The sequence below is a fragment of the Vibrio sp. AK197 genome (assembly GCF_053903115.1).
The window spans coordinates 115,343-230,685 of record NZ_CP096429.1 but is presented as its reverse complement, the minus strand read 5'-3'; the positions used below and the strand labels follow the sequence as shown (position 1 = coordinate 230,685).

General features: G+C 44.0%; 112 protein-coding genes and 1 pseudogene (2 of these 113 running past the window's edge). 55 read left to right on the top strand and 58 right to left on the bottom strand.

From position 1 onward, the window contains the following. Positions 1-226 carry the 5' portion of an NADH:ubiquinone oxidoreductase gene (locus M1D72_RS01040; RefSeq protein ID WP_390193108.1) on the bottom strand. It extends 140 nt beyond the left edge of the window, so 226 of the gene's 366 nt are visible here — the first part of the coding sequence; its start codon is at positions 224-226; the stop codon falls past the left edge of the window. A 683-nt stretch (positions 227-909) separates the two neighbouring features. On the opposite strand from M1D72_RS01040, the gene M1D72_RS01035 reads away from it, so the two are divergent. From M1D72_RS01035 to M1D72_RS01010, 6 genes are all read left to right on the top strand, one after another. Then, positions 910-1,119 carry a cold-shock protein gene (locus tag M1D72_RS01035; protein WP_093272982.1) on the top strand — a complete coding sequence of 70 codons (210 nt, stop codon included), beginning with the start codon at positions 910-912 and terminating at the stop codon, positions 1,117-1,119. 127 nt (positions 1,120-1,246) lie between these two features. Next, positions 1,247-1,768, top strand: coding sequence for a hypothetical protein (locus M1D72_RS01030; protein WP_456295207.1), 522 nt, complete (start codon positions 1,247-1,249; stop codon positions 1,766-1,768). A 184-nt stretch (positions 1,769-1,952) separates the two neighbouring features. Then, positions 1,953-3,800, top strand: a complete 1,848-nt coding sequence (locus M1D72_RS01025) for an acyltransferase family protein (RefSeq protein ID WP_456295206.1) — start codon at positions 1,953-1,955, stop codon at positions 3,798-3,800. Positions 3,801-3,870: 70 nt separating this feature from the next. Continuing rightward, a complete protein-coding gene (locus M1D72_RS01020; protein WP_456295205.1) occupies positions 3,871-4,704 on the top strand; it encodes an AraC family ligand binding domain-containing protein in 834 nt (277 codons plus the stop codon). A gap of 90 nt (positions 4,705-4,794) precedes the next feature. Next, the gene (locus M1D72_RS01015; protein ID WP_456295204.1) at positions 4,795-5,514 is read left to right on the top strand and encodes an AzlC family ABC transporter permease; all 720 of its coding nucleotides are present in this window, start codon (positions 4,795-4,797) and stop codon (positions 5,512-5,514) included. Further along, on the top strand, positions 5,511-5,825 hold the full coding sequence (locus M1D72_RS01010; protein ID WP_390193089.1) for an AzlD domain-containing protein: 315 nt from the start codon (positions 5,511-5,513) through the stop codon (positions 5,823-5,825). The genes M1D72_RS01015 and M1D72_RS01010 overlap by 4 nt, the downstream gene beginning before the upstream one ends. Here the strand turns inward: M1D72_RS01010 and M1D72_RS01005 are convergent. Further along, positions 5,822-6,436: a fumarylacetoacetate hydrolase family protein gene (locus tag M1D72_RS01005; protein WP_456295203.1), complete on the bottom strand. Its 615-nt coding sequence runs from the start codon at positions 6,434-6,436 to the stop codon at positions 5,822-5,824. The genes M1D72_RS01010 and M1D72_RS01005 overlap by 4 nt on opposite strands. A gap of 87 nt (positions 6,437-6,523) precedes the next feature. Further along, on the bottom strand, positions 6,524-6,991 hold the full coding sequence (locus M1D72_RS01000) for a MarR family winged helix-turn-helix transcriptional regulator (protein ID WP_390193085.1): 468 nt from the start codon (positions 6,989-6,991) through the stop codon (positions 6,524-6,526). A gap of 254 nt (positions 6,992-7,245) precedes the next feature. Between M1D72_RS01000 and M1D72_RS00995 the strand changes: the two genes are divergently transcribed. Together M1D72_RS00995 and M1D72_RS00990 are read left to right on the top strand one after the other, a co-directional pair. After that, positions 7,246-8,163 carry a porin gene (locus tag M1D72_RS00995; protein WP_456295202.1) on the top strand — a complete coding sequence of 306 codons (918 nt, stop codon included), beginning with the start codon at positions 7,246-7,248 and terminating at the stop codon, positions 8,161-8,163. 501 nt (positions 8,164-8,664) lie between these two features. Beyond that, a complete protein-coding gene (locus M1D72_RS00990; protein WP_456295201.1) occupies positions 8,665-9,288 on the top strand; it encodes a glutaredoxin family protein in 624 nt (207 codons plus the stop codon). Positions 9,289-9,568: 280 nt separating this feature from the next. Here M1D72_RS00990 and M1D72_RS00985 read toward each other — a convergent pair whose 3' ends face one another. Next, positions 9,569-9,919 carry a hypothetical protein gene (locus M1D72_RS00985; protein WP_456295200.1) on the bottom strand — a complete coding sequence of 117 codons (351 nt, stop codon included), beginning with the start codon at positions 9,917-9,919 and terminating at the stop codon, positions 9,569-9,571. A 168-nt stretch (positions 9,920-10,087) separates the two neighbouring features. Between M1D72_RS00985 and M1D72_RS00980 the strand changes: the two genes are divergently transcribed. Then, on the top strand, positions 10,088-10,969 hold the full coding sequence (locus M1D72_RS00980; protein ID WP_456295199.1) for a LysR family transcriptional regulator: 882 nt from the start codon (positions 10,088-10,090) through the stop codon (positions 10,967-10,969). A 139-nt stretch (positions 10,970-11,108) separates the two neighbouring features. Next, on the top strand, positions 11,109-12,950 hold the full coding sequence (locus M1D72_RS00975; RefSeq protein WP_456295198.1) for a sensor domain-containing phosphodiesterase: 1,842 nt from the start codon (positions 11,109-11,111) through the stop codon (positions 12,948-12,950). A gap of 35 nt (positions 12,951-12,985) precedes the next feature. On the opposite strand, the gene M1D72_RS00970 is transcribed toward M1D72_RS00975, so the two are convergent. Together M1D72_RS00970 and M1D72_RS00965 are read right to left on the bottom strand one after the other, a co-directional pair. Then, entirely contained in the window at positions 12,986-14,293 is a 1,308-nt protein-coding gene (locus M1D72_RS00970; RefSeq protein ID WP_456295197.1) for a peptidoglycan DD-metalloendopeptidase family protein, read from the bottom strand. A 170-nt stretch (positions 14,294-14,463) separates the two neighbouring features. After that, positions 14,464-14,763 (bottom strand): isoamylase early set domain-containing protein, encoded by a 300-nt coding sequence (locus tag M1D72_RS00965; protein ID WP_390193072.1) that lies wholly within the window; start codon positions 14,761-14,763, stop codon positions 14,464-14,466. Positions 14,764-15,157: 394 nt separating this feature from the next. Here M1D72_RS00965 and M1D72_RS00960 point away from each other — a divergent pair, with 394 nt between their 5' ends. From M1D72_RS00960 to M1D72_RS00945, 4 genes are all read left to right on the top strand, one after another. Further along, on the top strand, positions 15,158-15,832 hold the full coding sequence (locus M1D72_RS00960) for a YoaK family protein (protein ID WP_456295196.1): 675 nt from the start codon (positions 15,158-15,160) through the stop codon (positions 15,830-15,832). A 215-nt stretch (positions 15,833-16,047) separates the two neighbouring features. Then, positions 16,048-17,418, top strand: a complete 1,371-nt coding sequence (locus M1D72_RS00955) for a YjiH family protein (RefSeq protein WP_456295195.1) — start codon at positions 16,048-16,050, stop codon at positions 17,416-17,418. A 163-nt stretch (positions 17,419-17,581) separates the two neighbouring features. Next, positions 17,582-18,034 carry a hypothetical protein gene (locus tag M1D72_RS00950; RefSeq protein WP_456295194.1) on the top strand — a complete coding sequence of 151 codons (453 nt, stop codon included), beginning with the start codon at positions 17,582-17,584 and terminating at the stop codon, positions 18,032-18,034. A 1-nt stretch (position 18,035) separates the two neighbouring features. Then, positions 18,036-19,130, top strand: coding sequence for a GGDEF domain-containing protein (locus tag M1D72_RS00945; RefSeq protein ID WP_456295193.1), 1,095 nt, complete (start codon positions 18,036-18,038; stop codon positions 19,128-19,130). Here M1D72_RS00945 and M1D72_RS00940 read toward each other — a convergent pair. Beyond that, positions 19,120-19,563: a low molecular weight protein-tyrosine-phosphatase gene (locus M1D72_RS00940; RefSeq protein WP_456295192.1), complete on the bottom strand. Its 444-nt coding sequence runs from the start codon at positions 19,561-19,563 to the stop codon at positions 19,120-19,122. The genes M1D72_RS00945 and M1D72_RS00940 overlap by 11 nt on opposite strands. Then, positions 19,556-20,638, bottom strand: coding sequence for an O-antigen ligase family protein (locus M1D72_RS00935; RefSeq protein WP_456295191.1), 1,083 nt, complete (start codon positions 20,636-20,638; stop codon positions 19,556-19,558). The genes M1D72_RS00940 and M1D72_RS00935 overlap by 8 nt, the downstream gene beginning before the upstream one ends. A gap of 616 nt (positions 20,639-21,254) precedes the next feature. On the opposite strand from M1D72_RS00935, the gene M1D72_RS00930 reads away from it, so the two are divergent. Continuing rightward, complete coding sequence (locus M1D72_RS00930; RefSeq protein WP_456295190.1) at positions 21,255-22,223, top strand: porin; 969 nt, start codon at positions 21,255-21,257, stop codon at positions 22,221-22,223. Positions 22,224-22,284: 61 nt separating this feature from the next. On the opposite strand, the gene M1D72_RS00925 is transcribed toward M1D72_RS00930, so the two are convergent. The 3 genes from M1D72_RS00925 to M1D72_RS00915 form a co-directional block, all read right to left on the bottom strand. Continuing rightward, positions 22,285-22,722 (bottom strand): hypothetical protein, encoded by a 438-nt coding sequence (locus M1D72_RS00925; protein WP_456295189.1) that lies wholly within the window; start codon positions 22,720-22,722, stop codon positions 22,285-22,287. Positions 22,723-23,130: 408 nt separating this feature from the next. Continuing rightward, positions 23,131-24,039, bottom strand: coding sequence for a hypothetical protein (locus M1D72_RS00920; RefSeq protein ID WP_456295188.1), 909 nt, complete (start codon positions 24,037-24,039; stop codon positions 23,131-23,133). A gap of 510 nt (positions 24,040-24,549) precedes the next feature. Then, entirely contained in the window at positions 24,550-25,449 is a 900-nt protein-coding gene (locus M1D72_RS00915) for a hypothetical protein (protein WP_456295187.1), read from the bottom strand. Positions 25,450-25,821: 372 nt separating this feature from the next. Here M1D72_RS00915 and M1D72_RS00910 point away from each other — a divergent pair, with 372 nt between their 5' ends. Further along, positions 25,822-26,478, top strand: a complete 657-nt coding sequence (locus tag M1D72_RS00910) for a LuxR C-terminal-related transcriptional regulator (RefSeq protein WP_456295186.1) — start codon at positions 25,822-25,824, stop codon at positions 26,476-26,478. Positions 26,479-26,569: 91 nt separating this feature from the next. Here M1D72_RS00910 and M1D72_RS00905 read toward each other — a convergent pair whose 3' ends face one another. From M1D72_RS00905 to M1D72_RS00830, 16 genes are all read right to left on the bottom strand, one after another. Further along, on the bottom strand, positions 26,570-27,898 hold the full coding sequence (locus M1D72_RS00905; protein WP_390193045.1) for an HlyD family type I secretion periplasmic adaptor subunit: 1,329 nt from the start codon (positions 27,896-27,898) through the stop codon (positions 26,570-26,572). Continuing rightward, the gene (locus M1D72_RS00900; RefSeq protein WP_390193044.1) at positions 27,888-29,588 is read right to left on the bottom strand and encodes a type I secretion system permease/ATPase; all 1,701 of its coding nucleotides are present in this window, start codon (positions 29,586-29,588) and stop codon (positions 27,888-27,890) included. Before M1D72_RS00900 ends, M1D72_RS00905 begins: the two co-directional genes overlap by 11 nt. Before the next feature lie 333 nt (positions 29,589-29,921). Then, positions 29,922-30,593 carry a hypothetical protein gene (locus tag M1D72_RS00895; protein WP_456295185.1) on the bottom strand — a complete coding sequence of 224 codons (672 nt, stop codon included), beginning with the start codon at positions 30,591-30,593 and terminating at the stop codon, positions 29,922-29,924. A gap of 12 nt (positions 30,594-30,605) precedes the next feature. Then, the gene (locus M1D72_RS00890) at positions 30,606-31,076 is read right to left on the bottom strand and encodes a glycosyltransferase (RefSeq protein WP_390193041.1); all 471 of its coding nucleotides are present in this window, start codon (positions 31,074-31,076) and stop codon (positions 30,606-30,608) included. After that, a complete protein-coding gene (locus tag M1D72_RS00885; protein ID WP_390193039.1) occupies positions 31,073-31,528 on the bottom strand; it encodes a hypothetical protein in 456 nt (151 codons plus the stop codon). Before M1D72_RS00885 ends, M1D72_RS00890 begins: the two co-directional genes overlap by 4 nt. Positions 31,529-31,554: 26 nt before the next feature. Further along, a complete protein-coding gene (locus tag M1D72_RS00880) occupies positions 31,555-32,355 on the bottom strand; it encodes a glycosyltransferase family A protein (RefSeq protein WP_456295184.1) in 801 nt (266 codons plus the stop codon). After that, on the bottom strand, positions 32,356-33,219 hold the full coding sequence (locus M1D72_RS00875) for a glycosyltransferase family 2 protein (RefSeq protein WP_390193035.1): 864 nt from the start codon (positions 33,217-33,219) through the stop codon (positions 32,356-32,358). Further along, positions 33,206-34,381, bottom strand: coding sequence for an O-antigen ligase family protein (locus M1D72_RS00870; protein WP_456295183.1), 1,176 nt, complete (start codon positions 34,379-34,381; stop codon positions 33,206-33,208). The genes M1D72_RS00875 and M1D72_RS00870 overlap by 14 nt, the downstream gene beginning before the upstream one ends. A 107-nt stretch (positions 34,382-34,488) precedes the next feature. After that, entirely contained in the window at positions 34,489-36,699 is a 2,211-nt protein-coding gene (locus tag M1D72_RS00865; protein ID WP_456295182.1) for a GumC family protein, read from the bottom strand. Positions 36,700-36,743: 44 nt separating this feature from the next. After that, entirely contained in the window at positions 36,744-37,325 is a 582-nt protein-coding gene (locus M1D72_RS00860) for a polysaccharide biosynthesis/export family protein (protein WP_390193031.1), read from the bottom strand. Between the two features lie 28 nt (positions 37,326-37,353). Beyond that, positions 37,354-38,751 (bottom strand): undecaprenyl-phosphate glucose phosphotransferase, encoded by a 1,398-nt coding sequence (locus M1D72_RS00855; protein WP_390193325.1) that lies wholly within the window; start codon positions 38,749-38,751, stop codon positions 37,354-37,356. A gap of 452 nt (positions 38,752-39,203) precedes the next feature. Beyond that, positions 39,204-39,953, bottom strand: a complete 750-nt coding sequence (pstB, locus tag M1D72_RS00850) for a phosphate ABC transporter ATP-binding protein PstB (RefSeq protein ID WP_456295181.1) — start codon at positions 39,951-39,953, stop codon at positions 39,204-39,206. A gap of 43 nt (positions 39,954-39,996) precedes the next feature. Beyond that, complete coding sequence (pstA, locus tag M1D72_RS00845; protein WP_456295180.1) at positions 39,997-40,872, bottom strand: phosphate ABC transporter permease PstA; 876 nt, start codon at positions 40,870-40,872, stop codon at positions 39,997-39,999. Positions 40,873-40,877: 5 nt separating this feature from the next. Further along, positions 40,878-41,810, bottom strand: a complete 933-nt coding sequence (gene pstC, locus M1D72_RS00840; protein ID WP_390193022.1) for a phosphate ABC transporter permease subunit PstC — start codon at positions 41,808-41,810, stop codon at positions 40,878-40,880. A gap of 113 nt (positions 41,811-41,923) precedes the next feature. After that, entirely contained in the window at positions 41,924-42,745 is an 822-nt protein-coding gene (locus M1D72_RS00835) for a phosphate ABC transporter substrate-binding protein (protein ID WP_456295179.1), read from the bottom strand. 365 nt (positions 42,746-43,110) lie between these two features. After that, on the bottom strand, positions 43,111-44,445 hold the full coding sequence (locus tag M1D72_RS00830; RefSeq protein WP_456295178.1) for a DEAD/DEAH box helicase: 1,335 nt from the start codon (positions 44,443-44,445) through the stop codon (positions 43,111-43,113). Between the two features lie 369 nt (positions 44,446-44,814). Here M1D72_RS00830 and M1D72_RS00825 point away from each other — a divergent pair, with 369 nt between their 5' ends. Then, positions 44,815-45,075 carry an Lpp/OprI family alanine-zipper lipoprotein gene (locus M1D72_RS00825; RefSeq protein WP_390193014.1) on the top strand — a complete coding sequence of 87 codons (261 nt, stop codon included), beginning with the start codon at positions 44,815-44,817 and terminating at the stop codon, positions 45,073-45,075. A 155-nt stretch (positions 45,076-45,230) separates the two neighbouring features. On the opposite strand, the gene M1D72_RS00820 is transcribed toward M1D72_RS00825, so the two are convergent. The 4 genes from M1D72_RS00820 to M1D72_RS00805 are packed head-to-tail and all read right to left on the bottom strand — an operon-like array spanning position 45,231 to position 49,312. Then, on the bottom strand, positions 45,231-46,139 hold the full coding sequence (locus M1D72_RS00820) for a L,D-transpeptidase family protein (protein ID WP_390192939.1): 909 nt from the start codon (positions 46,137-46,139) through the stop codon (positions 45,231-45,233). Next, positions 46,139-47,554 carry a deoxyribodipyrimidine photo-lyase gene (gene phrB, locus M1D72_RS00815; protein WP_456295177.1) on the bottom strand — a complete coding sequence of 472 codons (1,416 nt, stop codon included), beginning with the start codon at positions 47,552-47,554 and terminating at the stop codon, positions 46,139-46,141. Before phrB ends, M1D72_RS00820 begins: the two co-directional genes overlap by 1 nt. Beyond that, positions 47,551-48,372, bottom strand: coding sequence for a MerR family transcriptional regulator (locus M1D72_RS00810; RefSeq protein WP_456295176.1), 822 nt, complete (start codon positions 48,370-48,372; stop codon positions 47,551-47,553). Before M1D72_RS00810 ends, phrB begins: the two co-directional genes overlap by 4 nt. Beyond that, positions 48,362-49,312: a YbgA family protein gene (locus tag M1D72_RS00805; RefSeq protein ID WP_456295175.1), complete on the bottom strand. Its 951-nt coding sequence runs from the start codon at positions 49,310-49,312 to the stop codon at positions 48,362-48,364. The genes M1D72_RS00810 and M1D72_RS00805 overlap by 11 nt, the downstream gene beginning before the upstream one ends. Positions 49,313-49,623: 311 nt before the next feature. Here M1D72_RS00805 and deoD point away from each other — a divergent pair, with 311 nt between their 5' ends. From deoD to M1D72_RS00775, 6 genes are all read left to right on the top strand, one after another. Next, positions 49,624-50,334, top strand: a complete 711-nt coding sequence (gene deoD / locus M1D72_RS00800) for a purine-nucleoside phosphorylase (RefSeq protein ID WP_456295174.1) — start codon at positions 49,624-49,626, stop codon at positions 50,332-50,334. A 33-nt stretch (positions 50,335-50,367) separates the two neighbouring features. After that, the gene (locus M1D72_RS00795; protein WP_456295173.1) at positions 50,368-51,855 is read left to right on the top strand and encodes a transposase; all 1,488 of its coding nucleotides are present in this window, start codon (positions 50,368-50,370) and stop codon (positions 51,853-51,855) included. Positions 51,856-51,979: 124 nt separating this feature from the next. Continuing rightward, a complete protein-coding gene (locus M1D72_RS00790; protein WP_456295172.1) occupies positions 51,980-53,431 on the top strand; it encodes a hypothetical protein in 1,452 nt (483 codons plus the stop codon). 11 nt (positions 53,432-53,442) lie between these two features. Then, positions 53,443-55,029: a tetratricopeptide repeat-containing diguanylate cyclase gene (locus M1D72_RS00785; RefSeq protein ID WP_456295171.1), complete on the top strand. Its 1,587-nt coding sequence runs from the start codon at positions 53,443-53,445 to the stop codon at positions 55,027-55,029. Positions 55,030-55,240: 211 nt separating this feature from the next. Next, positions 55,241-55,618, top strand: a complete 378-nt coding sequence (locus M1D72_RS00780; RefSeq protein WP_456295170.1) for a DUF3302 domain-containing protein — start codon at positions 55,241-55,243, stop codon at positions 55,616-55,618. Then, the gene (locus tag M1D72_RS00775; protein WP_456295169.1) at positions 55,618-56,748 is read left to right on the top strand and encodes an HlyD family secretion protein; all 1,131 of its coding nucleotides are present in this window, start codon (positions 55,618-55,620) and stop codon (positions 56,746-56,748) included. The genes M1D72_RS00780 and M1D72_RS00775 overlap by 1 nt, the downstream gene beginning before the upstream one ends. Positions 56,749-56,811: 63 nt before the next feature. On the opposite strand, the gene M1D72_RS00770 is transcribed toward M1D72_RS00775, so the two are convergent. Next, positions 56,812-58,002, bottom strand: a complete 1,191-nt coding sequence (locus tag M1D72_RS00770) for an MFS transporter (protein WP_456295168.1) — start codon at positions 58,000-58,002, stop codon at positions 56,812-56,814. A gap of 134 nt (positions 58,003-58,136) precedes the next feature. On the opposite strand from M1D72_RS00770, the gene M1D72_RS00765 reads away from it, so the two are divergent. Then, positions 58,137-58,634: a GNAT family N-acetyltransferase gene (locus M1D72_RS00765; protein WP_456295167.1), complete on the top strand. Its 498-nt coding sequence runs from the start codon at positions 58,137-58,139 to the stop codon at positions 58,632-58,634. Positions 58,635-58,997: 363 nt separating this feature from the next. Then, positions 58,998-59,642 (top strand): flagellar brake protein, encoded by a 645-nt coding sequence (locus M1D72_RS00760; RefSeq protein ID WP_456295621.1) that lies wholly within the window; start codon positions 58,998-59,000, stop codon positions 59,640-59,642. A gap of 47 nt (positions 59,643-59,689) precedes the next feature. Here M1D72_RS00760 and gltS read toward each other — a convergent pair whose 3' ends face one another. Next, positions 59,690-60,916: a sodium/glutamate symporter gene (gene gltS / locus M1D72_RS00755; protein WP_456295166.1), complete on the bottom strand. Its 1,227-nt coding sequence runs from the start codon at positions 60,914-60,916 to the stop codon at positions 59,690-59,692. A gap of 616 nt (positions 60,917-61,532) precedes the next feature. On the opposite strand from gltS, the gene M1D72_RS00750 reads away from it, so the two are divergent. Then, entirely contained in the window at positions 61,533-62,447 is a 915-nt protein-coding gene (locus M1D72_RS00750) for a DUF368 domain-containing protein (protein WP_456295165.1), read from the top strand. Between the two features lie 74 nt (positions 62,448-62,521). On the opposite strand, the gene M1D72_RS00745 is transcribed toward M1D72_RS00750, so the two are convergent. From M1D72_RS00745 to M1D72_RS00730, 4 genes are all read right to left on the bottom strand, one after another. Continuing rightward, entirely contained in the window at positions 62,522-64,831 is a 2,310-nt protein-coding gene (locus tag M1D72_RS00745) for an FdhF/YdeP family oxidoreductase (protein ID WP_456295164.1), read from the bottom strand. A gap of 12 nt (positions 64,832-64,843) precedes the next feature. Then, positions 64,844-65,725: a formate dehydrogenase accessory sulfurtransferase FdhD gene (locus M1D72_RS00740; RefSeq protein ID WP_456295163.1), complete on the bottom strand. Its 882-nt coding sequence runs from the start codon at positions 65,723-65,725 to the stop codon at positions 64,844-64,846. Positions 65,726-66,138: 413 nt separating this feature from the next. Further along, positions 66,139-66,696, bottom strand: coding sequence for a flavodoxin family protein (locus M1D72_RS00735; protein WP_390192910.1), 558 nt, complete (start codon positions 66,694-66,696; stop codon positions 66,139-66,141). Between the two features lie 210 nt (positions 66,697-66,906). Then, the gene (locus M1D72_RS00730; protein WP_456295162.1) at positions 66,907-67,875 is read right to left on the bottom strand and encodes an arginine deiminase-related protein; all 969 of its coding nucleotides are present in this window, start codon (positions 67,873-67,875) and stop codon (positions 66,907-66,909) included. 315 nt (positions 67,876-68,190) lie between these two features. On the opposite strand from M1D72_RS00730, the gene M1D72_RS00725 reads away from it, so the two are divergent. Then, on the top strand, positions 68,191-68,895 hold the full coding sequence (locus M1D72_RS00725) for a DUF445 domain-containing protein (protein ID WP_456295161.1): 705 nt from the start codon (positions 68,191-68,193) through the stop codon (positions 68,893-68,895). A 68-nt stretch (positions 68,896-68,963) separates the two neighbouring features. Here the strand turns inward: M1D72_RS00725 and M1D72_RS00720 are convergent, their stop codons facing one another. From M1D72_RS00720 to M1D72_RS00705, 4 genes are all read right to left on the bottom strand, one after another. Continuing rightward, entirely contained in the window at positions 68,964-69,704 is a 741-nt protein-coding gene (locus M1D72_RS00720) for a DUF481 domain-containing protein (protein WP_456295160.1), read from the bottom strand. 140 nt (positions 69,705-69,844) lie between these two features. Beyond that, positions 69,845-69,979, bottom strand: a complete 135-nt coding sequence (locus tag M1D72_RS00715; protein WP_390192903.1) for an adenosine deaminase — start codon at positions 69,977-69,979, stop codon at positions 69,845-69,847. Positions 69,980-70,428: 449 nt separating this feature from the next. Further along, the gene (gene cspE, locus M1D72_RS00710; protein WP_390192901.1) at positions 70,429-70,641 is read right to left on the bottom strand and encodes a transcription antiterminator/RNA stability regulator CspE; all 213 of its coding nucleotides are present in this window, start codon (positions 70,639-70,641) and stop codon (positions 70,429-70,431) included. Positions 70,642-70,979: 338 nt separating this feature from the next. Then, the gene (locus M1D72_RS00705; RefSeq protein WP_456295159.1) at positions 70,980-71,246 is read right to left on the bottom strand and encodes a hypothetical protein; all 267 of its coding nucleotides are present in this window, start codon (positions 71,244-71,246) and stop codon (positions 70,980-70,982) included. Here M1D72_RS00705 and M1D72_RS00700 point away from each other — a divergent pair. From M1D72_RS00700 to M1D72_RS00690, 3 genes and pseudogenes are all read left to right on the top strand, one after another. After that, positions 71,233-71,532, top strand: a pseudogene (locus tag M1D72_RS00700) (helix-turn-helix domain-containing protein); the annotation flags it as partial. The gene M1D72_RS00705 and the pseudogene M1D72_RS00700 sit on opposite strands and share 14 nt — an antisense overlap. Positions 71,533-71,645: 113 nt before the next feature. Continuing rightward, positions 71,646-72,560 (top strand): EamA family transporter, encoded by a 915-nt coding sequence (locus M1D72_RS00695; protein ID WP_456295158.1) that lies wholly within the window; start codon positions 71,646-71,648, stop codon positions 72,558-72,560. Between the two features lie 161 nt (positions 72,561-72,721). Next, positions 72,722-73,807 (top strand): methyl-accepting chemotaxis protein, encoded by a 1,086-nt coding sequence (locus tag M1D72_RS00690; RefSeq protein ID WP_456295157.1) that lies wholly within the window; start codon positions 72,722-72,724, stop codon positions 73,805-73,807. Between the two features lie 108 nt (positions 73,808-73,915). Here M1D72_RS00690 and M1D72_RS00685 read toward each other — a convergent pair whose 3' ends face one another. Next, positions 73,916-74,629 (bottom strand): NADPH-dependent F420 reductase, encoded by a 714-nt coding sequence (locus M1D72_RS00685; RefSeq protein ID WP_456295156.1) that lies wholly within the window; start codon positions 74,627-74,629, stop codon positions 73,916-73,918. A 57-nt stretch (positions 74,630-74,686) separates the two neighbouring features. Between M1D72_RS00685 and M1D72_RS00680 the strand changes: the two genes are divergently transcribed. The 4 genes from M1D72_RS00680 to M1D72_RS00665 all read left to right on the top strand — a co-directional run bounded on the left by M1D72_RS00680 (position 74,687) and on the right by M1D72_RS00665 (position 78,537). After that, positions 74,687-75,607 (top strand): LysR substrate-binding domain-containing protein, encoded by a 921-nt coding sequence (locus M1D72_RS00680; protein ID WP_456295155.1) that lies wholly within the window; start codon positions 74,687-74,689, stop codon positions 75,605-75,607. A gap of 245 nt (positions 75,608-75,852) precedes the next feature. Beyond that, on the top strand, positions 75,853-76,524 hold the full coding sequence (locus tag M1D72_RS00675) for a chitosanase (protein ID WP_456295154.1): 672 nt from the start codon (positions 75,853-75,855) through the stop codon (positions 76,522-76,524). A 241-nt stretch (positions 76,525-76,765) separates the two neighbouring features. Further along, positions 76,766-77,788: a patatin-like phospholipase family protein gene (locus M1D72_RS00670; protein WP_456295153.1), complete on the top strand. Its 1,023-nt coding sequence runs from the start codon at positions 76,766-76,768 to the stop codon at positions 77,786-77,788. A gap of 47 nt (positions 77,789-77,835) precedes the next feature. Then, a complete protein-coding gene (locus tag M1D72_RS00665; RefSeq protein WP_456295152.1) occupies positions 77,836-78,537 on the top strand; it encodes a hypothetical protein in 702 nt (233 codons plus the stop codon). A gap of 127 nt (positions 78,538-78,664) precedes the next feature. Here M1D72_RS00665 and M1D72_RS00660 read toward each other — a convergent pair whose 3' ends face one another. Beyond that, positions 78,665-79,336: a type 1 glutamine amidotransferase domain-containing protein gene (locus tag M1D72_RS00660; RefSeq protein WP_456295151.1), complete on the bottom strand. Its 672-nt coding sequence runs from the start codon at positions 79,334-79,336 to the stop codon at positions 78,665-78,667. Between the two features lie 109 nt (positions 79,337-79,445). Between M1D72_RS00660 and M1D72_RS00655 the strand changes: the two genes are divergently transcribed. Both M1D72_RS00655 and M1D72_RS00650 read left to right on the top strand, forming a co-directional pair. Beyond that, positions 79,446-80,324, top strand: a complete 879-nt coding sequence (locus M1D72_RS00655) for a LysR family transcriptional regulator (RefSeq protein ID WP_390192879.1) — start codon at positions 79,446-79,448, stop codon at positions 80,322-80,324. Between the two features lie 132 nt (positions 80,325-80,456). Further along, complete coding sequence (locus M1D72_RS00650; RefSeq protein ID WP_456295150.1) at positions 80,457-80,705, top strand: hypothetical protein; 249 nt, start codon at positions 80,457-80,459, stop codon at positions 80,703-80,705. Positions 80,706-80,766: 61 nt separating this feature from the next. Here the strand turns inward: M1D72_RS00650 and araC are convergent, their stop codons facing one another. Genes araC through M1D72_RS00625 form a run of 5 tightly spaced genes read right to left on the bottom strand, consistent with a single transcriptional unit; the run spans position 80,767 to position 86,186 of the window. Further along, a complete protein-coding gene (gene araC / locus M1D72_RS00645; protein WP_390192877.1) occupies positions 80,767-81,606 on the bottom strand; it encodes an arabinose operon transcriptional regulator AraC in 840 nt (279 codons plus the stop codon). A gap of 59 nt (positions 81,607-81,665) precedes the next feature. Continuing rightward, positions 81,666-82,181 carry a hypothetical protein gene (locus M1D72_RS00640; RefSeq protein WP_456295149.1) on the bottom strand — a complete coding sequence of 172 codons (516 nt, stop codon included), beginning with the start codon at positions 82,179-82,181 and terminating at the stop codon, positions 81,666-81,668. Positions 82,182-82,228: 47 nt separating this feature from the next. After that, positions 82,229-83,731 carry an L-arabinose isomerase gene (gene araA, locus M1D72_RS00635; protein WP_390192875.1) on the bottom strand — a complete coding sequence of 501 codons (1,503 nt, stop codon included), beginning with the start codon at positions 83,729-83,731 and terminating at the stop codon, positions 82,229-82,231. 9 nt (positions 83,732-83,740) lie between these two features. Further along, positions 83,741-84,490, bottom strand: a complete 750-nt coding sequence (locus tag M1D72_RS00630; RefSeq protein WP_456295148.1) for an L-ribulose-5-phosphate 4-epimerase — start codon at positions 84,488-84,490, stop codon at positions 83,741-83,743. Further along, positions 84,483-86,186 (bottom strand): ribulokinase, encoded by a 1,704-nt coding sequence (locus tag M1D72_RS00625; protein ID WP_456295147.1) that lies wholly within the window; start codon positions 86,184-86,186, stop codon positions 84,483-84,485. The genes M1D72_RS00630 and M1D72_RS00625 overlap by 8 nt, the downstream gene beginning before the upstream one ends. A gap of 372 nt (positions 86,187-86,558) precedes the next feature. On the opposite strand from M1D72_RS00625, the gene M1D72_RS00620 reads away from it, so the two are divergent. The 11 genes from M1D72_RS00620 to M1D72_RS00570 all read left to right on the top strand — a co-directional run bounded on the left by M1D72_RS00620 (position 86,559) and on the right by M1D72_RS00570 (position 99,687). Next, the gene (locus M1D72_RS00620; RefSeq protein WP_390192870.1) at positions 86,559-87,560 is read left to right on the top strand and encodes an arabinose ABC transporter substrate-binding protein; all 1,002 of its coding nucleotides are present in this window, start codon (positions 86,559-86,561) and stop codon (positions 87,558-87,560) included. A 57-nt stretch (positions 87,561-87,617) separates the two neighbouring features. Next, on the top strand, positions 87,618-89,132 hold the full coding sequence (gene araG, locus M1D72_RS00615; protein ID WP_390192868.1) for an L-arabinose ABC transporter ATP-binding protein AraG: 1,515 nt from the start codon (positions 87,618-87,620) through the stop codon (positions 89,130-89,132). A gap of 16 nt (positions 89,133-89,148) precedes the next feature. Then, positions 89,149-90,138: an L-arabinose ABC transporter permease AraH gene (araH, locus tag M1D72_RS00610; protein ID WP_390192866.1), complete on the top strand. Its 990-nt coding sequence runs from the start codon at positions 89,149-89,151 to the stop codon at positions 90,136-90,138. A gap of 338 nt (positions 90,139-90,476) precedes the next feature. Then, the gene (ytfQ, locus tag M1D72_RS00605) at positions 90,477-91,436 is read left to right on the top strand and encodes a galactofuranose ABC transporter, galactofuranose-binding protein YtfQ (protein ID WP_456295146.1); all 960 of its coding nucleotides are present in this window, start codon (positions 90,477-90,479) and stop codon (positions 91,434-91,436) included. 67 nt (positions 91,437-91,503) lie between these two features. Then, positions 91,504-93,009 (top strand): galactofuranose ABC transporter, ATP-binding protein YtfR, encoded by a 1,506-nt coding sequence (ytfR, locus tag M1D72_RS00600; protein ID WP_390192864.1) that lies wholly within the window; start codon positions 91,504-91,506, stop codon positions 93,007-93,009. A gap of 7 nt (positions 93,010-93,016) precedes the next feature. Further along, positions 93,017-94,042, top strand: coding sequence for a galactofuranose ABC transporter, ATP-binding protein YtfT (gene ytfT / locus M1D72_RS00595; protein WP_456295145.1), 1,026 nt, complete (start codon positions 93,017-93,019; stop codon positions 94,040-94,042). Beyond that, the gene (gene yjfF / locus M1D72_RS00590) at positions 94,035-95,033 is read left to right on the top strand and encodes a galactofuranose ABC transporter, permease protein YjfF (RefSeq protein ID WP_390192860.1); all 999 of its coding nucleotides are present in this window, start codon (positions 94,035-94,037) and stop codon (positions 95,031-95,033) included. Before ytfT ends, yjfF begins: the two co-directional genes overlap by 8 nt. Positions 95,034-95,349: 316 nt before the next feature. Next, positions 95,350-95,646 (top strand): hypothetical protein, encoded by a 297-nt coding sequence (locus M1D72_RS00585; protein WP_390192859.1) that lies wholly within the window; start codon positions 95,350-95,352, stop codon positions 95,644-95,646. A 184-nt stretch (positions 95,647-95,830) separates the two neighbouring features. Then, positions 95,831-97,528: a pseudouridine synthase gene (locus M1D72_RS00580; protein ID WP_456295620.1), complete on the top strand. Its 1,698-nt coding sequence runs from the start codon at positions 95,831-95,833 to the stop codon at positions 97,526-97,528. 132 nt (positions 97,529-97,660) lie between these two features. Beyond that, the gene (locus M1D72_RS00575) at positions 97,661-99,058 is read left to right on the top strand and encodes a sensor histidine kinase (RefSeq protein ID WP_456295144.1); all 1,398 of its coding nucleotides are present in this window, start codon (positions 97,661-97,663) and stop codon (positions 99,056-99,058) included. After that, positions 99,055-99,687, top strand: coding sequence for a response regulator (locus M1D72_RS00570; RefSeq protein ID WP_390192855.1), 633 nt, complete (start codon positions 99,055-99,057; stop codon positions 99,685-99,687). Before M1D72_RS00575 ends, M1D72_RS00570 begins: the two co-directional genes overlap by 4 nt. Before the next feature lie 126 nt (positions 99,688-99,813). Here the strand turns inward: M1D72_RS00570 and M1D72_RS00565 are convergent, their stop codons facing one another. From M1D72_RS00565 to M1D72_RS00525, 9 genes are read right to left on the bottom strand one after another with little or no spacing between them, the layout of a single operon-like run. Beyond that, positions 99,814-100,254 carry a F0F1 ATP synthase subunit epsilon gene (locus M1D72_RS00565; protein ID WP_390192853.1) on the bottom strand — a complete coding sequence of 147 codons (441 nt, stop codon included), beginning with the start codon at positions 100,252-100,254 and terminating at the stop codon, positions 99,814-99,816. A 15-nt stretch (positions 100,255-100,269) separates the two neighbouring features. Further along, on the bottom strand, positions 100,270-101,655 hold the full coding sequence (gene atpD / locus M1D72_RS00560) for a F0F1 ATP synthase subunit beta (RefSeq protein WP_390192852.1): 1,386 nt from the start codon (positions 101,653-101,655) through the stop codon (positions 100,270-100,272). A gap of 23 nt (positions 101,656-101,678) precedes the next feature. After that, positions 101,679-102,539 carry a F0F1 ATP synthase subunit gamma gene (atpG, locus tag M1D72_RS00555; protein WP_390192851.1) on the bottom strand — a complete coding sequence of 287 codons (861 nt, stop codon included), beginning with the start codon at positions 102,537-102,539 and terminating at the stop codon, positions 101,679-101,681. 33 nt (positions 102,540-102,572) lie between these two features. Continuing rightward, positions 102,573-104,111 (bottom strand): F0F1 ATP synthase subunit alpha, encoded by a 1,539-nt coding sequence (atpA, locus tag M1D72_RS00550; protein WP_456295143.1) that lies wholly within the window; start codon positions 104,109-104,111, stop codon positions 102,573-102,575. A 12-nt stretch (positions 104,112-104,123) separates the two neighbouring features. Further along, on the bottom strand, positions 104,124-104,666 hold the full coding sequence (locus tag M1D72_RS00545) for a F0F1 ATP synthase subunit delta (RefSeq protein WP_456295142.1): 543 nt from the start codon (positions 104,664-104,666) through the stop codon (positions 104,124-104,126). A gap of 10 nt (positions 104,667-104,676) precedes the next feature. Further along, on the bottom strand, positions 104,677-105,147 hold the full coding sequence (locus M1D72_RS00540; RefSeq protein ID WP_390192844.1) for a F0F1 ATP synthase subunit B: 471 nt from the start codon (positions 105,145-105,147) through the stop codon (positions 104,677-104,679). A 43-nt stretch (positions 105,148-105,190) separates the two neighbouring features. Continuing rightward, positions 105,191-105,427, bottom strand: coding sequence for a F0F1 ATP synthase subunit C (gene atpE / locus M1D72_RS00535; protein WP_004730405.1), 237 nt, complete (start codon positions 105,425-105,427; stop codon positions 105,191-105,193). A 47-nt stretch (positions 105,428-105,474) separates the two neighbouring features. Continuing rightward, complete coding sequence (gene atpB, locus M1D72_RS00530; RefSeq protein WP_390192809.1) at positions 105,475-106,245, bottom strand: F0F1 ATP synthase subunit A; 771 nt, start codon at positions 106,243-106,245, stop codon at positions 105,475-105,477. Further along, positions 106,246-106,644, bottom strand: coding sequence for an ATP synthase subunit I (locus M1D72_RS00525; protein ID WP_390192807.1), 399 nt, complete (start codon positions 106,642-106,644; stop codon positions 106,246-106,248). A gap of 1,227 nt (positions 106,645-107,871) precedes the next feature. Here M1D72_RS00525 and cyoA point away from each other — a divergent pair. The 5 genes from cyoA to cyoE are packed head-to-tail and all read left to right on the top strand — an operon-like array spanning position 107,872 to position 112,592. Next, positions 107,872-108,771: a ubiquinol oxidase subunit II gene (cyoA, locus tag M1D72_RS00520; protein ID WP_390192804.1), complete on the top strand. Its 900-nt coding sequence runs from the start codon at positions 107,872-107,874 to the stop codon at positions 108,769-108,771. A 4-nt stretch (positions 108,772-108,775) separates the two neighbouring features. After that, positions 108,776-110,812 carry a cytochrome o ubiquinol oxidase subunit I gene (gene cyoB, locus M1D72_RS00515; protein WP_390192802.1) on the top strand — a complete coding sequence of 679 codons (2,037 nt, stop codon included), beginning with the start codon at positions 108,776-108,778 and terminating at the stop codon, positions 110,810-110,812. Further along, positions 110,802-111,395 carry a cytochrome o ubiquinol oxidase subunit III gene (gene cyoC / locus M1D72_RS00510; protein ID WP_456295141.1) on the top strand — a complete coding sequence of 198 codons (594 nt, stop codon included), beginning with the start codon at positions 110,802-110,804 and terminating at the stop codon, positions 111,393-111,395. The genes cyoB and cyoC overlap by 11 nt, the downstream gene beginning before the upstream one ends. Next, the gene (gene cyoD / locus M1D72_RS00505) at positions 111,395-111,718 is read left to right on the top strand and encodes a cytochrome o ubiquinol oxidase subunit IV (RefSeq protein ID WP_390192797.1); all 324 of its coding nucleotides are present in this window, start codon (positions 111,395-111,397) and stop codon (positions 111,716-111,718) included. The genes cyoC and cyoD overlap by 1 nt, the downstream gene beginning before the upstream one ends. 7 nt (positions 111,719-111,725) lie before the next feature. Next, entirely contained in the window at positions 111,726-112,592 is an 867-nt protein-coding gene (gene cyoE, locus M1D72_RS00500) for a heme o synthase (protein WP_390192795.1), read from the top strand. 114 nt (positions 112,593-112,706) lie between these two features. Here cyoE and M1D72_RS00495 read toward each other — a convergent pair whose 3' ends face one another. After that, complete coding sequence (locus M1D72_RS00495; RefSeq protein ID WP_456295140.1) at positions 112,707-113,315, bottom strand: HAD family hydrolase; 609 nt, start codon at positions 113,313-113,315, stop codon at positions 112,707-112,709. A gap of 173 nt (positions 113,316-113,488) precedes the next feature. On the opposite strand from M1D72_RS00495, the gene M1D72_RS00490 reads away from it, so the two are divergent. The 3 genes from M1D72_RS00490 to M1D72_RS00480 all read left to right on the top strand — a co-directional run. Then, positions 113,489-114,076: a TetR/AcrR family transcriptional regulator gene (locus M1D72_RS00490; RefSeq protein ID WP_456295139.1), complete on the top strand. Its 588-nt coding sequence runs from the start codon at positions 113,489-113,491 to the stop codon at positions 114,074-114,076. Positions 114,077-114,191: 115 nt separating this feature from the next. Beyond that, on the top strand, positions 114,192-115,217 hold the full coding sequence (locus M1D72_RS00485) for an NADP-dependent oxidoreductase (RefSeq protein ID WP_456295138.1): 1,026 nt from the start codon (positions 114,192-114,194) through the stop codon (positions 115,215-115,217). Between the two features lie 9 nt (positions 115,218-115,226). Then, on the top strand, positions 115,227-115,343 hold the 5' end (the start) of the coding sequence (locus tag M1D72_RS00480) for a glutathione S-transferase family protein (protein WP_456295137.1). 501 nt of this gene lie beyond the right edge of the window; only the first 117 of its 618 coding nucleotides appear in the window; its start codon is at positions 115,227-115,229; its stop codon lies beyond the right edge, outside the window.

Genomic DNA, 115,343 nt, shown 5'->3' with positions numbered 1-115,343 from the left:
AGATACCCCAACTTACCCCCACTACGGTTACTGTTAGCTTGGCGAACATCCCAAGACCAAGCAACAACAGCGCAAGCTGTGGGTAGCGGCTTGAGCGAAACGCGAACCAATAACACGTGCCAACGGCCAGGCTTGAGATCGAGAGCCCCAAGATAAAAGAGTGGAAATGTTCTGCGGAAGCAATTCCCCCAGACACAGACAGCAAACCAATCAGCAGCAATTTCATACAACACCTCGCAATAAACCGAATGGACAAATTTCAATTATGAAATCTTACTTTCCACCATTTTCGTCAGCTCTAGACAAAATTACAAGCCAGAAACGGTCGTTATAATTCACACTTTTTGCTTACAAAACAGATGTTAAATAAATGTTTTTGCGCTAATAAAAAACTTGTTAAGTAAGAACTGCTTCGCATCAACAATCAAGCGGAACAATTCTAATTTAACATTTGCATAACATCACAAGCCGCCAATTAAAATGTTTCAAGTTGTAACAGCACTTTTGAGGTATAAAAACTCGCCAATTCGGGAATACGGATGAATTAGCGCGCAGTAAACGACGTTCAATTTCGCTAAGTCACAGAAAGATGTGACGTTGTTCTGCTCTGTTTCAAAGTTGGAACCGTTGTGACATTGATATGAAATTCAGCACTCAAAAAACAAAAACATAACCTAGCGCATAAAACGAAGCGAAATCTGACTTTATTTAGCTTTTGCCGAGATATTTTAGTTGACTTAACTTAGCTGCTCTCTCAGACTAGACCGCAGCTAGAAATCGATTCATTGTCTACACCTGCGTTTCGTTGAGTTTCTTGTAACTCCTCAGTCGTACCGTACGCAATAGCAATCTACTTTTACGCGCTATCGTGCCTTTATCGGCTAACATTATTTTAACAGGATTTATATTATGTCTAATACAGTTACTGGAACAGTAAAATGGTTCAACGAAACTAAAGGTTTTGGTTTTATTCAGCAAGAAAACGGCCCTGACGTATTCGCTCACTTCAGCGCAATCACTGGCGACGGTTTCCGTACTCTAACTGAAGGCCAAGCTGTTGAGTTCAGCGTAACTCAAGGTCAAAAAGGCCCTCAAGCTGAAAACATCAAAGTACTTTAATTTTAAAGTAGCTTTAAGTTTTTAAAAAAATAGCCAGCATTGCTGGCTATTTTTGTTTTTACCCTGCATTTACTCTCTACGCAATCCACATTAGCATATCAACAAATTTCCCCGTGATGACCTTGCAATGAATACACTTGAACATCGCCTTCATCAGCTCAATATTTTAGAATCGAGTCCCTTTCCTGCAGATAGCCCATTGTGGCAGGCATTTATTGAGCAAAATAGTGCGCTTTTTGAGCGCGCACAAGCTAATAAGGATGATAACAATGTGCTACTTGGACTATTGACCAAAGCACACATTGAAGCGATGGCAATGGTTGAGAACCAGGGCCAATCTGCGGCCCATGTTTTCGATGCCATTAAACAAAACCTAGGTGATGAGCACCAAGATAAATTTGAACTCCATTCAGAGCAGCAACTGCTACTTATTACACATGCTTGGATTTACCTACAAGGGTATTTAGCACTTGATTTTAGCCTTGCTAACGATCATGCACGTCATACCGCCCAAATACTCACACAACATTTTTCCGGTGACCTCGAAGTACGCCGAAGCAACTTCATGCAAAGTTACTACCTAGGAAAACAAAACACCTCTCAGCAACGTTCTTGGCTTCAACGTATCTTCGCTTGGTTCAAAGATTAACGCCTTAAATTCCTCTCCTTTTCCCAAAACTCACTACTGCAAATTCCTTCTCTCAATGTTTAATCGCAAATTTATCGGATCTTAATATAGAGACTTATTTTCACTGATTATTTATTGAGCTCCTTATAAGATACTAACACTACGCTGACATGGAATTGACTTGTAAACATAATGGAGCAAGGTAGTGCAATTTAGAAAGGATATAAATGGATTACGCGCAATAGCGATTATTTCGGTAATGCTATTTCATTTCAATTCAAGTTGGATGCCCGGCGGGTTTGCTGGTGTTGATGTATTTTTCGTGATTTCTGGTTTTTTAATGACAGGAATTATATTTAGAGGCTTTGACAAAAATAATTTCTCTATTGTCACCTTTTATGTTGCTCGCGCCAATAGAATTATTCCTGCTTTAGCGGTGCTGTGCATTGTACTACTGATATTTGGCTGGTTTTATTTGACCGCCTATGACTATAAAGCATTAGGCAAACACGCAGCGAGTAGCATTACCTTTGTGTCTAATATCGTCTATTGGCGAGAGGCTGGGTATTTTAGCGCCTCTTCTTTGGAAAAATGGCTATTACATACTTGGTCACTATCGACAGAATGGCAGTTTTATATACTTTATCCGTTAGTGCTGGTAACGCTGAAAAAATTTATCTCGGTGAAATCCATAAAAGCGCTTTTGGTTGCAGTAACCTTATTGGGTTTTCTCTTTTGTATTCTGGTCAGTTATCAGTGGCGAACACCTGCTTACTACCTATTCCCTAGCCGAGCGTGGGAAATGATGGTGGGCGGGCTTGCCTATCTTTACCCATTAAACATCAACAATAACAAGAGTAAAAAATCCTTGGAACTGATCGGTATCGCACTGATTATCATGAGCTATTTCTTGTTATCTAAGCAAAATTTCTGGCCGGGTTACCTTGCCTCTATTCCTGTTACCGGTGCTTTCTTGATCATTCAAGCACAACGGAATGACAGTTTCATCACGGGTAATATTATCTTTCAATACTTAGGCAAATGGTCATATTCCATCTACCTCTGGCACTGGCCAGTTGTCGTCGCCATCCACTATTTTGCTCTGAGCCATACTTTCATTTATGCTGGTATTTTGCTCTCTGTGCTCTTGGGATTTTTAAGTTATTATTTTATCGAGCGAGTCAAACTAACGTCACAATTAAAAACCACAAAGGACTATTTACGCTTTAAGCCCGGCTATATGGTTTTTTCACTGGCCATCGTTGGGCTGGTCGTTATCGCCAATAATGGTTTCTTATCTCGATATTCAAACGACTTAAGACAAATTAACCAAAACGCCATCACCGCTATTTCTGATTGGCAATACCCTGACCCTAATTTAAAAATTGGTGACAACCACATTCGTTTTATTAAAGGAACGTCTGATAAGAATATCTTGTTCATTGGTGCAAGCCATATAGAGCAAACCTACCCTTACGTAGCAAGCTTTGGCAGTGAATATAATATTTATTACGATACAGCAGAAGGCTGCTTTGTTTCCCCATCCTTCGTCAATCCAAAGTGGAGCTGCCTCAACATTCAGAATTATCAAGCGCTCTTTGATGAAGTGAAGTTTGATAAAATTGTCACCTCTTTTTATGGGTTTGATGGCTATTTATCAGACAGCGAGATCATCAAGAATCAGCAAATACAAAAACGGATTTCTGAATATAATACCTTTCTAAAATTCGTAAAAAATAAATCTCAAGAAGTGTTTGTTATCTTAGGTGAACCCAAAGGACCAGAGTTTGATCCAAAAATGTCAACACGCAGGAATTTAAAACGGTTCATTACTAAACAACAAGCCAAAGAAAACTACACCCTGCATTACACTGCACTGGAGCAGATCCCCGAGGCGGCGGATGTGGTCAAAATCGATCCTATTGATTTCTTATGCGATGATGTCTGTCAGGTGATGGATAGTAACTTCAATTACTATTACAAAGACGCAAATCATATGAGGCCATGGTACGCGAAAAAACACTTAAGCTACCTAGACCCAATCATTGAATAGCGCAATTTTGTACAAACCCCATCCAGGCATTTGTTGTACACTGCATAACAACGTTCAGGGATGGTGAAGAATGAAAGATTATCAACAAAAAACGTGCAAAGAAAAGGCTGACTTTCATCGTTCTGAAGCGCTCGGTGGAATCGAAATGCTGGAAGCGCAGTATCACACTCAAACGTTTTCACGTCATAGCCATGAAGGCTTTACTATCGGGGTTATCGAGCGGGGCGCTCAGCGCTTTTATCGAACGGGGGGTAATCATGTCGCTCCGAAAAATAGTATTATCTTAGTGAACGCAGATGAAGTTCATACGGGTCATTCAGCCGTAGCTAGCGGTTGGGCATATCGTGCGCTCTACCCCCTTCCTCAGCTGTTTGAACAAATCGCAGAGCAAATGGGTCAAACACATCTTGGAGCCCCCTATTTTCCACAAGCCGTGGTTGACGATCCCGTATTAGCCACCCAGTTTCGCCTTGCCTTTGAGGCATTAAGACGTTCACATCACCGTTTAGAACGAGATACCTTAATCTATCAAAGCTTAGTTAGCCTATTGAGCCGCCACGCAAAAGTACGTAGGTCAGCCAAAGGAATCAACTCGACACCAAGGCTGCTACTCGTAAAAGAGTTCCTTGATGATTTTCCTCAACAGGATGTTTCACTTGAAGAACTCGCGGATATGGCTGCACTTAGTCCTTTTCATTTTATTCGAGCGTTTAACAAGCAGTTTGGATTGTCACCGCATGCATACCAGATTCAATCGAGGCTGAGACATGCGCAATCTTTGCTAAAGTGTGGGGTGCCAATCATCCATGCGGCCCACCAAAGCGGGTTTCATGATCAAAGCCATTTTCACCGTCATTTCAAACGTGCTATGGGTATCACGCCCAAACAATATGGGTTACATTAGAAATAATTGCATTATAAATTAGCAAGTTACTAATTCAGCACTTTAGATTGAATGCGCTTAAATACTCCCTCTTTTGTATCAGGAACACGCATGAGCAGTACGGCCTCACAACATCCCGTATCATTATCAAAAAGTCGGCTATTTTGGAAAGGGACGATTGCGATGCTTCCTCTCACCATCGCCGTTTTACCTTGGGGCCTATTAGCAGGGTCCTTTGCTGCACAATCAGGCTTGACGTTTGTTGAGAGTCAGGCACTTTCCGCCATTTTATTTGCAGGCGCCGCACAATTAGTCGCCACTGGCATGATAAAAGCCGGCGCAGGGCTTACAACAATGTTGCTCACAACATTGTTTATTACTTCCCGTCACCTGCTGTACAGCGTTTCCATGCGTGGGAAAATTAAGGACCTTTCTACCCCTTGGCGACTCACATTAGGATTCTTACTGACTGATGAATTATTTGCATTATGTGGAAAGCAATCCCATCAGGAATTTCACCCTTGGTTCGCCTTAGGGGCAGGGGCTAGCTTTTATCTATGTTGGAACATCGCGTCTCTCATCGGGATTTTGGCAGGAAATTCCATACCAGAGATGGACCAATGGGGGTTAGAATTTGCGGTCGCCGCGACCTTTATTGCGATTGTTATCCCCACAATAAAAAGCAAGCCGGTATTGGTTTCCGTCACCGTGGCCTTGTTTCTATCCGTGGCCTTATCGCTGATCGAACTACCTGGTGCATTAATTATTTCGAGCGTTACAGCAATGCTCGCGGGTTATTTAACGGAAGTATGGGGAACGAACCGCTCATGATTCTACTGGCAATTTGTCTGATGGCCGTCATCGTATTCATCAGCCGTTATCTGTTTCTAGAACCGAAGTTACCTATAAAGCTCGGCACTGAGACTCATCGGCTGCTTAATTACTCTAGCCCTGCCGTACTTTCTGCCATATGGGCTCCTATCGTCTTCGCGCCTTCGGGAGAATTAGATTTGAGCGTAAGCAATCCATTTTTGCTCGGCGCTGTCATGGCAGCACTCATCGCTTGGAAAACCCACAATGTATTACTGACGACCGTGTTAAGCATGACAGGATTTTTGATCATCAAATTGGGCGTGTTTTAATCGACCGCCCATTCAACTTCGACCAATGTAAAGTCACCGACTTTGAGTCTAGCGAGGAACACGTCACCACGGTGGACTTCCCCGACTCCTTTTGGGGTGCCTGTCATCACAACGTCCCCATCACACAAGGTACTGAAGCTTTTTATCTCATCCAAAATCGTATGAGGTGGATAGATCATCTGCTTGACTTCGCCATATTGCACGCGTACACAATTGATTAAAAGCTCCAATTGCAATTCATCAATATTAACGCCTTTTAAAGGAACAAATCGGCTTAGAACAGCAGAGCCATCAAAGGCCTTAGCACGTTCCCAAGGTAAGCCTTTCTCTTTTAATTGAGATTGAAGGCGGCGTTTAGTCAAATCTAGCCCCACTCCGACGGCATGAAATTCGCCTTTCTTCACCACGAAACATATTTCTGCTTCATAGTGATTCGGCTCATCTAAGCCCGCTTTCAGTTGATTTGATATCGCTGTCGCTGGCTTATTAAACAGCACCATTTGTTGAGGAATAGCGTTATTAAGCTCTTGAATATGTTCTAAATAATTTCGACCAACGCAAACCACTTTGGTTGGTTTAATCCTCTTTTCTCCAACACGGATATCATACATCTTTGTTCTTCCCTGAATAAATAGCAGCCACATCCTATCCTAGCGGTGGCGGGTTAAAATATCGATTTACTCGCGATAAAACTACGATCATGCCCCAAAGTTTTTTAATACTTTCAAGCACAAAGCTTTTAATTGAAGCATTTCATCCACGTCTAATCCAAACTGGCAAACCATCTGCTCTGGCACATTGACCGCTCTAAGCTTCAGCTGTTCCCCTTGTTCGGTCAGTAACAGGACTCTTATCCGTTCATCACTCTCACTACGCTTTCTCTCTACATAGCCTTTGGCTTCCAAGCGCTTTAGCAGAGGCGTCAAGGTTCCTGAGTCAAGATGTAGTTTTTCTCCTAAGGCTTTTACGCTGATTCCGTTTTGTTCCCAAAGTACCATCATCGTTAAATACTGCGCGTAGGTGAGATCCAACTCATCAAGCAGTGGACGATAGGTACGAATAATCGCGTTGGCGGCACTGTACAAGGGAAAGCAAACTTGGTTGTCCAGCAGTAGTAACGGCGATTCATGGTCTGATGATGAGGATTCAGGAACGCAGCGGCTCATAAAAGCTCCAATTAAGTTGTGCACAATATACTCAACAAAAGTATCTCAAAACCCAACCTCAGTGGCTAGCCCTAAATGCTCACCAATATTCATCACAGTGAATATTGTTCTTAATGTAGTCATCAAGACGACACACAATTGCCACTGTTATATCACTGAAAAGCAATAAAAAGTTAATAGTTTATGGCTACCTTGAACACGTTCTTAAAGAGCAGGATCGCTCTAAAGTTTACGTCCATAAGGTTAAAGCAAAAATGAAAAAGTCTACTATTTCTTCAGCAGTGTTACTCACGTTATTTTCTGGTTCAACTCTCGCCGCGACGGTCTACAAAGATGATGCCAGCGAGCTAAAAATTGGCGGCCGTGCCGAGGCACGATTCAATGTTTCAGATAACAATGAGGACGCCAATAACAGTACATTTAAAGATAAATCACGTGCTCGTGTGAATTTGAAGGGAAAAACTCAACTCGATGACACCCTGTACGGTTTTGGTAAATATGAAGCCGAGATGGATACTGATGAAGACATCACTAACCGCTATGTATTTGCGGGCCTCGGTGGCACTTTCGGTGCCGTTTCTTACGGTAAACAAGACTCTGCACAAGTCCAAATCACCGATTTAACCGATACAATGGCCACGTTTGGTGCCGATGCCGCTGACCTAGTCGCTGGCAACAAAGATAAACGTGAAAACAACTTTTTCTACTCTGGTGAATTCAATAACCTAACGATTCAAGCAAACTACATTGCCGCTCGTGAAAAAGATGGTGACAGCTACGGAATGTCCGGTTTATATGCCTTTGATTTTGGTTTAAAGCTTGGTGCGGGTTACGTTGCGCAAGATACCGCCGATGATACAGATAGCCAGTTCAACTTAGCGGCTGAATATAAGGTGCAAGCTCTGACTCTCGCCGCCCTTTACGGGATTGGTAGCATTGCTGATGAAGATGCAACAGCTATCGAAGCAAGCGCTAAATATAAAATCGGTAAAACGACACTGGTGGCTGTCTACAACTATCAAGAAATTGATGATACCGACACGGAAGACAACTTTGCTGTTGAAGCCGTTTACAAGTTCAACGGTAACTTACGTACCTATGCAGGTTATAAATTCGAGCAAATTGATAATCTTGATGATCAACTTCAAGCGGGTATCCGTTACGATTTTTAAACCATTGAATATTGATGTGAGGTGAAGTGCGCACCACAAACCCCTCTAATGCACCATATTGAAGCAACATTTCACCAAAATTGCTCCTAAAAATAGGACGTTAGGTAGAAAAATGACCGTTTATGGCGGATTTATGGGGTTTTAAAAGTTGGCACGCCACCTGCATTAATATAATTACAAATGCTCGGCAGCGTTTGTGCTTCTTTTTCGTAGTGGGGAAACCCGTGGCAGAAACTACGAACCATTCATGTTCTTTACTCCCCTTTTTTAAGGGGAGTTTTTTTTACCTGTAATCTTAAGCGATGGCGCTCAGACCGACCGCCGACCACATCACATAATGATTATCGCCTTTATCTCACGCCGTCCAAAATATTCTCACCTTTGAATTTGACACATTTTTTTGTGCTATCTCATTTAACAACCTCCATAATGAGTAGATGAGTGAAATAAAAATCTCCGCTCACCGTTCTTTATCAGAAGTGCAGATAACGAGGTACATCCATGGCAGACCCAATCAATATCACACTCTACCGCTGGGCAGGACATTGGGGCCCATTTAAAGTCAAAATTCCATGTGGGGAATGCACACTGACAAAAGACATTCTCAATGACACATTCGATAATGAACTGTTTGGTATACCGATTCGTTTAACCGAAAAAGATTGGCTTTCCTGTTGGTGGCAACCATTGAAACGTGGAGCCTGGCATGCGCCAATTGTAATGGTCGAAAACAAAGTCATTAGCCAAGGGGAAGCGCTAAACCGGGGAGTCCTTGTGCAAGCCGTTATTGAGAAATGGTCTAAACGAGATACTCTGCGTGGTAACATCATTTATGGCAAAGCGCATTGCCCATTTTGTATTGAAGCAAAACAGATGCTGGATGAAGCCGGGATTAACTATGAGTATCGTGATGTGGTTAATGATAGCCAACACCTATATCGAATGATCCCCGAGGTTAAAGCGATTATTGGCAACAAAACACCGGTCACGGTGCCGCAAATTTGGCTTGAAGACCACTATGTGGGTGGAGCGAGTGATTTAAAACTTTGGATAGAAAAAAAGGGAACACAGTACTTCCCGAATAATGTCGTGGCTATCACCCACCCAAAATCTCACTCTCGTTAGCATTAAACAAAAAACCCAGCAATTTCGCTGGGTTTTAAGATTAAAAAGATGGTAGCAATTGCTTGAACTCAAACTGACGAGCCTGCTTCCACCAATTTTTTAGAGTAGACTGTTTTTTCGTCGAGCTTTTCGTGTGATGGTTCTCAATCATGCCCTGTTTGACGAGCATTTGACCCAAATATGCATTGCAAAAATCGTTGTTCATTATAATTTGCTCCTCTTAACTGCTTAAGAGTGATTATAATCACATTTTTAACAAAAACAATACTTAAATCACATTTTAGGCTCTTTTTTCTTGACGATATGTTTTTCCAGCAACTTGATACGTCTCTTTGCGTTTAATATCAAATTGGGAGTCAAAGAACCAAGCAACAAATCGAATCAAATCATCCCCCTCATTCATCACGTGCTCAACATACTCTTGCTCAACACCTTGATCGTCCTTTTCAATTGAAATGTGATAAATTCGTCGCTCACCTTCGATTTCAGCCAACGAAAATTGACCAGTCAAGGAATGAGCAGCAGAAGCCACTTCAGTGTCCTCACTGTTTTTAAGTACGGCAAGCGCGCTAGGCAAATTCTGTTCTTCTAATAAGCGTTTAACCAACGCGACAAATTCATTGTGCTGCATAACCTGATTTCCTTGGGATGTTTTGCGGCATTCTATCAGTACCTTCCGGGTATTCAAGCCTCTGTGTCTTGAGATGAACACCCATAAGCGACTATGACTATTGCCTTTTGTGTGATAATACTTAGAAATGGAAACATATTCATTCCACAAAGGACGAAGCAGGAGATTATGGATTGGATCCAAAGTGTCAGAAGCTATATCGCAGTTGTTGATGAAAGCAGTTTTAATGGGGCCGCGCGTAAACTTGATACCACAAGCTCGGCAATCAGTAAGCGTATCCACTTACTGGAGGAAAGAATTGGTGTTCAACTTTTAAAGCGAACAACACGATCAGTCACACAAACGGAAGCAGGAGCGCTGTTCTATCAGCGTGCCAAAGGACAATTAGACAGTTGGCAGTCTTTGATTGATGAGACGCGCTCAGTAAATCAAACCCCCGCTGGGTTATTGCGCATCGGTGCAACGCTTGCCGTCGGCTCTAAGTTCTTAGTTCAGTATCTTGATGACTTCTTGCACAAATACCCAGAAATTCGCATCCAACTCACGACCACTACGCCCGGGCAACTACCTGAATTACGTCTCGATTTATTTATCAGCCGTGAGATTGAGCAATTAAATTCGTTAAGCTATAAAGCGACCGCTCTGTTTGAGCACAAAGCTGGCTTTTATGCGTCACCGAGTTACATTGCCAACTATGGTGCTCCCCAAACCATACAAGAGCTGGAACAGCACAACTCACTGATCTGGGGAGAACGAACACAACGAGAGATCAAATTATCAGGAGGCGAGCGCATCACATTGAGTGGGAATTTTGCCACTACCAACCCAGAAGCTCTATTTTACGCAGCAAAAAATGGCATGGGCATCTTGCTGACCAACGATGTAATGATCAAAGAGGATCTTCAGCTAAACAAGCTGACTCGCATATTACCCGCCATTCACGCTGATGAAGCTACCGTGTATGCGTATTATCCAAAACTGGAATACCAGCATACACGCACGAAATTGTTTTTAGACTATCTAAAACAACGCCTCAATGAAGAAAATTAGATAAAACATAATCTTATAATCTAAACTTAACAATCCTGCCGGGAAGTTGAAAAAAGACAAATGCTATACCATAGTAATTATGGTGCATATGATTGTTATTCTTAACAATGCTTTTTAACGACCGCGTGGGTGCTTAGATATGACGAATAATTCACAACTCACTAGTACGATTGATCTTTCTGTTGTGAACGAAACTCTGATTCTAGATGGCGAAGAACTATTGCAAAAAGTTACCTATGAATTGCATCGTCATCTTGGCTCTTTTTGTACCGTAATATTTGATATTGATAAGTTTCATTCCAAAGCAAGACCTTTAGCGTGTTCAAGCCAAGATAACGCAAATAAAGTTTCGGCCTTTTTTGTTCGCGGCACGGCCAGTGAGCATGTTATTAACTCCGGTCAAACAGTGAGTATTTACCGTTCAGGGCTTAAAGAAATATTCAAAAAAGATGACTACGTACAGAGCCATCAATTGGAAGGCTATGTCGGTGTGCCACTGAAAACAAAAGCCGGCGAGATCATCGGCATCCTAGTGTCGACTTTCGATTCGACCATCGATGAGGAACAAAACGTCATTTTTCATCACCTACTTTTTGCGAATGTGGTGGTGCATAGCCTTCGCTCTAAATGGCTATCTGCACGCTCGGATAGCTTAGTTAATCAACTCAGTTACGAAGTCTCACACGACAATTTAACTGGCTTAATGAATCGCAGTTTTTTGTCAGACAAGCTCGAATATTACGCTGCAAATAGTAAAGAAAACTTCACGCTTGCTTATCTGGATATTGATAACTTTAAGTCAATCAACGATCTCTACGGCAATTACATTGGTGACCAAATTATCCGATTTGTGGCTAACACTATCTTGCAATCCGTGCCAGAAGATCAACTCTCATTTCGTATAGCTGGTGATGAATTTGCATTCATTACGTTTTCCAGCGACCCACTGGCGATATGTTCAAACATCATAGATAAATTGGACGCCGGCTTTATTGACTCTTCACACAACATAAAAGTTAGCATTAGCATCGGTGTAGCTCGTAAAGTGGATACTCATCAAACGGCAGATCAATTAATTCTCAACGCGACTTTAGCACTGAAAGCGTGTAAGCAGAATCGTACCAATAAAATTCAATGCTATGATACCCACCTAAGCGCTCAATACTACCGAAGAACCATGGTCATTGACGCATTGAGAAATGAGCTGAACAACCCCCTCTCTGCCGACAGCGAAATTTATGTACTGGTACAACCCATTGTCGATAAAAACGATCCTAAGTGGCGCCACTACGAGATTCTTGCTCGCTGGCATAGCAAAACGCTTGGTGCCATCTATCCTATGGAATTTATAGAAGCTGCGGAGCAATCAGGGTTGATTGTCGATCTAGGAGAACGAATTATAGAACTCGCTTGCGAAGCCAAAAAGCAACTTGAGGAAGGACTAGGTCATACCGTTAGGCTAAGTCTCAACTGTTCAGCCCATGAACTGAATGACTCTGCTCGCTATTTAGACCATTTGTTACACACTATTAATAAATTTCAATACGCGCCAAGCGATTTTACGATTGAACTGACTGAAACGGTCTTATTGACCCAAACCAGTGAGGCCCGCAAAATTTTGGACCGTTTACGTAGCCTTGGGTTTACTGTTGCTTTGGATGACTTTGGTACAGGTTACTCAAGCTTAAACTATATCCACAGTTACCCCATTGACTGCATAAAAATCGATGCGACTTTTGTACGCAACATGTTGTGTAACGAGACATCAGAACGAGTGGTATGGCTGATCATTCAACTGGCAGAACAACTGAAAGTGTCTTTAGTCGCTGAAGGTGTTGAGACGAAAGAAGCTTTAGAGAAACTTCATGATATGGGTTGTAAAAAAATTCAGGGTTATTATTTTTCCAAGCCAGAAACGCCCTCCAGTTTAATACATCATCTGAGAGACTCTGGCATAACCCCTAAGGCCTCAAATCAATAGCCCCCAATGGAGGCTATTTTATTCGCTGCCGCTTATTAGCTGGCTGGAGGAGTATCACCTTGGCTTGCGAGTTGGAGCTCCTGCGCTTTTAGCATTTGGTCTAACTCATCACGACGTGATTTAAACGCAGTCATCTCTTTTTTCGGTACTGAACTGGCCATTGGGATATTAGCGGTCACAGGATTAACAGGGCGTCCTCGAACAATCAGCTCATAGTGGATATGAGGCCCAGTCACTCGGCCAGTTTTCCCAGACAAACCGATACGTTGACCACGCGTCACTTTCTGCCCTTTATGCACTAAAATTTTGCTCAGGTGAAGATAGCGCGTTTTGTATGTATTACCATGTTGGATAACAACGTAGTTCCCCGCATAAGGGTGTTTGCGCGTCATAATAACCACGCCATCCCCTGTGGCTACAATGGGAGTCCCCGTCGGCGTTGCCCAGTCGGTTCCGTTATGTGGCGCGATACGTCCAGTCACTGGGTGCCTACGATTAGGATTAAAACTTGAACTAATACGATAATTTCCAGCAACAGGGCGGCGCTGAAACGCTCGCTGCAAACTTTCACCATTTTTATCGTAGTATTGACCATCGGAATGCAGGTAAGCACTCCATACTCGACCACGGTTAAAAAGTTTCACGGCTTGAATTTCACGATTACCAGTTAATGTATCGCCAACATATTGTCGAGACTGAACCAGTTCAAATTTGTCACCTGCACGCAAATCGCGAGCAAAGTTAACCTTATCTTTAAGCAGAGCCACAACCTGCTCAATTTCTGCATTCGTTAGGCCAAGTTTTGCCACTGATTGAGAAAAACTACCATGAATCTCGCCAACCAAAGGCAATTCCTTCCAAACTCCAGGAATTTTTACATCTTTATATTCGTACGTTCCATCATCCAAGCGTGTATAAACGACACGTTCTACAACGCTGAATTCCAATTCCATTTTTTGCAGGCTAACACCATTTTCTGAGCGCCAAAAGCGCAATGTGTTACCTGGCTTCAAGGTATCTAAAGCAAGATAGTTTAAGTCCGTCTCCATGACTTTCATTAAGTCACTGTAACCAAAACCAAGCTGTTCAAAGATTTTGCTTAGGCTATCACCTGGCTGAATCACATACTCATAATCTGGTAAGTGATAAATATCCGCCGCGTCAGATAGCAAAATGTTATTGACGATTTCGGTTTCTGGGAGAGAGAGTTCGACTGTACCTTGAAGGGAAGATTCGGTAAGTGCAACAATTCCAATAGCAGCAGCGATAGGAAAACTTAAAAGTGCCGTCAATTTCAGTAATGGCAACTCAGTAAAACGAGTTGTGATAGATTTGGCGTTCACACTCTATCCTTGCTTATCATCTGGATTGAAAAGCATAAGATTACGGATTTTTATAAAAAAGTCACCTTTGAGATAGGTGATGTTGATAAAAAAAAGGCGAATCAACGCCTTTTTTTTAGATGAAAATCACCGATTAGTGATCTATTTATCTCTATTATCAGAAGGTTATTTTATTCATAAGTTGAAACAAGCCCATTATCAGAACCAAATCCATTTGGTCTATATAAGTCCGCCTGAGGGTCATTGACCCAGCGCTGGTCATCGATTAAGTAGCGAAACTCGAATTGACTGTCTTTGGGTAAGCGAGTTTTAAAGCGAAATGTTTTTCCTTTTCCGGTACGTCGCATCGCGATTGGCTGCCAATCTGAAAAGTCCGCGACCAGCACTGCGCTGCTGTCTACTTGTTCTTCTGGTAACTCAAAGGTCACTTCAACTTCATCTTTCGTTTTAAAAAAGCGTTTATTAATCATTTCCAACTCCAAGTCGTAGTACACAATAACTTACCCAGGGTGACTGGGTGCAAGTGGCAGCAAAGTAACGATTAAACAGTGCCCTCACTCTATTTCGAGCCTCTTATTGGTACCACTGAGGTATGGGCTCACATGAAAAAGTATAGTGAGACTTAGTTTACCCTCTACACAAATTAATTTGATGTACATCACGCTCTGAGAGTTAACAAAGGATGAAACCCGATTTAAACAGGGTAAATGAATAAAAGTCGCTGTGTATGACTGTCGCGGCTTTAACTCGTAAACCCATCTCGACGCCATAGACTATGCCTTAGATCAATGTAAAGCTTGAGTTATGACTACTTTTATCACTTCGCTCTCGTTATAATTTGTGCGCTTTTTTAAGGAGTGTTACTTGATTTCACGATTACCAAAATGGGTTGAATACGGCGCTTTTTTACTTGCTCTGCTGGCAGGATTAGTCAATGCAATAGGTTTGCTTGGCTTTCAACATCAAGCCGTCTCTCATCTATCTGGCACGCTCACGCTTCTAGGAACTCAACTGGGTGTCGATAATCACAGTGCCCTACATTTGCTAATGATTGTCTTAAGCTTCCTGATGGGCGCGATGTTTAGCGGTTGGTTGATCGAGAATACCGCGCTTAAGCTCGGCCGCCGGTACGGCGTCGCATTGTGTGTCGAGGGAGGGCTGCTGGTTGTCGCCCTCAAGTTGTTAGATATTGATCTATTGACTGGGCAATATTTCGCATCAGCGGCTTGTGGCTTACAAAACGCCATGATCACAACCTTCAGTGGCGCTGTGATTCGTACTACACATATGACTGGTATTTTGACCGACATCGGTTTAATGCTCGGCGCTCGCTTACGGGGCGAAGCGTTTGATTTTCGCAAAGCGAAATTATTCTGCTTTATTTTATTGGGCTTTATTGGTGGCGGATACGTTGGCGCGAAACTGTTTGAACATCATCACAATGACGCACTAGCAGCACCCGCGGCCATGGCATTTTGTTTAGCACTTGCCTATTGGAGCTACCTGCTTTTCCTCTCATTTCGCCGTCGTGACATTTGAAACAGAATGACAACCTGTATAACATCCATGATACAAAATCACTAAATATCTTTAGTAAACCACCAATTACACTGAATAATTAACTTAGATTAATGAATAGTGTTGCTAGAAATACAAAATACAGGTAATCTCGCGACCCTGATTAAAAATGGATGTTTAGTGAATAGATATGCCACGGTTGGCTGATATTGACTAGTTGTAACATGAGTGACACGATGCAAGACAACACACAATCCCTTGAGAAAACAAGGACAAAAACGCACTTCTGGACATTTTTGATTCCCTCTTTGTTAGGGGTATTTCTGTTTATGTGCCCTATTCGCTATCAAGGGGACATCACTATTCCAGTTGCAGTGCTTGCCAAATCAATTCAAGCGCTGCTTGGTGACCATTTGGTGACCTTAGTAACGGTTATCATCGCCTTTATGTCGGTGGCATCGTTATTGACTCGCATTCTAAAACCTCGCTTTATTGCTGAGCGTCCATTCTTAAACAGCCTATTTAATCCATCACTATTATGGCTAACTGTACGTTTAATAGGCGGCATCGCTGTTGTCGCAACCTTCTTCCAAGTTGGCCCTGAATGGGTATGGGAGGAAAATACTGGCGGATTGGTATTAGAAGGATTACTTCCAACCTTGTTCTCAGTGTTTATTTTTGCTGGCTTACTCCTGCCATTACTTCTGAACTTTGGATTACTGGAGTTATTCGGTACGCTTCTCAGTAAAATTATGCGCCCACTGTTTAACTTACCAGGCCGCAGCGCCATTGATTGTATTGCCTCTTGGTTAGGTGACGGTAGCGTCGGCATTTTACTCACAAGCAAGCAATATCAAGAAAAATTTTATACCCAGCGTGAAGCAGCGGTAGTGGGAACAACGTTCTCAGCGGTTTCTATCACTTTCAGCTTAGTTGTCTTAGCACAAGTCGAATTAGAGCACCTTTTCTTGCCATTTTACGGGGCGATTTGCCTTGCAGGGCTTGTAGCCGCGGTGATTATTCCACGCTTACCACCACTCAGTTTAAAGAAAGACCACTTTGTTGACGGTAGCAAACCTCAATCAGATGCAGATGCGATTCCTCAAGGACACTCAAGTTTCTCATGGGGAATGAACCTCGCACTTCAAAAAGCCAGCAATGTCGGTTCGTTTACCAGTATCTTTAAAGAAGGCTTAAAAAATGCGGCAGACATGGTATTTGGCGTATTGCCTGTCATTATGGGAATGGGGACGATTGCATTGGTTATCGCCGAACACACCTCCGTGTTTGCTTTTCTAGGGCAGCCATTTGTGCCATTTTTAGAGTTACTTGGTATTCCAGAAGCAGTTCAAGCATCACAAACCATGGTTGTAGGTTTTGCCGATATGTTTATCCCAGCAATTCTGGCTGCTTCCATTGACAATGAAATGACTCGCTTTGTTATTGCTGCCATGTCAGTCACTCAACTTATTTATATGTCGGAAGTTGGTGCGCTGCTGCTAGGTAGCAAGATTCCAGTTAATATTTTCGAACTGTTTGTTATCTTCCTACTTCGTACTTTAATTACGCTGCCGGTAATTGCAGGGGTCGCACATTTGATTTTCTAACCTCTACAAAAATAACGAAAAAAGGCTCCTTATATGGAGCCTTTTGCTTATAAGACATCTATTTTTAATATTAATTGCGTCAATTAATAATTTGCTTGTCGATAAAACACACATATACTAGGCGACCACAAGTCAAATAATAAAAAAGTGGTAAGACCTTACAATGAAATGGATAGCCACATTAGCATTGTTCCTTAATACAATGGCTAATGCCTCGATGTTTTCTGTTACCGTCGGAGACAAGACGCAACAACTTAGTATCGAACAGCTAGAAGTACTTTTTCCTTCTGAGAATATTTCAACAACCCTTCCTTGGTATACGGGAAGCCGTACCTTTACGGGTATACGGCTACTGGATTTACTTGATTACCTTGACGTCACTCCAGATGAAGGGGTGAACTTTCACGCTCTCAACGACTATACCTCTTACACTTCGTGGCAAGATATCCAAGATTACAATCCGTATTTGGTGTTTAAAATGAACGGACAATATATGCGTATTCGAGACAAAGGGCCGCTGTGGTTTATCTACGATTTAGCAACCTACCCTCAATTAGACACCGCCGATTACCGACAACAGATGATTTGGCAAATTTCTGGGTTAACGATTAAATAGTATGCTAACTCAACACGCGAACAATCAATTTACCGTCGGTCACTCCCGAGCTAAAACCTTATTAATCATGTTATCACTGGTGTTGTTCGTCGCGAATATCTATTTTCTCTCTGCGACAAGAGACTTGGCACGAAGCTATTCTGATAGGCAAAACCAAGCTACTTGGTTTCTATTTCAGCTAAGTAAAGAGTTCTCAGAACTCATTGCCTCAGCTCCGTATGCTCATGAAAGTGAGGAAAACCTCAATCATACCTTACTGAAATATGAGCTTACTTGGAGCCGATTTGATCTGCTGATCGATAATAAAGAATTTGATTCGATGATGGATCTTGAGGGTGCTTACGAGTTCTTTATGCATATATTCAGTAAATTTAAACAATTAGAACCAAGCAAAGCTGCATTGAGCAATGCAAATGGCGATCAACAATTTACTCAGGAAATGCAACGCCTCTACTCGACAATGATTCAATTTATCAACGTCAATTTTCGCGTTAAAAGCCCAATTTATCGAACGCAAATGGCGAAAGCTAAAGTGTTAAGCCAGATTCAATTCTCGCTCATGCTGTTACTTCTGAGCTGCGCAGGGCTTGTCGTATATATTCTGCATAAGGAATCTCTGTATCATCGACAGTTAGCGATGATAGATACCTTGACTGGCGTAAAGAATCGACTGGCAATGGTTCACCATGTGGAAGACAAGATAGAGCAGTATAAACCCTTTGCTATCTACTCTTTGGATCTAAATGGCTTCAAAGGTGTGAACGATACTTATGGCCATCAGGCGGGAGATGCGGTTTTAGAAACCCTGGCGCAGCGACTTAATGCTCAGCAAACCGACCACCAATTTAGTATTTATCGCATCGGTGGGGATGAGTTCTCAATTTTATCAGAGCGGGTTGACGAAAATAGTGTGCTGTTTTTGCACCAGCACATTCACAATACGTTTATAGAACCCATTGAACTTGGAGATGGTAATACAGTATCGGTCTCAACCAGTATTGGTTATGCACAATTCCCACAACATGGGAATGATTTAAACCAATTGATCTCCGTGGCCGATAAGAAGATGTATCAAATGAAATTTGCTAAGCGCTAAGGCGCTTAACCCATCCCTGACATGCTTGCTCTATCTTATGGCTGCTCTCGATGCATGCCATCAAACCTTGTCCAAACGGGTCATCTATAGAGCCCGATGCCCATTGACCAAGCAAAAACGTCTTATTCCGAACCTGCTTAAATTGGCTTGCCATGCTATCAATATGAGCATGCTCCATCACCAGAATCAAATCACTCCAATCACACAAAGCTTGAGTGAGCTGCTGCGCTTTATGATCCGTTAATGTAATTCCAATCTGGTTAGCGACATCAATCATCGGAGGATACGCCGAATTACCAACAATATGACTCTTCTCCGTAATCAGTCCGGCAGAAATCACCTGTTTATCAGCCAATTCTCGCTGTAACATACGCTCAGCAATTGGCGAACGGCAAATATTACCTGCACATACCACTAAAATGTGATCAAACACGTGTAGCTCCTCGTAAGCGACGTTGCACTCGAACTGGTTCTAAGCAGCCAGTGAGAGTTAAAAGAACTAAAAATGTCAGCGCATTAGCTGGAGGCTGAAGGTTAAAATCAACTGAAATATGAAGCAGCATACCGACAATCGCCATGAAGCAACCTAATGCGGTGCCTTTCAACGTTTTGCTATTGTGCGTTCGCATAACATTGATGCATTTTTTCAGGCTCCATAAACAGATTGCACCAAGCATCAGCGTCATTGGAATTCCCGCTTCAACAGCAAATTCGACATACTCGTTATGGGCATGATTGTAGTAACCGATGGCTCTTTGCATATAACTAGGAAATGATGAACCAAAGCCCCCCATGCCGACTCCCGTCACAGCGAAGTCTTTGAGCATCGGAATACTCCACTCGACCACTTCATCACGGGTTTCGGTCGCTAAACTGGTCTCAGCAATTTCTTGCTGAACTTGGTCAAAGCCAAACAGCGAACCAATAATCACCGAATCAACAAATAAGATGCTGAGCATAAAAACCACCAAAGCGCGCGGTTTGTCTTTATAAAACATCAGTGCCACTAAACTTCCAAGGACGGTAGCAGCAAAAAAGGCCGCATTCCCCATTCGGGAGCGGGACATGACGAGCGCGATAACCATAATCACAATAGCCATACGCCAAAACATCTTCTGCGAAAGTGCGCCTTTACTCCACCTAAGTAATCGCTGTACCCAAGAGCCTGATGGCGTTGAATGTAATTGGCTCACTATCAAACCAATACCTAAGCACAAACTAAGCAGCAGATAATTGGCAAAATGATTTTTGTAGATGAAACTGCCTGTTGCCGCCTCTTCCAATATCACACTAAAGACTAAGGACTCTCGTTCACCGAATAAATTCTCTGCCGCTCCGTATAAAGCCTGAAAAGAACCGCTAACGACAAACAAAATCACCATAGCACGCACGCGTTCTACTCGGTTTACTAACAATGCAGTACTGACGATGACCATTAAATAAGCCAAGCCTTTATATAAAGATAGAGATGTCGCATAAGGATCTAACGAAATAGGAGCTTTCGCCATATTGAAAGTTAAATAAATCTCCGCTGCTTTTGGAGAAATAGCCCTTAGCAACTCAATAGGGAGATAAATTAACTGGATAGCTGTCCAAATCTGAAAAATAGCGATCGGGACAATTAACCAAAAAAATGGTTTTATTTTACTAAGGAAATGTGCGGTTCCATTTTGCAAATAGATTAAACAGGTCGCTAGACATAAGACGGCAGACCATAGTTCAAAAATAGACATCGCCCAGACACGATTTGATGCTAATGGTATAGGAACCCAAAATAATAAAAGCAGCAAACTCCAAAAACATAGTTTCTCTAAGTAACTAAATTTCAAGAAGATTACCCCAATACCACTTAAAAAACATTGATAATTGCATCACTATATCTTCCCTGAATAATGCTAAAGTTTAAAACCAGTTAGGGAACAAAATCTAGACTAATCCTAACAAAAAATCACCTCTTTTAAGCCTTTCTCATATTTGATACAGAACTAATAAAGTAACTGTAATATATTCTCAACCATAGAATTACAACTACAATATATAATCACTTCTAACTTATGATCTTTGATTTGCACACAAGGATGATTCATCGATTATCATTTATGGATAAATTTTAACGGAAAAATCATGCAAAAAAGACTAATCCAAGCTGGTGTATTACTCGCTTTTTCGAGCCCGTCTATGGCTTACACATTAATTGATACCGACATTGCATACTGGAATGTATACGGCACATTAAAAGCCAGTGCGAAATTTTTAGATGGGCGGGACAATGATTACACATTTGGTGATTCTGAGATCGGCACTCGAGCGCGATACTCTATTTTTGACTCCTTGTCGGTCGCAGCAGGTGTTGAGGCAAATGTAAATTTGGATCCAGACGAAGAACGTGATGAAGACGATCTAGATATGTCTGAATATTACGCCGGTATTTCGCTACGAAATTTCGGAACTATTACTTATGGTAAGCATGCGACCTCATCTGATGATGTCGCCGCTGTCGACTATTCAGAAATCTATGGTGGCAAAGCCAGCCTCAATGCCGTCGGTGAAAAAGACGAAGCCATCAAATACACCTACAATGCTGAGTTATTGCGCCTCAATGCGACATACGGTTTTCCAAATGGTGATAACCAACGTGAACTGAAAGAGCTGTTTGGTAGCTACCGCATTATCGATTTAAAAATTCAAGCGGGTATCGGTAACTCGAAAACAGAAACCACTTTTCGCCGACAAGAATCTACCTACACACAATTGTCTTTCTTTTATAATTATATCGATTATGAACTCGGCACGACTTATTATTACAATAAGTCCGAAAATAAAAATAATTCTCTACGCGATCAAGACAGCCATGCATTAGCGTTCGCAGGGCAATTGGCAATTACACCGGATTTAACCTCGTTTGGTGGCATCGAATACATAGCCAGGGAATCAAAGACGGATTCACTCGATGGTGATGAACAAAATGTGTATCTGGGCGCTAAATATTTATTCGCGGACTTAATCAGAGTTTATGCTGAAGCCAACTATCGTAAAACGTTATCGGGTGACTCTCAAATGAATTATGGTGTCGGTGCCAGTATGTCATTCTAACCAACGTTTTTATTTCAAAAAAAGGCCGATTATATATCGGCCTTTTTGTTTACTACTTTATCTAACTACGAGACACAGGCGCTTTATTCGTAGGAGGGATTGGTGTAGGTATCACTGTCTCCTCACCTGCAGCCGTCTGCTCTGCTAGTTGAGTCGGGTCTAATCCAGCCTCAACCGCCGCGATAGTAATCATTTCATTGGAAATACCGAGCTCTCGTGCCAGCGTAACAAATTCCATCACCATTTCTGGATAATCGACCATAGCCTGAGCCAAAATATCCGACGCCGATTCTGGTTTAAGCTGAAGTAATAAACTTAATACGGAAACCAGATCATCGGGATGCGCTGACAACTGCTGCGAGGTTAATACTCGAACATCTTGCGTTGAGCTTTGAATGGTCGAGGATAACGCTTCTACATCAAACTCTGCACTATGAGCGCTCACAGCAAATACCGATAAACCCACTGCTATTCCCATAAAGGGTGCTTTTATATTCATTATTTACCTTAGAAATCTACTGATTAGCTAATTAAAATAGATAATCGTTGGACGAGACTACAATACCAACCTTCTTTAGGCTAGCGCATACAGCTTTAACGCTCCATTTAACCTAAAAATATACTATACCACCTGATTTTATAGTATCTTCTTCGACTCATATAATGCCAAAAGTGTGATAACCACTTTTCCAAACATTACTAATCGATTTACCTTTTAAATCCTAGCTTATCTCAATCTATGACGCCATTATTTAATGTAACGACTCTATAAAACTTATAAAGGCGACAATAGAGTACCGAGATTAGTGATAGTTTGGTCAGAAATCATCGTAAATCTCAAAAATAAGGCATTATCTACGCAAAAGCCACCCAGGTGGGTGGCTTCTAAACAATACGCAATTAAAGATTACATTGCTGCGTAAGAGCTATCATCCGTCAACAGTGAATATTCGTTACCATCTTCCGTTGTAACAGTAACGACACTAAAGTCATCAGTATCAAAGCCAAGATCACCAATGTACTCTTGCTGAGCATCACTCAGTTCAGAAACTTCATAACCAGAAATATCATCGCTAAACTCAACATCAATATTAGAAACCACTAAGCCTAAACTTACATCAGCGTTATCCGCAAGTAACTCACTATCGAGTGTCAGCGTTTGATCAAAGCCATTGCCTTGAACCACTTCAAAACCTTCAAACTCGATTGTTGAATCACCATTAGTGACAAGGAAATCCAAACCTTCACCACCATCAATGTGACGAGTTTGGCTACTTGATGCAGCCTCTTCTAAGCCTGAAACATCAACAGTGTCGCTCCCTTCCCCTGCGTCAATATCGAACTCAGTGTATTTAGAGTTGTTCACATTTGCCATTTTGATCATGTCAGAACCAGCACCACTGTCGATAGTGAACTCATTACTCCAATGGTCATTGTTAGCATTAACACCCAAAACAATTGAATCATCAGAATCTGATGCAGAGGTGTCAATCTGACCACGTTTTACGTTAAGCACTTCAATGTGGCTAAAACCTTCAGTGGCGCTGTTGGTAATTTGAACATCAACAAAGTTATCCACTTTAATGTAGTCAGCCGACTCATCAATCTTAATTTCTTTTGAGTCGTCGCCATTCCAAGTATCTGAGTCAACTTCAATTGAGGTGAATGGGAAGCCGTAATCGCCTTCACCTTTAATTTCGTAATTCACGCCATCAGAACTGCCTTCACCTGCATTAATTGTAATACCGTTTGACTCGTTTAAATCGCTAGAAGAACCAGAACCGTCGCTGTTAGTTGTACCAAAAATAATACTCATTATACTGCCTTTATTATGTTTAAGTTAATTTTGTATGTATAAATCTTTCAGATTTTGCAATCTAATTACCTCTCTCAAGAGGTGGGAAAATAATAATACAATCATAAACTAATACCAGTTAACCTCCGTGGTTTGGTATTTTTTTGGTACTTATTAAAAATCATTTCATCGCTCTATATAAAATAGAGATTAAAACAAAACATTCCAAAATCTCTATTTATAATTCATGAGATTAAAACGTTGTAAAATGAGAAATTGGCCTTTATCCAAAACGTAATGACTACACAAAAAGTAAACTTAAAGACCACCCAGAATCTATAGTTGAAAGTATCGGCTGTAAAATACACCCAACATAAAAATGACCTCGCCCTGACGTTATAAAGGAATTTGCTTTGGTCTGAATACCAATCCATTATTACAGCCAATAAAAAAGGCTGGTAATTAACCAGCCTTTCAAATCGAATCAAGTTACTAAATGTACATAATGTACACCGTAATATACGATAACGCCTACGCGACTGCCCAAGAGTCGTCGTTAGACAATACAGCGTAAGCACCGTCTTCAGTGATGACATCAACAGCAACGAAGTCACTTGCGTCATAGCCAAGCTCTGACAAGTAATCAACTTGGTCGCCAGAGAGCTCTTCACTCACTGATGCAGAGATGTCATCGCTCAGTTCAAGCTCAATATCAGCAACCACCAAGCCGAGTTCGCTCGATGCGTTGGTCGCAAGCAGATCAGAGTCTAGCGTCACTGAAACATCGCTACCGGTCACCACTTCAAAACCAGCGAAATCGACTGCACTATCACCGTTATAGATAAGGACATCAAGACCTTCACCACCATCAACATAGCGATCGTCCGCATTCGATGCAGCAACGTTTAGCTCAGAAATATCAAAGGTATCGTTACCTTCACCGAGATCGACATCGAAGCCTGTAAGTTGAGAGTTTGCAACGTTATAGAACTCGACAAAGTCGTTACCATCACCAGTCGTTACTTCAAACGTGTTGCTCCAGTGATCATTATTCGTAGTTACTGCGATAAAAATAGAGTCCGCTGTATCCGACCCAGAGGTATCAATCTGACCACGTTTCGCATAAAGCACTTCAATATGAGAAACACCAGCGCCAGCATCGTTGGTGATATCAACATCAACAATGTTACTAACCGTAATACGGTCATAGCTGCCGTCAATTTTTGCTTCTTTATAACCGTCTTGGTCCCAGTTATCGGAGTATACAGTCGCGGTATCGAAGACTTCGCCAAGACGTGTATCACCGTCTAAAGCCACGACACCTGCGTCTCCATCTACATAGGTACCAAGAACAAGTTCGCCATTCTCACCAGTCAAGTTTACTGATGAACCTGAACCGTCAGTATTTGTTTCGCCTAAAATTACAGTCATGATGAATTCCTTTTGATGATTACTCTTTTGTGCAAACTAACCGTCAAAATTCAGTTAGTAAAAATTTTCGCCATAACATCAGAAATAGAAAAACATCTCCATCGCCGATGCTTTTGAAATCATATATAAAATCCCGAAATTATTCACATCAGGACCCTCTTTTTGGTTATTTTTTGGTACCATCAACAAAAGTAGTACTAAAGCATTAATCAAAACCTACAGACAGCCGTCAAATTTGAGAATAAAACGTAAAAAACGCGTATCAATATTAATACCCCGACTTGATTCGAGTATTCCTAAATGACAACACGCCGTTCGAGCTTTACTATTTCGATATTCTAATTAAACAAAATGAGCGAGCTATTGCATTGTATGACCGAGAAATCCTTTAGTAGTATCATCCTGCTGTCAAACTGCACGATGCAAGTAAAGGCATTGTGTGAGTCACTAAAAAATGTACTGGATCTCTCCATTGCGATCACTCATCCTTCACAGTTTTTACTTGCCCCAACAGTTACGAGAAAATCGCTTTTAATCATTGATTTAGACGCTTTAAACCATGAGACAAAATCGGTAATGATTGAATCTCTAACCGACCTTTCTGTCGTGACTGTGTTAATCAATGCACCAGACAAAATGAGTTTTCACGAAATCACGAAATGGAAGGGAATTCGTGGTGTGTTTGGTAAAGCAACGGATGTCGAGCGCCTACAAAAAGGTCTTGCCGCAATTTGTTCGGGTGACAACTGGCTGCCACGTGGTGTGATGAGTCGCATGCTTGAACTCTATGAGTCAACACATACTCCAAAAGTCGTCACTAAGCGTCCTGTTGAGGGGCCGGTTAATTTAACCAAGCGAGAGAGACAAATATTAGAGATGATGAGAAGCAACCAATCTAATTCGCAATTAGCAGATACGCTTTATATTAGTGAGCACACTGTTAAAACACACCTTAATAATATATTTAAAAAAATTCAGGTGAGAAATAAAATAGAAGCCCTCGCCTGGCTTAAAGATAATCGTCAATAACAATAATTAAATAAAAATTTAAAAACCGTATTATATATAATAAAAAAGCCGCTTAGCTTTCACTAGGCGGCTTTTTTAATTATTAAAACAATTAGTAGTCTTCTCTAAATGCTCTTAGAAGACCGATATCTAATGGTTCTAATAGATAATCCATCGGCGATCGTTTGTTTTTCACTACGTAGACCTCAGCAGGCATACCAGGATATAAAGTCACATTAGGATGCTCTTTGAGTTGCTCAGGCTGAATGGCGACTTTGATCTTAAAGCCTTGTTTCTGGTCACGGCGTTCTTCATCAGGCAGTCGATCAGCCGCTACATTGATCACTTTCCCGTCAAACATAGGTGTTGTTCGATAATTGTAGGCCGAAAGACGAATCATCGCCTTTTGCCCACTGTGCACCAAGTCAATATCTTCTGGGCGTAGCGTGGCTTCGACAATAAGTTCGTCGTTATCAGGCACAACTTGCATTACCGTTTCACCAGGGCTAATAACATCACCTTTACTGAATACCGTCAGTCCAACCACACGTCCAGAATGTGGGCTAACAATGGTTAAGCGTTGCAATACATCTTTGGCGTTGGCAAGTTGCTCTTGAGCATCGTCAACCACTTGAGATACATCTTGAAGTTCACTCTCTACACCGCTAACAAACTGATGTTTCACCGATTGCATCTGTTCTTTGATTTCAGCTTTGGAATTTTCCAAACTGTCTAACTGTCCTTGTAACCCAACCAAGTCTGAAGAAAGTAGTGCTAAGTTTCTCTTCAGCTCAATAGCTTGCAATTTAGAGGTGTAGCCATCTTGAAGCAGTTTGGATTGCATATCCAATTCTTCCTGTAAGAATCGATACGCCTGCTGCTGCCTTTGAAGTTGTCGACTATAAGACGTCCCATCCGTTTCTGCGCTCGCAAGTCGAGTTTTGAGTACCTGAAGTTGGCTGACAAGCATTTGGCGACGGCTGGCAAATAAAGACTGCTGAGTCTTGACCACTGAATTCAATGACGGATAGCGTTTGGCTGCTTCAAAAATCTTAGGAGAGAAAATAACTTCATCATCAGCGTGACGTTCACTTTCAAGGCGATTTTGCTGTGCCAAACTACTGAAATAACGTAATTCCAATTGTGCCACACTGGCTCTAGCGGCCACTGGCGACAACGTGATCAGTGTCTGCCCAGCTTGTACCATATCGCCCTCATGAACCAGCACTTGGTCAACAATTCCCCCCTCTAGGTGAGCAATGGTTTTACGATTACCTTCCACACCAACGATACCTTGGGCAATAGCGGCCGATTCGAGTTGCGCTTTAATCAACCAAAAATAAGTCATTAGAAGACCGGCAAGAACACAAATCACGCCAGCTTTGATGTACTTCTTGTAAGAGAAGCTCTGTTCCGAAAAATCGTTATACTCAATTAGCATTTTGTCTACTCGCTCGTAGGCTCGCTACTTTATTGTTATTAGAAATGCGTTCAAGAACTTCGTCTCGTTTTCCTGCATCGCGAATCTGCCCTTTGTCTAGTACTACGACCCAATCGACAGCGCTCAGCAATTTATTGCGGTGACTAACCACAACAATAGAAGTGCCGAGCTGTTTAAGCTTTTTCATCACAAACAGCAACTGCTGCTCTGCTTGAGGGTCCAAGTTAGAATCCGGTTCGTCAAGCAGCAAAATTTTAGGCTGTTTATAAATAGCACGTGCCAAAGCTAGCTGCTGTTTTTGCCCACCGGATAAGCCAAAGCCTTTCTTGCCATAAACCGTTTGATAAGCATTTGGTAATTGGCAAATCCATTCATGAATCCCGGCCATTTTAGCTGCAGAGAATACGCGTTCTTCTACCCCCTCACTGGTATCGAAATTACAAATATTGTTAAACACCGTTGTTTCGAAAAACTCAATATCTTGAGGTAGATAACCAATTAAATCCGCCTGTTGATGAGCTGGCATCTCGACCAAAGAAACGCCATTCACGCGGATCTTTCCTTGGCTAAGCCCTGAAGGGTCCTTAATCGTATTCAGCAATGCGGATTTACCCGAACCACTCGGGCCAATAATTGCCAGCGTGTGGCCCGTTTTTAACTCAAATTGGATTTGTTTAAGTGTGTAGCGTTCATAGGAGTCACGAATGGTGACGGCCTCAACAGCCAAGTTATATTGCTCAAGCGGTAATTCAATCCTGTTATCTTCGCGAGCACCGTCAAATAACTCCATGATTCGATTATAGGCAGCTCGGCAACGACGCCAGTTGTGCCACTGATTCATACTTTGATCAACAGGCGCTAATGCGCGTCCCAACAATATAGACGACGCAATCAATACGCCCGATTGCGCTTGATCGGTAATCACTAACCAGGCACCTAACCCAAGTACACCGATTTGCATTGTCATGCGTACATACTTGATCGCCGCTTGAATCAAAGTAGTCACAAAGTTGGTATTATTTTGTTGATCCAACAACATATTATTTGAATCATACCAATCTTGTGCCAGCGGTTGAGCCACATTGAAATGACTGATGGTTTTACCATGAGAATAGAGCTTGATGAGGTTCGTTCCATTATCAAACGCAACATCGTTCATCGCTTTATGCGCTTTATCGGTCAACACCAAGTTGGCAAATGCTAAACCAGCCAGAGTCATAATCGCGCCAATGGCAAAAATGCCTAAATATGGATGAAACGCAAAAATCACTAGGACAAACAATGGACTCCACGGTAAGTCAAACTTCAAATTATTAAACGCTGCAGAAACCGACATTTTGGCATCTTTCATATCTTGTGAAATACGGCGCGATTCACTGACACTCGACGCCGACTTTAAGAGACTATGCTCGACGATTTGCTTTGAGCATACTTTCTCAAAGATTTCCCCGACAGAGAACAATAAGCGGCCTCGAACAAAATCAAGAATCGATTGGAGGAGCAATAGGACCAGTGCTAAGCCAGCTAAAAAGAACAGCGTTTCAATGCTTTTGGAAGAAAGAACTCGGGAAAAGAGCTGCAAGCTGTAGACAGGCAACACGAGCATCAAGAGGTTGATAACAACCGAAAAAAAGCCGATAAATAAATATATTTCTCGGCGTTTCTTCTTAAAGAACTCTATATTATTCATAATATTACTCACTCACTGAGCAAAGGAAAATCATTCAAAATCGAATTAATATTCTTACACAACATCAGATTAATTCAATTTTACCGGTCACCATTTAATTATTGTTTATAAGCGCTCTCATTATTGAGAAGACATTCTATGGGATTTCGTGTTCTTTATAGATATTAATGATGATAAACACGAAAATATCACCAAAAGTAAGAATGGAGAGGGAAGGAAAAATATAAACTTTCGGTGTTTTTCCAAAGGCGAGGTTTAAGAAAAAGGAATAAAATATACTCCCCTTTCATCATCGTATGTTTTAACTGGAAATGAAAAATGTAATGCCAAAAATTACCAGGAATATAGGTGACCAAACTCTTTCACACAAAAACCCACTTTTTTATCGGTAAATGCGTAGATTTGACACATCCTCAATCGACTTGTTGGCTCAGTAATATTCCGACCAATTAGAGTATAATTAACCCCATAATGACCCGGATTATAAAGATATTCTATCGCCTGCTTTCTTTCAGCGCCCGAAATCTCTGGCCAGAAATGGAAATAGTATTTGAGAGCTTCAAACACCGTGGTGGTCTCGTAAGGTTCCACCTGCTGTAGTTGTGCTATATAAGAACCAATGACCTTCGGCTCTTCACCTGTGATCCAAGCATAGTTTGCTCTTTGCAAATAGCCATTGCCATCCATCGGCTTCAACCAACTCGCTTTTGCGGCGAGTTGGTTAGCAAATGAAAAAAACTGCCTAGCGATGTCACTCTTTTCCGACTGTAAATATTGATACCCAGCAAGAGAATATGCAGAAGCGGAATACACCAAAAGTTCTGGGTTTTCAGACTCGAGCATGTCATTAAATTGTGCGGCAGAAACATGTGGAGATTCTTGCTTGATGGTGAGGAGATCAATCTCATCACCAAATTGAATCAAAACTTGCCAAACGTAAGTGATAAACAAACCGCAAGCTAAGAACACAGCAAATACATTTCTTGAAGAATATCCAAACATCATCTTGTACCTACCCTAACAGCAAAACTCTTTGATCTTATTAACCAAACGTTGTCGCTCTGGCGTTTCCAATCCTTGGGGCTTCTCTAACTGGTCAAGTTGTTCAAGTAGCGAAAGCAACTGGGCTTCATCTTCAGCAACATAAATTCCTTGGATATTAGAAAAAGAAGCTAACGTATCGAGTTGATGATCATTACGATGCTCACCGAATTTGCTGAGTCGAGGAAACAAGATGATCGTCTTTTTCAACTTTAACGCATTAATGATTGAGCCCATTCCAGCATGAGAGACAATCACTTCAGCGTGATTAAAAAGCTCATTCATTTCATCGGGGGGATAAAATTCGCTCGCTTGCATATTGACGCAATGATAGCTCGATTTACCGATTTGAGCTTTAAACAACCAATGACTTTTAGCGGCAAAAAGGTCGACGGTTTTAACCAAACGATCAAAAGGAAGTTGCGTTCCTACAGTTAGAAAAATCATAGCACCCTTCCATGATATTCAACGTTGGAAAGCTTAGCGACATTTTCCCACTGACTAAAAACTGTGATACCCAGACCTTTGGCAATTTTACCCGATAAAGAAAGCTTGCGTGAGTTAGCTATACTTTCCAACCAAATGGTTTTGGTCCCAAACAAGCGTCCCACGAGCAACATAATTAACCCGGGAGCCGCGCCTGTTGTTACGATCAAACTTGGGCGTGTTTTTTTAAAAATGGACAGGCACTCAAACAGTACTTTGACTGCAATATAAGCATTGTCACGACTAAAATCCGACAGTTTAAAGTAACGATCTCCATACATAAATGAAGGTTTATCTTCATAGGTACCGACGACTGTAATATCCATGTCCTGTAAGCATTCTGATACAAGACTCAATTGCACAAAATGCCCACCAGGAGAGGCAACAAGCATTATTTTTGTTTTTTTTTCCATCGAATTTTAACCTGAATGTGATACTACTATGACGCACTCAAAAACATTTTTGGCGACATGCCATATTTCAACATGTAGTAAACACCCACGAGCGCTTTCCTAAAGCAATAAAACGCAAACATAGGGTGCTTTAAAGCATTTTTCTTTAGAGCCTTAAAGCCGCCTCGAAAATAGACAGGCTTTTCCGCCATATCTTGGTCTCGATGCCAGACGATCGATTTATCGAGATAAAATGCCTTACGAGCTTTCACAAAGCATCGCATCGCAAAATCAACATCCTCTCCACCATTGTTTTTCGAACCGATGCCTAACGCTTCATCGAAAAAGTCATCAAAATCTATCGCGGTTACACGCGCGAAAATGGTGTTTGAATTACACGTATTGATCAGCTCTTTAACACTGATATCTCTCGGTTTGTCTTGCGCAGTAATTTCTTCTGCACTCTCAGAAGAACGGCATACAAAAAGATCAAGAGCGCTATCTTCAACAAACATTGAGTAGATTTTGTTGAGGTTGTCACCAGGATACCAGCAGTCATCGTCCGGAAACGCGATCAGCTCTACATCTGATAATAGGTCATTATCTTTGGCGTGATTGTAAATAATATTTCTTGCTTTTGATAAAGAGACAATCGTCTCAGAATGGATCACAATCGCTTTTGTACGCAGATACTCTACCTGCTCAGAAAACGCCGAGTAATCACTTTGAATAAGAATAATGTGACGATACTTTTCATCACTATTGTCATAAGAGTCAATCATTCTCAATAAATCGTTGACATTATCAGGATTCATTATACATGTTGTCATCATTAATAATTTTTTCATCTACATACCCTTATTATTTTTCAGATAATATTTAATCATCCTAAAAACAACATATAAACTTCTTGATTTAAAAGCATCTAAAAATAATGTAACGCCAACCGATCTTGGATTATAAGTGTAAGCTTGACATTTTAACCTATAACTATTGGCATTACTTAGTTGATATTTATCTCTAATATGTTGGAACGAAATTAAGTGTTTTGAAATATTAGCACTACTGATTCTCTCGTGCGGATGACTCTTATCGAAGATATAACTTTTCTTATGTATATTTTCGAATTTCTTACCTTTGAAAACAGATAAAATATGAATCCACAGATCAATATCTTGCCAAGATTTCAAATCCTCATCGTAAGCCAAACCATTATCAAAAACTTGTCTTTCTATAAAGATTTGATTGCCGATATCATTGCGAACAAACAATTCATCCAAGCCCATAAAATCAGGCCTTACTAACTCAAAACTATTTTGTTCGCTATTTTTTATCGTCACATCATCAAACAGTGCGATGGTATCTGGGTGTTTTGTTTTCCATGCTTCAAGGAATGATTCAATGCGATGACTTAAAAAATAGTCATCATCATCAAGCCCTGTGACAAATTTACCTTTCGCGTGTTTTATGGCTACATTTCGGTTGTAGCATGCTCCGCGGTTCTCATCATTCCTGATGTATCTAACATTAGGGTATTGACGAGAGATCTCGCTCACGACCTCTTGAGTATTATCCGGTGAGTTATCATCAACCACAATGACTTCAAGATTCTTTTCCGTTTGCTCAAGTACAGACTCGATAGCTCGCTTTACCAAAGCAGAGCGGTTGTAGGTCGGTATATAAACCGTGACAATCGGATCATTGAGTTGCATAAGTTTTTCTCATTTGCTCATTATGTACTGCGTATTTCAAGAATAAAGCCAGAGGAATATACGCTTGCACGGTACTGAAGGTATTATCAAAAATAGTAATAATCATAAAACCAAGAAATGCGAGGATGAAGAATGATCTCATTTCCTTTCTTGATTGACTAAATACTATCTTAAACATCAAAAAGATATTAATGAAAAAGAGTGTACAACCAATAATACCAAGCTCCATGAAGAATTTAATAAACTCATTATGAGGCGCAACAAATAAGTATAAGTTAAATTCTCGTACGCCTTTTGTTATTTCTGGAGTAGAACCTAATCCACCGCCAAACAAATTAAGCCCATGCACTTTAGCGAGAAAGTACTCCCATGCAACGTCACGACCAGACAGGTTAAAACTCCCCTCTGTATTAAAGGTTTCCATTTCTGTTCGTGCGATCATACTCATCAAAAACTTGACCAAAACAAACAATATGATCGGAGATAACAGAAGAATTTTTTGTCTTACTGAAGGTCGTTTAATAAAGCGTACTAACAACAAGGAAGGGATAAAGACAGCGATAAGTGGTCCACGACTCCCGGACAGAAGTAGCAGTAATACACATAGGCCATACAGCATTAAACTAAAACGTTTTTGGTCTAACGAGTAATAGCACATAAATAGTACTGCAAAATAGCTTAAAAATGCATAGTGAGCACTCGCTAGCCCTGCACCATAACGACCATCTTGAAAGTTGGTAAAGCCGAACACTTGCGCAAAAACAAACGATATCGGCACCATAATAATCGGTAATAACACGTAGGCCGTGGAAACCGAGTAGATATAGTTACCAAAGTTAACCGACATAACCAGATAGAATAGCCCTACCCCAAGCACCGCTTTTATAAACGTTGTGGTATTAATACCGACGTAGTATTGATCCCTAAGTAAATAGCAAACAACGACAATCGTGACATAAAAAATAAGGAATTTAAAAAAACGTTTATCTGGTCCTAAAAAAGCAAGGAGTAAAATACAAGATCCTAGAGCAATTGCTTTTTGTATAAGAAAAGCCATAGGGATAACTCTAGAACTATACCCTAAGCATAGAAATAAGATTAACAGAGCTAACCCAATGTTAATCTTATATTTTTCAAATTCTCTAAAATCATTAAAGTACATTAAATAGACCAATCGAAACTGTTAAATCTTAAATAATTCAATGGATGAGTAGAGCCAAGCTCTACTCATCATTTTTTGGCTAATAAACACCTTGAATCATTTACGCTTTAGCCCATATTTGGTGATTCGTACTTACCGCCTTTTTTAGATTGGTAGTCACCATAGGCATAGTATGAACTCATCACATCCTTTTTAATTTGGTTAATCACCACACCATCAAGTGCGATATTGTGATGAATAAAGCGCGCGATTGTGTTTCGCAAGGTCGCAAATCGAGTGGCATCCGCTTTAGCAATGAGACAGACACTTCCAACTAGCTTCGCAACAACTAAACTATCGTTCACAAGTAACGTAGGAGGAGTATCAATGATCACTCGATCATAGCGTTCAAAAAGAACATTAAGTAAATCACTAAACTCTTTAGAGCTCAGAAGTTCTTGCGGATTTGGTGTCAACATCCCTGCAGGTAGGATATTCAAACCCGATTCCTTGTCTTTGATAATGCATTGCTCTAAATCTGCACCCATCAAAATATGGTTAGTAATACCCTGTTGATATTTTGAATAACCAAAACGCTCGGCAACAGATGGCTTGCGCAAATCAGCATCAACTAGAATCACATTTTCCATTTGCGCAAAAGATTGTGCCACGTTGACTGCTGTCGTCGTTTTACCTTCATCTTTTAGCGAAGAACTGAACACCAATCCTTTACGATGATTTCTCATCGCAGAGAGTGTCAAGGCTGTTCTCACTGCACGAACAGATTCAGAAAATTGTGATTCATTATCATCAAAGAACATGCTCGCTTTGATGTCCTGGCCTTTTTTCAGCTTAACTTTTGGAATACCACCAAGCGGTATAAAGCCCATACGTTCTTCAAACTGCTTCATTGAGGTGATGGTATGCTTAAGAATATCAATTAAAATCAACATTCCGATTGCGAACAGCAGTGAGCCAACAAAAGCAGCAACAATCAAAAGCTTCTTATTTGGTTTCGATGGTTTTAATGGTCTCTGAGCACGGTCTGCAAATCGAGCGTATTCTGTTTTGTAGTCACCAGTTGCCGCGGTTTCTTTGTAGCGGTTCAGGAACACATTCAAGATATTGCGGTTCGTTTCAACCTCGCGGCTCAATGATTGATATTCACGTTTCTTAACCGTGATGTCTTGGAACTTATCAACCTGACGCTGAAGCTCTTCCTGAATCAAACGCTCTTGGTTACTTACAGAATCCAGTTCTTTTTTGATTTCAGAAACAAGCTGTCCTAAGAGGTTATTTAACTCTTCTCTTGCGCTATCACGCTTTGCAATCGCAGCCTTCATCTTTTCATGTTTTGGACCATAGCGCTTAGAAAGTTCGGTAACATCTTTCTGAGCACTGGCTAACACATTACGCAGCGCCACCACTTGTGGGTGTTTAGAGATAGAAGGAATTGTTGTCAGGTCGTTACCACGATTTTTCAACGTACTGTAAGCCGATTCCAATTGGATACGACTATCACGAATTTGGCTTAGACGCAGAGTCAAATCGCTGATAATTGAGCTGGCTTGGCTATCAATACCGCTGTCATCAATCAGCTTTTCTTGGCGTAAGAAGTCGGTTAGTTTGTCTTCTGACGCTCTCAGCTCTTGGCGCAGGCTTTCTAAACGCCCTGAAATCCAAGATGAGGCTTGCTGTGCGGTGTCTAAACGTGCGTCTAAGTTTGACTCAATATAGGCATCACCAACCGCATCTGCACCTTTCGCGGCAAGCTCTGGGTCTTTAGAGGTAAACTCAATGTTCACCAACTGGGTGCCGTCGATTGCCGTAACGTTAATATGACCTTGAACACTGTTTACGACGTTCTGACGAATACGCGCTTCTCTCGCTTCATCACTCATTGGCTCTTTCTTTTTACCCAATAACATAGAGAAGAAAGATTTAATGCGATAGCGAATAGTGGAGATCAGCGAGCGCTCAGTAATCAACGAGCTATTAAATTCTGGATACTCATCAAGGTTTAGTTTATCAACGACACGCTGTGAAATTTGGCGACTTTTCAAAATTTCAATCTGAGTCTGGTAATACCCTTTTTTACTGGTATCCACCCCTACCAAATCTTCAAAAGAGACGACTTTTTGTACTTCAGGCTCAATTAACAGTGTCGCTGTTGCTGTGTATTTAGGAGTCAGTGAAAAAACAATTAAAGCGGTAACTATCGTTACAAGAATTGTAAATAAAGAAACCTTCAGCCAGTTACGCTTAATTAGAGTAAAATATTTCCCGATATCAATTATTTTTTCCTCATTCTGAGGAATGCTATTGTCTAAGCCATGCATTTTATTATCTCAACTCAAATTCTTTAAAAATCTACGCTTTCTACTTACCAAAATGAAGCAACTACATAAACAGTGTCACCCGGATCGACAACTTTATATAACGGGGTCTCGTTTTCGGTATCGTCTTCAAACGCTTTGGCTAATTCTTCATTGCTTAGCTGATTATATTTTTGGATGTTTTTTGCTTTAACTAAGTAAGCATGTGCACTTCGTCTGTACTTAGTCATCACACCACCAGCGAGGGAAATAGCCTCTTGCACTGTGAGGCCTGGTTCATATTCATAACCACCAGGGCGATTAACCAATCCGTTAATATAAACATTTCGATATTTTACAATCGTGACATTGACTTTCGGATCGATTAAATAATTACCTGATAATCCTTGGGTAATTTCACGCTGTACTTCTTCCAACGTTTTTCCCCCTAGACGAATCACGCCAAGATATGGGTAATCAATTGATTCTCGATTGTCTATTTTTAGCTCAGGTATAGACAGAGTTTCTTCTCCATACACGGAAATACTAATCGTGTCTCCAGCACCCAGTCTGTATAAATTTTCTGCTGCAATAGCGCCATTCAACAAAATAATATTGATTAGCAAAAACTGAACAATACGCTTTATCATGTGTTTATTTACCCAAATAGTTATAACTTTAGTAGGCAGTCTTGCCTATAAATCCTTTAAATACCGTCATAAAGATAATTTTTATATCGAGCCAAAGTGACCAGCTACGAATATAAAATAAATCGTACTCTACGCGTTTTGCCATTTTATCGATTGTGTCAGTTTCACCACGGTAACCATTGACTTGCGCCCAACCGGTGATCCCTGGTTTCACCTTATGACGCAGCATATATTTGTCGACCAAGCTACGGTATTCCTCGTTATGTGCGACAGCGTGAGGGCGAGGTCCCACGATCGACATACGTCCTTGAAGTACATTGATAAATTGAGGGAGTTCATCCAAAGATGTACGGCGAATAAAGGCACCAAATTTGGTGACTCGCGGGTCGTCTTTTGTCGCCTGCTTGACCGTTGCTCCATTATCCATCGCTTTCATCGACCGGAATTTCCACACTTTAATTTTCTTTCCATCCATACCGTAACGGTATTGTTTGAAAATAATTGGGCCCGGTGATGACATTTTTACACCAATTGATACCGCTAAAAGAATTGGGCTAATTAGCAGCAAAATAATTGACGCAACAATCACATCTTCAACACGCTTAATAAAAGTCGAGAAACCGTAAAAAGGGGTATCATAAATACTGAGCGTTGGGATTCGACCAACATTACGCCAACGTGATTGAATTAAATCATAAGTAAAGAAATCCGGGACGATATACACTCGTGCCGTACTGTCTGAAAAATAGCTAACAATTTCTTTAATACGCTTTGAGGCCTCCATCGGCAGTGCAACATAAACATGTCGGAAATTACGCTCTTTTGCCATTTCTAACGCGTCATTAATTGAACCGCTGATCGGTTGAGGTAAATTATCAGGCAGTCGTTCAATTGAACGATCATCAAACATACCAACCAGTTTCATACCTACGTGTTTATTTTGTTCAATTTCACGTGCTAACGCGACTCCACCTGGCGTAGCACCGATAATAATACTCTTTTGCTCATACGAATCTGACTTAATCGAAGAAGGTAAGTGAGTTGCAATAAAGCGGAATCCGAGTAAAGAGACCGGCACCACCGCAAACCACATTCCGACCACAATTCGTGAATACACTTCCGTCGCTTTAAACATAAAAGCAATGGTCAATAACACGGCGATCGTACAGAACCAGGCAAAAATAATAGGACCTAATGAGTGTTTGGCTGAGTTGTACGAAGAAACATCATACACACCCAATAACTCTCCCACGATGCTAAAGGCAACCAGCGCTATACACAGAGCTAAGATATATTGGATTTCCCAAGTACCTAGATACACACTTTTAAGTACTAGAAGAGTCAGAGAAATGAGTAAAATGTCAGTTAATCGATAAGCCAATATATTTTCTTGACCATGGCTTTTGATTGCTCCGATATCTCTCATCACAAATCTTGTCCTTACAATAACTACGCTGCCGCTAGAGAACGACACCTTCTCTTAACGTTCAAACGTCACAAAGTTAAATACACTAGAAACTCAATCGAAGATTTAAGTTTCCTATCAAAGCACATAGTCTGGATTTTTTTTGACTAAAAACAAATAGCATTGGCTTCTTGTTTTTTTTAGTTCTCAAAATTTAGAACCCTACTCATGTCAATTACAAGAACAGCCATAAAACAATGTGTTATATATAACCACCCCATCAGAAACCCCTTAGCTTTCTGACACTTAACTGACAATGTCAACTAAAATCCATAAACTAACTTATCACTTAACGATAAAACTAATTTATTACTTTTTCCATTCTTATAAATAAGAAAGTGGGAACAAAAAAAGCCCCTCATGAGAGGGGCAAGGTTTACCATCGCTTATAATTATAATGAATCTAGTAAAATTTAACCAAAATCGCCGTTAACATAACCTTTTGTTCGATCATCTTTTGGTTCACTAAAAATAATCTGTGTCTCATCGTGTTCCACCAATTCTCCCATTAAGAAAAACGCGGTGCGATCAGAGATTCTCCGAGCTTGCTGCATGGAATGCGTAACAATAACAATCGTGTAGTTCTTTTTAAGCTCTTCCATCAACTCTTCTATTTTGTGAGTAGCAATAGGGTCCAACGCTGACGTTGGCTCATCCATTAAAATCACATCCGGCTCCATTGCAATGGTACGTGCAATACATAGGCGTTGTTGCTGACCACCAGACAGGCCAAAAGCGTGAGATTTAAGGCGGTCCTTGACTTCATCCCATAAAGCTGCCCCACGCAGAGAACGCTCAACAACTTGGTCAATGTGCTTTTTATCTTTGATGCCTTGAGCTCTCAATCCATACGCTACATTCTCGTAGATGCTCATAGGAAACGGGTTCGGCTTTTGGAAGACCATCCCCACCTTGATGCGTAAATCAGCAACATCAATATTGCCGTAGATATCCTCACCGTCCATTTCCAATTTGCCAGTAATTTTTACACCTTCGATTAAATCGTTCATACGATTTAAGCAACGCAGCAGCGTTGATTTACCGCACCCTGAAGGCCCGATTAATGCCGTAACTTTTTGGGTTGGAATCGGCAGTTTTATCGATTTAAGTGCCTGGTTATCACCGTAAAAAAGATCCAAGTTTTCAATATTAAATTTGTTCATAGTCGTATCTCTAAATTCTTTAACGTCAATTGATTAGCGCGAATTAGTAAGTCGCTGTATTGAATTTCTTCGCCATAAGTTTGGTGATCATATTGATGACAAGCACCACGACGATCAGTACGGTGGCCGTTCCGTAAGCCTGATTCCATTCATCCACGGTGAACAATTCTGTGGTCAGCTTGTATAGGTGAACGGTTAGCGTTCGGCCAGAATCCATTATCGAATCCGGAATTCGCGCCACCATCCCTGCCGTCAAGAATACAGGGGCAGATTCACCAATCACTCGCCCTGTACTGAGGATGATTGACGTTAAAATACCAGGCATGGCACTGGGTAAAATCAGTCGCCATATTGTGTAAATTTTTGAAGCTCCCAAACCATATGAGCCTTCACGATAAGTTTGCGGTACCGCCATTAACGCTTCTTCTGTGGTACGAATAATGACAGGTAAAATTAAGATACTTAGGGTTAAAGCGCCCGATAGAATAGAGAATCCGAGACCGAGTACAGCCACAAAGAAGGTCATACCAAAAAGACCAAAGATAATCGATGGAATCCCCGCCAGTGATTCGGTACAAAAACGAATGACTTTCACGAGTCGGCTGCCCACTTTGGCATATTCAGTTAAGTAGATTGCCGTCATGATTCCCATTGGTGCTGCGACTGCCAGTGATGCAATTACCATATACACCGTGGAGACGATCATCGGGAAAATGCCGTGTTCTTCACCGGTACGGGTATAGTTATCAGAAATGAATTTCCAGTCCACATGTTGCAGCCCGTTGGAAAGGATGTACCAAATGATCCAGAATAAGAATCCAACCGTGACGGCTGCTGAGGCCCAGATAAAAGCACTTAACACTTTATCTTTGCGTAAGCGAGCTTGGCGAAGTTTGCTCAATTGTGCTGTTTTTTCCATGATCATTACCTCGCTTTCTCACGGTTTAAGTAAAGAAGTGCCGCATTAAGCATCATGATGAACACCAGCAAGACAACCCCTGTCGCATACAGTGCATTGGCATGCACGCCACTGGCATAAGACATTTCAATAGCGATATTGGCCGTTAGCGTCCGCGCGGAATCGAGTAAACCTTGTGGCATGGCGGGCGCATTACCCATCACCATAATGATCGCCATGGTTTCCCCCAGTGCTCGACCTATTCCTAAAATAACGCCAGTCATAATGCCCGAACGCGCAGCGGGTACTAAGAGCTTAAAGATGGTAAATATTTTTGATGCGCCCAGAGCCAAAGACCCCTCTTTATAAGCATGAGGGACAGCGCGAATGGAAGTTTCAGACACGGTAATGACCGTCGGTAAAATCATCACGCCGAGGACGATGATTCCCGCAAGAATCGTATTGCCCGCTGGCACGTCAAAAATATCTTGAATCAGAGGAACAATAATCAGTAAGCCAAAAAAGCCGTAAACCACGGAAGGAATACCGGCAAGCAGTTCAACCGCCGGACGAATAATATCGGCAAGGCGTTTGGGGGCGATTTCCGCAATGAAAATGGCGGTTAACACACCAATTGGCACACCGACAATAACGGCACCAAAGGTGGATACCACCGAAGCGACAATCATCGTCGCAACCCCATAAAGAGCGGGGGGAAGCCAATCTTGGCCAAGTACAATGCCCCCGACACCCACCTCTTGGAAGGCTGGAATACTTTCTCGAACAATAAAGTAGGCGATGATCGCCAACGAGATAATGCCGATGGCAGCACTGGTTAAAAACAAGCCGTGGAAGATACGTTCTTTCCAATCCACACGTTTTTTGGTGCGTAACGTGTGCTTGGTATTGGGTGAAGCGTCAACACTCATAAGCTTTTCACTATCAGATGCGATGGTCATATTGTCTCACTTAATCACGATACAACTTGTGATCGTTTTTGACGGAAAACGCTCAGCCCGAAAAGGTGGGCTGAGCAAAATTTAGTTTCACTGCTGGGTCTTCATACACTGAATTAGTTGATGGAGATGTAACCGTGGTCAGCAACAATCTCTTGTGCTTCGTCACTCAACATCCAATCAAGGAATTTTTGCGTTTCAGCGGATGGCTTGCCTTCTTTATAAAGAACAAGGAAAGGACGAGCGACTTTGTAGTTTCCGCTTTTCACGTTATCAACGCTTGCTGGCGTGCCGTCGATATCAAGAGCATGTACTGTGTTGTCAACGGTTCCTAACGAGATATAACCAATCGCGTAAGGGTTTGAGGCCACCATGGTTTTCAGACCACCGTTACCGTTTGCCACTTGAGCACGCTGTGAAATTGCTGAGACTTTTTTATCGCCAATTTTCTTTTTAAGCGACATGATGTCTTCAAAGGCGCCACGAGTACCCGATGCGGTATCACGCGTAATAGCGACGATTGGCTTATCTTCACCGCCGACATCTTTCCAGTTGCTCACTTCACCTTTATAAATCGCTGAGACTTGCTCTGCCGTTAAACCCTTGATGGTATTTTTAGGGTTAACCACAACCGCAATACCATCACGAGCAATGACTTCTGTTTTGAGCGTTGGCTCTTCTTCTGCAGGTTTAAGGTTACGTGAAGCCATACCTAAATCTGCAGAGCCATTTTTCGCTGCTTTAACACCTGCTGAAGAACCTGGTCCTTGTACTTCGATGAACACATTCGGGTTCTTCTTCATGTAAGTTTCTGAGAAGAATTCCATCAAAGGAGTAACGCTGCTTGAACCCACTGCTGAAATAGTTTCTTGAGCTGAAGCGGTATTCATGGTCATTGCACCCAATAGAGCGATGGCACCGATTACTGTTTTTTTCATCACTAATATCCTTTAAGGCTTAATTGCCGTTATGTTTTCAGTTGACGATGCTCACTTTAGGGGGGGAATATGACAGTTGTGTTTCACTTCGTTGAAGCCTCTATGACACTTTGCGTGGTAAGAGATTTTCGAAAATTACTAACTAGGGTGATGATTTGGAAGAAATTATTTAACGAGTCTGGATTGGAAATAAGAAAAAAGCGTTGACTCGGCTAGGCCATATTGTTGCTAAAACATGTCATTGAATACTGCCAAGTCTTTGTTATCCGCCGTTTGCAGGACGCGTGGTGATATCGATTACTACAACATAGACATCAAGCGCCAAAATAAAAAAGCTGACACTTGGTCAGCTTTTTTTAGTCATTTTACTCGTCATCGACTTTAGGTGGGGTCTTCTTGCGTGGGACAAACACATCGTCACCCACCGAGACATTTTTATAAAAGCTTTTATCGCGAGCAGCGGGCTTATTCGCAGCCGCTTTCGATTTAGGTTTGGCTTTTTTCTTGTGGGTCGCTTTGCCTTTCGGTACCTGTGGTTGGCGAGGCTTAAGGCCTTTGAATTTGCCCTCTAAGCCTTCAAATACTGAAAAGGTCAACTCTTGTTGCAAGTAGGCTTCAACACGTTTAAAACTATCCCAGTCTTTTGGACCCACCAGAGAAAGTGCATCTCCTTTATTGCCAGCACGCCCAGTACGCCCAACTCGGTGCACATATTCTTCTGTGTGTTTTGGCATATCAAAGTTAATCACATGCGTGACATTGCCAATATCCAAACCACGTGATGCGACATCTGTCGTGACCAAAATTTTAAACACACCACGCTCAAATTGGCTCATGATGGTATTGCGTTGAGTCTGATTTAAGCTACCACTTAAGGCGATCGCTTTAAGCTTTTTCTGATTAAGCTTTTCTGTCAGGCGATCAGTATCTGAACGTGTTGCAGTAAAAATGATGACCTGCTTATACTCTGATTCTTCCAGCGCCCTATCGAGCAACGCCTCTTTATGGTCAAGGTGGTCACACAGGTAGAATTTTTGCGTGATATCTTTATGTTCTTCATTGGAAACACCAACCGCAATGCGCTTAGGTGCTTGCATCATCTCTAACGCGATACCATTGACTTCAGCGTGATCCAAGGTCGCCGAAAACATCAATGTTTGACGACGACGGTGTTTAGCCGCGCGGTGAATTCGGCGCAGCTCCGGCGCGAAACCAAGATCTAACATTCGGTCAGCTTCATCGAGAATCAGCGTTTCCAAACCTTCCAGAAACAGAGAACGATGCTCAAGGTGGTCAGCCAGACGCCCTGGTGTCGCGACAATAAACTTAGGATAACGACGTAATGCCTTGACCTGGTCATTAAAGTTCTCACCACCAACAATCAGCGCAGCATCATACGATAAGCTCGCCAACATGGTACGTAACTCGCTGTAAACCTGCTTGGCCAGTTCACGCGTTGGCGCCAGAATCAAACCGCGCGGATCTCGAGCAGAGAATGATTTACTTTTCAAAGATTTATGAAGCATAGGCAACACAAACGCAAGTGTTTTACCTGACCCCGTCTTAGACGATGCCAGCAAGTCTTTACCTGCGATAACGACTGGAATCGCCTTTTGTTGAATTTCAGTCGCTTGTTTAAAATCAAAATGATTGACCGTTTTCAACAAACGATTGTCCAAGCCTAAATCTTTAAATTGCAAAGGTGCTCTCCACTTAAGGTGTACATTGATTGAAGGCATGCCTGCAAGGCATGACAAAGCGCGACATAATACACCGAATTTGGGGTTAATAGATAGCGTGAACCACAAAATTTCACCGTTTATGGGCACGAGAAGTCGCCTTCGAATACTTGCTTTTCTATTCAATGAGATAGCAATAACCACCAAAACCGTCTCAAAATTGAAACAAATGTCAATTATAAGTTAATTGCTTAAAAACTTGGGTTTTTTTGACTTTCGGGCGTTATACGTTCTGTAATATTGAGTCTACAATTTAACTCGTCGCTATATTGTTTAGAAGGTATAGGGCGTCATTTTGATACTTACAAAAAATATGCAAGGAGTTCATATATGAACAAGATGTTAATCGCCGCAGCTGCGTCTTCTGTACTTCTACTCGCTGGTTGTGCATCTGGTCCAGACGAAGAAACTACAGCGCAAATGGACGAGCTAAGCAATCAGGTTAGCCAACTGAGCCAAGAAGTGTCTTCTATGAAGTCTGAACTATCTTCTGAAGTTCAAAAGTCTAGCGATGCAGCGATGGCAGCACAAGAAGAAGCAGCACGTGCCAATGAGCGTATCGACAACATTGCTCAGTCTTACACTAAGTAATCGAAATTTAGTTAAATACTGATAGAAGAAGGGTCTGCTTAGCAGGCCCTTTATTATATTGGCGCCGTATAAAATCGATGCGACAAATATTTCACATGTAAACACATGTAAAAAAGCGCAGCCCTTGCTGCGCTTTTTATTCATAATTTTGACGATTACTGCTCAAGCATCTCGGACGGGGCAATTTCAGTAGGTACGCCATTTTGCGCTAGAATCACGGCGCGCGCTTTGGTATCTGGCAACTCAAACTCATCCAGCCACCAGCGAAGCTCAGTTGGAATCTTAAGATCTTTCTTAGACCCGTCACTACGAGTTAAGGGTTCGTGCGCTTCAAGAAAGACACTTCTATCGGGTTCGAGAGCGACCTTCACGGGCTCATCAATGACTTTGACACTCTCGCCCAGTGGGACTTGAGCAAACAGCCATTTGATGTCTTTTGGATCCATTCGAATGCACCCGGAACTGACGCGCATACCGATGCCAAAATCTTTGTTAGTACCGTGGATCAAATAATCCCCAGCGCCATACGCCAAGCGCATTGCAAACTCTCCCAACGGGTTCTCAGGCCCAGCGGGCACCACTTGTGGAAGTTCGATGCCTTTCGCTAAATACTCTTTGCGAATTGACATTGGTGGCGTCCACGTTGGATTCGGCCTTTTTTGGCTGATCTTAGTTTCCATCTCTGGCGTATCACGACCTATACGACCAATTCCGACCGGGAAGATATGGACTTGGTTCTTGTCTGGCTCAAAGTAGTACAGACGAAGTTCTGCCAGATTAATTACGATGCCTTTACGTGCAACATTTGGCAGGATAATACGGCTGGGGATCGTCAATACGTAGTCAACCTGAGGCACAAAAGGGTCAACCCCTTTGTTTGCTGCCATCAAAGAGAGAAAGCCGACATCATATTGTTTAGCAATATCGGACAAGTTTTCACCTTGCTTCACAATATGATATTCCGTACGTCCAACGATGCTACTGTCTTCAGGTGGCAACTCATAAGTAACGGCAAATGCGGCGCTGCTGATACACCAACATAAAGACAATAATTTACGTAGCATTAACTCCCATCCTTCGCTTGTTTATAGAGTTCCAAGGTTATCTCTCTTTCTGACTTGTGATCAACTATCGGTGCGGGATATGACAATAAATTTACCCTGTCCCATTTCCAAGGCTGATGCACAAATTTGTCTGGAATCTCAGACAATTCAGGAATCCAATGACGAACAAATTCGCCGTCGGGGTCAAATCGCTCGCCTTGAGTCACTGGATTAAAAATTCGAAAGTAAGGCTGTCCATCACAGCCAGTTGAGGCACACCACTGCCAACCGCCATTGTTCGCCGCATATTCACCATCAATGAGGTGCTGCATAAAGTAATCTTCGCCGTGTCGCCAGTTAATATGCAGATCTTTAATCAAGAAACTGGCAACAATCATTCTTAAGCGATTATGCATCCATCCGGTACTATTCAATTGGCGCATGGCGGCATCGACTATCGGATAACCGGTGTTCCCTTGCTTCCACGCCTCAAAGTCGGAGTCGTTATGATGCCAAGTCAGCCGACGTCCCCAGTCCAAAAACGGCTCTCCTCGACTCAGTTTAGGCTCAAACCACAGTAAATGCTGATAGAACTCACGCCATATAAGCTCACTTTGCCATACTTCACGCCCTTCCGTCAGCGACGGCAGCCCATAAGCGAGCCGAGCAAAACATTGACGAACAGAGAGCGCACCAATTGCTAAGTACGGAGATAAACAACTGGTGCCAGGATACGCAGGAAGGTCACGCTGCTGGTGATAATCATCGGCATCCTCTGCACAAAAGCGTCTCAATCGATGAATTACCTCGTCGGTCTTGACTGGCCATTGCTCACTCGATTGACGTGAATAGCTAAACGTAGACTCTAGCGTAAATCGTGCAGAATGTAATGTGTCAGGTAATGTGTGGTCAGGGCCTGCACTCGGCTTTAGAACGTTAAGAGACTGGGAGTAAAATTGCTTTAAGTAGGCTTTTTTAAACGGTGTAAATACTTTGAAATACTTTTGCTGCTGGTTAACGACTTGCCCTGGATACAAAGCACATTTGTCATGAAAACTTTTAAAGTCGATAGACCGGCGCTCTAGCAGCTGTTCACACAAAGCATCTCTACGCTGTTCATTGAGCTCATATTCACGATTTACCCACACCGTATGAGCCTTTAGCTTTTCCGCAAATTCGCTCACAACTTGTGCCGCTTGGTTAAAATCCGCCACTTCTTGATAAAGCAAAGGAATGTTCAGCGCGTCTAGGTCATCCCTCAACGCCCCTAATCGACGAACAATCAAATCGGCTTGAATCGGGGCCATATGATGCTGTTGCCACTGCTCAGGCGTCGCGATATAGAGAGCGGTTACTGGTTGATGTGTCTGCAATGCTTCATATAGAGCTCGATTGTCTTCGACGCGTAAATCGCGCCGTAACCATACCAAATTCATACGGGCTCCTGTGATTTGTCAAAGGCGTTGAGCAAAGGTGATAGCATCAATCGCTCACCCAATTGAATACCCAACTGCTTGAGCGCATTTTTCTGCGTGGCAGGTAACGTATGATTGGCATAAACAGCCAGCCATTGCTTATCTAAACTGGCGTGGGTGACCAATCCACTCAAGTCGGTCACGCCATCGAGCACGGTCACGGTATACCCTTGACCAGCAATCGAAATCGCCCATATCCATGCGCCAATACAACCCGAGGCCTCACAATTTACAACTAAGCAGCCCCCTTTATGCGCCGCTTTATTTTCTGATTCGAGAATCGCACTCAATGCCGTAATCATCGCCGACTGGAACAGGCCCATCTGCAACGAGCGCTGCGGCTTTTTAACTTGGCTTAGCGACTGGATGATGGGATCCACCAAACGGGCTTCGATCATGGCTATCGGGTACTCTTTTAAAATACCTCGAATCATGGCCGTCACTTTGGCAAGCTGAAGCTGAGCCAACGCATTGAGTAACGTATCAATGCTTTCTCGCTGCACCTGCGATGCTTCCAACTCAGCATGCAGCGGCTGATTGCCATCAATCAGTTCTTTGACCTTACCAATCGCCACTCCTTTCGCAAGCCAACTTTGAATCAAGCGAATATGGTCAATATGGGCTTGGCTGTATAGCCGATGCCCTTTTTCAGTGCGGTGCGGGTGTATCAAGTTATAGCGTCGCTGCCAAGCTCTTAAGGTAACAGGCTTAACCCCTGTCATCTCAGAAACTTCTCGAATCGCATACCACTTTTTAACGTTCGAAGATTTATAATCCATAGCGTAAACGCAGCTCCTCAGGATAAGGTTGGAAGTACTTTTGTTGCTCTAAATAGCCATCAGGGTATGAATTTAAGTAATGCTTTATCAGGGTAAGCGGTGCCAGTAATGGAATCAGCCCAACACGGTAGTCATCAATCACCTTTCTAAGCTCGGCTTTCTGCTGTTTATTCAATACACGCTTGAAGTAGCCTTGCAGGTGCATCAATACGTTGGTGTTATTCTTTCGCGTAGCTCGGTGCGCCATTGCCTGCATTAAACCAAGGCGATAATGTTGCACAAACTCCTTGATGTCGTAGTCAGCAATACGTGCAACCAGCCTGCCTAACTCACGATAAGAATCTGGGTGATGAGCCATCAGTGTCAGCTTATAACGCGAGTGAAAATCAATAATTTTTCCCCGAGTTGGTTCGTCCCCCATGGACTGATAAAAGTCATAAAGACAAAAAATACGTGTAATAAAATTTTCTTTAAGCACGGGATCATTAAGCCGACCATCTTCTTCAACAGGTAACCACGGCATGCGCTCCAACATCACTTGCGTATACAGGCCCACACCGCTTTTTTCTGCATGGTTGTTACCGTACACTTTGACTCGCTCCATTCCGCAAGAAGGAGACTTGGCACATACGATGTAGCCACAAAGGTTGGTTTGCGATAGCTCGTCGACTTTATGATGCGCAAAGTCAACCATTGCGTCGGTATAATCCTTACTGGCATCTTTCGTTTCAACCAACGCCACCCTTTCCTCATCGGAGATGAGCCGAATCGTCGGGCGAGGGACCGGGAGACCGATCCCCACTTCTGGACACACCGACACAAACTCGAGATAAGGCGATAACTCCTTATTGACGAATGCACTGGCTTTGTGACCAGAGTCAAAACGAACTTTTTCACCTAGTACACATGAACTGATACCAACCAAAATTTGTGAATCCATTGTCTGCCACCCAAGTTATACAAAAATGTTTTCTGTATAAGTATTAGCACAATCAGCAAAACTTATACAAGTTTTTAACTTGTACAGCATTAAATGAAAAACGATCACTGCCCTGTCATTTAAACAGCAAAACGATTGCTTTACCGCTTTCAACATAAATCGTTATCAAGAGAGTAAAAATAACGAATATCCGAGATTTTTGTGACTAACACCTCATAGATAGCCGAATTTACAGAATAGAATCGTCTCTAAATCGTGTTCTGTATCTCAACAGAAAAAGTAAACATAGTAACTATTTTGGAGTATCCACTATGGCAACCCCTCACATTAATGCACAACCCGGTGATTTCGCAGAAACCGTTTTGATGCCCGGAGATCCATTACGTGCAAAATATATTGCAGACACCTTCTTGCAAGATGTTAAACAAGTGTGTGATGTGAGAAACATGTTTGGTTTCACGGGCACCTATCAGGGTAAGAAAGTGTCAGTGATGGGGCATGGTATGGGCATTCCATCATGCTGCATTTATGTTCATGAACTCATTGCCGAATACGGTGTAAAGAATGTTATTCGTGTCGGCAGTTGTGGCGCAGTGCGTGATGACGTCAATCTAATGGATGTTGTCATTGGCATGGGCGCCTCAACAGACTCGAAAGTCAATCGTATTCGTTTCAATGACCATGATTTTGCCGCACTGGCAGACTTTGGCCTTCTTGAAACAGCGGTACAACAAGCGCGTGCGCAAGATGTCCCCGTAAAAGTTGGTAACGTCTTCTCTGCGGATCTGTTCTATACACCGGAAGCCGACCTGTTCGAAAAAATGAACAAACTTGGCATCTTGGGCGTGGATATGGAAGCGGCGGGCATCTATGGCGTTGCCGCGGATCTTGGCGCTAAAGCCTTAACCATTTTAACGGTCTCTGATCACATCATCCGCGGTGAAAAGTTAAGCTCTGAAGAACGTCAAAAATCATTCAACGATATGATGAAAGTCGCGCTGGAAACAGCGATTAAATTATAACGATCATAACGTTACCACGGATTGGGTAACACAATGAATAAGGGGGAGATTGTGCCAAAAGGACAGCTGCCTGCGGACGCAGACGGGTTACAACTCAACTTTTGTAAAACATTGGCGTGTGACAACTTTGGCTTGAGCGATGCACAGGGTTACATTGTGCAACATGCAAACCCAAAGCGTCCGGCGATGGTTTGCCGTGAATGCGGCGCATTCCCCCCTTTACTTAATAACTATGACGTTGAAACAGAGCTGACTCGCCTCAGAAAGTTACACAGTGACGGGCTGCCAGCCTGTCGTAACCAACAATGTGAAAACGTCGGTTTTTCGGTGCACATTCACAAACACCTCTACCATGCTTTTGGTTACAGTGGCGATCGTCAGCGCTATCGCTGTAAAGCTTGTCAATCAACGTTTGTCGATAAGTGGTCCGGCGTGAATAATAAGCTCGACTTTCAGGAGTCGCTGCTTGGCTTGCTATTTATGAGCTATTCCGTCCGTGAAATATGTCGGCGTCTCAACATCAATCCCAAGACGTTTTACGACCACCTTGACCACATCGCCAGTCGCTGCCGACGCAAGTTAGCAACCTTTGATGCTCGATGGGTCAATCACGCGCAACACTATGAATTAGCCTCGCACTACATCCCGTTACAACCCAAAAGTAATAACGGTGTTGTATGGATGGTGACTGGTGACGCGCCATCCGGTTATGTGCTATGCCAACACGTGAACTACTCAGCCAGTGAAAAGCCAGTTGGGCCCATTGACCATGATCCTTTCCATTCACCCGCTCGTTTTGTCTCACCGCAATATTCGCCGGAAGCCCATTCAGCTCCGATGAGAAATATTCCAGCGCTTCATGAGCGCATTGACCGCCAATATCAAACGATTCTTGCACGAGGTAACGTTGAAGACCCGATTGGTAACTTGACGCAATTTCACTACCCCTCCAAAGGGGCATTGATTCGAGCGCCTTATACCTCTTATGCTCACTTTTTACATGTACTCGATCTCTGTCAGAGTGATAAACGTGTGTCGATTTATCTTCCGCAAGATCCCCTTCTACGCTCTGCTGCGCTGAGTGTATGTTTACCTCGTATTCAGCACAGTAATGTGGATCTTATGTATGTTGAAGAGGACACACAGTGGCGTACTCAGCTCTATTTCGACAAAATTGATATTGTCCATATGGGTTGGTGGCGTGATCGATGGGCGATCGCGAATCAAGAGTCGGCATCAAAAGGCATTTGCTATTTAGCAGGCGACAACGACAAACCTGAGCAATGGTTAACTCGAGCCAGTTTGCGCAGCATGGAATCCTACCAACAACGGTTTCAATCTCTTTTTGAAGACTTCATCAACGAACCCCGCCGTAAATTACGTCCTGGAGGCTTGCTTCCTTTACTCGATATCTTCCGAGCTTGGCACAACCTTTGCTACCAAAGTAAAGAAGGTGAAACCGCTGCTCAACAGCTAGGATTAACGACAAAACCTCTGACACTTAAGGATTTACTGGCTTAGAGACAGAATAAATGTGAAGTTGACCATTAAAAGTTCGGTGTTTTGCGTATTTTGCTAGAGTTGTAGTCTCACCTATTCTTATAATACTTAGGAATTAAGTTGCCGTACAACGTAAGGACCTGATTTGGACAAAAGCCAACGCTCGCTAGACACCAAGTTGAAACAGCTAAAACAACAAGTGGAAAGTGATCCACGAGCGGTTTTAATTGAAGCTCAGCAATGCGTTGAAGATGCCAACACAATGTTATACCCCAAAGTTGGAATCCGCGCCCTTATCGTTGTTTCCTTGTGTTACTGGCACTTGATGGATTACCGCAAAGGTCTCAAGTCAATCAAAGACGCTTATTCAAAGTTAAGTGGCCTTGATACCGATGATTATGTCCCGGAAATTCTTCATATTCACGCTCTCCATTATTGGGGACAAGCCCAATACTATTCCGCGCAGCAATTTTGGATTAATGCCCTTGAGCAGTCTGCCCTCACAGACGAAACCGAAATTCAAATAGAAAGCTTAATTGGTTTGGGTAATGTGTGGCGGATGACCAATGAATATCAACTCGCGCGCTCAACGCATGAATTAGCGGTGATTGTCGCCAATAATATGCGGATTAATTACCTCGAAGGCAAAGCGCGGATTCTGCTGGCATGGGATCACTACTTACTCCATCAGTTCGCTGATATGTTGTCGGTGCTTGATGGTGCAGCAGAAGCTTTGCGCTATCATGATGATAAAACTTGGCATGCAGAAATCTGGGACTTTCGCGGCTTAGCATTGCTCGGGCTAGAGCGTATCAAAGAAGCAGAGCAAGCCACTCAAAAAGCGCAAGAGCTTGCCGAAAAACATGATTTATCATGGATGAAGTCGCATTCCTATATCAGCCGAGCTCGCCTGGAACTGCTGCGTAAAAATCCTCAAAAGGCTTCAGAGCTACTGATGTTGGCCGAGGTCTCTGCCTCTGAGTTTGATAATGGCGAATTGCTGTCACAGATTTGCTATCAGCAATCCTTGGTGGCAGAAGAAATTGGTCACTATCAGGCGGCACTGGTCGCATTCAAAAAATACCGTCAATTCTCACTACAAATGCAACGTGAACAAACGCTGCGGGTAGGCACCGACAAAGCGCGCACCTCAAAGCGTCAAATGGAACAACGTGCGCGAAAGTTAATTAATCGAGTTCGCCGTCAGCATGAATTTGATCCCGAGCAACAGCTCAGTCAAATGGTGTCAGAAACCTATTGGTGGGAGCAATTAGTACTGCATAAAACGGCGATGTCTAAAGCCAGTCATTCGGTTATCGTCATTAAGCACAGCAACAACAAAGTACTCGAGATCTGCACAGAGCTGGCGCACTCGCTTTGCCAAACCCGGGACCTTCTTACCCGGTTGAGTCAAAACCGAATTGCTCTATTATTAGCGGAAAATGATGAACAAGCCCATCAAGTGTTTTACAGTTTGAGCCAAATGTTTGCTATCTATCCTTGGCACCGACAAGGCCTTGACAAATCAAAGCCTTCTATGGATTTTTATGACATTCTCAGCTTTCCTTTCACGCTTGATCATCTTGATGACGACTGAGGCCGACGGTTATGGAATCACTGCTTAAAAAAATTTCCGATTTCGGATTAGATGCCGCCTCCTACAGCGGACAAGATGCACTCGCGTTTTGGACACATGTTCGTACTCACATCGCCACCACACCGGAAGAGCAAGCACACTGCTTTATCATTAGCGCCGAGCATCTGAGCAAACAGCGTCAATTTCAAGAAAGCATTCACGACCTTAACGCTGCCTTAAGCCTTCTTTCTCTTCCTGAGGACGCCGAGTTAATTCTTGAGATAAAAGACAGCTTAAGCGATCGATTTTTTATTACTGGTGATTACGCAAATGCACTCAATCACTATGTCGAATCTACCACGATTGCCGTAGAACATAGCTTTATTGACTCCTACGTCAAAGCGATCATTGGTATGGGTAATCTGTGCAACGCATATGGCGATCACACGCGTGCATTACGCTACTATCAAAAGATTGACAGCATCGACCACGCCATTAATAGCCGCTCACTGCGACTGAAGTACAAGTTATTTAAACTTGCCTGTTTTTTATTAATGAATCGTCCAGAAAAGGCGCTTCCCTTGCTCAAAGAGTGTGAGCAGCTCTGTATTCTGGTCAGCGACAAAGTTCTGACTGGCCAAGTATATCTATACAACGCTATTTTGCTACGTCGTAAAGGCCAAACCTTACAAGCCTTACGTGACTTAGCTAACATCCAATATACCTATGGCAATTTACACTCAACATGGCTATCAAACATGTTGCGTCTTGAGCTTGCCTACTGCCTGACGGAGCTAGGGCGTGACCACTTATCCAATTGGTTGCTCGAACAAACCGAAAAGCGCATAAGTAATGGCTACGCGCCAATTCTCAACCTCAACTTATGTAACTCACTGGCAAAAATTTATGAGCAGCAAGGCAAGTATCAACAGGCGCTTACGTATCAGAAAAAAGCTTACGACCTTGAGAGTGCATTGGTGACAGCCATTCCGATTGGAGAGCTGGGCGCCGCTCAACTGCGCCGCTTGTCACGTTTCGAATTACAGCTCAAACTCATCTTATCTGAGCAAGAAAATCGCGAATTAAAAGAGACGACGGAAAGTCAGAAAAATACCGTAGCACAGCTTCAGATAGATGCATTTACTGACCCGCTGACCACTCTGCATAATCGTCGTTGGCTTGATATCAAGCTTAAAGACCTGTTACTCCATGAAACCCCATTTTCATTGATGGTCATCGATATCGACCATTTCAAATCGATCAACGATGAACTGACCCACCTCGTGGGCGATAAAGCCATTATTCAAGTCTCTGAGCAGTTAGCCGAGTCGTTTTCATTTGCAGGCGCATCGTGTGTACGTTTCGGTGGTGAAGAGTTCTTGGTACTGTTGGAGAATATCGATATTGCCGATGCGCAGCGTCATGCGGAGCAATATCGTCACCAAATTAACCAACTGAACTGGCAGAACATACTTGGAGAACGAGGGTTAACCGTCAGTATTGGTGTGACGAAGCATAAAGGCGGTGAGAATACTCAACGTACCTTCTACCGTGCCGATAAAGCGCTCTACCGCGCGAAAGCCAACGGCCGCAATCAAGTGTGCATTGAATTCGAATAAGTAGTTCAGTTGCCCCTCCCTCTTCCCGCGCGGCAAAATCAAATTTCCCACTTAAATCTGTAAGAATCGTCTCACTCACGAGCCAGATTGCGCTGAAGTTTGTGTCATTCTTAACTTTCCTACCTAATCGCCTAGTTAAACTTGCTATTCTTCATCTAGCTTTTAAATAGCGGCTTTTTTCTAACTAATATCCTGATCAGGAAACACTTTTATGTTTTTAGACTACTTTGCCTTGGGAATGCTCATTTTTGTTTCCTTGGTACTCTTTTATGGGGTTATTGCAATTCACGACATACCTTACGAAATTGCGAAAGAACGTGACCATCCTCATCAAGATGCGATTCATTATGCTGGGTGGGTAAGCCTATTTACACTGCATGCTCTTTGGCCTTTTTTGTGGATATGGGCCACATTGTGGCGTAAAGAACGTGGATGGGGCTTCAAACAACAAAACAAACTCAACCATGATCTCAGTTTAAAAATGGAACAGATGGACCATGAACTCACAAAGCTAAAATTAGAACTGGCTAGCCTCAAAAAGGCTGACAGTCGGGGTAACGATATGACTTCCCAAGAGGGGCATCACTAATGGATCTATTATTGATACTCTCATACACCGCACTGTGTATTACCGTTTTTAAAGTCTTTCGTATTCCATTAAATAAATGGACGGTCCCCACCGCAGTACTCGGCGGTATCGCTCTGATTGGTACCTTGATTTTGCTCATGAACTACAACCATCCATTCACTCAGCTTGGCAGCCAAGTATTTAATACCACGCCAATTGTTCCCGGTGTACGCGGGCGAGTGACTTCTGTTGACGTTAAGCCAAACCAAGAAGTGAAAGCCGGTGATCCTTTACTTCATATCGACCCAACACCGTTTATTGCGAAAGTGACGCAAGCTCAGGCAGCCTTAGCGGAAGGGGAGCAAGACGTATTACAACTTGAAGCCACGTACAAAGCCGCTCAATCAAACACGGTGCAAGCCCAAGCTAAACGCGACCGCGCTAAACGTGAGTATGAACGTTACGCAGCCGGTTTTAAGCGTGGGGCATTCACCGAGCAGCAAGTGGACAATCGCCGCCAGACATTTCTCGCCGCAGAAGCCGCGTTAGAGTCTTCAACAGCGACCGAACAACAAGCACAACTCGCTTATCAATCTGAGATTAATGGAGAGAACACCACGGTAGCTAACTTAGAGGCGGCGCTAGCGCAAGCAGAATTTAATCTGCGTGAAACCGTGGTCAAAGCGCCAACGGATGGGTTCGTGACTCACTTGGCAGTACGCCCAGGTATGATGGCGGTGCCCTTGCCATTGGCGCCAGTCATGACGTTTGTTCATAGCGAGCAACATTATTATATTGCCGCATTTCGACAAAACTCATTACAACGCCTTAAAGCAGGAGACGAAGCAGAATTCGTATTTAGAGCAATTCCCGGAAAAGTGTTTGCAGGCAAAGTTGTCGAAGTCATTCCTGCCATTGGTGAAGGACAGGTGCAAGCGGCTGGCGCGCTGATGAACACCGAGTCTCTGAAAACCAGCGGACGAGTGATGGTGAAACTGCAAATGACCGATGACCTCAGCGATTATCATATGCCTTTAGGTGTCAACGCAGAAGTCGCGGTATATTCCGATCACTTTGAACATGTGGCCATTATGCGTAAAGTATTGATTCGAATGGAAAGTTGGAAAAACTACCTCTACCTAGATCACTAACAATTACGTACAAAAAACAGCGTCTAGGCGCTGTTTTTTTATTCTTTCATCTGAATAATCGGGTTACGCGTTTGCTTTTTTCACTGCAAAACGTACAACTTCATTCCCGTGTTCAGGTTTTAGCGGAATATTGAGCGCCAGTAACAAAGAGAGCCCTGCCATGCCCGCGCCAATATAAAAAACCAGAGCAGGAGAAATAAGCCAAATGAGGCCAAACGTTACTGGAATGACAACCGCGGCAATATGATTAATGGTAAACGATACTCCCGCCGTTGATGCCATGTCTGCAGGGTCGGCAATCTTTTGGAAGTAAGTTTTTATAGCAAGTGCTAATGCAAAGAACAGATGGTCCACGACATAAAGTGCCGCCGCCCATTCGGCGCTCGTGACCAACGCATAACCAATAAACACCAAAATTAATCCGATGTATTCAAAGGTCAGTGCACGTCGCTCGCCAATGACGCCAATATAGCGACCAATTTTTTTAGCAAACAAAAAGTTAAATACATAGTTAATCATAAACAGCATGGTGATGTCCGCTGCCGAATACCCAAACTCTTCCACCATCAGAAAGCCCGCAAAAACAGTAAATATTTGGCGGCGAGCCCCACTCATAAAAGTGAGTGCATAATACAACCAATAACGCTTGCGCAGAACCAACTTTTTATTCTGTGGTGTGGCTGATTTAAACTCAGGGAAAATCAAGGCTGCAATCACCACCAACACCAACCCTAAGCCACCTGTTGTGGCATACACGGTTAGGTAATCAAGGTGCAAAATCTCCAGCATGATCCACAGCGCACCATAGGTGAGTAACGACGCTAGAGCCCCTACAGAAATCATCTTACCCAACATTTCTGGTGCTTCTTCTTTATTTAACCACTGCAAAGAGAGTGATTGCTTTAAGGTTTCAAAATAATGAAACCCCGTCGACATGAGCAATGTAGTAAGCAGTAAGCCAACCAGCGAAGGAAAAAAACCCGTAATGGCCGTTCCCATTGTAAGTAGAGCAAGAGCAACCAGCATGAAACGCTGTTCACGAATAAACATCAAAACAAACACGGCGGTAAAGGCTAAAAACCCTGGGATTTCTCGCACACTCTGCAGTAACCCAATATCCGCCCCATCAAATTGAGCTTTTTCGACCACAAAATTATTGAGTAGCGCCATCCAGCTTGAAAACGCAATGGGCACAATAATAGAAATAAAAATGAGGAAATGCTGAGGCGTCTGCCAGCGCTTCAATGCGTTCATGATTTGCATCCTTGTAAAAAGAAGCATACTACCCGCTCTCGAAACATTAACCAACATTTGATTAACAAAGTTCTGGCTTTTATTTTCTATTTCTGAGATATAACATACTGTTTAATAAGAAAAAGGAAAGCGGCATGAACATCCACATTCGACCGACTCAGATCAGCGATGCACAAGCCTTGGCAGAGCTCTATTCTCAACCCAATGCTCAAGCGGGCACCTTGCAATTACCCAACCCTAGTACCGCGATGTGGACAAAACGACTGGAGAGTATGCCGCAAGGTGTCTATTCATTTGTAGCTGAAGTGGACGGTAAAGTCGTGGGTAATATTGGCTTTGAGCATTCACAACGTCCAAGAACGGCGCATTGTGCAAGCTTTGGTATTGGCGTTCATGATGATTACCACAACCTCGGCATCGGTTCACGGCTGATCGCCACCGTCCTCGATCTTGCTGATAATTGGTTGCAAGTGTCTCGCGTTCAAATTGAAGTGAATTGTGATAATGAATCCGCGATCGCCTGCTATAAAAAATTCGGTTTTGAGATTGAGGGACAGGCGAAAAATTCCGTTTTTCGCCATGGCAAATACATCGACACCTATTATATGGCCCGCTTAAAACCCAATTGTTAACGTTCACAGGGCTTATCATGGTATAACTGGTAATAAGCCCTTGGTTCATTTGAATTCACCTCTCAAGCCCCACCACTACTCGCATTTGATTAATTTATTGTCGAAAAAATACTTATTTATAAAATTCTCAATTTAAAGACAAAATGAAAGTCAGAAGTGCTGTCTAGCTCAAAAAAAATGGCGTACTGAGTATTTGAACTAAAATCACAGTAACCATAATATGGGTAAGCGTACTGCAACACGGGTGCTCTATGCGCCCAGCAAATAGAAATAACAATACTGATACATACCCATAAACATAAAAAGTAATAAGCAGTGACACAAAAAAGAAATTCAACGTTAAACAGCACGGACGCGTTAGCGATGATCGAACATGGCGGCGAAATGACCATTGGCATTACTACGCCAGTCGGTACATCATTTCGCGCAAAAACAGCGTTTATCGGTAAACACAGCCAAAATATCGCCCTGATTGAACTTCCAACTATCAGTGATGATGACTTGGATTATTATTTCCAAGAAGGGTTCTGGCTCGTAGTGCGTGCCATTTCTCAACGCGGAGAAGGTGCGCTGGTTCATTTTCGTAGCCAGATAGTACAGCTCTATCTCCATCCAATCCCGATGGTGGCTATCTCCGTTCCGCAAACCATGCAAGTCGCTCAGCTGCGAAAAGAACCTCGGTATGAGCTCAATCTTGCTACCAAAGTCAGCACGGAACAACACCATGTTGATGGGGAAATTCGCGATCTCTCAAAGGGAGGTTGCCGATTTGTCACAGCACCACTCGCTAAGAGTTTCCAAGTCGGTGATATTGTCCATTTGCATGTAAAAGTGGATACTAGGCATCAGGTCCAAATGGCGCCGCTGCACGGAAAAATATGTAACTTGCAGCGTTCTTTACACTATGCGCGCTACGGGGTGGAGTTTGATGAACTCGGTCAACAAGCAGCCAAAAAGCTTTTGGGCCATTTGAAGTTTGATGGCACTCGGCTCACACTAAGAGCCTGAAGTATCATTAAACAAACCATAAGCCCGCTAGATCGCGGGCTATTTATTTAACCAAAGAAACTAATAAAGCCTTGTAAAATAATTAAATTAACAATATCGATAAAAAAGGCTCCGACAATCGGTACCACCATAAACGCCTGAGGAGACGGGCCAAATTTGGTCACCAGTGAGCCCATATTCATCACCGCTGTTGGCGTGGCGCCCAGCCCAAAACCGCAATGTCCGCCGGACATCACCGCGGCATCGTAATTCGACCCCATCACCTGAAAAGTCACGAAATAAGCAAATAACCCCAACACGACCGACTGCACTGCCAATATCACTAAAAACGGGATCGCTAAATCAAAAATATTCCACAGCCTTAAACTCATTAGAGCCATGGCTAAAAACAATGCAAGAGAAACGGTTCCAAGTAAATCCACCGTGTCAGTATCAAGCTTTCTGACTTTACTCACCTCAATCACATTGGTAATAAAAACGCCAATAAACAAGGCGTAAACAAAATCAGGAATCATCAACCAACTGATTTCATAATGACTCACCCACTGCTCAAGATACTTAGCCCCGGTAACGCAAAACAGCAAAATGAACAGCACTTCGATGACTTTTTTCGGCGTGATTTTTTCTTCTTCATATTCGTTATAGGTCACAACTTCCGGATGCTTTTCATGTGTGTGTCCTGCACTGCCATAATCAGACTCAAGCTGATGTTTGTTGACCAGTTTTTGAGCAACAGGGCTACCAATAATCCCTCCGATAATCAACCCAAAGGTCGCTGAAGCCATCGCAATTTCTAGCGTATTTGAAAGCCCGTAACTTTCTGAAAACGTCTGAGCCCATGCGGCTCCAGTGCCATGACCACCAGAAAGTGTAATCGAACCAGCTATCAACCCCATCAGCGGATCTAACCCCATTGCGCTGGCTAATGTCACGCCCACACCGTTTTGCAGCACAATATATCCAGATGCAACGGCGAGAAAGATAAACACCTTCATTCCCCCCTTTAACAACTGGGTATAATTTGCCGCTAATCCAACAGTACTAAAAAACATCAACATAAAGGTGTTCTGTAGTGGCAAAGAGAAGGCTAAATCCACCCCCTGAAAATGCACTAACGTAATGACCAAGGCAACCATTAACCCACCGACAATAGGCTCAGGAATATTGAACTGCTTTAAAAGCGGGATTCTAGAATTAATAAAGTGACCTAAAAACAGAACGCCAATTGCGATCAGAAACGACTCTAGGGTGCCAATGGAAATAACTTGGTTCATACCACCTCTTTATCATCTATTAAATGTGTTCGCGAGCACACACTGAACTCCACGCAGCACTTCGTCACTTGCGACCAACCGTCAAGTGTGTAGATGAAATTCAGTATAAAAATCACAACCAATGCCAATAGGCACGGCTCATCAATGGAATGGCCCACTTACCTTAAATCGCAAGCGAATAATGACAGCTTATACCCAACGCCGCTCTTAGAGGTGAGACTCCCCTTCGAGGAAGGAATCAAAGACTGATGAATCTTGGGCGAAAAAAAAGCCAACCGAATATATTCGATTGGCTACATAAATTGTGAACAAATTTTATTCACTAACAACGTCAGTTGGCTAGGTGACCCTCGGCTTAATAAGGGTCACTACACATAAAGCATAAGTTGTGCCAAGTTATTTTTGGTCAAATTTTATTAAATATCCGTTAATTTGACCAATGGCACGCCATTCTATTTGCATTTTGCAATTTCATTTTGCAACCATGTGCAGAACGATATGCATCTATTTACTTATAGACAATATTATCAATTTAAGAAATTCGTACTTTTTTTACAATGTTAGGATTAGAAATCAGTATACTTTGCACATTCTAATCACAAGTATTAATGGCTAAATGAACTATATAAGCACCTTCTTAAAAGGCATGGCGATGGGCGCAGCGGACGTTGTCCCCGGCGTTTCCGGTGGTACCATTGCATTTATTACTGGCATCTACGATACGTTACTTGAAAGCATTCGTCGTGTGAATCCAAGTTTATTGGGTCTCTGGAAACGCGAAGGCTTCAAAGCCGCGTTTAATCACATCAATGGCTTTTTTCTCATTGCGTTGTTTGGCGGAATCCTCACGAGCATCGCGACCCTCGCGAAGTTAATCTCTTGGCTTCTCAATCATCACCCTATTCCTTTGTGGTCATTCTTCTTTGGTCTGATTTTGGTGTCGGTTTACCACATGCTAAAGCAAGTCGAAAAGAAAACCGCGCTGCGCTTTGTGTTCATGCTCATTGGCATTGGCGTCGCTTACAGCATTACTGTGTTAAAACCTCTCCACTTAGAATCCACTTCGCTCAACATTTTATTTGCAGGTGCCATCGCAATTTGTGCCATGATTCTTCCAGGCGTGTCTGGCAGTTTTATTTTGCTGATGATCGGTATGTATGCGCCTGTTCTTGCGGCCGTTAAGAATGCAGAAGCGTCTTTGCTCGTGATGTTTTTATGCGGCTGTGTGATTGGCCTGCTTAGCTTTTCACACCTTCTGTCTTGGTTACTCAAACGCTACCGAGATCAAACGTTTTTATTTCTAATCGGTTTGATGCTTGGAACATTGCCAAAGATTTGGCCATGGAAAGAAACCGTTTCTTGGCGTGAAAACTCAAAGGGTGAATTGGTTCCTCTAGTTCAAAATAACCTCTCTCCATTTAACTTTGAGTCCGTAACCCAAGAACCCGCGCAGTTAGGTTTAGCGATTGTCTTGATGTTATGCGCGATTGGCTTAGTGTTAGGGTTAGAGAAGTTCGCAAACCAAGAATAAATCATATTCCAACGATAAAATATGAGATTAAAAAAAGAGGCCCCATGGCCTCTTTTTTATCGACTTCGCTTACCTTAAGCGCTGCGAACCAATGTATTACTAGCGTCACTTGGAGTGAGCACCACGGCAATCGATTTGGAGGTTGGCGTATCGCTAAAGTCACCTTTACTTTCAAGTGGGATTAGCGCATTGGCTTCAGGGAAGTAAGCCGCGATGTTGCCTTTGGGAATCTGATATGGAATCACTTTGAAACCATGAATTTTACGCGTTTTACCATCGGTCCATAGTGTTTCTATATCAACCAGAGCTTCGGATTGCAGACCTAGAGCTTCAATATCCTCAGGGTTTAGGAACACCACGTTACGCTCACCGAAAACACCACGATAACGGTCATCATAACCATAGACAGTGGTATTATATTGGTCGTGTGAACGCATCGTTTGTAATACAAACACCGGACGTTTCGCGGTACTTTTCACGTCATGATGGAGAATACTTTCAGGCAAGGTATTGCTGGTGATTTGTGCTTTACCTTGTGGATTATTCCAGCGTAACTCACGTGCGCTATTGCCCAAGTAGAAACCACCCGGCTGATCCAAACGTTGGTTAAAATCAGTAAAGCCTGCAATGGTTTGTTCGATATAGTCACGAATATTGCCGTAATCATCAGCCAGAGATTGCCAATTGACTGGGTTCTCTTCGCCAAGGGCCGCTTTAGCCATACCAGCGATGATCGCGATTTCGGAGCGCATCAACTCAGCGCTTACATCCACGCGTCCAGAAGACGCATGAACCATAGAGAATGAATCCTCTACCGTCACTTTCTGCTCCCCAGAGGCTTGCATATCGATATCGGTGCGCCCATAGCACGGCAAAATCAGTGAGGCTTTACCAGGGTTTACATGGCTGCGGTTTAACTTCGTCGCAATGTTCACTGTGAGGTCACATTGACGCATTGCATCCATAACCCTTTGAGTATCAGGAGCAGCAGCAACCAAGTTACCACCAAGGCCAATAAAGACTTTACTCTCACCACGGCTCATGGCTTGAAGTGCATTGACCACATTATGACCATGAGATTTTGGTGGCTCAAAGCCAAACACCTTCTCAATGTTTTCCAGCAAAATAGCTGGCGGCTTTTCGTTAATACCAACGGTTCGGTCACCTTGCACATTGGAGTGACCGCGTACAGGACAAAGCCCAGCGCCCGGTTTGCCAATTTGACCAAACAGCAGCTGCAAGTTGACGAGCTCTTGAATGGTTGCCACGGAATGTTTGTGTTGAGTGACGCCCATAGCCCAAGTCACAATGCGTGTTTTTGCATTGAGATAAATATCCGCCGCTTGAACAATCTCATCTTGCGACAAGCCTGACTGCTCTAGAATTTGCTCCCAAGGTGTAGCTTCTACCGTTGCAAGGTAATCGTCCAATCCTTGGGTATGCTCGGCGATAAATGCTAAATCAAAAATACTATCGCCTTGTTGCTGCGCTTGATGATGGCGTTCAAGCAATACTTTGACCATACCGCGAACCACAGCCATGTCACCACCTAACTTGGGCATAAAGTAGTGACTCGTGGTCGGCGTTGAACCGTTGCTTAGCATCTCTAATGGATGCTGAGGGTTAGTAAATCGCTCTAACCCTCGCTCTTTGAGATTATTGAATGCCACCACCTGTGCACCACGCTTATTTGCCGCAGCAAGTGTTTCAAGCATACGAGGGTGGTTAGTCCCCGGGTTCTGTCCAAACAAGAAAATCGCGTCCGCGATTTCAAAATCTTCAATCGTCACGGTACCTTTACCAATACCGATGGTTTTCGCGAGAGCAACACTGGTTGCTTCATGGCACATGTTTGAACAGTCAGGGAAGTTATTGGTACCAAAACGGCGAGCAAATAACTGATAGACAAACGCCGCTTCATTGCTGGCTCGGCCCGAAGTATAAAACTCAGCTTGGTTTGGATCATCAAGTTGGTTTAGATGTTTCGCCACCAGCGCAAATGCATCATCCCAGCTGATCGGCTCATAATGATCAGTCTCCGGGTTGTAGCACATCGGCTCGTTCAATCGACCTTGATATTCAAGGTAGTAATCCGTTTGTTTGTTTAACCAAGACACCGAATATTGCGCAAAGAATTCTTTATCAACACGACGCGTTGTTGCTTCCCAGTTAACGGCTTTCGCGCCGTTTTCACAGAAACGAAAACGCCCAGGGACACCCTTTTCTCCCCATGCACAACCTGGGCAATCAAAACCATGGTCTTGGTTAGTGCGTAATAAATTGGAGATGTTCTTCGCGACATTCTCACTTTTAAACAGGTGCTGAGTGGTGGCTTTAAGCGCGCCCCAACCCCCTGCCGATCCAGAATATTGTTTATAACTCATTCGCTTCTCTTCTTATTCTTGCTCTGGCTTCATGCGCCAGTGTCCATGGTATAAATTAAAGTAATCAGACTTGGTAAAACCAATCAACGTCATATCAAATTGACGGGCAATGTCGACTGCCACTTTAGATGGCGCGCCAACGGAGACGATGGTAGAGACGCCAGCAATCACCGCTTTTTGCATTAACTCAAAGCTAACGCGGCTGCTTAGTACAACGACACCACGGGGGTGCATCGCCTGCTGACGGGCTAAATGCCCTAAAAGCTTATCTAAAGCATTATGGCGACCAATATCTTCAGCAACTGCAATTAATTGATTGTCGACGATGTATGCAGCACCATGTACCGCACCAGTATCGTGAAACTGCTGTTGATGACGGTTAAGTAAAACCGGGTAGTTAAGAACTTGTTCAGACGATAGCCAATGCTGGCTTTGGTCTATATCATGCGGATTCGAAAGCTGTAACGCACGTATTGATGTGGCACCACAGACACCACAACTTGACGTACTCACAAAGCGGCGGCTCGACGAAGCCAAACGAGGCTCAACACCCGGTTTCAGTACCACGATCACGTGATTCATTGCGTGGCTAGTATGCTCGTCAAAGTAACGGATGGTTTGGATATCCAGCCAGCTGTCCACGACGCTTTGACTCAGTAACAATCCATACACCAAATTGGTATCATCACCAGGCGTACGCATTGTCATGCTCCACAGCTCACACTGTGTGCTCTGCTCGGTTTGCCATTCGATGCTGATTTGCAGAGGCTCTTCCACTGCGAGTACATCTTCGGCAAAGCGATAGCCACGATGACGAGTGTAACGCTTACGGTTAACGCGCGTTAGATACACGGGTGCATCATCGCGCAAATTGCTGACTTTATTTGATTGCATGACACCGTTCTTGAGTTTGTTAGAATACGCGAGGACGAGCGTCAGAGAGGGGACAAATAGACAGAGTGCTTAGCAACACAGAGCATCGAGACCAGACCGACGACTTCAATGATTTCGCGCGAAACTCAGCTGAGTTTCCTTTGTGAAATTATGGTTAAATTACTCCTTGCTATGATAGGCGTCAATAAAACAATAATTCAACCACCCACACTCAGAAATAAAATTTAGCTGCGCATCTGGGCAATATCCATCAATTTCGGTCTATTTAGCGGTTTTTCACAACCATTCAAACCATGACCAAAAATCGCAATAAAAGATTTCAAAAATGAAAACAAATCATTGTTTGCAAGGAAGAAAGGAAGAGCGAAACAACGCGGTATGGTTATTTCGCTCTGAATAAACCGCTTTAACGATTATTTCCAGCGAGCTAAGGTTTTGGCAATTCGCTCACCGTACAACACCGCAGTGTCAACATCACCTTGAGGAATATCTTCCGCTCCCGCGTCCGTTGGTGACTGCATGTATGCGCCGATTGAAGCGCCCAGATTATTGACATCATTTCGTGTTGCAGCCAGAGTATTCGCGGGCAAAATGCCAAGACCAACCCAAACCCCGCCATGCTGCATCGCAAGTGTAAACAGGTAATTCATTGTCGCTTGCTTATCACCGTTTAACGACCCCGAGTTGGTAAAACCACCAAAGATCTTATCTTGCCATTTTTGTTCAAACCAAGCTTTTGACGATGCATCAGCAAATTTCTTAAATTGCCAACTCGCCATACCCATATACGTAGGCGTACCAAATACAATCGCACCCGCATCATCCAGAAGTGTCCACTGCTCCTCAGAGATTTCACCCTCAGAGGAAATCTCGACTAACGTCGCATTCGCCCCTTTAGCGACCGCTTCTGCTTGTCTTTTGGTATGACCATATCCACTGTGAAACACGACCACAATGCTCTCTTTGCTCATTGTTTCTCTCCTTTCGCCTTTTGGGTTTAAATCGCCGCGTTCGGCTCCAACTCAGATGAATGCGCGAATCGACTTATTAACTATAGTACGAACACGCTAGGGAATAAGTATTCCCAGCTAACATTCACCACGATGTCGCCGTTGATAAAACGCAAAAAAAAAGGGAACAAAATGCTCCCTTTTTAGTTGACCACTTATACACTCATTCGTTCACAACGATGTAGGAAGAAAAACCTCGGCAAGCATGCAACGAACACTGCCTCCACCAATCTGTTCAATGGTTGAAACATCAAACGCGAGGAGCTTACCGTGAGTTGCCAATTGCTGACGCTGTGCAAGTGAGAACGCCTGAAAAGCAGACTGCGACATGGCAATCACTTTCTGTCCATTGGTCGCTTGTAGCTGCAAGATATTCCCGCAGAATTGATTCATCTGCTCAAGAGAAATCGAGATGACTTGCTTATCTTTAGCAAGGGATTTAAGCACGAAGCGGCGCTCAAACTCAGGAATAACTTCATCACAAATCACACAAAAACGTTCGCCAACCGACATCATGACATTGGTATGATAGATAGGCATGCCTGACGGAAGCGCAGTCTGAAACGAAATCACCTTCGAGTAGCCAATGCGCTGCGCATAGTCTTCCAACACTTCTCGATCACAGCGCTGTGACAATGCTGCGTAGATGGTGTGATTGAGGTGGTCCATGACCATAACGCCCGTACTTTCCAGAAATGCGTTGCTCTCCGTGTACGCTTCGAGGCTATCCACCTGCGTGGTTTGACGCCCTTGATTTTTCAGCGCGCCAATCAGAGCCGATACCTTTACTTCTTCACGGCGATTTTCACATGCCATAGGAAAGGTAAAGAGCTGACCCCGTTGAGTGGTGCTAAACCAATTATTTGGAAACACCGCATCAGGAGTGGGTATGTCAGACAAAGGATAATCGAATTCAATCACCTCGATGCCTTCGGCGCGAAGTATCGAAGCCATAACTTGAAATTCACGCAGAGCTTGCTGACGAACCTTTTCATCACTTAAGTTAAGCTTATTTTGAAATTCATTATCTTGCGCGGTCAGGGCGTTAAATTTGAATTCCTTGGGTGGCACCATGACTACGCACTGGGCGTTTTGTACAGAGCTTGATTGTTGCGTCATCGACATAGGGTCTCGAAACATCGCCATACTCTTATTTTGATCCATCAATATCGAAATTGTAATCACAATGTTACATAAAGAATTACTGAATTAAGTCATAAAGACTGCACGTAAAAGGAATATTTATGGTTATAAAGAGTAAAATCAGCAATAATCACTTCAGAAAGTCAAAAACCCAAAAAATGTTATCGGAAATCCCTCTCGAATTTCTTATATTGGATGTCATGGTTAACGATGTTAGTTGCAAAAAGCCGCGAGCATTCGCGGGGTTGTTTCAAATGGTGCCCAACTCTATACTCTAGCGATCATTATTCTTCAACCTCACTTAAGATCATCATGAATAAGAGTTTTATCACCAACGTTATTGCACTGGTGTTGCTATTTGCCGGATACGTTACTGGCAATACCGTCGTTCTTTATGCTGGTTTATTTGCTTTTTCTGGCGCTGTAACCAACTGGCTTGCTATCCATATGCTGTTTGAAAAGGTGCCCGGATTGTATGGATCAGGCGTGATTCCCGCCCGCTTTGAAGAGTTTAAGCTCGCCATCAAAACATTGATGATGCAGCAATTTTTCACACAAACGAATATTGATCGATTCCTAAATAAAGAAATGGCAGGAGAGAACAGTCTCAATTTAAAACCGGTGATTGAGAAAATTGATTTGCACCCGGCGTTTGATTCGTTAGTCGAAGTGATTTCCAACTCATCATTTGGTGGCATGCTGACCATGTTTGGCGGTGCAGAAGCACTCGAGCCACTAAAGGCACCGTTTGTTGAGAAAATGCAGGAATCTATCATTGAGATTAGCCAAAGTGACACCGTCAAACAGGCTCTGAAAGAGCAACTTGAATCACCACAAATGATGGAAGAGATTCAACAGAATATCGAAAACATTATCGACCAACGCCTCAATGAGTTGACCCCAAAAATGGTCAAGGAAATTGTTCAAGCGATGATTAAGCAACATCTTGGTTGGTTGGTGGTCTGGGGAGGTATCTTCGGCGGTATTATTGGCGTCATTTCAGCTTCCATTCTCTAACTACTCGCCTTCTTTCTCTCACAAGCGGGCATATTGTATTACCCGCTTGTGAATACCATCACGTCAACTTAGAAATCATAACTCAAGCTTAAGGTGCTATAGATCTCATCATTACTTTTGGTTGAAGCAACCTCAGTATTGTAGATATATTGTGCATCCACGACCAAAGCTAAATCAGTCATCAGTGTATTTTTTAAGAACGCATCAACCGTATATTTGGTGTTGGATGAACCATATTCCATCTTGCTGCCGCCCCCAAAAGAAAACGTTTTGGTCATTTTTCGCGAGCCTTTGATAAAAGCAGAACCAATCAATTCATTGGTTTCTTTGTTTGGATGATCAACATCGCTTGCCTGGCGTTTGGTATAACGATAACCGGGACCAAGACCCGCTTCGAGCTTGGTCTCTTTATCGTCTATCAATTTATACCCCAAACCCGTGATCAACGTATAGCTTTGCCGGTAGGTTTCAAATTGGTTATGTTCATATTCATTCTCAACATAACCAGATAATGCCTCTCCAATATCATAATCCGCTTTGTAATAGAGCGTATATTTATTGGTCCCGTCATCATCATCCGTGTCGGTATAATAGGAATTAAACTTCATATCATGAGTCCACTCGCTAGGCTTATAAGTTAGCCATAATGCTGAGTTGAACGACATTGATGTATTGGAGGTTTGTGAATAAAACAGGCCAACTTTGGTCCCTGCTTTTAATGGAGATTCTTTTTCCGAGTCAGTTTTGGCATAAACCGAACTGCTGCTTAAAAACGTCAGCAAGGCGATACTGACAATATTAGGTTTCATACTTACGACTCCTCTGCTTTACTGCACTTTAATCAACGAGTTAATTAAGATGTCAGCATGAAGTCATACTGCCGTTAGGGCATAGAAAACCAATATCGAGCACGCTCTACAGAACGTGCAAAATACAGTATAGAGATAGGTTACAGTTCGAATTGTTTATTAAATTCGCGCTCTGCCAGTATATCCTCTATTCTCTTCCTAGTTTGGTGAGTTTTATTCGCTGCAGTTTCTTTTTCACTGCTTTTTTTTGTTTTCTTCGTCGTTTTATTGCTCATAAATTAACCTTATTATCACTCAAAAATCCTTCTGTTTATTTACTCTACAGTAAATGAACCTATTTTTATGCCTGTTTTTGTAAAAATATCACCTTGACTGGTGTTTTCGCAGAAGTCGAAATGAAGGTTAGCTTGAGAAAGAGAAATCTTAGAAAGGATATGACGCTGAAGGATATCGCTATTTAATTGATGGATGTGAGCACTCCATCTTATATTTTTATTTTCTATGATAAAGTCTATTTTGAACACTCGGATGGCTTACTCCCCTTAGTATTGTGATCACGTAATATTTGGTACCAATAACGTTGGCGGCTCGTTCTTCGAGACATGATGTTTCCTAGTTTTTTGAAAAGATAGATATAGAAATTAGAAGTGGTATGAAAAATAAGAAGCGGTTTTGTGAGGAATGGGAAAGGAAGGTGTGATGCAATGCACCACACCTAGAAATATTAAAGTGCAGTTACGTTAGCTGCTTGAGGGCCTTTTTTACCCTGTTCTACTTCAAAGCTTACTTTTTGGCCTTCAGCCAAAGTTTTAAAGCCTTCAGAAACGATTGAGTTGAAGTGAACGAACACATCAGCACCGCCGTTATCTTGAGTGATGAAGCCGAAACCTTTAGTTTCGTTGAACCATTTAACTAGACCAGTAGTTTTATTAGACATAGATACCTCTATAAAATTTTAAATATTAAATACACGCTACGAACAGAAGCTATTTATGGATTATCAGGAGAAGCTATCGCAGGTGGTAGACGAAAGGTATCGAATGTTTACTGAGAAAAGACTTTTGCTAAATTTACACTAATAGCTCATTTGCTAGAGCTGTGGGTACTATACAGGTAGTTTTAAAAATCACTAGTGTTATTTTCACTTTTTCCGATTTTATTTTTATTCGTAAGCGAACGTGTTCTAAAAAGAAAACATTGGAATACAAATTGCAGCATAGTGGGATGAAAAGCTCCTATGTGGACGTACATAAGAGCTTTTAGCCTTGTATTCAATTACATCGACTCAAGCTCTCCATCACGCCAGGGCTCAATCACCACTTTAATATGATCATTGGGCGTCATTAACGTATCAAACGCAGTTTGCACACCATCAATGCCCACTTTTGCAGTCAACATTTTACGCCAAGGCAACTGGTTATCAGCGATGCGCTGCAGGCACTCGGCAAACTCCTGTGGTCGATAGTAATAACTAAAACGCAGTTCTAGCTCTTTAACGGTTGCATAAGCATAATTAATTTTTGCAGGTGGAGGATGCAGCATTGAACGTGTGGCGAAGGCACTTGATCTTCACCCTCGTACTTTTCAACTGCGCTTGAAAGGTTGCGGCAGTAGTTATAGCCAACTACTCCAAAATGTACGTCGGCGCCTCGCTGAACAACTGTTAAAAAGCCAACAGAAAACGATCACCGATATCGCCCTGCAATTGGGTTACTCCGAGATAGCGGTTTTTAGCCGTCATTTTAAACTCTGGACTGGACTCTCCCCCAGTCAATGGAGGAAGCAATACCACATCTCATCAAATCACTCATCAAACATTGTGCATTGATAAAATTTGAGGCAATCTGCTTAAATTCCATTCAGCAAAGTGATGACTTTGTTAATGGCGCCAACCTAAATTGAAGAGTCCTTCTGAGTGGCTCTTAGCTGTAAGGAAACAGAATGTCTTTTCGCGATCGTCTCTTAGCACTGACTATCGTCCTAATATGGGGCGTCAACTTCGTTGTGATCAAAGTCGGCTTACAAGGTATGCCACCGTTATTACTTGCAGGTTTACGTTTTGCCTTGGTCGCGTTTCCCGCGGTTTTCTTCATTAAGCGACCAAAATTGCCGTTTAAGTGGCTGGCGTGCTACGGCTTAACCATCTGTTTCGGGCAATTTGCCTTACTGTTCTGGGCTTTGAACGTCGGCCTTGCGGCCGGACTCGCGTCGCTACTTTTACAAGCGCAAGCGTTTATTACCTTAGCGTTCGGCGCATTATTGCTAAAAGAAAGAATCCACAGACACAACCTCATTGCTGTTTTGACGGCAGGCATTGGTATTTATTTACTGGCAGCCGCGCAAGGTGATGATGCTGCCTCGCTGACCGGGCTGACCTTAACCTTAATTATCGGCGCCGCCTCTTGCTGGGCGCTAGGAAACATCACCAATAAAGTGATTATGCACCATTATTCCGTGCCAACGATGTCTTTGATCGTCTGGAGTGCATTTGTGCCTATGACGGCGTTTTTCGTCTCTTCCTTTTGGATTGAAGGGCCGCAATTGATGGTCAGTTCACTGCAAAATATCGAATGGCATAACCTGTTTGCTATTGCTTATCTATCATTGCTTGCCACGATTGTAGGCTATGGCGGTTGGAGTTACCTGCTAAGCCGCTACCAAACCTCTCTGGTCGCTCCACTTTCCCTGCTGGTACCTGTATTTGGGCTTTTAAGTGCTTGGTTACTGCTGGATGAAAGTTTAAGCGGGTTGCAAATCGCAGGCGTGGTGGTGATCGCTCTTGGACTCATCATAAACGTGTTTGGTCAAAGTTGGTTCCAGCGCAAACCATTATCCAACAGCGATGTCGTGCTATGACTCGCCAGTTACTAACCCTTGCCTCTCTCACATTTATGGAATGACATAGGGTTAGTGATCACATCTCTAACCTATTCTATTGCTTGAAAAAAGGATTGATACCGTATCTTTTATCTATCACGGTTTGATGCTAAATAGTCGATATCGGTTAGAGGTCAGAAATGTTTAAAAACAAAAAACTTGTGCAAGAAAACCAAGCACTAAAACAGCAGCTTGCAGCTTTGCAATCACAATACAACTCGGATATCGAATCGCTTAACGCGCAACTACAAACCTACAAAAGCCAAGTTACCCAGAACCAAGCCAACAGCGACGTTGGGAACGACCTTATGAGCAGTAGCCTAAAAGGCGGCGATATGCTGCTCGCCATTCGCGATGGAATGGTGCAAAGCGCTCAGTCTCTGGCACAAGAAGACGAAGCGTTAAAACAACTTGATGATATGTTTAAACAAACTCATCAAGCCCTGCATCGACTTGATGAGCGTGCAGACAATATCCAAACTCAAGCTAGCCAGAGCATGAGTTCCGTTGAACAGCTTGATTCAACCGCAACGTCGATCAGCCAATTAGTTTCATCTATTCAAGAAATCTCTGACCAAACCAACTTACTGGCGTTAAATGCTGCCATTGAGGCGGCGCGAGCTGGAGAGGCCGGGAGAGGTTTTGCCGTCGTAGCTGACGAAGTTCGCAAACTTGCCAGTAAAGCGCGTGAGGCTAGCGAGCAAATCGACGCTCGCGTCAATCAGGTCATGACTCAGGTGGGGTCGATAAAAACAACCATACAAGAAAACCAAAGCTGTGCCGAGGAAGTGTCCGTTTCATCAGCGCAAATCGGTTCTATCGTCAATGATGTGGTCATCAAGTCTCAACACATGCAACAAGTGATTCGAATCGCTTCTACTCGCGCTTTTCTTGACACCGTTAAACTCGACCACGCCGTGTGGAAAAATAACGTGTATCGTTTACTGCAGAGCCAGTCATTTAATGAAACCGTCAATAGCCATTCAGAATGTCGCCTTGGCCAATGGTATTATCATGGTGACGGACAATCTTTCCGTCACTTACCAAGCTACAGCTTAATTGAAGCGCCACATCAACAAGTTCATGAAAGTGGCCGCAACGCAATGACGAAGGCACAGAAAGGCGACATGCAACAAATGGTGTCCTCTATCAATGCAATGGAATTGGCCAGTGAGCAAGTCGTGCTACAAATTGACCGTTTGATGGGTGATATCGTCGAGCACTAAATTAGAAAACCGATGCTGCATTCTTCATTCACGGTTGGCTCAAAGTCAAAGCACCAAGGGCGTCTGCCCTTGGTGATTTTTCATACTCTCGATACGGGGTTGCTGCCATTAACGTGATAACCAAGCTGGAATGATTTGAGTACCACGATTAAGCATGTAGCCAAAGTGGATATTCATATACGCCAGTGGTTCTAAATACCGTGCGTTACTGAGCGCGCCTGCATCTACCGCGTCAAAACCCGCTTCGTTTGCCAAGGTGAGTACCGTTTGTTTAGCGGTTTCATCATCGGCTGCAATGAAGGTTTGAGCTTTGCTACCATTAAACTCAAGCCCTTGCTCGTACACTTGTGCAAACACGGTGTTAAAGGCTTTGACCACGGTTGCGTGAGGCAATAATTTTTGAATCTCTTCGCCAGCGGAGGTTTCAAACCCGATGCTTAAGCCAGAAAAATCGGCCTTAACAGGATTCGTCACATCAATCACAACTTTACCAGCAAAATCAGCGTCATTTGCCAATGTGCGAACAGCATCATAAGGCGTGGCGAGAATCACCACATCCGCACCTTTAACTGCTTCTGTAATGCTTGAAGCTTGAACATTTGATCGGCCTAGCTTGTCAGCAAGTGATTGTGCTGCCTGTACATTTCTTGAGGCGACTGTCACTGTGTAAGCGGTTTGACCAAAAGTCAGAGCCAAACCTGAGCCGATGTTACCTGAACCAATGATTGCGATATTCATAATATTGTCTCCAATTCCTTGTATCTGTTTGTTGCGATGATGTTTCGCTGTGTGATTAGTATCCCCCTGGTTGACCTTCGCCACAATGGAGATTATAAAGAATCAATTTCCACAAAATATTCTTAATTGAGGTCACTAAGCATGGATGTGATTGATGGTTTAAAAGCGTTTGTGTATACCGCACAAACAGGTTCGTTTACGGATGCCGCTAATCGCTTGGGGATTTCTAATCGTTTAACGTCCAAATACGTTGCACAACTCGAAGACAAAATTGGCGCGCGATTATTGCAACGCACCACTCGCCAAGTTGGATTAACACCACAAGGAGAAGCACTATTAGCGCGAGCCCCTGCGTTAATTGCTGAACTGGACGATTTATTAGGCTGCGCCTCTGAAGACGCGAAAGGATTGACCGGCTCACTGCGAATTTCAGCGCCCGTCACTTTTGGTGAAATGTATATCAGTGAAATGCTTGGCCGTTTCTCGGCGCAGCATCCAAATTTATCAATAGACTTAAGACTCAATGATTCGCACGTGGACTTAGCCGCAGAAGGGTTTGATGTTGCGTTTCGAATTGGGTCACCAACACTAAATACGCTTAAAGTGCGTAAACTCGGTACCATCACTAGCGTATTAGTCGCTGAAAAGCAGTATCTACAACGTATGGGTGAACCTCGAACCCCAAATGAACTCGAGCATCACATCTGTATTCAAGATACCAATATGCGTGAAGCAAGTCGCTGGGTGTTTACCAAAGACAACATCGAGCATGTATTCCATCCGTCAAAAAACTTTACCGTGAACAATGCTCGTATCGCCAAACGCTGGGCAGAAAACGGCTTGGGTATCACACTTTGCCCTAGTTTTCTGTTACAAAACAACCAAGATAGCGATGGATCTGCTTTAGTGAGGCTGCTCCCGGATTATACGATGAAGACACTGCCCATTTGCGCTGTGTACTTGAACGGTAAAGTAACGCCAAAGAAAGTCCGACACTTGATCGACTTTGCGGTTCAAGATTTTGACGATAGCAAGTTATCAGCTTGCCGCTTAGAAAATTAGCAGCTAAGACATAAACCCGTTATTGAATATAAACTCCTGTACCGAAAAATTGGATATTTAACCTTTGAGAATATCTATTTCATTTTTTCTTAAACACTAGAAAAATAATAAATATATAAATTACGAAAATGTGAATAAAGAAACCTTTTCTATACTGACGAAATAATTCAGAACAATAACATCAAAAATATATCATCCACCCAGTATGAAAAATATGAACGAAGCGTTAGTTTAGGAACCCAAAAATGCAGGATAAAAAGGAATTAATTCAAAAAGTTCTTAATGTTTTTGAAACAGGATCAATCAAAGGAAAATATGATCAATTAGTCATTTACCGTGATGGAATCGATGATAGTAAACAGATTACGTTTGGCCGATGCCAAACGACAGAACAAGGCAATCTACTGACATTAATAGAAATGTACGTTGAGTGTGAAGGTGCTTATTCTGATGATTTTGTGCCCTATTTAGAGCTAATAGGACGTACGCCATTACATGAAAACAAACCATTTAAGGACCTGTTAATATTGGCAGCCAAAGACGATGAGATCATGCGTAGCACTCAGGATAGATTCTTTGACGATGTTTACTGGGAGCCAGCGATAGCTTGGTGTGAGCGCCACAAACTGGACCTCGCGTTAAGTGCATTGGTCGTTTACGATTCTTTTATTCACTCTGGCAGTATTCCAATGTTCTTGCGTAAGCGTTTTATCGCCATGCCGCCGTCAAAAGGAGGCAATGAAAAGACATGGATCGCATCCTATGTCAGCACACGCCATCAATGGCTTAAATACCACCGTCGCCCTATCCTACGTAACACGATTTATCGAACTCAAACTTTGATCAATGAAATAGAGAAAAATAACTGGGATCTTAATACCATACCAATTATTGCCAATGGAATACCCGTATCGTAAAACGCATCATTGAACTCGTCACTCATTGATAAAAAGAAATCATTATTTAACGCCCGCCATTTTTCTAAAAGTGAAAGAATGAAATAGTCTCTCACCTATGACGAAAATTTTAATCCTCTCTATCTTCATCTTGCCCAACCATAAGGTTCAAACTTTAATAAATGGCGTTAAAGCACTTACTGATTATTTATTAATAAATCGCTAACTGAATGTAATTGAATTATAACCTAAGGATATAATTATGAATTATCATTTTAAAAACCTTGTTTTTGAAGGTGGTGGGGTAAAAGGAATTGCTTATTTAGGTGCGTTGAAAGTACTTAATGAAAAAAATATTCTTGAAAATATACAACGTGTTGGTGGCACTTCAGCTGGAGCCATCAACGCAGTCTTGGTTGGCCTTGGCTACAGTGAGAAAGAAACAGAAGCTATCCTTTGGAATTTAGATTTCAACAACTTCATGGATGACTCCTGGGGCATAAGTCGCGATACTCAAAGGCTGCTCAATGAATTCGGCTGGTATAAAGGCGACTTTTTTCGACATTGGATCGCTCAATTGATCAAAGCCAAGACTGGCAACACTGAGAGTACCTTCGCCGACATCGAAGCGCTAAAGCAAGCCAAAGGCTTTAAATCGATGTATTTTATGGGCACCAACCTTTCTACCTCTTTTTCTGAAGTGTTCTCAGCAGAACATACGCCCCGAATATGCGTGGCTGATGCAGCAAGAATTTCTATGTCTATCCCACTCTTTTTTGCATCAAAACGCAGTATGCGCGGCGATGTCTATGTGGATGGCGGTGTGTTGGATAACTATCCCATTAAGCTGTTTGACCGTAAAAAGTATCTCGAAAACCAAAATTACGTTGAGCCAAGCTACTACAAAAAGGTCAACAAGCAGGTAAAAGCAATTGCAAGGCCGATATCAGAATACGTCTACAACAAGGAAACGCTTGGATTTCGATTAGATTCCAAAGAAGAAATATCGGTATTTCGTGACCACGCCGCCCCCACCAGCCAGCGAATTGACAGTTTCTTTGACTATACATGGGCCTTGATTAACACCTTCATGGAAGCGCAGCAAAATAGCCACCTTCATAGTGATGATTGGGCTCGCACCGTGTATATCGATACCTTAGGCGTCAATACCACAGAGTTTGATCTCTCCGAACAGAAGAAGCTGGCGTTAGTTAGTTCTGGACTAGAGGGCGCCAACGACTATTTCAACTGGTATGACAAATCGAAAATTGCACCGAATAAATAGAGCATCTTATGGATGCCTAAGTCGATGAGCGCAGCAAGGAGCAGAGGATGCCTGAACATTTAAAATCGTTTTTGGTGGGCGGCATTGGTGGAATTTTACCAAAGTCGCTGACGCTCGCCATTTTATTAACCAACAGCCCAACAGCTCAGGTTACAGATAAAATCGTCTTTAGTTTCTACATTGGTATCGCGCTGTTTTTTGTGATCGGCGGTGTGATTTCAGTGTTTGCCGTAGAACGAGAGCGTAAATTGGTTGACTACCTATTTGCTGGCATTGCCGCGCCATCACTCATTGTCTCAATTGGCTCGGGGATGAACGAGTCTAATCAGCAAGCATTTGCCAATATATTGGTTCCCTCAGCGATAGCCTCTGAAGTTCACCCAGAGCAAAACGGCTCAGGCTATCGCTATGTCATTACTTCTGTACCGCAAGGCAATCATGACTGGCGAAAATCCACACTCGCCTACGATATCCTGATTACTGACTCCAAGGGCCAGAAAAAGTCAGTCGCCATATCATGGCCGAATCCAACCGAAACCATTCATAGCGACAATCCAATTACCAAAATAGAAATGCAAGATGAGAATGGAAAAGAGATTAATGCATTAACCATTGATGAACCGAGCTCTGGTGAGTTGATAGTGCACCCTGCGGTTGAATCCCAACTCGATTTCATGTGGATGCTCGGAGCGAAAGGTAAAGCCAAAGTTGTGAATTGTGATATGAAATTTGTGCCCGAAAAATCGTGATCGAGCCAGTATAGAAGACGATTCACTCCTCGCATCCGCCCGTGCTCGTAATATGTGGCTAAAAAAATAGCTCATTATTTAATGAGCTATTCAACAACGGTTTTTAAACCGTATTCACAGTGGTTCTTTATGACAATGCATCGACTAATGCTTTACCAACGCCGTGAGCGCTGGCCGGGTTTTGACCGGTAATTACTCTTTCATCAACGATAACCAGCTCTTGCCACGGTTGGACTTTGCTAAAGCGAGCAGCTTTTCTTGCCAGTGATTCTTCTAATAGAAACGGGATATCAGCGATGGTTCCGAAATCGATCTCTTCTTCGCGTGTAAAGCCCGTTACTGATTTTGAGCCAAGCAGCGTTTCACCATTGCTCAATGTGATTGGAAGCATCGCCGCTGGACCATGACATACTGCAGCGATATAACCACCGTTCTCGTAATGTTTTGCTGACAATTGGGCAAAACTCGCGTCAGTTGCTAGGTCAGACAGCAACCCAAAGCCTCCGGGATAAAATACCGCGTCATAATCCTCAATCTGAATTTGCGTTACCGGAATCGTATTAGTGACTCGGTTCTGGAAGTCTTGGTTAGCCAATACTTTTGCGTTGACCTCGTCCCCTTCCATATCTGTCCCATAAAGTGGGGCTTTGCCGCCTTGAATCGACGCAATGTCATAATCAAAACCAGCGGCCATTAGCTCATGGATAACATGAGTAATCTCTGGAGAGAAAGTACCGTTAGCCTGATCAGTTTCGCCTAACGTTGCATGGTTGGTGACAGGGATAAGAATTTTTTTCATTGTGCTTTCCTTAAGTGCTGAGTACCAAAACATGTTAATTCAAACCCAATTGGATGATAATATAGATAATTAACAAAATATTATTGCTAAATAGCAACAATAAGGACGTATGAATAGTTTCGACGGGATCATTGAATTTGTCGCGGTCGCTGAAAGCCAAGGCTTCTCCTCAGCGGCAAAGCAACTCGGCTGTAGTACCAGCCACATCAGTCGTCAGATATCCAAACTGGAAAAGAGACTGGGCGTGACTTTGTTTGCTCGCTCTACCCGGCAGGTTAGCTTAACCGATGCCGCACAAGTCTATTATCAACGCTGTAGAGAGCTGGTTAATGGATTAGAACAGGCAAATGAAGGGCTAAAGACACAACAAATTAATTTAAGTGGCACATTACGAGTCAGCGCTGCTGGCGCTTTTGCCGAAGAACATGTCGCCGCTGCCCTCATGGCGTTCTCAAGCTCGTACCCAGAACTTACCATTGAGATGGATTTTAACTCTCGCTTTGTCAATTTCATCGAGGACGGTATCGACTTCGCGATTCGCTACGGGGAACTGAAAGATTCAGGGTTAATGGCCAGAAAGCTAGTGGATAGGCCGATGGCAGCGGCTGCCAGCTATGACTATTTATCGCGTTATGGTCAACCGACTCATCCAACCCAATTAAAGCAGCATAGCTGTATCGTGACGAACAATGAGCATTGGGTGTTTGAACACAATAACAACACCATAACCACACGGGTTCACGGTCGCTGGAAAAGCAATAACTCACACGCTGCAATTTCGGCGTGCGAGCAAGGTCTGGGCATTGCCTACATGCCTAAAAGTAGCCTGTCAAAAGGCTTAGAGTCCGGTTCGCTGATTCCAGTACTCGAAGATTTTTGGGGACGAGGAAGCAGCAGTTGGATTGTGTATCAGAACCAGCGCTTTCTTCCTTTGCGGGCACGCCTAGCAATAGACTATCTAGTAAAGTATTTCTCAGACTGGGATTAATTTGGAACAGAAACCCCTTCACACCATCCATACAAGCAATGAAAAAGTTCAAGTTCAATGATATCAAAAAGTAAACATGTATCCTTGAGTATGCTACCGTAGCGACGATATTTACGTGCTTGGAGATAGATAATGAATAGCGGTTTGGGTAACTTCTTTCCGTACTTTGCTGGTGCTTTTAAGATCATTGTATTGGTGATCGGAGGCTATTTAGCGATCAAATGGCATTTTGATGAAGATCGAAGAGTGAAAGAAGCAGCCGGCGAGGTATTTGATAGACCAAGTGCGATAAAAAAATTAGCAATGATATTCGCTATCCTGGTGCTTGCGACCCTCGCGATCATTTTGGTGATTTATGCGACCGACAAGTTACTCTACTGATGGTCTTGGTGTAGCGATAGGGGGGGAAGCGTCCCCCACACTCACCAATAAAAGCCGCGCATTAAGAAATTTGCTCACGATAACGCTTCGGACTTAACCCCGCCTTACGTTTAAACACTCGCGAAAAATACAGCGGATCAGTATAGCCAACAATGCGACCAATGTGGTTGACTGAGTAGTTGGTGGTGACTAACAACTGCTTGGCGCGGCTGATGCGTTGGTCATCTCGCCATTGGGTGATGGTCATTTTCATTTCATCACGAAATAGGTGCCCAAGGCGTGAAGAAGATAAGCAGGTATGGTCAGCAATATCTTCAAGGGTGAAATCTTGATTCAGGTTTTGCGTCATGTAATTCATCGCTTCAATCACACGCGGATCAATCGGCTTACTTACCACATCAGGCTGCACGGTTTTACAGCGAATCAACAATTGTTCCAGTAGGTTGATCGCTAAGTCATCGCGATAAGGCATGTCTGATTTTGCCGCGTATTCAATATCGATAAACAGCCGTTCAATCTGCTCAATATTGTTATGATCGAGGTTTTGGGTCACAAACACACCGTTACGCTGTTCTTGCCAGTTGAGCCAATCATTCCAAAAGGCGCGTGGACGGAAATAAACCCAGCGGTGAAACCAAGAAGCACTGTCCTTTTGACGCTGATAGAAATGCTCGGCGCTGGGCGGAAACAGCAGCAAATCGCCCGCTTTAACATCAAATGCTTGTTCGCCAGAGAAGATCGTCCCTTCGCCTTGGCTGGTCATATTAATGATGTAACCTTTCATGCCGCCGGGACGTTCAATCAGAAAGTCCAGTTCATCACCTTCAATGATTGGCGTCAGACCCGCGACCAAATGGGCATTAAAGTTGTAGCCGGGTTTTAGAGGATCATTATTTTGCATAGGGGGTACTTTTTTTGGCTCAGTGTATGATCGCGTTATCGATAAAACGAATTCATGGTTCACATTTTATTAAGAACGATCCACTGAGTGGCGGAAAAAGCTTCACGAAAAAAGTCCGTTTTTTCAGTTTGAGACAAAAATTCACTCGGCATACCGTTTCGCTGCCGCTTTAAGACATCGGGAATCGAACTCGGATTGACAGGGGCAACATCGCTGAAAGCCGGTTGTAAGGTCGAAATGCTGTGGCGAATATCAAGTCGGGTTGGCACACTATTACGCGCCAAATATTCAATCACTAACGAGCCTTGGTGAAAGTAGTAGTTCATATTGACGGACAGCGTCTCGCTATGCCGTAATTGGCACCACTGCTCTATACGCTGGGTTTTATGCCGAAATCGCCATTCAACGTCATCAACAGTGAGAAGCTCACCATTGTTTAACACTTCCAGTTGACCCAGGTACATACGTTCACTTTGATAAGTCAGCTCAAATTGGCTAGGTGAATGGTCAAACACCGAGAGTGCCCAAGAAGCATCGTGTAATTGATAGGTTTCCTTTGCGGTATGAGAAGTCACAGTTACTGCCCTATAAGCCCCCACGAATGTGGGGGCCAATTGATGGTTTAAAGACCAGAAGTCATACGGAAATAGGCGCTGTTATTTTTAAGCTCTTGCTTGAATTGACGCAGCTGAGTGCTGTTATCAATCACCACCATTTCAATACCCGCAATTTCCGCGTAGTCCGTTAAAGTATCCACAGATACCGCTTGGCTGTAGACGGAATGGTGAGCACCGCCGCCATGAATCCAAGCTGCTGCTGCAACATTAAGGTTTGGCTGAGGTTCCCATAACGCATGAGCGACAGGTAGATGGGGTAATGATTGTGGCGGAGTTACTGTATCCAGCACATTCACCAACATTCTGTAACGGCTGCCCAAATCAATCACAGAGACATTGAGTGCCGGACCTTGTTCTCCGCTGAAGATCAAACGTGGAATATCCGCGCGGCAACCGATGGTGTGCAGGTGAATTTCCAATTTTGGCTTTTTCGCGGCGATGCTTGGACACACTTCCAACATATGTGCACCAAGAACTTGGTCTTTCGCCCCAAAGTTATAGGTGTAATCTTCCATAAAGGAAGTACCACCTTTTTTGCCTTGCGCCATCACTTTCATGATGTGCACCATGGCTGATGTTTTCCAGTCACCCTCACCGCCGTAACCAAACCCTTTTGACATCAAACGTTGGGTCGCTAAACCTGGCAAGTTGGTGGTGCCGGTCAGGTTTTCAAATGTATTGGTAAAAGCTTTCGCGCCAACTGCGTTGAGGAAATTTTCCATCCCCAGCTCTAAACGCGCTTCTTGTACCATGAGTTTTTTCAAATCGGTGTCGGTCAATAGCGACGGTGACATATCATAGGTTGAAGCGTACTCATCAAGTAATGCGTTCACATCGGCATCGGAAGTCTCGTTAATCGCTTCAGCCAACTCACCCAAGCCGTAAGCGTGCACTTCGTAACCAAATTGGATTTGCGCAGAAACTTTATTGCCTTCAGTTACCGCAACTTGACGCATGTTGTCACCAAAGCGCGCCACTTTTAGATTTTGACCTGCATCGATACCAATCGCCGCGCGGCACCAGTCATCAATTTGTTGGTGAACTTCTGGGTTTTGCCAGTGACCAACCACTACCTTACGATCAAGGTTTAAACGCGTACCAATAAAGCCAAATTCACGGCAACCATGAGCACTTTGGTTGAGGTTCATGAAGTTCATATCGATCTCATCCCAAGGCAGTGCAGCATTGAATTGAGTGTGCAAATGTAAGAATGGCTTATTAAGTTGTGACAACCCAGCGATCCACATTTTCGCAGGCGAGAACGTATGCATCCACAAAATTAAACCGACACATTCTGGGTCATTATTCGCAGCGCGACATACCGCCAAGATCTCATCCGGCGTTTTCACCGTGCCACGTTCTTCTACCGGTACTGAAATGCTTTCAGCACCATTCAATCCGGCAACAATTTCAGCGCTATCGCGTGCCACTTGCTCTAACACTTTTGGTCCGTAGAGATGTTGAGAACCGGTAACGAACCAAACTTTTTTATCGTTGAAGACTTTCATAGTTATCCCTTATTTTTTGCTGGATTGATGTTGGCCGTAATACGCGTTTGCGCCATGTTTGCGCAGATAATGCTTATCCAATAACGCTTGATTGATGTAGCGAACATCTGGATTAATTTGCAGAGTTTGTAATGCCATCCCGGCGACGACTTCGACCACGACCGCGTTATGTACCGCTTGGTCGGCATCTTTACCCCAGGTAAAAGGCGCATGTTCTTTCACTAGAATGCCGGGAGTTGCCAGCACTTCACTGTCGGCAATGGTCTCGACAATCACTTTGCCCGTATTCAGTTCGTAATCGTTGGCAATTTCGTCGTCACTCAGTGCTCGCGTGCAAGGAATGCTGCCGTAGAAATAGTCAGCGTGTGTGGTACCTAAAGCTGGAATCGCAGTTCCGGCTTGCGCCCAAGCGGTTGCCTGCGGCGAGTGGGTATGCACAATACCACCAATTTCTGGGAATTGACGATAGAGTTCCAAATGCGTCGCGGTATCAGAAGAAGGATTGAGATCACCTTCGATAATTTCGCCGTGGAGATCAACGACAACCATGTTCTCCGCGCTTAACTCTTCGTACTTCACACCGCTGGGTTTTATTACCACCAGCCCTGAATCACGGTCGATGCCCGAAACGTTGCCCCACGTGAACGTCACCAAGTTGTGGCGCTCAAGATCCATATTGGCTTGCCAAACTTGGTGGCGAAGCGTTTTTAAACGCTCCGCGACATCAGAGGTTGGTTGCCATACTGTGTGTTCAGTCATGATTACGCTCCTGATGTTGATGGTATTCCGCCATCTGTTCGATGTGTCCGCCAAATTCACGGTAGCTGGCGTAGCGCGCCGCACGCAGTGCTTGGACTTCTGGGTTTGGTTGGTAGACAGAACGAATCGGGCTCGCCATCACTTTTTGTGCGGTTTGTGAATCTGGGTGTGCTCCCGCCGCCACAGCCGCAAAAATCGCAGCGCCCAAGGCGCAGCACTGATCGGATTCAACAACCGCAATTTCACGGCCAATAACATCAGCACACATTTGCATTACGTAAGGCGATTTCTGGGCGATCCCGCCGATGGCAATCACACGGTCCACTTTGACGTCTTGGTCAACAAAACAGTCAACAATGGCTTTAGCGCCATGCGCCGTAGATTCGACTAAAGAAGAGAACAGCGCTGGCGCGGTGCTGCCAAGGTTAAGCTCACCTAACGCACCTTTAAGCCGTTGGTTTGCATTGGGGGTGCGGCGACCATTGAGCCAGTCCATCGCCAAAGGCGATTGAGTCTGAATTTGATATTCCTGTGCTGCTTGCGAGAGCATGGGCAGCAGTTCACCATCAAGTTCTTCCGCTGTTAAAGCAAAATCAGGATTTGCCGCTGCATAATGTTGTAGCGGCCACATTAATAAGCGTTTAAACCAGGCGTAGACATCACCAAACGCTGATTGACCCGCCTCTAATGCCAATAAACCAGGCGTTGCACTACCAAGCACCTGCCCGCATATGCCATGAATCGTGCGATCGCCGACTTCTTCATTTTCAACCATCAGAATGTCGCAAGTAGAAGTACCAATGACTTTGACCAAATCTCCAGCGCCAGCCCCAGCACCAACTGCGCCCATATGGCAGTCAAACTCACCGACCGCAATGGCGAGCCCTGCAGGCAACCCGAGTTTGTCTGCCCACTCTTGAGTTAATACGCCAGCCTGTTGGTCAGCGGTGAAAACTTCAGTAAACATGCGCTCACGCATGCCATTGAGCGTTGGAGAAATCGCAGATAAAAACGCTTGGTCTGGCAAGCCATCCCAGCTGCTGTGCCACATCGCTTTGTGCCCTGCTGCGCAAACGCCGCGGCGCAGATGACTTGGGTGTTCGTTGCCAGACAATAGCGCTGGAATCCAGTCACACAGCTCAACCCAGCTGTAGGCACGCTCTGCAACGCTATCGTCTTGCTCACTCACCCAAGCCGCTTTTGCCCAGAACCATTCCGATGAGTAGATCCCGCCGATGTAGCGAGTGTAATCAGGAAAGTCGCCCGAGTGGGCCAGTTGGTTGATCAAATCGGCTTTCGACACAGAGGTATGGTCTTTCCACAACACAAACATCGCATTTGGGTTGTGTTCGAATTCAGGTAATAACGCTAAGATTTTACCTTCGGCATCAACGGGCGCAGGTGTGGACCCTGTGGTATCGACTCCGATACCAACCACCGACTGTGCCAATTCGCGGGGCGCTTGTGCCAATGCTTCCTGTATCGCATTGGTCATCGCTTCAATATAGTCACGAGGGTGATGGCGGAATTGAGAGTGCTCAGGCACACAGTATTTACCTTCCATCCATCTTGGGTAATACACCACTGAAGAGGTCACCTCAGCTCCCGTTTCAGCATTAACAATAAGGGCACGAACCGAATCTGAACCAAAGTCCAATCCAATGACATGCTGCTGTTTCACATTATTAGTATCCATGACAGCTCCAACTGTAAGGTCGCAATATACCCAATGTTATAGCGAGAGCTCGGCAAATCTCCCATAAACCACAACGCTAAATTTATGGACAAAAACGTTACGAGGTTTTTTTTGCGTCATTGATAATGAAATGCACCCAACTTGTTACCAGTGGCGATTAATTGGTCGAAAAATCGTTTCACTCGCACCAAAATCATTCAAAAGTGCACCATAGCCATGCAAATGAGAGCTAGATCATAGTCTCGCACGCTAAATAAATGGACAAAATTGCTACTTTTTTCTGTTGTGATTTTTATCACTCCAATTACTTGTTAGTTACAAGAATAATGGAGGTGAATATTTACCCCCTACACACCAGTGGATGGAATAACAATGAAACTAAAAACTCTACTCGCAACTGCTGCACTATCGGGTCTCACCTTGATGAGTGCGTCTGCCAATGCCTTCTTTGGTTCTAGTGATGATGAACTTAAGCTCGGCTATCTTGTAAAACAACCTGAAGAACCTTGGTTCCAAACCGAATGGGCCTTTGCTGAAAAAGCCGGTGAGAAGTACGGTTTTGAAGTGGTAAAAATGGCAATTCCAGACGGTGAAAAAACCCTAAATGCTATTGACACACTTGCCGCAAGTGGTGCCAAAGGTTTCGTTATCTGTACGCCAGATCCAAAATTAGGTCCAGCGATCATGGCCAAAGCCAAAAGCTATGATCTGAAAGTCGTCACTGTTGATGACCAGTTCCTGAATGCCAAAGGTGAACCAATGACCAACGTACCATTGGTCATGATGGCTGCGAGCGAAATCGGATACCGTCAAGGTTCTGAGTTGTATAAAGAAATGACTAACCGTGGCTGGGATGCCTCAACCACTGGTGTTATGGCAATCACAGCAGACGAGCTAGATACAGCACGTCGCCGTGTTGATGGTTCCATCAAAGCGTTGAAAGAAGCTGGCTTCCCTGAAAACCAAATTTACCGCGTTCCAACCAAAACCAACGATATTCCTGGCGCACTGGATGCAGCGAACTCTCTACTGGTTCAATACCCAAATGTTAAGCAATGGCTGATTGTAGGTATGAACGACAACACTGTACTGGGTGGCGTGCGCGCGACCGAAGGCCAAGGATTTGATGCAGCCAACGTTATCGGTATTGGTATCAATGGTGTTGATGCTGTTAACGAACTGGCGAAATCAAAACCAACCGGCTTCTATGGCTCACTACTTCCTAGCCCAGACGTACACGGCTTCAAGAGTATTGAATCACTTTACCAATGGGTAAATGACGATGTTGAACCGAAGAAATTCGTTGAAGTAACCGATGTCGTCCTGATTACACGTGACAACTTTAAAGCCGAACTCGAGAAAAAAGGCCTATAAGCCGCTGTCGTGGTGGCCCACTTGGGCCGCCATATCACAAATTCGGAGAGAAATACTATGGCGGGATCACCTTCTTACTTAGAGTTTCGCAATATCTCAAAGCATTTCCCTGGCGTAAAAGCGTTGAACAACATCAGCTTTCGAGCCAATAAGGGCAGCGTACATGCGTTGATGGGAGAAAATGGCGCTGGGAAGTCGACTCTACTTAAAACCCTAAGTGGTTTGCATAAGCCCACTGAAGGCGAACTGATCGTCGATGGAAAAAGCCTTGAATTCATCAAAACTACCGATGCGCTCGACGCAGGTATTGCCATCATTTATCAGGAACTTAACCTGGTTCCTGAACTGAGTGTGGCTGAAAATATTTATCTGGGCCAGATGCCAACTAAAAACGGGCGCGTCGATACCGATACGCTCAACAAAAATGCACGTGAACAGCTCAGTCGTTTAGGAGAACATTTTGATCCTTCACGCCCATTAAAAGAGTTTTCAATCGGCCAATGGCAGATGGTGGAAATTGCCAAAGCCTTAAGCCGTAATGCGCAAATCATTGCCTTTGATGAGCCAACCAGTAGCTTGTCTCAAAGAGAAATTAAAAATTTATTTAAAGTCATTCGCGAGCTGCGCGATGACGGAAAAATCATTCTTTATGTTTCGCACCGTATGGAAGAGATCTTTGACCTGTGTGATGCCATCACCATTTTTAAAGATGGCACCCATGTTCAAACCTTCGATGACTTAAGCACACTGACCCACGATCGCTTGGTTGAGCTGATGGTTGGTCGTGAAATCAATGATATTTATAACTACCGTTCTCGCCCATTAGGTGAAGATGGCTTGCGCCTTGATAATATCGAAGGCAAAGGCTTAACGGCCCCTGTCTCACTCAACATTCTGCAAGGCGAAATTCTTGGCTTATTTGGTTTGGTGGGCGCAGGGCGTACCGAATTAACTCGTTTAATTTTTGGCGCAGAAAAATCCACCGCAGGGCAAATCTATCTTCACGGTGAACCCATCTCCATTCAATCACCGCAAGATGCGATCAAAGCCGGCATCACGCTATGTCCAGAAGACCGCAAAGCGGATGGCATCATTCCGATCATGTCAGTGGAAGAGAATACCAACGTCAGTGCCCGTCGCTGGCATCTAAAACTTGGCAGCCTGATTGACTTCAGTTGGGAAGGCAAAAACGCAGAGAAGCAACGTCAAGCGCTTAATGTCAAAACCGCCTCTTTACAGCAAGCCATTGGTGAGCTCTCTGGAGGTAACCAACAAAAAGTCATCCTTGGTCGCTGGTTATCCACCGCGATGAGTGTGATTTTGCTCGATGAGCCAACCCGCGGCATCGACGTAGGCGCCAAATCGGAAATCTACGAATTGATTTTCAACTTGGCGGAAAACGGCGTCACCGTATTGGTCGTATCCAGTGACCTTCCTGAAGTCCTTGGCATTTCTGACCGTGTGCTGGTGATGAAAGAAGGCGCCGTAACTGGCGAACTGAAACGTGAAGAATTTAACGAACAAGCAGCTCTGAGCCTCGCCATGTTGGGCGACGGACAAGCTGCAGCCTGATACGAAGGAATATCCTATGTCCCTATCTAGTTCAACCAAAGTCCTCAATGAGGAAAAACCAAAAAGCGCGATGAGTCTCGCCGGTATTTGGGATCGCTTCGGCATGCTAATGGTATTTGCTGGTCTATTTCTGTTGTGTGCCTTTTTCGTTCCCTACTTTGCCACTTTCATTAATATGAAAGGATTGGGGCTTGCCATTTCGATGAGTGGTATGGTCGCTTGTGCCATGTTGTTCTGCCTGGCGTGCGGCGATTTAGACTTATCGGTCGCCTCAATCATTGCGTGTTCAGGTGTCGTAACGGCGGTGGCTATCAACGCGACCTCAAGCGTGGTTCTTGGCATCGGTGCTGGCTTGCTGTCTGGTGTTGCATTTGGCCTGCTTAATGGCTTTGTGATTGCCAAACTGCAAATTAACGCGTTGATCACCACCCTTGCAACCATGCAGATTGCACGTGGTCTTGGCTACATCATATCCGACGGTAAAGCGGTCGGTATTACGGAAGAAAGCTTCTTCTCTTTGGGTAATTCTTCGTTTATCGGCGTACCAACGCCCGTATGGTTAACCATTGTCACCTTTGCCGTATTTGCGTTCTTGCTTAACCGCACGGTTTATGGTCGTAATACACTCGCCATTGGTGGTAACGAAGAAGCCGCCCGATTGGCCGGGGTTAACGTGGTGAAAACCAAGATGATCATCTTCACTGTCTCTGGGTTTATCTCGGCGCTTGCTGGGGTGATTCTTGCTGCGCGGATGACCAGTGGTCAGCCAATGACTTCCGTCGGTTTTGAACTTGTTGTCATTTCAGCTTGTGTACTTGGTGGTGTTTCACTAAAAGGCGGGATTGGTAAAGTTTCTTACGTCATTGCTGGTGTACTTATTCTCGGTACGGTTGAAAACGCCATGAACCTATTGAATATGTCTCCATTTGCACAATATGTGGTACGCGGTGCGATTCTGCTAGCAGCGGTTATTTTTGACCGATACAAACAGAAGTCTCGCGCTTAAATATTAATTCGAAGCCCATATTAATTTAACTATTTCGATTCTATAAAACGCCTCAATTATGAGGCGTTTTTTTGTTTAAGACTTTTATCGTATTGCTAATTAAATATTGTATAAAATTACAAAAAAAAGACATTAACACAAATATTAATAGCTCATAAAAATTCATTACTAATTCCGCTATTATAATGGATTTTTTTGCTATCGATGACCGGCTGTGACCTACCTCTAACCCAATATTCAGTGGGTTTCCTAATCTATTTTCGTATAAAAAATATACACCTGCAGTTCCTATTAATACCCTACACGTGAAAATATAAAATATAAGATAGAGAAAGATTATGCTAAAAAAACTCACCCTTGCGACTGCCATCGGTAGTCTCGTTATGTCTGCCTCCGTTTTTGCCAGTTCCTTAACGGTTGGCTTTTCTCAAATTGGTTCAGAATCAGGATGGCGCGCTGCCGAAACTGCGGTATCCAAAGCTGAAGCTGAAAAGCGTGGCATCAACTTGAAGATTTCTGATGCTCAGCAAAAACAGGAAAACCAAATCAAGGCGGTACGCTCGTTTATCGCCCAAGGGGTTGATGCGATCTTTATTGCCCCCGTGGTTCAAACAGGCTGGGGCCCGGTACTTGAAGAAGCGAAAGACTATGAAATCCCTGTATTTCTTCTTGACCGCGGGATCACCGTCGACGATGACTCTTTGTACATGACTGCCGTTACTGCAGATAACGTATTAGAAGGGAAAGTTGCTGGCCAGTGGCTCCTCGAGACCGTCAAAGACAAACCGTGTAACGTGGTCGAACTGCAAGGCACCGTCGGTGCCAGTGTGGCGATTGACCGTAAGGAAGGCTTTAGCGAAGCGATCAGCAATGCGTCCAACGTCAATATTGTGCGTACCCAATCTGGCGAATTTACTCGCAGTAAAGGGAAAGAAGTCATGGAAAGCTTCATTAAAGCAGAGAACGGTGGCAAAAATATTTGTGCGGTATTCTCCCATAATGACGACATGGCCATTGGCGCGATTCAGGCAATTAAAGAAGCCGGTTTAAAACCAGGCGACGATATTTTAGTTGTCTCGATAGATGCGGTTCCGGATATTTTTAAAGCCATGATGAATGGTGAAGCCAATGCCACTGTAGAATTAACACCAAATATGGCAGGCCCTGCCTTTGATGCGCTTATTTCATATAAAGAAAATGGTACTCAACCTCCGAAAAAAATAGTGACCGAATCCAATCTTTATTTGCCGAAAGATGCAAAAGAACAATTGGATATGAAAAAAGACCTCGGTTATTAATTTTTGATAAAAGCCTCTCACTGAATCGAATTTTTTTCGACGCTTGGTGGGAGGCTTTGGAGTGGGTATGTCATCGATGCAAAGTAATGACGTTATATTAAGCGCACAAGGGATCAGTAAATTTTTTCCTGGCGTGAAAGCGCTGCAGAATGTCGATTTTTCGTTGAGAAAAGGCGAAATTATGGCGCTGCTTGGTGAAAATGGCGCCGGAAAATCAACCTTAGTGAAAACGCTAACCGGTGTTTACCAACGTGACGCTGGTGATATTTTTTTAGATGGACAATCCATCTCTCCCCAAAATACCGCGCATGCGCAGCAATTAGGAATTGGCACTGTATATCAAGAGGTCAACTTATTGCCCAATATGTCGGTTATGGACAATCTGTTTATCGGCAATGAACCTAAAAAATGGGGCTTTGTCGACCGTAAATTGATGGCGCAAAAAGCCAGCCAAATCGTGACCAGCTATGGTTTAAATTTGGATGTAACTCAACCACTAAATAGCTTTTCCGTCGCGATTCAACAAGTGATTTCCATCGCGCGCGCGGTATCGCTTTCCGCCAAAATCTTAATTCTGGATGAGCCAACCGCCAGCCTTGATAGTAGTGAAGTGGACATGCTGTTTGGCATCATGCGAGATCTACGTGCGAAAGGCATTAGCCTTGTTTTTATCACTCACTTCCTCGACCAAGTGTATGAAGTAAGTGACCGCATCACGGTGCTGCGCAACGGTCAGTTAGTCGGAACGCACGAGACGCGTCAATTACCACAAATTGAACTGGTTAAACTTATGCTTGGGCGTGAACTCGAAGACAATGCGCTCAGGCGAGCAGGCAAAACGCAATTGAGTGATGAGCCTGTGGTCGAGTTCAGCCAATATGGTAAAAAAGGCACCATCGAGCCCTTTGATCTTAAAGTGCACGCTGGCGAAATCGTAGGGCTTGCCGGACTTCTCGGTTCAGGCCGCACTGAAACCGCCAAAGTTATCTTCGGTATTGAACCGAATGACAGCGGCAGTTGTAAACTGAAAAGCCGTCCAACTAAAGTCACATCAGCGCGCCAAGCGTCCTTGCAAGGTTTTGGTTTCTGCCCTGAAGATCGCAAAACTGATGGTATTATTGGCGCGGCATCGGTCAGAGAAAATATCATTCTGGCGCTTCAAGCCCAGCGAGGTTGGTTCCGTCCCATATCGCGCGCCGAGCAAGAAGAGATGTCGCAGCGTTTTATCAAACAACTCGACATCAAAACGCCCAATATCGAACAGCCGATAGAGTTTCTCTCTGGTGGTAACCAGCAAAAAGTGCTGCTCGCACGCTGGTTGCTCACCAAACCCCGCTTTTTAATTCTCGACGAACCAACACGCGGCATTGATGTCGGCGCGCATGCCGAGATCATTCGCTTAATTGAATCACTGTGCGCCAATGGCTTAGCACTCCTAGTTATCTCTTCAGAACTTGAAGAGCTAGTCGGCTACGCTGACCGCGTCATCGTGCTACGCGATCGCAAGCAAGTCGCGGAAATTCCAACCGAAGAACTCTCGGTACCCGCCATTATGCAAGCGATAGCGATGTGAGGTGAGTATGACAACATTTAATCCATCAACCCCGGGACATGCGCAGACTAAGCGCAGATTCAGCTTGCCCAAAGGCGCGCCCCAAATTTTGGCCCTTGTGTGTCTGTTTTTGATCAACGCGGTCATCGCCGACAACTTCTTCTCCATTCACATTCAAGACGGACGTCTGTTCGGCAGCGTGATCGATATTTTTAATCGCGGAGCGCCTGTCGCGCTGCTTACCATCGGGATGACACTGGTCATCGCCACGGGGGGCATCGATTTGTCGGTTGGCGCTGTGATGGCGATCAGCGGCGCTGTGATGGCCAGTATGGCATCACAAGATTACGCGCCAACCACTATCTTAATTTGTGCGCTGCTCTCTGGGGTCGCCTGTGGTCTATGGAATGGCTTTTTGGTGGCCGTATTTAAAATTCAGCCGATCGTCGCCACGCTGATTTTAATGGTCGCCGGACGTGGTATTGCCCAGCTCATTACTCAAGGGCAAATCGTCACCTTTAATAGCGACACACTGTCGTGGTTTGGTAGTGGTTCATTCTTACTGCTACCAACTCCGGTCATTTTGTTGATCATCGCCACCATCGCGATTTGGTGTTTAACCAAAAAAACGGCGCTCGGGCTATTTATTGAATCTGTCGGTATCAACATTAAAGCCGCGAAAAATGCCGGTATTAACACGCCAGCCATAGTGATGTCAGTTTATGCCCTTAGCGGTCTAATGGCGGCGCTCGCTGGTATTATTGTCGCCGCCGATATCAAAGGCGCCGACGCCAATAATGCAGGTCTTTGGCTCGAGATGGACGCCATTCTGGCGGTCGTCATCGGCGGCACCTCATTGATGGGGGGGCGCTTTAACTTACTGCTCGCGTTAGTCGGTGCGTTCATCATCCAAAGCATCAATACGGGCATTTTGCTCTCTGGCTACCAACCGCAGTGGAACCATATCGTTAAATCCGTGGTGGTACTGCTTGTACTGGTCATGCAATCTCCCGCAGTCATTCAAATGTTCAAGAGGAAAATGAATCATGATTAAGCGTAACTTTCCTCTGTTTATCACCATCTGTGTGTTTCTTATTGGCTACGTGTTTTGCATGTTGGAATTCCCTGCCTTTATGACCACACGCGTGATCTGTAACATACTCACCGATAATGCGTTTTTGGGCATACTCGCGGTAGGGATGACCTTTGTGATTCTCTCCGGAGGTATTGACCTGTCGGTCGGCTCGGTGGTGGCGTTCACTGGCGTGTTTATGGCGAAGATGATTGGTGACTGGCACATTGCTCCGTTGATGGCGATGCTGATTGTGCTGCTCATGGGGATGCTGTTTGGCGGCTTTATGGGTTGGATTATCGATACCTTAAAAATTCCAGCCTTTATCGTAACGCTGGCTGGCATGTTCTTTTTACGCGGTGCCAGCTTTTTAATTTCCGAGCAATCCATTCCGATTCAACATCCCATGTTTAAAGAGTTGTCACGTACCGCTTGGCATATTTGGGGAGGCGGCCGCCTGAGCCTTATGGCGGTGATCATGCTGGTAATTGTCACACTAGGCATTTTACTTGCCCACCGAACCCGTTTTGGCAATAACGTTTACGCCGTCGGCGGTAATGCCACCTCGGCTGGATTAATGGGGGTTCCCGTTCGCCGAACAACCATTGGCATTTACATGCTGTCAACGTTTTTGGCGACCTGCGCAGGAATCGTTTTCTCGATTTACACCTCTGCGGGCTATCCATTAGCAGGCATTGGGGTTGAGCTCGATGCGATTGCCGCCGTGGTGATTGGTGGAACTCTGCTTTCTGGTGGTGTCGGTACGGTATTTGGTTCCCTGTTTGGAGTGCTGATTCAGGGGTTGATTCAAACCTACATCACCTTTGATGGCACATTGAGCTCTTGGTGGACAAAAATCATCGTCGGCATTTTGCTGTTTGGTTTTATCGGTTTACAACGTTTGCTGCTGGTCATGAGCGAACGGCGTAAACAAGTTGCCAGCACCAGCATGATGAAATCAGTTCCCAGCTAAATAAATACCATAACTATGCGCAAAGGCTTCCGATTGGGAGCCTTTTTTATTCTTAACTTTCTCTTTGCCCTGCCATCCCCGACGCCATGCGACATCTGTCTTTGAATGTGGATCACACGTTGAGTCCGACCAAAAATGATACTTGGATCCAAAACCTAACTGACTGTTTATGTGGAAAAAAGTGACTATATATTTGTTCTCGAACCCAAATCACACTCCATACAATATGTTGTTTAATCTTGATCTTTAAAAGCCGCATAGTAGTGGCGAACACCATAAAACTTACAACGTTCACGGACAAAAGAATTCATCAGTTATGGCAAAGAAAACTCATCCGCTGGATCGGATCATCATTCAATTGTTGCAGTTTCAAGGATTGATCAAGAAAGAGGCTGAAGCGCAGATTCAATCTGAGGTTTATCAGCTTAATCATTCTGAAATCGTTCAAGTAAAACAGTATGCTCAACACTTTGGTGAAGGTGCCAAAGAGCGATTGATCGAAGAGCTACTGGAACAGCGCCGCGAAGCGTTGTTCCATAAAGTACAAAATCAGCTCAACAATCCGCTATTGCACATGGGTGGAGCCACAGCTGCGCAACTCGCACTAGGCTAAACACTCAAACGCAATCCCCATTGGGTGGCGCGGAATCTTCTTCTCCCCCTTTCTTTGAAGATTCCGTCCCCCAATTCTTTTCGCCGATCTCCAAATATGCGCTCGACACCGCTTTCGGTTAAGCGTGGCATTTGGCCTCATTTTCGGTACAATCGCCGCTCAGAACATCACGACTTCAACGCCCATGCCGCATCAAGACCCACGTTTTCATTCGTTCGCCAGCGATATTCGCTCGATAGAACTTCCGAGCCAGTTTACTTTTCCGTTTTATTATCAGCCTCATTCGCTTTGCAAACTGGCGGCGTCGCAGCTTCAGCAGCATTTACTCACTCAAACCGAGTGGCGGCATGATTTTGGTATCGAGGGGCAGAGTCAAAGTCGTGAAAAAACCGACGCAGTCGGTAAAATGTTTGGAGTACTAGTGGTACAGAGCCCCGAAGGGGAAATCGGTTATCTGGCTGGATTTTCTGGCAAAATCGCTGAGCAAAACCTGCTACCCGGTTTTGTGCCTCCGGTATTTGATATGCTGGCAAAAGACAGCTTTTTTCATGCAGAGCTGGCGCAAATTACTGAACTCAATAGCCATGTGACCACGCTCAGCCACGATGATGAATTTATTCGCCTACAGCAGCAATTGGCGCAGTTAGAGTCAGACTACCAACAACACGAAGCGCAGCAGCGCCAGCATATGATTGCTGCGCGCGCCGAACGTAAGCAGCAGCGCATCAATGCAGAGCAAACTCTAGAAGGCGACGCGCTAAAACACGCGCTCGATGCACTCGCCAAAGCCAGTGTCGCCGACAAAAATACCCTCAAATACTTAAAGCTCGAATGGGAAGAAAAAATTGCCCAAGTCAACCAGCACGTTGCGCGCATCCAGCGCAAGCTTGAGCAGTTAAAAACCAAACGTAAGCAACTCTCTCATCAATTACAAAAAAAACTGTTCGACCAATATCAATTTTTAAATCAGCGCGGCGAGCAATTGGGGTTAAACCAAATCTTTCAGCAAACGGGGCTGGAGGTTCCGCCCGCCGGAGCCGGTGAATGCGCCGCGCCAAAACTGCTGCAATACGCCTATTTGCATGGTTATCATCCACTGGCGATGGCCGAGTTTTGGTGGGGCGTATCGCCAAAATCTGAAATTCGTAAGCATGGTCAGTTCTACCCATCATGCCATAGCAAGTGTCAGCCGATCTTAACTCATATGCTCAAGGGGCTAGAGGTGGAACCCAACCCACTGGAGCAAAACTGGGCTGAAGATAAACCGCTGACGATTGTTTACCAAGATGAGGCAATGGTGGTGGTAAACAAGCCCTCAGGACTGCTTTCAGTCCCGGGAAAAACCATCAAAGATTCGGCTTATACTCGGCTACAACAACAATTTCCCGATGTCGAAGGTCCGTTTGTGATTCACCGCCTAGATATGGCTACCTCAGGCTTACTGGTGTTTGCACTCACCAAGCGCGCCAATAAGAGTTTACAAAAACAATTCATCAGTCGCGAAGTCAAAAAGCGCTATGTTGCACTTCTCTGCGGTGAAGTTCCCGCGCCGCAGGGCCAAATTGACTTGCCTATGCGGGGTGATCCCGATGACAGGCCCCGCCAATTGGTGTGTTTCGAACATGGAAAACCGGCGCGTACCGAGTGGCAAGAGATCGTCACTACCCATGGGCAAAGTAAAGTTTATCTGTATCCGCATACCGGACGGACGCATCAGCTGCGTGTGCACTGCGCGCACCATCTTGGGCTCAACTTAGCCATGGTCGGTGACGGCTTATACGGAACACGTGCCGATCGCCTGCATCTGCATGCCGAAACACTCGAATTTGCCCACCCCTACACCAAGCAGCCAATGGTGTTTCAAGCGGACGCCGAGTTCTAACCACCGCATCGTCTCACTGATGCAAAACCGAGAATGGTGGTCATACCAATACTTCATTTTTGAAAAATTACTGTGAGCGAATAGCGCTGAAATCTCATTGCCCGGTTTTCAGCGCTGGCATAGACTGAGCCAATGGATACGCTCATAATTTTTAAGTTTTACTTACTTCACGGCTTAGCCCTTTTCGCTATCTCCTTTGCGATTTTTTTCAGGAAGCTTCATATCAGCCGCATCGCAATTGCCGAGGTGCTACCCTACTTCGCGCTATTTTGTTTATTACGCGGCGCGCATGAATGGTTTGAGCTTTACACCGTGATGTACGTACACCAAACCGCACAAACCCTGACGCTGGAAACCATTCATACCATTGAATTAGGGCTTTCCATGGCGGCATTAGCCATATTCTGTTGGAAGATGTTACCACTGACTCAGTGGCCTGGAGTACGCTTCTTGCGTCGCGGTATGTTGTTGCTGATTTGTCTATTTTTGATTGGTGCCGCTTACCACTTCAACACTTTAGATTACTTCGAGTATCTGCATAATGTCGCGCTGCACATGCGCTGGATTTTTGGATTAGTCTGCGGCTTACTGGCCAGTTTTGCCTTGGCAGACTATGCCTATTCACTCGCCCGCCAAGGCTATGGTAAAGCACTGCCATTTAAATTGGTGGGGTTTGCCTTGATGATTTATGTCATCAGCATCGGCGGACTCTCCTCTGAGATGACCCCGTCGGTTATCGCGATTCGCATGGTATGTGCGGTGTTACTGCTTGCGGCGACGTGGTTTGCGCTGCGTGTCTTTGATGAAGAGCACGACAATTTAATCGAAGAAGCACTGCAACTCTCATTGCAAAACCAAAAGTTGAAAGAGTTAGGTGAACTGACTTCTGCGATTGCTCATGAAATCAAAACGCCACTCAGCAGCGCACTCATGAGCTGCGATATTCTGAGCCACCAAGTGCAACATGAACCAGAAAGCAAAGAAAAACAGACAACAGAACGCCAACTTGAGCGTATTCGTCACGGGCTCTCACGCGCCGCTCAGATCAGCCAAGAAGTCCTAAATTACGCCCATCAAAATCCCCTTAAACGCGATACCGTTGTGGTTGCCGAGGTTATTAAATCTGCGATATCGCTGAATCACTTTCGCTTAAATGACTTTACCGTCGAAACCCATCTCGCACCTGAACTGCGTATCGATGGCGATGCCGGACAGCTCGAGCAGATGCTGACCAACTTAATTGGCAACGCCATTGATGCTAGCCATACCACGAAATACCTTGCCATCTTCTCCTATCAACGCAAGAAAAATGCGGTGATTGAAATTGTTGATCGCGCTGGCGGCGTCACTAATCAAGTATTGGAGAAAATGACTCAGCCCTTTTTCACCACCAAAGCGGTGGGTGAAGGGACAGGTATGGGACTGGCAATCTGCAAAAAGATTGTTCTACAACATGGCGGCGAGATGAAAATGAAGAATAATCCTCATGGATTAACGGTAGAAGTCCAGTTGCCGAGGAAACGGTCATGAATTTAAAATTATTGCTTGCTGAAGATGATCAACAATTACGTGAAGTGCTGGTCGAAGCCCTAACGCTCGAATCCTTCGAGGTTACGGCCTGCCACTGTGCGGAAGATGCATTGGATGCCGCGTCTCAGCAGCATTTTGATTTGGCACTCTTTGATGTGGTGATGTCCGGGATTACGGGCATTGATGCTTTAACGTCCCTGCGCCGTTTGCAACCCAATATCGGCATCGTCATTACCACCGCATTTGCGACCGTCGATTTGGCTGTCGATGCGATGAAAAAAGGCGCTGATGAGTTTTTAACCAAGCCCTTTAACTTGCCATCGCTGTCTGTCACCTTAAAACGTGTTCATGCCGAACACGCCCCGCGGGTGATGATGGATGACGAAGATCGAGACGTGATTTTTAGCTCACTCTCCAACCCGATTCGGCGCACGGTGGTCAAACAACTTAAGGTTCACCATAAGCTCAAATTTATGGATTTGTGCCGTGTCGTCGGTATTGAAGATCACACTAAATTTAATTTCCATCTCAAACATCTCGTCAACAGTAAACTGGTCGAGAAAGAAGAAGGTCGTGTGTATTCACTGACTGAGCGCGGCTTGCAAGTTTACGCCAATATGTTGCAGTAATCCGTTGGCATTTATGCCATGTCAGTTGTGTTGAAGCTGGCATGATATAAATGCCAATCGACCGTCAATTTAGACAATAAAAAACCACCGCTTAGGTGGTTTTTTGGCTTAACAATCATAGTGGTATTAGCGACGTGTTTTCATACTCAATTCAAACGCTTTCAACTGAGCTAACGCTTTGTTGAGCTCCAATTGCGCCTGAGCAAAACTGAAGTTATCGTCATAATGACGAATGTTTTCTTCCGCCGCTTTTCTCGCCGCTTCCGCGCGCGAACTGTCGATGTCTTTACCATGCAAAGCCGTATCGGCCAGTACTGTCACTACATCAGATTGCACTTCGACCAACCCACCGGAGACATAAAGAATCTCTTCCGGTTTTTGCAAGTCACCCTGAATACGGGCCACCCCTGGTTTCAGCTTGCTGATTAGCGGGGAGTGACCCGGACGAATGCCGAGTTCTCCATCTGCGCCAGCAACGGCAATGGCATGCGCCGGGCCGGAATACAACGTTCCCTCAGCACTGACGACGTTCAACTGGAACGTATTTTGTGAAACCCCTATTGCCATGATGCCTCCTGCGCGTTACAGCGTTTTCGCTTTTTCAAGCACTTGTTCGATGGTGCCACAGTACAAGAATGCCTGTTCAGGAATATCATCGTACTTGCCATCAAGCAGGTCTTTAAAGCCAACAATGGTATCTTTTAGTGACACGAACACACCAGGTTGACCGGTAAAGACTTCCGCCACGTGGTAAGGCTGAGTAAGGAAACGCTCCACTTTACGTGCACGAGACACCAAGCGTTTGTCCTCTTCTGACAACTCATCCATCCCCAAGATAGCGATAATATCTTTCAGCTCTTTATAACGCTGCAGCGTCATTTGCACTTGCTGTGCGACATCGTAATGCTCTTGGCCAACAATTTGTGGGTCAAGCTGACGTGATGTTGAATCGAGCGGGTCAATCGCAGGATACAAACCCAATGCCGCGATGTTACGCGATAGTACAACCGTTGCATCCAAGTGCGCGAACGTGGTCGCGGGTGACGGGTCAGTTAAGTCATCCGCAGGCACATAGACCGCTTGGATAGACGTGATCGAACCCGACTTAGTGGATGTGATACGCTCTTGCAGTACGCCCATTTCTTCAGCCAATGTAGGCTGATAACCTACCGCTGATGGCATACGGCCAAGCAGTGCTGAAACTTCGGTCCCCGCTAGGGTATAACGATAAATATTGTCAACAAACAATAGTACGTCACGGCCTTCATCACGGAAGCGCTCAGCAATCGTCAAACCTGTCAACGCCACACGTAGACGGTTACCCGGTGGCTCGTTCATCTGACCATAAACCATCGCGACTTTATCAAGCACGCCCGCATCTTTCATTTCGTAGTAGAAGTCGTTACCCTCACGAGTTCGTTCCCCTACACCGGTAAATACAGAAAGCCCCGAGTGCGCTTTTGCGATGTTGTTGATAAGCTCCATCATGTTGACGGTTTTACCAACACCGGCACCGCCGAACAGACCGATTTTACCCCCTTTGGCAAACGGGCAAATCAAGTCGATGACTTTCACCCCCGTCTCCAAAAGTTCAGTACTGTTGGATTGATCTTCATAGCTTGGCGCAGCACGGTGAATCTCATAAGATGTTTTTTCACCGATAGGACCGCATTCATCGATCGGGTCACCCAGCACGTTCATGATCCGTCCCAGGGTTTCTTCGCCCACAGGAACAGTAATTGGGTGGCCTGTTGATTCAACGCTCAAACCGCGTTTTAGACCATCAGACGTACCCATGGCGATACAACGTACCACACCGCCACCAAGTTGCTGCTGCACTTCTAACATCAATGTGCTGCCGTCAGTTTCTGTCACCTTTAAGGCATCGTAGACTTTCGGACCTTGGTTTTGTTCGAACTCAACGTCGACCACCGCACCGATGACTTTGACAATTTTGCCAATACTCATAATTAAAACCTCAAATTCTCTCTTTAAACCGCTTGCGCACCCGAAACAATTTCACTCAATTCTTGAGTGATGGCCGCCTGACGAGCTTTGTTATAAACAAGCTGTAGATCTTCGATCAGTTGTCCGGCGTTATCGGTAGCGGCTTGCATTGCCACCATTCGCGCGGCTTGTTCACAGGCGATGCTCTCTACGACACCTTGATACACCAGCGATTCAACGTAACGCTGGATTAAGTGGTCAAGTATGTCTCTAGGCGCTTGCTCGTAGATGTAGTCCCAACGAACGTCTTTATCACGTTCAATATCTTCTTTCGGGAACGGTAACATCTGAATCACACGCGGTTGTTGCACCATGGTGTTGACGAACTGGTTACACACTAAGTACAGGCGGTCAATGCTGCCATCTGCATAGTGCTCCATCATCGCATTCACGGTACCGAGTAGATCTTCAACTCGTGGCTTGTCGCCTAAACCAGATGTTTGTGCAATCACTTTGCCGAATGAACGGAAAAAGCTAATGGCTTTTGAGCCAATCAAAGTGGTATCCACCTCAACGCCTTTGTCCTGCCACTCTTGCATGTCAACCATCACCTTCTTGAACAAGTTACTGTTCAAACCACCACATAAGCCGCGGTCAGAAGAGATGATGATGTAAGCCACTCGTTTAATTTCACGTTCTTGCAGTAAGGGATGGCTGTATTCCAGCGTCCCTGACGAAACGTGACCGATCACCTTACGCATATTACGGGCGTAAGGGCGAGAGGCCTCCATATTGTCCTGCACTTTGCGCATTTTGCTGGCGGCGACCATTTGCATTGCACTGGTGATTTTCTGCGTGTTGGCCACGCTGGCAATCTTGGTGCGAATCTCTTTGGTATTTGCCATAACGGACTCCTACTAATGACGCGAGTGATTGCGTTACGAATGCACAGCGACGAATTTTTCTAGCAAGCTTTGCAATTCGCGCTCTGTCTCCTCGGTGTAATCGCCCGTTTGGTTGATGGTGTCTAATAGCGGTTTCGCGTTCTGACGAGCGTAAGACAACAAGTCATCTTCGAACTTAGAGATATCACTCAACTCAACATTAGTCAGGAACCCTTTCTCGGCAGAGAAAATCGCTAATGCTTGTTCGGCAACCGTCATCGGCGTGTACTGCTTTTGCTTCATCAGCTCAGTCACTTTCTCACCGTGATCAAGCTGACGACGTGTTGCTTCATCAAGGTCAGATGAGAACTGCGCAAATGCCGCAAGTTCGCGGTACTGAGCCAGTGCGGTACGAATACCACCAGACAGTTTCTTAATGATCTTCGTTTGCGCAGCACCGCCCACACGAGATACCGAGATACCTGGGTCAACCGCCGGACGTAAACCAGAGTTGAATAGCTGGGTTTGCAAGAAGATCTGACCATCAGTGATAGAGATAACGTTGGTCGGAACGAACGCTGACACGTCACCGGCTTGAGTTTCGATGATTGGCAATGCAGTCAAAGAACCGGTTTTGCCTTTCACTTCACCGTTGGTAAAGCGCTCCACATAGTCTTCGTTCACACGCGCTGCACGTTCAAGTAAACGTGAGTGCAAGTAGAAAACATCCCCCGGGAAGGCTTCGCGGCCTGGTGGGCGTTTTAACAGCAACGAAATTTGACGATAAGCAACGGCTTGTTTTGACAGGTCATCATACACAATCAAGGCGTCTTCACCGCGGTCACGGAAATATTCGCCCATGGTACAACCGGCATATGGCGCAAGGTATTGCAGCGCAGCCGCTTCCGATGCTGACGCCACCACCACGATGGTGTTATCCAGCGCGCCGTGCTCTTCCAGTTTACGAACCACGTTGGCAATGGTAGAGGCTTTTTGACCTATAGCCACGTAGATGGCTTTTACGCCTAACGATTTTTGGTTGATGATGGCATCAATCGCCAGAGCGGTTTTACCCGTTTGACGGTCACCGATGATCAGCTCACGTTGACCACGGCCGATTGGCACCATTGAGTCAACCGCTTTGTATCCGGTTTGGATAGGCTCGTCCACCGATTTACGGTCGATTACGCCCGGTGCGATTACTTCGACTGGGTCCATTTGGACATAATCGATCGCGCCTTTACCATCAATAGGTTGACCCAAGGTATTGACCACACGGCCTAAAAGACCAGGGCCGACAGGCACTTCCAAAATACGGCCAGTGCCTTTAACCTTCATACCTTCAGACAAGTCAGCGTATGGGCCCATGACCACCGCGCCGACAGAGTGGCGCTCTAAGTTTAGCGCTAGGGCAAAACGGTTGTCAGGCAGTTCAAGCATCTCACCTTGCATCACGTCAGCTAAGCCATGAATGGTAATGATACCGTCACTTACCGATACGATCGTACCTTCATTTCGCGCTTCAGATTGAAGGTCAAAATTGACGATACGCTCTCTGATTAGTTCACTAATTTCATTAGAATTTAATTGCATTTCTATACCCCATTAAACATGCAGGTTGGTGGCGAGTCGTTCAATATTGGCTTGAATACTGCCGTCGTAGACGGTTTCACCCGCTTTAATTACCACACCACCTACAAGGGATGGATCCAGCTGCTGCTCCAGTGTGACTGCTTTACCGTGTTTGCGTTGTAACGCCTCGATAAGCTGTGCTTTCTGCGCCTCATCAAGTGGCTCAGATGCCCACACTGTCACTGTCATCACTTGCTCGTAGTCCGCTTTCAATTGGCGGAACTGATCGATTACGTCACTCAGCGCGATTAAACGTTGATTTTCCGCCATCACTTTAAGGAAATTCTCAAAGTACTTGTCGAGCCATTCGCCACTGGCGGAGAGGATCAAATCAAGTAGCGGTTGCTCAGAGCTCTCTTCATCGAGTTCACTCATTAGCAGCTGCGTTTTAGGCTGCTGCATAACAAGCTCGATAATGTCAAACATCTGCTGCCAGTCCTCTAAGCTGCCTGCGTCCTTGGCATAATCAAACGCTGCTTTGGCATAAGGTTGAGCGACTTCAGTCAATTCAGACATGCACGCCCCCTTAAATTTCACTGATGAATTTGTTCACCAGCTCGCGGTTTGATGCACTGTCTAAGTTATGACGAATCAATTTGCTGGCACTTTCAATTACAAGGTCAGCCATCTCTTCTTTCAGCTCTTGACGAATGCGATTGCGCTCATTGTCGACGTTTGCTTTGCCTTCTTCGATGATGCGCGCTTTTTCTTGGTTGGCCAGTTCCACTGCATCAGCAACCATTTGGTCCTGACGCTGTTTTCCTTGCTCGATTAGGGCCTGAGCTTTTTGACGCGCTTCCTTGATGATTTGCTCACCATTGGCTTGCGCTAACGACAATTCTTTTGCCGCTTTTTCAGTATGTTCAAGGCCTTGCGCAATTTCAGCTCGGCGCTCGTCGAGAAGTTTTACGAGTGGTGGCCAGACGTATTTCATGCATAGCCAAACGAAAATCACAAACGAGATTGCTTGGCCTAACATTGAAGCATTTATGTTCATAGCACCCTCACATCTATAACGTGTTGAAAATTATGTATTCGAATTACGCTACAGCGAAGATGATGTACAAACCGATACCAACACCGATCATAGGTACCGCATCCACAAGACCCATCATGATGAAGAACTGAGTACGCAACATTGGGGTTAAATCAGGCTGACGTGCTACACCCTCAAGGTATTTACCCGCAAGATTACCGATACCTGAAGCAGCACCTGCCGCACCAAGACCGATCAGTAGTGCACCTGCTACGTATAGAACTGCGCTAACGATATCCATAACAACTCCTAAAAATACAAATTAAATCAAAGTATTAAGTTAAAAAATTAATGATGTTCTTCCACAGCCATACCGAGATAAACCACGGTCAATACCATAAAGATAAAGGCTTGAAGAATAACGATTAGAATATGGAACAATGCCCATGGAACACTCAGTGCCCACTGCATCCACCACGGCATTAATGCAATAAGGATGAAAATCATCTCGCCTGCATACATATTTCCAAAGAGTCGAAGACCAAGTGAAATTGGTTTAGAAATAAGCGTTACAAGTTCTAAAACAAAGTTCACAGGATATAAGAATGGAGAATCAAAAGGCTGCGTTGTAAGCTCTTTAATAAAACCCATTACCCCTTTAGTTTTTAACGTATACCCAATCACTAAAATAAATACGCCCAAAGCCATAGACATGGTGACGTTTACGTCAGCGGATGGTAAATCGCGGAAATGACCAATACCCATCATTTTTGTTAAAGCCGGTACGAGGTCGATTGGCAATAAATCAATTGAGTTCATTAACAACACCCAGACGAATATTGTCAGTGCTAATGGACCTATTAATTTATCCTTAGATTGAAATATTTCTTTGACGAGATCATCGACAAATTCAAATATAAGTTCAATTAAGCATTGGAATCGACCAGGGACACCTTTTGTTCCTTTACTCACCGCCAAACGGAAAGCCAGAATAAAAATGATCCCGAACAGCCACACCATAATCATGGAGTCGACATTGATTCCGAACCAGCCTTCGCCAGCAGTGAGAAAGGTCAGATGGTGCTCGATATACTCATGAGCAGTTACGACATTTTCCATTTAAGCCTTCCTTTCATCCTGGTCCTTAAAGAGCGGCGTAAAGAAGTGCCCAAACATGGTCAAACTAAACGCAATAAGTACCACAATGTTACGCAGAGCCATGAATCTAAAGGTCAATATAAACAAAATAATTGTGTATATCAGTTTGATATTTCTACTTAAATTCATTAAATCTCGTAGACTCTCCGTGGGTTTCATCTTCGACTTCATAGAGGCAAACAACATGCCCGCCATCGATGGGATGATGGCGATAACCACTCCCGTCACAGCAGACTCAACGCCAACCACACCTCCAGAGAAAAGCTCAAAAAGTACAAACACTAAACCAATAACCAGTTGAGTGATTAGAATCCTTTTTCCCGCCAACATGATCGAGTCACTAGTGCTGCTTGCTTCCATAAAGTCACCTTGAGTTTCAATTTCTAAATGCGAGTTGAGAAATTAATTTCACAACAAAAATCTTCTCTGAGATAAAATCTCTTATTGTGATAAGAAAAATTCACAGAATAATTTCGGTCATGATAAATAATATTCACGACTGACATTTAGAGAAGATAAAAATATTTTTATCTGAAAACGTTTTGAAATATACACCCAGAAATAATCTTTCCGAAATCGGAAAACTTGAAAATTATCATTCCATTTTTGATAGGGTTATTTATTTGTATTTTTTTAATGCCATCTATAAAGTGGACGTTAGTCTTTATCAGCATTAAGACTAAAAGCTCAGTCACAGGGACGTGGACTCACCTTTCAAGGAATGAAAGTTTACCTACTTAAGAGTCCAATAATTTAATAAAGGATTTATTAAATTAAAAAATTGAATGAAATTATCATTTTCAGGTTTCTTTAATATATTTAAGCGACCTGACATTCCCTCGTTAAACTAATTAACAATTAAAAGTTTCATCTATTAAATAATTGTAAAAAATTTATCATTATTTATTTGCTGTATTTTTTTGGTGCAGTGAAGATTATTTAAGCGATTTTGGTCATTGATGAGCGCCGACTGTCTGTGGTCAATGTTTAAGGTGATGGCGCTCACAAAGCGCTAAAACACTACATTTTTTGAGGTTTTTGCAGATTTTTTTGAATCATTCGCTCGCTGTATTTATCGCTAACAATTCTCGTGCCAACTTATTTACGACAGGCCATTCTGTTGGTTAAATCGTTAACTCCACAACGATTCTTCACAACTATGTTAATGAATCGTTAATCACCCCACTACAAAGTAACACATCCTTAACGTGCCCATATGCGACGTGGGCTAGCGCCAAATTTGCGATAAGTATTCCAAATCAAATACAAGGAAACAGATCACCCCTTGAACTATCAAAAATGCAATCTAAGATTGCATTTTCATTGCGTGAGGTTCGTTAACGATCTAAGCATAATTGCAGGATTGTAACATCGCCTTTTCAAGTGTAACAATTTGACCATATAGAAATCAGGGTTTTTAACTGATTCTCCACTCTAGCGGGTTTGTTGTTATCGAAAATACGGTATTACATAAGCTCAACACATACATATTCTAATGACGATAACGACCACGGTTTAGCTGGCGATTGTGTTTTACATTAGCAATTGTACAACTGGACGTGGCCCAAAAAGACATCGAGAAAGTTAATGGAAGCCTCAAGATATAAAAGCATCTTGTCGAGGGCTAGTCTGGCTTTTGCCGTTCTTTTGCTCTCAGGATGCGATTCTGCATTGCTTAATCCGAAAGGCGCTATTGGTGTTCAAGAAAAAGAGTTGATTATCACATCACTACTGCTGATGCTCATTGTAGTTATCCCTGTGATTCTGATGACACTTTATTTCTCGTTTAAATACCGAGCGTCCAATACGGATGAAGAGTATGCGCCTGATTGGTCGCACTCCACTAAAATCGAGGTGATCGTTTGGACTATTCCAATCATCATTATTGCGATTTTGGGTACCATCACTTGGCACTCGACTCACGAGTTGGAACCTTCCAAGCCGTTAGTCAGTGAAGTGGAACCAATGACCATCGAAGTAGTCTCTCTCGACTGGAAATGGTTATTCATCTATCCAGAACAGAAGATTGCGACAGTGAACTACGTTGCATTCCCTAAAGATGTACCGATTCAGTTTAAACTGACTTCTGACAACATCATGAACTCCTTCTTTATTCCTCGTTTAGGTAGTCAGATTTACGCAATGCCAGGCATGGTGACGCGTCTTCACCTAATCGCGAACCACGAAGGTGACTTCAAAGGAATCGCAGCGAGCTACAGCGGCGAAGGTTTCTCGCACATGAAGTTCACTGCCAAGGCGCTGCCTGACCAAGACAGCTTTGATAACTGGGTCAACATGGTGAAAGCCAGCCCGGATACCCTTTCAGACCTTGCTGCTTATAAATCACTGGCTGAGCCATCTATCGATGCGCCTGTGACGTATTATTCAAAAGTCGTTCCTGAGCTGTTTACCAACGTGGTAACGCAATATCCAGGTTCAATGAATGCGAGCTTTGACGCAGCCTGCCTAGTCTCAGAGGAAGGATAATTCTATGTTCGGTAGATTAACTCTCGAATCGATTCCATATCATGAGCCAATTATCATGATCACCCTCTCGGTGATCGCGATTGTGGGTATTGCTATCGTAGCGATGATCACAAAAGCAGGTAAGTGGCAGTATTTATGGACCGAGTGGTTTACTTCAGTAGACCATAAAAAATTGGGCTTCATGTACATCATTGTTGCAATGATCATGTTGCTTCGTGGCTTTGCAGACGCCGTTATGATGCGTAGTCAACAGCTGCTCTCTTCAGCCGGTGAAGCGGGTTACTTACCGCAGCACCACTACGACCAAATCTTTACCGCCCACGGCGTGATTATGATTTTCTTTGTGGCGATGCCTTTGGTTATCGGCCTAATGAACATCATCGTTCCGCTACAGATCGGTGCGCGTGACGTTGCTTTCCCATACTTGAACAACTTGAGCTTCTGGCTGTTTGTTGCTGGTGTGATTCTAACCAATATGTCGTTAGGTCTGGGTGAGTTCGGTCGTACAGGTTGGCTTGCTTATCCGCCACTGTCTGGTATTGATGCCAGCCCAGGGGTCGGGGTCGATTATTGGATTTGGGCACTGCAGATATCGGGTGTCGGTACAACGCTAACGGGTGTGAACTTCTTTGTGACCATCTTCCGTATGCGTGCGCCAAGCATGCCGATGATGAAAATGCCAGTGTTCACTTGGGCATCTCTGTGTGCCAACATTTTGATCATCATTTCATTCCCAATTCTAACCGTAACCATCGCCCTGCTGACGCTTGATAGATATCTTGGTATGCACTTCTTTACCAATGATATGGGCGGCAACATGATGATGTACGTCAACTTGATTTGGGCCTGGGGCCACCCAGAAGTGTACATTCTGATTCTACCAATCTTTGGTGTGTTCTCAGAAGTGACCGCAACCTACTCACGTAAGAAACTATTTGGTTACACCTCACTGGTGTGGGCAACCATCGTTATTACTGTGCTCGCGTTCGTTGTTTGGCTACACCACTTCTTTACGATGGGTTCTGGTGCCAACGTCAATGCCTTCTTTGGTATTGCCACCATGATTATCTCGATACCGACCGGTGTTAAGATTTTCAACTGGCTATTTACTATGTACAAAGGCCGTATTCGCTTTACGACACCAATGCTTTGGACAGTCGGCTTCCTGATCACGTTCAGTGTCGGTGGTATGACGGGCGTATTGATGGCCGTTCCAGGTGCGGACTTCGTACTGCACAACTCAGTATTCCTGATTGCACACTTCCATAACGTTATCATTGGTGGCGTGGTGTTTGGTTGTTTTGCGGCGATCACTTACTGGTTCCCGAAAGCGACAGGTTTCACGCTTAACGAAACTTGGGGCAAACGTGCGTTCTTCTGCTGGATTGTGGGCTTCCTTATGGCCTTCTTACCGCTTTACGCACTGGGCTTTATGGGTATGACACGTCGTATCAGCCAAAACCTTGATCCACAATTCTTCCCACTGCTTGCGGTTGCAGCAGCAGGTACTGCCGTGATTGCTCTGGGCGTATTGTGTCAAGTGATTCAGTTCTACGTGAGCTTCCGTGACCGCGCGCAAAACCGCGATGTGACCGGTGACCCGTGGGATGGTCGTACGCTTGAGTGGGCGACTTCGTCACCACCGCCGTTCTACAACTTCGCAAAAATTCCAAAAGCCGATGAATTGGATGCGTTCTGGTACCAAAAAGAACGTGGCGAATTTAAGCCAATGGAAGAAGAAGAATACGAACCAATCCACATGCCGAAAAACACCCCAACGGGTATGTATGTTTCAGCGTGGGCAACCATCTTTGGTTTTGCCATGATCTGGTATGTTTGGTGGCTCGCAGCAATCAGCTTTGTTGCCATCATCGTGACTTCTATCCGTCACAGCTACAACGACGACGTGGATTACTACGTTACCGTTGAAGAGATCAAAGCGATCGAAGCGGAGCGTCGTGCTCAACTGGCTGAAGCGGAAAAAGCGTCTGGCAAACAGACAGACAGCGAAGATGATATGGAGGCGAACTATGCACGCTGATACTCACGCTCACGATCATCATCATGATACTGGCGCGAACAAGCTGTTCGGCTTCTGGATCTACCTGATGAGTGACTGTATTTTGTTCGCAACTTTGTTTGCGACCTATGCAGTACTTTCTGGCGCTACCGCTGGCGGCCCAATTGGTAAAGACATCTTCGAAATTCCATTCGTCTTTGTCGAAACCATGTTGCTGCTATTTAGTAGTATTACTTTCGGCTTTGGCATGATTGCAATGAAGCGCAAAGATCTTCCAGCGATGAAACGCTGGATGATCGTGACCTTCTTACTGGGTCTAGGCTTCATTGGCATGGAAATCTACGAGTTCCATCATCTGATTGAAGCTGGACACGGTCCACAGCGCAGTGCGTTCCTATCAGCGTTCTTTACGCTGGTCGGCACTCACGGTCTGCACGTAACCTTTGGTCTTATCTGGCTTGCCGTTGCTTATCAGCAACTGAACAGCAAAGGCCTAACGGAAACCATGCAAACCCGTTTCCAATGCCTAAGCTTGTTCTGGCACTTCCTTGATATCGTTTGGATTTGTGTCTTCACCATTGTTTACTTGTTAGGAGTGATGTAATGAGTTATCAACATTCAGACACTGAAAACACTGGTGCTCGTGATTATGTGAAAGGCTTTGTCCTTTCACTTATCCTGACCGTCATTCCGTTCTACTTTGCTTATACGCAAAGCCTACCGGAAACCACAACCTACGCGATTCTGTTCGGTTGTGCGATTGTTCAGGTGATTGTGCACTTTACTTACTTCCTACACATGGAAGTGAAATCAGAGCAAGGCCAATGGAACATGGTGTCCTTGGTATTTAGTGCCATCGTTGTGCTTATTTTGATTGCGGGTTCCCTCTGGATCATGTGGAACTTGCACGAAAATATGATGTTGTAGGTGCAAAATGCTGAAAAGCTACCTGTCTATTACGAAACCGGGCATTATTTTCGGCAATCTGATTTCAGCCGCTGCGGGGTTCTTCCTCGCAGCGAAGTCTGAAGCAGTAAGCTGGGAACTGATGCTACCGACGCTTGCAGGCGTAGCGCTTGTGATTGCGTCGGGTTGCGTGGTGAATAATATTTTCGACCGCGATATCGATATGAAAATGGCGCGTACAGCCAAACGTGAAATGGTGGTCGGTTCGATCAGCGTGGATCATGCGTTTGTATACGCTCTGGTGTTACTGGTTCTTGGGACCGGGCTTTTATATCAACAGGTCAACCCACTTGCCACGGTCGTGGTACTGTTGGGATATATCTTTTACGTGTTCTTTTACACCATGTGGTACAAACGTACTTCGGTGTATGGCACCTTGATTGGAAGCATCTCTGGCGCAGTCCCTCCTTTAGTCGGGTACTTGGCGGTCACGAACTACATCAACATCGATGCCGTATTGCTGTTTGTGCTGTTTTGTCTTTGGCAAATGCCGCACTCTTATGCGATCGCAATGTTCCGTATGCAGGATTACCGTGAAGCAGGCATTCCTGTATTGCCGGTAAAAGAAGGCATCAGCAAAGCACACCGACATATGAAAGCCTATGTGGTGGCCTTCGCGGTCGTTGGCTTAGCGCTGTTCTTCCTAGGACAAGCTAGCTATACGTATCTCGCCGTGTCATCACTGGTCAGTTTCTACTGGCTAAAAGTGACTTTCCGTTCGGTAACCTATGACAACTACGAGACCTGGGCCAAATCCGTGTTCAAGATCTCGCTCGTTGCAGTGATGAGCATTAGCGGCGTACTCGGCTTTGAGTTACTGCCGTTTGCTATCTGAATTTAAGAATCTGGTGCACAGTTCAGAGCTGTTGTTGACATTGCGGTCGCCTAATTCCGCGATGTTAACGGAATTCCGACACTCTGTTCTGATGCACCGACTTATTCTTCCCGCCTAAAACGTTAACCCTAACGCTTTTAATTGCTCTCGAGCTTGCTGGGCATGCTCAAAGACAATCCCCTGCATTCCAACTTGCTGAGCCCCTACGATGTTTTTCTGTGCGTCATCCAGAAACACACAGCATGCTGGGTCTAAATCGTAACGTTCAAATAGAGTGGTAAAGATTTGAGCGCCAGGTTTAACGCAGCCTTCTTCCGCTGACACAATCGCTCCGTCAAACAACGGCCAAAACGTATACTGTTGCTTTAGAAACGTGACAATGTCATGCAGATTATCAGTTAGCGCATAAACACCATAGCCCGCTTTTTTGATATCTTGAACGAGCTCAACCGACCCATATAACGGGCATTGAGTACGTTTAACGTAGTAGAACAGAATCTCCATTTGTTGCTCAGAAACCCCAAGCATATAAGCAAATTGTTGTCCCGCTTCCTGCTCGGTCACCAAGCCACGATTTAACTTGTCCCAGAGATCACTGTGAAAAATGTCCTGCGACCATGTGTCAACATCAACATCATCACCAAATGTGAGTCGTAGAATCTCGTGTGGAGACCACCGCACCAGCACATTGCCAATATCAAAAATCACATTACGAATCATCATTGTTCTCCTTTCAGTAGGGCTTACCACGTTAATGCTTTATGGGTGAGAATTCAGCCTATCATTTTGCTTTTATTGATATTGTCTTATATTCAACCAACAAGCCTACGCTTAATGTTCAACCGTCATACACGCCCCACTAGACGACTGGTCTAATTTTATTTATAGTGGCCACTATGAACAGCAAAACTCACGATACTCGACACCATATCCTCGATGTAGGATACCAACTGGTAGTGCAAAAAGGCTTTACCAGCGTGGGCTTGTCAGAGTTACTCAAAACCGCCGATGTGCCTAAAGGCTCTTTTTATCACTACTTCAAGTCAAAAGAGCAATTTGGTGAGGCACTGATTGAAGACTATTTCATGCGTTATCGTCAGCGCATTCATGAGATCTTTTCTGAGCAATCGCAAAATGCCTATCAGCGCCTGATGACTTATTTTCAACATTGGCTCTCGGTTGATGACGATACTTGCAACGCCAACCGCTGTTTGATTGTAAAGTTGAGCGCAGAAGTGTCTGATTTATCAGAGCCGATGCGCCTTGCTTTGGCTAAAGGTTCAAAACGCATCATCGAGACGGTGGCGAACATCATTGAACAAGGCCAACAAGATGGCTCCATTTTGGTGACCAACAGCCACGAAGCCGCACTCGATATCTATCATATGTGGATAGGCGCGAGTGTACTCAATAAGCTGTTCCATGACCAAAACGGATTAACACGCTGCTTGGCGTATACCGAGCAACGCTTAAAACAGCCTTAAGTCGCGGATTTAACACGGCATCAAGGCTGACACCTAAGTCGAAACGCTGTAGCTTAAAAGCCACAGCTCTTTTTTCACTCAAAACTAGACGACTGGTCTAATGAAGGTAATTATCATGACAACACAAGAGCAAAATCGACGAATCGTACTCGCTTCTCGTCCTGTTGGCGCCCCAACCGAAGACGACTTTCGATTAGAAGCAGTCAGCAAACCATCACCTAAAGAAGGTGAGGTGTTGTTACATACTGAATACCTATCGCTTGACCCATACATGCGTGGTCGCATGAGTGATGCGAAATCTTACGCTGATCCGGTCGAAGTGAACGATGTGATGGTCGGTGGGACTGTCGCTCGCGTTGTCGAATCAAACCACGCTGATTTCGAAGTGGGTGAATGGGTTCTTTCATTCTCAGGTTGGCAAGACTACGCTATCTCAAATGGTGAAGGTTTACTGAAACTTGGCAAAAACCCAGAAAATCCATCTTACGCACTCGGCGTCATGGGTATGCCTGGCTTTACCGCCTACATGGGCTTACTGGATATCGGCCAACCGAAAGCGGGTGAAACCGTGGTCGTTGCGGCAGCAACAGGCGCGGTGGGTTCTATGGTCGGTCAGATTGCTAAAATTAAAGGTTGTAAAGTGGTGGGTATCGCTGGTGGCGAAGAAAAATGCCGCTATGCCAAAGACGTGTTAGGCTTTGATGACTGTATCGACCATCGTGCTGCCGATCTCAATGAACAGTTAGCCAGTGCTTGTGACCAAGGTATTGATGTGTACTTTGAAAACGTTGGCGGTAAAGTATTTGATGCTGTGATGCCTCTGCTCAACACAAGCGCCCGCATTCCATTGTGTGGTCTAATTTCTCAGTACAACAACACCGGACTGCCAGAAGGTCCTGACCGTATGTCACTGCTGATGGGGCAACTTCTGATTAAGCGCATTAAAATGCAAGGCTTTATCATCTTTGATGATTATGCTCACCGCTATAACGAATTCGCTGAAGATATGACACAATGGTTACAAGCAGGAAAGATCCAATACCGTGAGCATTTGGTACAAGGATTAGAAAACGCACCACAAGCCTTCATGGGCTTATTAGAAGGTAAAAACTTCGGTAAGTTGGTGGTTAAAACTCAATAAGGAATTCGCATGATTAAACTTCACCACCTCAATCAATCACGCTCAAAGCGCATCATTTGGCTACTTGAAGAACTTGGTCTTGAATACCAAATTGTGCCCTATAAGCGCGACAGTGTGACGTTTTTG

Coding starts and splice junctions, on each gene's coding strand:
- M1D72_RS01035 (WP_093272982.1), top strand. CDS start 910: ATGTCTAATACAGTTACTGGAACAGTAAAATGGTTCAACGAAACTAAA.
- M1D72_RS01030 (WP_456295207.1), top strand. CDS start 1,247: ATGAATACACTTGAACATCGCCTTCATCAGCTCAATATTTTAGAATCG.
- M1D72_RS01020 (WP_456295205.1), top strand. CDS start 3,871: ATGAAAGATTATCAACAAAAAACGTGCAAAGAAAAGGCTGACTTTCAT.
- M1D72_RS01015 (WP_456295204.1), top strand. CDS start 4,795: ATGAGCAGTACGGCCTCACAACATCCCGTATCATTATCAAAAAGTCGG.
- M1D72_RS01010 (WP_390193089.1), top strand. CDS start 5,511: ATGATTCTACTGGCAATTTGTCTGATGGCCGTCATCGTATTCATCAGC.
- M1D72_RS01005 (WP_456295203.1), bottom strand. CDS start 6,436: ATGTATGATATCCGTGTTGGAGAAAAGAGGATTAAACCAACCAAAGTG.
- M1D72_RS01000 (WP_390193085.1), bottom strand. CDS start 6,991: ATGAGCCGCTGCGTTCCTGAATCCTCATCATCAGACCATGAATCGCCG.
- M1D72_RS00995 (WP_456295202.1), top strand. CDS start 7,246: ATGAAAAAGTCTACTATTTCTTCAGCAGTGTTACTCACGTTATTTTCT.
- M1D72_RS00990 (WP_456295201.1), top strand. CDS start 8,665: ATGGCAGACCCAATCAATATCACACTCTACCGCTGGGCAGGACATTGG.
- M1D72_RS00985 (WP_456295200.1), bottom strand. CDS start 9,919: ATGCAGCACAATGAATTTGTCGCGTTGGTTAAACGCTTATTAGAAGAA.
- M1D72_RS00980 (WP_456295199.1), top strand. CDS start 10,088: ATGGATTGGATCCAAAGTGTCAGAAGCTATATCGCAGTTGTTGATGAA.
- M1D72_RS00975 (WP_456295198.1), top strand. CDS start 11,109: ATGACGAATAATTCACAACTCACTAGTACGATTGATCTTTCTGTTGTG.
- M1D72_RS00965 (WP_390193072.1), bottom strand. CDS start 14,763: ATGATTAATAAACGCTTTTTTAAAACGAAAGATGAAGTTGAAGTGACC.
- M1D72_RS00955 (WP_456295195.1), top strand. CDS start 16,048: ATGCAAGACAACACACAATCCCTTGAGAAAACAAGGACAAAAACGCAC.
- M1D72_RS00950 (WP_456295194.1), top strand. CDS start 17,582: ATGAAATGGATAGCCACATTAGCATTGTTCCTTAATACAATGGCTAAT.
- M1D72_RS00945 (WP_456295193.1), top strand. CDS start 18,036: ATGCTAACTCAACACGCGAACAATCAATTTACCGTCGGTCACTCCCGA.
- M1D72_RS00935 (WP_456295191.1), bottom strand. CDS start 20,638: ATGGCGAAAGCTCCTATTTCGTTAGATCCTTATGCGACATCTCTATCT.
- M1D72_RS00930 (WP_456295190.1), top strand. CDS start 21,255: ATGCAAAAAAGACTAATCCAAGCTGGTGTATTACTCGCTTTTTCGAGC.
- M1D72_RS00925 (WP_456295189.1), bottom strand. CDS start 22,722: ATGAATATAAAAGCACCCTTTATGGGAATAGCAGTGGGTTTATCGGTA.
- M1D72_RS00920 (WP_456295188.1), bottom strand. CDS start 24,039: ATGAGTATTATTTTTGGTACAACTAACAGCGACGGTTCTGGTTCTTCT.
- M1D72_RS00915 (WP_456295187.1), bottom strand. CDS start 25,449: ATGACTGTAATTTTAGGCGAAACAAATACTGACGGTTCAGGTTCATCA.
- M1D72_RS00910 (WP_456295186.1), top strand. CDS start 25,822: ATGACCGAGAAATCCTTTAGTAGTATCATCCTGCTGTCAAACTGCACG.
- M1D72_RS00905 (WP_390193045.1), bottom strand. CDS start 27,898: ATGCTAATTGAGTATAACGATTTTTCGGAACAGAGCTTCTCTTACAAG.
- M1D72_RS00900 (WP_390193044.1), bottom strand. CDS start 29,588: ATGAATAATATAGAGTTCTTTAAGAAGAAACGCCGAGAAATATATTTA.
- M1D72_RS00895 (WP_456295185.1), bottom strand. CDS start 30,593: ATGATGTTTGGATATTCTTCAAGAAATGTATTTGCTGTGTTCTTAGCT.
- M1D72_RS00890 (WP_390193041.1), bottom strand. CDS start 31,076: ATGATTTTTCTAACTGTAGGAACGCAACTTCCTTTTGATCGTTTGGTT.
- M1D72_RS00885 (WP_390193039.1), bottom strand. CDS start 31,528: ATGGAAAAAAAAACAAAAATAATGCTTGTTGCCTCTCCTGGTGGGCAT.
- M1D72_RS00880 (WP_456295184.1), bottom strand. CDS start 32,355: ATGAAAAAATTATTAATGATGACAACATGTATAATGAATCCTGATAAT.
- M1D72_RS00875 (WP_390193035.1), bottom strand. CDS start 33,219: ATGCAACTCAATGATCCGATTGTCACGGTTTATATACCGACCTACAAC.
- M1D72_RS00870 (WP_456295183.1), bottom strand. CDS start 34,381: ATGTACTTTAATGATTTTAGAGAATTTGAAAAATATAAGATTAACATT.
- M1D72_RS00865 (WP_456295182.1), bottom strand. CDS start 36,699: ATGCATGGCTTAGACAATAGCATTCCTCAGAATGAGGAAAAAATAATT.
- M1D72_RS00860 (WP_390193031.1), bottom strand. CDS start 37,325: ATGATAAAGCGTATTGTTCAGTTTTTGCTAATCAATATTATTTTGTTG.
- M1D72_RS00855 (WP_390193325.1), bottom strand. CDS start 38,751: ATGAGAGATATCGGAGCAATCAAAAGCCATGGTCAAGAAAATATATTG.
- pstB (WP_456295181.1), bottom strand. CDS start 39,953: ATGAACAAATTTAATATTGAAAACTTGGATCTTTTTTACGGTGATAAC.
- pstA (WP_456295180.1), bottom strand. CDS start 40,872: ATGGAAAAAACAGCACAATTGAGCAAACTTCGCCAAGCTCGCTTACGC.
- pstC (WP_390193022.1), bottom strand. CDS start 41,810: ATGACCATCGCATCTGATAGTGAAAAGCTTATGAGTGTTGACGCTTCA.
- M1D72_RS00835 (WP_456295179.1), bottom strand. CDS start 42,745: ATGAAAAAAACAGTAATCGGTGCCATCGCTCTATTGGGTGCAATGACC.
- M1D72_RS00825 (WP_390193014.1), top strand. CDS start 44,815: ATGAACAAGATGTTAATCGCCGCAGCTGCGTCTTCTGTACTTCTACTC.
- M1D72_RS00820 (WP_390192939.1), bottom strand. CDS start 46,139: ATGCTACGTAAATTATTGTCTTTATGTTGGTGTATCAGCAGCGCCGCA.
- phrB (WP_456295177.1), bottom strand. CDS start 47,554: ATGAATTTGGTATGGTTACGGCGCGATTTACGCGTCGAAGACAATCGA.
- M1D72_RS00810 (WP_456295176.1), bottom strand. CDS start 48,372: ATGGATTATAAATCTTCGAACGTTAAAAAGTGGTATGCGATTCGAGAA.
- M1D72_RS00805 (WP_456295175.1), bottom strand. CDS start 49,312: ATGGATTCACAAATTTTGGTTGGTATCAGTTCATGTGTACTAGGTGAA.
- deoD (WP_456295174.1), top strand. CDS start 49,624: ATGGCAACCCCTCACATTAATGCACAACCCGGTGATTTCGCAGAAACC.
- M1D72_RS00795 (WP_456295173.1), top strand. CDS start 50,368: ATGAATAAGGGGGAGATTGTGCCAAAAGGACAGCTGCCTGCGGACGCA.
- M1D72_RS00785 (WP_456295171.1), top strand. CDS start 53,443: ATGGAATCACTGCTTAAAAAAATTTCCGATTTCGGATTAGATGCCGCC.
- M1D72_RS00780 (WP_456295170.1), top strand. CDS start 55,241: ATGTTTTTAGACTACTTTGCCTTGGGAATGCTCATTTTTGTTTCCTTG.
- M1D72_RS00775 (WP_456295169.1), top strand. CDS start 55,618: ATGGATCTATTATTGATACTCTCATACACCGCACTGTGTATTACCGTT.
- M1D72_RS00770 (WP_456295168.1), bottom strand. CDS start 58,002: ATGAACGCATTGAAGCGCTGGCAGACGCCTCAGCATTTCCTCATTTTT.
- M1D72_RS00765 (WP_456295167.1), top strand. CDS start 58,137: ATGAACATCCACATTCGACCGACTCAGATCAGCGATGCACAAGCCTTG.
- M1D72_RS00760 (WP_456295621.1), top strand. CDS start 58,998: ATGATCGAACATGGCGGCGAAATGACCATTGGCATTACTACGCCAGTC.
- gltS (WP_456295166.1), bottom strand. CDS start 60,916: ATGAACCAAGTTATTTCCATTGGCACCCTAGAGTCGTTTCTGATCGCA.
- M1D72_RS00750 (WP_456295165.1), top strand. CDS start 61,533: ATGAACTATATAAGCACCTTCTTAAAAGGCATGGCGATGGGCGCAGCG.
- M1D72_RS00745 (WP_456295164.1), bottom strand. CDS start 64,831: ATGAGTTATAAACAATATTCTGGATCGGCAGGGGGTTGGGGCGCGCTT.
- M1D72_RS00740 (WP_456295163.1), bottom strand. CDS start 65,725: ATGCAATCAAATAAAGTCAGCAATTTGCGCGATGATGCACCCGTGTAT.
- M1D72_RS00735 (WP_390192910.1), bottom strand. CDS start 66,696: ATGAGCAAAGAGAGCATTGTGGTCGTGTTTCACAGTGGATATGGTCAT.
- M1D72_RS00730 (WP_456295162.1), bottom strand. CDS start 67,875: ATGTTTCGAGACCCTATGTCGATGACGCAACAATCAAGCTCTGTACAA.
- M1D72_RS00725 (WP_456295161.1), top strand. CDS start 68,191: ATGAATAAGAGTTTTATCACCAACGTTATTGCACTGGTGTTGCTATTT.
- M1D72_RS00720 (WP_456295160.1), bottom strand. CDS start 69,704: ATGAAACCTAATATTGTCAGTATCGCCTTGCTGACGTTTTTAAGCAGC.
- M1D72_RS00715 (WP_390192903.1), bottom strand. CDS start 69,979: ATGAGCAATAAAACGACGAAGAAAACAAAAAAAAGCAGTGAAAAAGAA.
- cspE (WP_390192901.1), bottom strand. CDS start 70,641: ATGTCTAATAAAACTACTGGTCTAGTTAAATGGTTCAACGAAACTAAA.
- M1D72_RS00705 (WP_456295159.1), bottom strand. CDS start 71,246: ATGCTGCATCCTCCACCTGCAAAAATTAATTATGCTTATGCAACCGTT.
- M1D72_RS00695 (WP_456295158.1), top strand. CDS start 71,646: ATGTCTTTTCGCGATCGTCTCTTAGCACTGACTATCGTCCTAATATGG.
- M1D72_RS00690 (WP_456295157.1), top strand. CDS start 72,722: ATGTTTAAAAACAAAAAACTTGTGCAAGAAAACCAAGCACTAAAACAG.
- M1D72_RS00680 (WP_456295155.1), top strand. CDS start 74,687: ATGGATGTGATTGATGGTTTAAAAGCGTTTGTGTATACCGCACAAACA.
- M1D72_RS00675 (WP_456295154.1), top strand. CDS start 75,853: ATGCAGGATAAAAAGGAATTAATTCAAAAAGTTCTTAATGTTTTTGAA.
- M1D72_RS00670 (WP_456295153.1), top strand. CDS start 76,766: ATGAATTATCATTTTAAAAACCTTGTTTTTGAAGGTGGTGGGGTAAAA.
- M1D72_RS00665 (WP_456295152.1), top strand. CDS start 77,836: ATGCCTGAACATTTAAAATCGTTTTTGGTGGGCGGCATTGGTGGAATT.
- M1D72_RS00660 (WP_456295151.1), bottom strand. CDS start 79,336: ATGAAAAAAATTCTTATCCCTGTCACCAACCATGCAACGTTAGGCGAA.
- M1D72_RS00655 (WP_390192879.1), top strand. CDS start 79,446: ATGAATAGTTTCGACGGGATCATTGAATTTGTCGCGGTCGCTGAAAGC.
- M1D72_RS00650 (WP_456295150.1), top strand. CDS start 80,457: ATGAATAGCGGTTTGGGTAACTTCTTTCCGTACTTTGCTGGTGCTTTT.
- araC (WP_390192877.1), bottom strand. CDS start 81,606: ATGCAAAATAATGATCCTCTAAAACCCGGCTACAACTTTAATGCCCAT.
- araA (WP_390192875.1), bottom strand. CDS start 83,731: ATGAAAGTCTTCAACGATAAAAAAGTTTGGTTCGTTACCGGTTCTCAA.
- M1D72_RS00630 (WP_456295148.1), bottom strand. CDS start 84,490: ATGACTGAACACACAGTATGGCAACCAACCTCTGATGTCGCGGAGCGT.
- M1D72_RS00625 (WP_456295147.1), bottom strand. CDS start 86,186: ATGGATACTAATAATGTGAAACAGCAGCATGTCATTGGATTGGACTTT.
- M1D72_RS00620 (WP_390192870.1), top strand. CDS start 86,559: ATGAAACTAAAAACTCTACTCGCAACTGCTGCACTATCGGGTCTCACC.
- araG (WP_390192868.1), top strand. CDS start 87,618: ATGGCGGGATCACCTTCTTACTTAGAGTTTCGCAATATCTCAAAGCAT.
- araH (WP_390192866.1), top strand. CDS start 89,149: ATGTCCCTATCTAGTTCAACCAAAGTCCTCAATGAGGAAAAACCAAAA.
- ytfQ (WP_456295146.1), top strand. CDS start 90,477: ATGCTAAAAAAACTCACCCTTGCGACTGCCATCGGTAGTCTCGTTATG.
- ytfR (WP_390192864.1), top strand. CDS start 91,504: ATGTCATCGATGCAAAGTAATGACGTTATATTAAGCGCACAAGGGATC.
- ytfT (WP_456295145.1), top strand. CDS start 93,017: ATGACAACATTTAATCCATCAACCCCGGGACATGCGCAGACTAAGCGC.
- yjfF (WP_390192860.1), top strand. CDS start 94,035: ATGATTAAGCGTAACTTTCCTCTGTTTATCACCATCTGTGTGTTTCTT.
- M1D72_RS00585 (WP_390192859.1), top strand. CDS start 95,350: ATGGCAAAGAAAACTCATCCGCTGGATCGGATCATCATTCAATTGTTG.
- M1D72_RS00580 (WP_456295620.1), top strand. CDS start 95,831: ATGCCGCATCAAGACCCACGTTTTCATTCGTTCGCCAGCGATATTCGC.
- M1D72_RS00575 (WP_456295144.1), top strand. CDS start 97,661: ATGGATACGCTCATAATTTTTAAGTTTTACTTACTTCACGGCTTAGCC.
- M1D72_RS00570 (WP_390192855.1), top strand. CDS start 99,055: ATGAATTTAAAATTATTGCTTGCTGAAGATGATCAACAATTACGTGAA.
- M1D72_RS00565 (WP_390192853.1), bottom strand. CDS start 100,254: ATGGCAATAGGGGTTTCACAAAATACGTTCCAGTTGAACGTCGTCAGT.
- atpD (WP_390192852.1), bottom strand. CDS start 101,655: ATGAGTATTGGCAAAATTGTCAAAGTCATCGGTGCGGTGGTCGACGTT.
- atpG (WP_390192851.1), bottom strand. CDS start 102,539: ATGGCAAATACCAAAGAGATTCGCACCAAGATTGCCAGCGTGGCCAAC.
- atpA (WP_456295143.1), bottom strand. CDS start 104,111: ATGCAATTAAATTCTAATGAAATTAGTGAACTAATCAGAGAGCGTATC.
- M1D72_RS00545 (WP_456295142.1), bottom strand. CDS start 104,666: ATGTCTGAATTGACTGAAGTCGCTCAACCTTATGCCAAAGCAGCGTTT.
- M1D72_RS00540 (WP_390192844.1), bottom strand. CDS start 105,147: ATGAACATAAATGCTTCAATGTTAGGCCAAGCAATCTCGTTTGTGATT.
- atpE (WP_004730405.1), bottom strand. CDS start 105,427: ATGGATATCGTTAGCGCAGTTCTATACGTAGCAGGTGCACTACTGATC.
- atpB (WP_390192809.1), bottom strand. CDS start 106,245: ATGGAAAATGTCGTAACTGCTCATGAGTATATCGAGCACCATCTGACC.
- M1D72_RS00525 (WP_390192807.1), bottom strand. CDS start 106,644: ATGGAAGCAAGCAGCACTAGTGACTCGATCATGTTGGCGGGAAAAAGG.
- cyoA (WP_390192804.1), top strand. CDS start 107,872: ATGGAAGCCTCAAGATATAAAAGCATCTTGTCGAGGGCTAGTCTGGCT.
- cyoB (WP_390192802.1), top strand. CDS start 108,776: ATGTTCGGTAGATTAACTCTCGAATCGATTCCATATCATGAGCCAATT.
- cyoC (WP_456295141.1), top strand. CDS start 110,802: ATGCACGCTGATACTCACGCTCACGATCATCATCATGATACTGGCGCG.
- cyoD (WP_390192797.1), top strand. CDS start 111,395: ATGAGTTATCAACATTCAGACACTGAAAACACTGGTGCTCGTGATTAT.
- cyoE (WP_390192795.1), top strand. CDS start 111,726: ATGCTGAAAAGCTACCTGTCTATTACGAAACCGGGCATTATTTTCGGC.
- M1D72_RS00495 (WP_456295140.1), bottom strand. CDS start 113,315: ATGATGATTCGTAATGTGATTTTTGATATTGGCAATGTGCTGGTGCGG.
- M1D72_RS00490 (WP_456295139.1), top strand. CDS start 113,489: ATGAACAGCAAAACTCACGATACTCGACACCATATCCTCGATGTAGGA.
- M1D72_RS00485 (WP_456295138.1), top strand. CDS start 114,192: ATGACAACACAAGAGCAAAATCGACGAATCGTACTCGCTTCTCGTCCT.